Below are 115,343 nucleotides of genomic sequence, written 5' to 3' on the forward strand. Positions count from 1 at the left end.
TTATGTTGGACAGTTGTTTGTCCGACACATTTAATAGATGGTGAGGCGACAGAGATATATCGAACTGAAAAAGATATATTGCCAGAGGGTGGATCAAAAATTACAGTGGGTGATACAGCACACTTTGCATGGAATCTATGTAAGAAAAATATATATGAAAATAGTCGAGTAGGTATTGCATATTAAAAAACCATCCCGAAGTCGGGATGGTTAAAAGATGATATAACACAAGAAGATGATAATCATAATGATTTGGAGAATTGCTTTCGCTACTGTACTGCTTAAAAAACCAACTACAGTAGCGACTCCAACTAGAAAGGCATCTTTTGGCGCTTTTTTATGTACTAGTTCTGTTATAAATACTGATAAAAACGGTATGATAATAAGTCCGAATGGCGGGAAGAAGAACGAGCCGACAATGATAGAAATCATTCCGACACGTTCGCCCCATTTAGAACTACCGTATTTTTTTAAGAAATATCCATTTGCAATAAAATCAGCAACGAAAATGAAAAGAGTGAAAATGACTTGAATAATCCAAAAAGAAGTTGTTAATTCGCTTCCATTTATACCGAAATGGTAAATCAAATATCCAGCCCAGACAGCTAGTATGCCAGGGATAATTGGATAAATAAAGGCGAGAAATGAAACAACGAAACAGGCAATGATACAAATTGTTAATAAAACAGTCACTTTATAGCTCCTTTTTAATATCTAGTTTATGTACAGCAACTTTTTTGACTTGATGTCCATCAAGTTCTAATACTTTAAATTGAAAACCAGCATATTCAATGGAATAGCCAGCTTCAATATTTAAGTCAACTGCTTGAGAGAGAAGCCATCCTCCGATTGTATCTAAATCACTATCATCAATATGTAGGCCAAACATATCATTTACTTCAGAAATAAGCACTTTTCCATCTAAAACAGTAAGCTTAGGTGTACGCTTTTCAATCATAGGTGATTCATCAGCATCGAATTCATCTTGAATTTCTCCAATGATTTCTTCAAGAATATCTTCCATCGTTAAAAGTCCGGCAGTACCACCATATTCATCCATAACGATTGCCATCTGAACGCGATTTTTTTGAAGGTGGACTAACGTTTTACGAATTGGAACTGTTTCAAATACAGTTAGAACAGGATGTATATAAGATTCAAGTGGTTTATAAATACCTTTCGTTTGATCATGGAATACTTCTTTCGTATTGATCATCCCGATGATATCATCTTTATCTTTTTCAATGATTGGATAGCGTGTATATTTTTCAGTAGCGACGATATCCATATTTTCTTCTAACGTATTTTCAGTAGACAAGCAAATCATTTCGGTACGAGGAACCATAATTTCTTTCGCAACTCGATCATCAAATTCAAAAATGTTATTTACATATTTATATTCGGTTTGGTTTATTTCACCGCTTTTAAAACTTTCACCTAAAATGAGTCGCAATTCCTCTTCAGAATGAGCAAGTTCACTTTCCTTCGCAGGTTCTAATCCGAGTAGTTTTGTGAAAAATATAGCTGTACTATTGAGTAGCCAAATGAATGGATACATAATTTTATCAAATAAAATAAGCGGTCTTGCAAATTTGAGTGTGATTGCTTCTGCTTTTTGAATTGCGAAAGACTTTGGAACTAATTCACCTAATACAACGTGGAAAAATGTAATAACACTAAAAGCAATAACAAAAGATAAAGTGTTAGCCATTGTTCCAGTAATATTAATTTTTTCAAAGAGCGGTCGTAGTATATGTTCCACAGTCGGTTCACCAAGCCAACCAAGCCCTAAAGAAGTGATTGTAATTCCGAGCTGACAAGCTGATAAATAAACATCTAAATTAGATAGGACGCTTCTTGCAGCTAAAGCTTGTTTATTACCTTCATTTGCAAGTTGGTCAATTCGACTTTTTCGTACTTTTACAACAGCGAATTCTGATGCAACGAAAAAGCCAGAAATAAGAATAAGTACAAAGATGAGAAAAATATTTAATATGTCCAAGCGTGTTCTCCATTCCAAGGTCTGGAATAAAGATGTCACCTCCTGCAATTATGTTATACTTTTATAATAAATCCAAATGAAAAGAATAGTCAAAGGAAAAGGGTAAATATTGGTATGTTTCTGTAATAGTTTTTGAATTTGCTGTTATTTTGTCCGCTATACAAAAGGAATAACCCCCTACTTTTAGATTATAGAGGGTTATTTTAAATTAAGGTTTTGGAACACTTCTCGTTAAAGTGTATGACTGTTGCTTGGAGTAGTTTGTGGTCCATAGTGTTTGAAGGAAAGAAAGTATGCTATATGGGATATAGAGTAGTAATAAGCCGATTGTAACAATTATAGGTGAATTTCCGCCAAATTGAACGATAAATTGTAACAGTCCATTTGCATGAAAAACGCATTCCATAAAAACGAATGAAAGAATAATGGAACCTAAAATTGATTTATGATTTGAAGTAAGCGCTAAAAACAATGTGTCTACAAGAAAAGAATCATGTTTTATTTCATATTCATTTGTGTTTTTTAAGAAAGGAATCCATTTTTTTACTGCTTGCATAACGATAATCATGGAAGTACTACATACGATGATAAATGATGAGTAGTAAGGAAGGTTTATAAATTGTGCGATGTATAGAAGTAGTAATAAGACTGAACATTGTAATACTACAGTGCAAAAAGAGTAAGGTATCCATTTCAATACAGTAGTAAACTTTTTAAACGAGTTAGGTACTTTGAAAAATAAATGGCCGATACCCAAACTTATGAAAAATCCGATCGCAAGGGTAAAAGTAAAACGAACAATCGATATAAAATATATTTCCCATATGTAAGGGAATAATGGTGTTGAATGATTAGAAGTATGTATCATTTGGTTTGCTGAGAAAAAGATAGATTCATGCATCCAATCAACCTTTGGAATTGATATAGAAGAAAGCTGTGCGAAGTTTTGAAAAATGCTAATAAATCCATTTTGATAGGAGTAATTGTGTGTAATAAAAAGAGCTGGAATAGGACTTATGGCAAAAATAAAAATAACACCAATTATAAATTTACATATATGTGAGCGTAATAAGGACATATAACCACCTACTCTTAGAATATTCAGAAAATTCTTATTCTTATTTTAGCTTTTTTTGAAAGAAGTTACAATATATTTTTCATTTAGTAATTCAGAGAGAAGATTTGATAGCAAAAATATACAAGTGAAGGATTCATGAATAAATTATGACAAGAAAATGAATAATTTTCAGAAAAATAAAATAAATCATTTATTTTTTTCTGAAAATATAATATAGTTATGGCACAGAAAGTATTTTAACATAAGGAGGCTTTTTATGAGGATTAAAGGGAATTACGTGCCGAAAAGGGAAGTTTTACTGTGCTCAAGTTCGATTACGATTGGGGAAGCGTTAGAGCATTTAAATAAAACGGGGTATCGTTGTGTACCAGTTTTAGATGAAAAAAAAGAGAAATTTTTAGGGAATATATATAAAGTAGATATTTTAGAATATAAAGGATCACTTGATGAGAGTGTAATACAATTATTAAACGATAAAGAAGGATTTGTGAGAGAAGATTCATCTTTCTTTAAAGTATTTTTTACAATAAAAAAATTGCCTTATTTATCAGTAGTTGATGAAAAAGGGGTTTTCCTTGGAATTTTAACGCATAAAAAAGTTTTTGAGTTATTAGAGGATGCATGGGGCGTTCACTCTAGTAAATACTCTGTCATGATTGGAACGCAAGACTATAATGGAGCAATCCAAAAATTATCGACAGTTTTAAAGAAATACACTGGTATTCAAAGTTTGATGACTTTTGATAATGATGCCTTATTAGTTCGTAGAATTATGTTTACATTAGGAGAAGAGTTTAACGACGGTGAATTAGAGACATTATTGAAAGATTTAGAAGATCACGGATTTAGAGTTGTGTATGTGGAAGAGATGAAAAATCCACGTGAAGTTGAAACCATAGAGTAACATACAAAAGCCATCTAATTATATATTAGATGGCTTTTGTATGTTACGTGTATAAAGTTATTTGAAAATAACAATCGAATAATAGGTGAGATTGTAACAATATTTGTGTAAGAGAATAAAAAATGTAGATAATTTCGATTTTCAAAAAAATCAATTTGAAAATATGTTTTTATTTTGCAACTAAATATGTTACTATATGTGTGATAAAAACAAAGAGGTCTGACATCTACACTCCACGTAATAACACTCTAATGATTTGAAAATTCAAAAAAATCAAAATTAAAAATAATAATTGTATTAATGATTAGAGTAAAAATAAGGGGAATGGAGAAATTATGGAGAAAGACACTGCTTTGTAAGGGGCATATTTTATCATCTTGAGCAGAGAGGAGGATGCATAGCATATTGTAAAATATAGAGATAAACAGTGAAAAAGTGCTATGCAAATGAAGAGCATGAAGGGACGTTTAAGGCCAGGTGATACGGTAGCAATTGGTTTAATGCTATTTGCATTATTTTTAGGAGCAGGAAATTTAATTTTTCCGCCAGTTTTAGGTCAACAAGCAGGAGAGAATGTTTGGATTGCTACAATAGGATTCCTTGTAACGGGAGTCGGATTACCCCTACTAGCTGTAACAGCTGTCGCGTTTGTAGAGGGGGACTTGAAAGCGCTATCTTCTAGAGTTCACCCTATATTTGCGTTTATTTTCCCATTGATTAGTTATTTAGCAATTGGACCATTTTTCGCGATTCCTCGTACTGGAGCTGTTTCGTTTGAAATGGGTATGAAGCCGTTTTTATCAGAGGCAATGGTTTCAGAGTGGTACATGCTATTTCTTTTCACGATAGTTTTCTTCGGAATAACGTGGTATTTATCATTAAATCCATCTAAATTAGTGGATTGGTTCGGAAAGTTTCTTACACCATTATTAGTATTAATTGTCGCTGTTATTGTCGGAAAGGCAATTATTGATCCAATTGGAGAGCCAGCTGCGCCGTTAGCTGCTTACAAAGAAAATGCTTTCTTTGGTGGATTTATTCAAGGATATTTAACGATGGATGCAATTAGCGCGCTCGTATTCGGAATTGTCGTTGTACAAGTTATCCGCTCTAAAGGGATAAAAGAGAGTAGTCAAATTGCAAAAATAACAGTAGTATCAGGTATTATTGCTGTACTTGGTTTAACGTTAATTTATTTATCACTTGCTTATCTTGGTTCAACAAGTACATCACTTGGTATCTCAGAAAACGGTGGCCTTATTTTAACGAATGTTGTAAATGAGCTATATGGGACGAGTGGTAAAATTTTATTAGGGCTTGTTATTATACTCGCTTGTTTAACAACTTCTGTTGGGTTAACATCTGCGTGTGCAGGTTTCTTTACAAACTTATTCCCAAAACTTTCGCATAAAACGATTGTAACAATGGTATGTGTATTTAGTTTAATTGTATCTAACCTAGGTTTAACACAATTAATCGCAGTAACATTACCTGTGTTAATGATCATTTATCCAGTTGCAATTGTATTAATCGTACTTTCGTATTTCCATAAGTGGATTGGGAAGCGTAATACAATTTATATTGGAGCTATTTTAGGTGCATTGTTAATTAGTTTCTTTAACGGTTTAGAAAGTGCGAAAATTAAAATTGACGCGATTTCTAATGTACTACAAATGTTACCGTTATATAACGAAGGAATCGGATGGTTAATTCCATCATGTATTGGCGGGATTCTTGGTTTCTTCTTCTATAAATCAAATGAATCAAGTGAATTACAAAAGAAAGGTGCTTAGGCACCTTTCTTTTTTTGAAGGGGATTTTTGTATTTTGTCTAAGTAATAATTGGGGGGAATGATAAATGGCTAATTTTGAAGATTTTTTAAATTTGGATTTGAGAATTGGAACTGTAATACATGCAGAGGAATTTAAAGAAGCGAGAGTACCAGCGATTAAACTAGCAATAGATTTTGGAGAAATCGGGATAAAGCAGTCAAGTGCTCAAATTACGAAAAGGTATATTCCAGAAGATTTAATCGGTCAACAAATCGTTGCTGTTGTAAACTTTCCACCAAAGCGTGTAGCTGGATTCAAATCAGAAGTGCTTGTGCTTGGTGGTGTTCCTGAAGCTGATGATGTTGTGTTACTTCAGCCTAATATGGAATTGCCAAATGGAACAAAAATTAGTTAGGGTGAAGGTAGGGGCTAATATGGATATCGGACGAGAATATTTGCAATGTGCGATTTCGAACTTTAAAGCAACAAAGAAACAAGGGGAACGGGCACTTTCTCAATTATCATATGAACAAATACAATGGTCTTCTCATGAAGAAACAAATAGTATAGCGATTATTATTAAGCATCTGCACGGTAATATGCGTTCTAGATGGACGGATTTTTTAACGTCTGATGGTGAAAAAACAGATCGTAATCGAGATGGTGAATTTGAAGGATGCTATCATTCAAAAGAAGAAACCCTTATAGCTTGGCAAGAAGGATGGAAATATGTTTTTAATACGATGAATACTTTAACGCCGGAACACTTATTGAAGACGGTATACATTCGCGGTGAAGCACATACTGTCATGCAAGCAATTGAAAGGCAAATTTCTCATTATGCATTGCATATTGGTCAGATTATTTACATTGGGAAGATGTTAAAAGAAAATGAGTGGGAATGTTTAAGTATTCCGAGAGGTCAGTCTGCGCGTTATGTAGAGAAAAAACGTACAACATAATAATAAGAAAGAAACCGATAAAAAATAGGAAAAAAGAAAGTCAGCCAAATAATAGATGGTTCTGTAATCATAAGAATACTGCCAAAAATAAGTCCATATATAATAAGAAAGAAATTGAAAAGTGTATTCACAGGGAGAAATCGTGAGATAAACACTTGCTGTCGTTTAAAACAATCACTGTGAAATAAATAAAAGCGGAAGTACCATGTGGCTGTAATAAGGTCTTTCTTTCTCACAATTCTTTTTTTGCATGTATGACAGATAAATGGTGGTTGCATATCATTACGCTCCATTTTTTATTTTCATAATAATGTGAGACAAAAGTAGGTACAAAGTGTATGTTCCTATATACGCTCCTGCAATAAGGAAAAATGGATTCAGTAAAATTCCATGAATGCTCGTCATGAAAACTAAATCTTGTATTAAAACATCGTATATATTAATGGAAATAATTGTACCAAGTACATATAGTGCCAAGTACGCAGAAATATGTAGCACAATAGAGATTTTTGGTTGCTTAGCGGACAAATAAAAAATGAATGATAGAGCGATTGGTAATATTCCTATTAATAGCTTCAATTCATTTCACCTCATTAACAATATAGCCGAAATTTTAACGGTCTATTCTCTAGGGCTTGTACATAACTTGAAATAGAGAGGTGATAGTATGAATCGGGGCTTTTTTTTTATGAAGTTTACAAATATGCGTAAGTTAGTTTTATTTGTTATTACTACAGTGCTAGCGACTTTTTTTCTTATTAGTCTGATGGTAACCTCTATGAAAGAGACAAAGTCAACGTATTTATATAATTGGTTAAATGAGTTATCGATGAATGGTTACATGTATGTACTTGGAAAAGAGAATCATTATTTTACACAGGAGTACCGAAATTTGAATCAAGATTTTTCAATTTCTTCTTTTCTCTTTTCTATGGCTACAAATATTCGCTTTAATGATGTACGCAGTTTTGTCGGGAAAGAGCTCCCGGGATTTGGTAAGTACGATACAGAAATTGTTATTGCGGGTGAGGGTACAAATTATTCTAACTTACCGATAGAGTCGAGTGTTCCTCTTGAAGAAGTAGTGAAGGAACGGACTAGTGGAACTGGACAAGCACCTAAACAAGATACGAATAAAGAGAAAAAACAGCCGTCCCAAACGACTGGGAAGAGACAAGTTGCGTTTATTTATCATACACATAGCTGGGAATCTTATTTACCTTTACTTAACTTAACGAATGACCCGAATCCGAATAAAGCAACGAGTTCTGTGTCGAATATTTCTATATTAGGAGATCGTTTCCGTGAACAACTAGAAGGTGAAGGGATTGGGGCTACTAACGATAAGAGTGATGTTGGTCAAAAGTTAATAAGTAAAGGTTTAAACAGTAATAGTTCGTATAAAATGTCACGAGAAATTGTGCAGCAAGCTATGGCTGGAAATAAAGATCTTCAATACTTTTTTGATTTGCATCGTGATAGTGCCCGAAAGAATGTAACGACAAAAACAATTGGAGATAAATCATATGCAAAGCTTGCATTTGTAGTAGGGAAAGGAAATAAAAACTATGAAAAAAACTTACAATTAGCGACAGCTTTACATGAGGCGATTAATAAGAAATATCCAGGAGTGAGCCGTGGGGTCATTCAAAAAGGGTTCCAGACAGGAAATGGAATCTATAATCAAGACCTATCAGGACAAGCGATATTAATAGAAGTTGGTGGTGTAGATAATACAGAGGAAGAATTGAATCGATCAATTGATGCACTTGCTAAAGCATTTGGTGAATATTTTTGGCAGGCAGAAAAAGTGAATGGATAAAGTGAAACGTGAATTAGCCAGGACATCTATCGATAATTATTAGCTCACTTCAATCTTGGAAAAACGTAAGTGTAATGCTTGCGTTTTTTCTTTGTAATGGTGAGATGTCACAGAATAGACATAATTTGTCGTTGTTATAGTAATATCGAAATTTGTCAATTTATAGTAGGAGATTTACAAAGGGATTTTCGAGAAAGTAGAGAAAATCTTTTTATAAGGAAAACTTTTTATTATGAAACTGGTAGGGTGATTGAAGTGATTAGAGAGATCGAAATAGAAGATGCAGCATCATTTTTACAATTAAGTAAGCAATTAGATGAAGAAACGAAGTTTATGTTATATGAACCAGGAGAAAGAAAAACTACAGCTGAGCAACAAGAAAAAATAATCGATCGATTTATAGAAAATGAATATGCAACAATATTTGTAGCAGTTGAAGATGAGAGGATAGTAGGTTTTATATTAGTGAATGGAAATAACATTCAAAGAAAGAGACATGTGGCAACCATTGTAATTGGTATTTTGCAAGAGTATAACGGGCGAGGTATTGGGACGAGATTGTTTAAAGAGGTTGAGAAGTGGGCAAAATTACATGATGTATGGCGTTTAGAAATAACAGTAATGGCCCACAATACAAGAGCTCAGACACTATATAAAAAAGCTGGATTTGAGAAAGAAGGTGTCAAAAAAGCTGCTCTTATTATCGATGGAAAGTGCATCGATGAGTATGAAATGGCCAAATTATTAAAATAAGAGGTCGTTATATGAAAAAAAGATGGGCACTACTTGGTATTGTAGCTGCAATAATTATTGTTGGAGTAGCAGGAATCAATTATAAAATGTATAAGGATAAGCAGGCGCGGGAAGTAAGTGTAAATAGCATATTTCCGAAAGCGAAAGAAACGATTGCTAATATGGATGGGGATATTGCGGTAATTAATAATCCGAATTCAATGCTTGTACTTGTAAATAAAAGTAGGCGTTTACCAGATGGGTATAGACCGCCAGATTTAGTTATTCCGAAAGTGCGCTACTCTAGTGAAGGTGATCAAGAAAAGAAAAAGATGAGAAAAGAGGCAGCGAGGGCGCTTGAGGATATGTTTCAGCAGGCTGACAACGAGCGTATTTTTCTTTTTGCAGTTTCTGGATTTAGATCTTTTGATCGACAAAAAGCATTAAATACGATGTATAAAAAACAAGACGGGGAAGCAAAAACAGCAATGTCTAGCGCGGTTCCTGGCACAAGTGAGCATCAAACTGGACTAGCTATGGATATTACGTCTCAATCTGCTAAATTTCAGTTAGAGACAGTTTTTGGGGAAACGAAAGAAGGTCAGTGGCTTTCTGAAAATGCCCATAAATTTGGTTTTGTGGTTCGATACACAAAAGCGAAAGAAACGATTACGGGCTATCGGTATGAACCATGGCACGTAAGGTATGTGGGAAATCCACAAGCTACATATTTGTATGATAATCAACTGACACTTGAAGAAGTAACAGAGTGAACAATTGAGGGGAGAGACGTACAATGACGATGTTATATAAGAAAAAAGTACATGCATATATTACAAGAGAAAAAGAGGGGGTTATGCAATTACTTGTTTTTAAACATCGTGATATACATGAAGCTGGTATTCAAGTGCCAGGGGGAACGGTTGATGAAGGTGAAACGTTAGAAGCTGCTATATTGCGTGAAGTACAGGAAGAATCCGGATTGCGTCATTTATGCATAGAGCGGTTTTTAGCAGATTACATTATACATATGAAAGAAAAACAGGAGTATGAAAAACGCCACTTTTTCCATGTAACTTTACTAACAGATGTAAAGGATACTTGGGAACATATTGTAAGTGCTGGTGAGGAAGATAAAGGATTAGTATTTTGCTATGAATGGGTTGATATTGCAAAATGCCCTGAATTAGCTGGGAAACAAGGTGAGTTTTTACATTTATTAGATGAAGTATACGCACAGTAATGTAAGAGTCTGAAGCGAAGGTTAATCCGTTTCAGACTTTTTTTATTTTTCGGGAAATTAAAGGTGTTTAAATAAGAGTATTGAATTTCTTTAAAGGGATATTAATTTAGGATGTGTTGAGATGAAAAATTGAAAAAGTAAGGGGTATATGTTAAAAAAGTTCATATAAGGGAGAATATAAATGGAAATTCAGTTTAATTCAATCTTAAAAAAGGAATTAACAATTCAAGATATTCAAAATGAAATGGAATCTGGAAAGCTAACTTCAAAAGAGCTAGTGATGTATTATCTCTATAGAATTGCAAAGTATGATCAAGACGGGCCGAAAATCAATTCAATTTTAGAAATCAATCCAGATGCTATTTTTATTGCAGAAGCGTTAGATTATGAAAGAAAGACAAACGGCGTAAGGGGACCATTGCATGGAATACCTGTTTTGCTTAAGGATAATATTGAAACGAATGACTTCATGCATACAAGTGCAGGTACAATAGCTCTAGAACAAAATATAAGCAGTGAAGATGCATTTCTCGTTACTAAACTGCGAGAAGCAGGGGCAGTGATAATAGGAAAAACGAATATGACAGAATTAGCAAATGCAATGTCTTTTGAAATGTGGGCTGGATATAGTGCAAGAGGTGGTCAAACAATCAATCCATATGGAACGGGCAAGGATCATATGTTTGTTGGCGGATCTAGTACAGGATCTGCAATAGCAGTTGCTGCTAACTTTACAGTAGTATCTGTTGGGACAGAAACCGATGCTTCTATTTTGAGCCCCGCTGTTCAAAATTCTGTAGTAGGTATTAAACCGACTGTCGGTTTAATTAGTCGTAGAGGAATTATTCCATTTACTTATTCGCAAGATACAGCTGGACCATTTGCTAGAACGGTAACCGATGCTACTATTTTGCTAGGGAGTTTAACTGGAGTGGATGAGAAAGATGTAGTTACTCACAAAAGTGACGGTAGGGCATATCGGGATTATACATCTTACCTTGATGCAAATGGTTTAAATGGAGCGAAGATTGGTGTGTTTAACGATGCACCAAAAGATTATTACGAAAATGGTGAGTATGATGAAATCTTGTTTAAGGAAACGATCCAAGTATTACGTAATGAAGGAGCGACAGTAGTAGAAAATATTGATATTCCTTCTTTTCATAGAGAATGGAGCTGGGGAGTTCCGCTTTATGAGCTGAAGCATAGTTTAGATAACTATCTTACTAAATTACCTTCTACTATCCCGGTACATTCTATTTCGGAGTTAATGGAGTTTAATAAAAACATAGCAGAAAGAGCTTTAAAATATGGACAAACTAAGTTAGAGGGAAGAAAAGATTTTCCTAATACGTTACGAAATCCAGAATATTTAAATGCGAGATTAGAAGATATATATTTTTCTCAAGAACAAGGCATTGATTTTGCATTGGAAAAATATAATCTTGATGCGATACTGTTTCCTTCCTATATAGGTTCTACTATATGTGCGAAAGCGGGTTATCCGTCTATAGCAATACCAGCAGGGTATATGGAAAGCGGGAGGCCTTTTGGAATTACCATTGCAAGCACTGCCTTTAGTGAAGGGATATTAATTAAATTAGCTTATGCTTTTGAACAAGCGACAAAGCATAGAAAAATCCCCAACTTATCATGAATAGAATAAACAAAGAGGACAGGAATCCCTATCCTCTTTGTTTTAGTGATTAAATTGAAATATCGTTCTGCACTGTCTTATGATATTTTAATAAACTAAAAGATAAACAAGCGGAACATAAAATAAGAATAGAAGCGATGATATAAATTGTACGAACACCGAACATATCAGTAATAATGCCAATGCTAAGCATAGATAGTCCAGAGGCTGTTGAAAGAAGTGCGCCATGTGCTGTATACATTTTTGATAATAAAGAAGGGGCGACACTTGATTGTAAAACAGTCGTTTGGGAAATATCTCTAATTTGATAACATGGTCCCATTAGAACACATAGAAAAAGCGCAATAAATCCGCTGCTTGTCATACCATATAAAAATGTAAGAATGCTAAATATAAGAGAGCTAATCGACATAGATCGTATTAAATTGTTTTGAATATAGGAACTCATTTTCCATGCTAATAGACCACCGATTAACGTGCCAACATAATAACTTGTATTAATATATCCCCACCATTCTTCGCCCTTATGAAGGATAGTCGTAACGTATGCCATCGTAATAGCACCAATCCATATTGTCCCTGCGAAAGTTTCGATTAAGTCCATATATGTAACGGTACGGAGAGAAGGATTTTGAAATAGGAGTTTCCAACCTTCCAATAAAACAGTACTTTTGGAAGAGGGAGAATCTGCTATTCTTTCAGTATGTATGGAACGTAATGAAAAATGTAATGCAATGCATCCGAAAATCATTAAAATGTTATTAATCATGAGTGTAGAAGTAGCGCCAATGAGAAGAACGACAATACTCGTAAATGAATAAGCAACGGCTTGCACAATTTGTGTTGAAAAGGAAAAGATACTATTTACTTTTACTAATTTTTCTTTCGGTGTAAGGCGCGGAAGAATACCGTATAATAATGGAGCACTCCACCCGCTACATAATGAAATGACAAAAATAAAAGTTAATAGAGCTATAATGTTTGTGGATAAGACCGGGAACAAAATCATTAATAATAGTAAAAAGACTGTTTTCAACCATTGGAGCGTATATAACAGCGTATAAGATGGAAAACGATTTATCATAAGTGGTGCAGAGATGTTAGCAATTAGATTTGTGATAACTTGTAATAATGGAAAAAGAGCAGTAATAGTAGCTGATTTAGTTGCTATATAAATATGAGTTGTAATAATCATTACATATACGATGTCAGCGAGAGTAATGCATATTTTGGAACCTAAATAGTAGATTAGTGACAGGTTTCTCAATAAGAATATCACCTCTATAAAAAATAGTATTTAGTAATTGTAATTTAAAAATTAAAATTTTTAAAGAATTTAATTTTTTGTCACTTTTTGAAAGGGATTTTCATGTATAATGAAGAATATATTGATATAGTATTATATTAATGATCATTGTAACAGTGAATATGTACAATAGCTTGTAGCAAACGCCCAAGTGTAAGAAAGGGCGGATAAACCATTCTTTTCTTCATATACATATAGAAAATGAGAAAGAAAGTGAGGGTTGCATATGGCTGCTTGGGTAATTTGGTTTATAATAGCTGGTATTTTATTTATCGCGGAAATGTTGTCGATTACATTTTACATGCTTTGGCTTGGAATTGGAGCTGTTGTCGGAGGTCTTATTGCTTTGTTTGCTCCTGATGCACTACTGTTACAAGTTACTGTTGGTGCAATTGTAAGTTTAACTTTGACATTCTTTACGAAAAGAATTTCAAAAAACTTTCGAGAAGCAAAAGGTTTTACTGATACAGTAGATATGCTTGTTGGTAAAAGAGGGATTGTTATGCAAGCGATTACAAATGAAGCGAATGGTATTGTGAAGGTGGATGGAGATACTTGGACAGCTATTGCAGATTCTTCAATTGATGCTGGAGAAAAAGTCGTTGTTATAAAGAGGCATAGTACTATATTACAAGTGAAAAAGGAGAGTGAATAAATATGGTAGCATTAACGTTAACGATTATATTCGCACTAATTGTAGTTACATTTATCGCATTAACAATTAAAATTATTCCTCAGCAAAAAGTTGGGGTTGTTGAAAGATTTGGTAAGTTTCAACGTATAATGCACCCAGGGTTAAATATTTTAATACCAATTGTAGATCGTGTTCGTGTATATCATGACTTACGCATTCAACAAACGAATGTACCACCGCAAAAGGTAATTACGAAAGATAATGTTCAAGTAGAAATTGATACAATTATTTTCTATCAAATTGTTGAACCAGAACTTGCGACATATGGTATTTCAAACTATGAATATGGTGTTCGTAATATTACTTCAGCAACGATGCGTCAAATCATCGGTAAAATGGAACTGGATGAAACGTTATCTGGTCGTGAAAAAATTTCAACAGAAATCCGCTTAGCGCTTGATGAAGCAACAGAAAAATGGGGCGTACGTATTGAACGTGTCGAAGTTGTTGATATTAACCCGCCAAAAGATGTGCAAGCATCAATGGAAAAACAAATGAAGGCTGAGCGTAATAAACGTGCGATTATTTTAGAAGCTGAAGCAGCAAAACAAGATAAAGTCCTTCGCGCTGAAGGAGAAAAGCAAAGTAAAATCTTGATGGCTGAAGGGGATAAAGAAGCACGTATTCGCGAAGCTGAAGGTATAAAAGAAGCAAAAGAATTAGAAGCACAAGGGGAAGCACGAGCAATTGAAGAAATTGCAAAAGCAGAACAAAATCGTATTGAATTGCTTCGTGAAGCGAATTTGGATGAGCGTATACTTGCTTACAAATCATTTGAGTCATTAGCTGAAGTTGCAAAAGGACCAGCAAATAAAATCTTTATTCCGTCTAATGCAATTGAAACACTTGGTACTCTTGGGGCAATTGGAGAAATATTTAAAGAAAAACAAGCGAAGAAACTACTTTCAAATGATACAGGAAAAGAACAATAAAAGTGAGGAAGAGAAATGGTATACCATTTCTCTTTTTTTGTGCGTATATTCTGAAAAGCTTGTACATATCCATGTATAAAGAAGGTGATGCAGTGAAAAAGTATGCAACTCGAATACATAGGAAGAAGCTGATTTCGTTACTCCTTTTATATGCGCTAATAGTAATTATGATAGCGTCGATTTTGACGTCATTTTTACATACAATGAAATCGAATTATGCAAATCAATGGTTTGGAAAAGTATCGATGCAAGGTTTTGTTCAAATGATAGAAAGTGAGAATCGCTATTACGGATTTGATTATTTTAAGAAGAATAAAAGAGAGTCAGTTGGGAATTTAATGTTCTCTATCGCGACAGATTTGAAAATTAAAGATTTAAGAACATTCGTCGGTAAAGAAGTACCTGGTATGTCAAAGTATTATTCTAATATTATCGTAGCTGGGGAAGGGACAAACTTGACAAATATCCCAAATGAATCTAGTGTACCGATTGAAGAAGTAACGAAAGAACGGGAAATAGCAAAAGATAAAGTTACAGAAGCGGAAAAGAATAATCCGGTTCAGAAAAAGAACGGAGCGAAAAAAGGTGAAAGTGCAGTATATATTTATCATACACATAGCTGGGAATCCTTCTTTCCATTATTACCAGGGGCAACTGATCCATCTAGCCCAGATGTAAATGTGTCTTTACTAGGAAAACGTATGAAAGAGCAACTTGAAGGACAAGGAATTCCGGTAGTTCATGATAAAACGAATATGGGTGATTTATTAGCGAGTAAAAAGTGGGTATGGTATCAGTCATATAAAGCGTCTCATGAATATGTAAAAGAAGCATTAGCACAAAATAATAAAATTGCGTTTCCGATTGATATACACCGTGACGATCAGCGTAAGAAAGTAACAACAAAAGTAATTAACGGAAAATCGTATGCAAGATTATATTTTATAATTGGGATGGAAAATGAAGGCCGTGCTGAAAATGAAAAAATTGCAAGAGCGATCAATAGTTATTTAGATGAAAACTATTACGGATTAAGTAGAGGGATTTTTCCAAAGTATAAAAAAGATGGAAATGGCGTTTATAACCAAGATTTATCGAAAAATGCGATGTTAATTGAAGTTGGTGGTGTTGATAATACGTTAGATGAATTATATAACACAATTGATGTGTTAACAGAAGCGTTTAGTAAATATTATTGGAATGATGCGGAAAAAGTGAATGGATGAGGGACGGGAGACCGTTCCTTTTTTATTTTGGAATCTTAAAATGTGATATAATGGAATTTTATGAATGTTAAATAAAGGGAGAGAGAAACATGCAAATACTACTAATACGCCACGGAGAATCAGAAGCTGATATTTTACATGTGCATGAAGGTCGAGCTGATTTTGAGTTAACTGACAAAGGGAGACAACAAGTACAAAGACTTGTACAGAAAGTGAAAAAAGATTTTGCACCAGATTTCATTTGGGCAAGCACATTAAAACGCGCTCGTGAAACGGGTGAAACATTAGCAGAAGCAATTGGTTGTCCAATTCAATTAGAAGAGGAATTAATGGAGTTTAATAATGGAGTGCAAGCAGGCTTATCATTTGAAGAAGCAAAGAAATATCCAGAGCCAAAGTTTCTTCATGATCGTTTTGAAAACGGGGAATCGTTTATTGAGTTTCGAATGAGAATAGAAGGAATCTTTTCTAAAATCTTGACAGAGAATACATATGACCGAATTGCAATTGTTGCCCATGGGGGCGTAATTAATAGTCTATTACGTGCATTTTTCAAAATGCCAATTTCAATGGACTACTATTTCAAAATGGGAGATACGGGAATAAGTTTAATTGAAATTGAGGGTGAACAAAAAACGGTGCATTTCATTAATGATACGAATCATTTGGACGGGATGTAAAGACTTATGTACAAAGTTGTATTTTTCGATGTTGACGGTACGTTATTAAGTGAGATTGATAGAAGCATGCACGAAAGTACAAAAGAAGCGGTACAAAGATTAATAGATAAAGGAATTCACGTAGTTGTTACAACTGGAAGACCATATAGTTTATGCTCACAATTTAAGGAACTAGGTATAAATACGTTTATTTCAGCAAATGGTGCACATATAAAATGTGGGAAAGAAGTTATACATAAATCAGTACTTTCAAGCGAAATCGTTCATGATATTTCAAATTTTGCTGAATTACATGGTCACAGTGTTTCTTACTTTACAGAAGAATTTGCAATGAATAATATTGCTTCCAAAGATGAACGTGTCATGCGAGCGTTAAATGAAACCTTAAATTTAGAGCAGTATCCTGACAAAGTTAGAAACTTATCAGATGAGATGTATTGCATATGTCTGTATGCTGATGATACAGAAGCTCAAAAATTCATTGAAAGATATCCAGCACTTACGTTTGAGCGTTTTCATGGTTACGTTATAAATGTATTGGAAGATAGTAAAGTATCGAAGCTAACTGCAATTCAAAAAGTATTGGAACATTTAAACATTAGTAAATTAGAAGCCATTGCTTTTGGCGATGGTGGAAATGATATTGAGATGTTGCAGTATGTAGGATTAGGAGTTGCGATGGGAAATGGTGGAGAGGAGTTGAAGAGAAGGGCTGATTTCGTTACAACGAAGGCGAGTGAAGGCGGAATTTCTTATGCCTTAAAGAAGTTGCGCATTATTTAAAACTAATAGTTAGTCAGTGTGAAAAATCCTGTTTTATTAATGGCTTTTGTTAATATGTATACTGTTTTAGGGAATTATTTGAGCTCTCCTACTTACAATTTAACTGCAGAACAAATCCTTTATTTTCGCTTAGCAGGGCTGTTTGGTATGTTGCTCTCACCACTTGCAGGTCGTTTAACAAAGAGGTTTGAAGTAAGGAAAGTTCTTCAAGGAGGATTGTTGATTGCTATTTTTAGTCTAAGTTCAATAGGCTTTGTTTCGTATCTATCTCTACTTGTAATGATGAGTGTCTGTTTTGTAATAGGTATTGCTATATCCGTTCCGTCTTTAGTTTCTCTTGTAGGTCAATTAGGAGGGGAAATTAGGAATGATACTTTTTATTGGTTTTGTAGCTTCTCTATTTATAATTAATGAATGAGTGGAAAATCACTCAAATAAAGGAATGCGAGGATCGTTCATATGCTCGCATAATAAAATATGAATTTGTCCACGATGATGATAAAAGTGTGCAACGATTTCAAGTAACCATTCAAAGCGCGAATAAGAAATACCCCAATAGGCAGTCATAACTTCTGCTAATTCTATTTGGGAGTAGGAAAGAAATGTTTTAGAGAGAAGGTTGTAACCTTCAATCATCGTTTGTTGCATGTGAGCAACTGTTACGGGGGTACGTTCTATATAAAAGGTATGTAATTCTTTTTCTGGAATACCATTTAAAATGAGTAAATCAGCATGACAAATAAGAGAAAGATGTGCACACATTTCAAATAATGATCGTTTTGAGTGAATCGGTTGTATTTTTAAATCGTTTTCACTATATTGGTTAAGCATATCAATAGAAGTATCAATAGCAACTTTTAGTTGATGCAATGCAGATTGAACAAACATTGTAATTCTCCTCGTCTCCGTATATAATAGTTTCTTGAGGATATTATATCATACTCAAAATTCCGAAAATTCTAGTAGTTTGACTAGCATAATGAAAAGTATTATATTGTAAAAGGTCATATGAAACGTGAAATAGAATGGAATGCAATTATTGAGTTAGGAGTTAGACCAATGAGTTTGAAATATGGAAGAGATACAATTGTAGAAATTGACTTAAATGCTGTAAAACATAATGTAAAAGAATTTAAAAAACATGTAAATGATGAAGAAATTAAGATGATGGCTGCTGTAAAAGCGAATGGGTATGGCCATGGGGCAGTTGAAGTTGCCAAAGCTGCAATTGAAGCAGGAATACATCAACTTGCAGTTGCATTTGTAGATGAAGCAATAGAATTAAGAGAAGCAGGAATTACTGTGCCGATTTTAATTTTAGGATACACACCAGTAGCGGCTGTAGAAGATGTAATTCAATATGACGTTATGATGACTGTTTATAGAGTAGAAGATTTACATGGTATAAATGAAATTGCAAACCGTCTTCAAAAGAAAGTACAAATTCAAGTGAAAATTGATACAGGAATGAGTCGTATCGGTTTACAAGAAGAAGAAGTTAAACCATTTTTAGAAGAATTAAACCGTATGGAGTATGTAGAGGTAGTAGGGATATTTACGCATTACTCTACGGCAGATGAAATCGATAAATCATATACGAATATGCAAACAAGTTTATTTGAAAAAGCTGTTAATACAGCGAAAGAATTAGGAATTCAAATACCATATATTCATAGTTCAAATAGTGCGGGATCAATGGAATTAAGTAACACATTTCAAAATATGGTACGCGTTGGAATAGGAGTGTACGGTATGTATCCGTCAAAAGAAGTGGATCATTCAGTCGTTTCTTTACAGCCTGCGTTGTCGTTAAAATCAAAAGTAGCTCATATTAAACAAGCGAAGAAGAATCGTGGTGTAAGTTATGGGAATACGTATGTAACAACTGGTGAAGAATGGATTGCGACTGTACCAATTGGTTATGCTGATGGTTATAATCGTCAATTATCTAATAAAGGCTATGCGTTAATTAACGGGGTTCGAGTACCTGTTATTGGCCGTGTTTGTATGGACCAGTTAATGTTGGATGTTTCAAAAGCGATGCCAGTACAAGTAGGAGACGAAGTAGTATTCTACGGTAAACAAGGTGAAGAAAATATCGCAGTAGAAGAAATAGCGGATATGTTAGGTACAATAAACTATGAAGTTACATGTATGCTAGATAGAAGAATTCCGCGTGTCTATAAAGAAAATGACGAAACAACTGCAGTTGTAAATATATTAAGAAAAAACTGAATCATTTCGATTCAGTTTTTTTATTCATATCAAATGCGAATATACCCTCGTTATGTAATACGGAGTAAACTTTGTGAAACACACTTTTTAGTTCATCTAAATTAAACTATCACCGGCAGAGATGACCAGTCCCGCAACAAAGATCTAATATACGAGAGTAGGGAAGAGCATCTTGTAAAACGAGGCTGGGTAGGAGTATTAAACAAAATGTCTCCAATGTTTATTATAGATGTTTGCTAAAATATCATAATTAGAATAAATTGTTTTTTTAATATATATATTCACCTAAATATTCATTAAATTATAATAGTCATGCCTCGTTTTAATTTCAAAACCACATTGTGTATATAGTTTTAAAGCGTGGATATTTTTCGTTTCGACGTCTAATTCAATTGTTGAAACTCCTTCTGTAATAAGGGTATGTACTATATTACAAAGAATATCTTTTCCGTATCCTTTACCTTGATAAGAAGGATGAACGGCGAATCCTGATAGTGTAGTAGATTGCTCTTGTTTAGAAACTGTAATTGTTCCTATCACTTTTTCAGCAATAAGGGCACTGTAAACTTGATGGGAAGATGAATTCATCATTTTTTGTAACCATGCAGTCGTATTTTCTACTGAATCACCAAAGGCTTTACTAGAAATTTTAATAAGATCAAGAAGTGATTCTGAAGTTGCAAGAGTAAGCTGTATATTATTATCTGTTGTTTTTTGAATTTCGTTTGTTTTGCACTCCATACTATATTCACTATATAAATATGGTAACTTCATATGTTTTACAAATTCATTCCCAGAAATAGAATCCCCATTAATAATAAGAAGAGCTTCATCTGTCTCTCTATTTTGTATTTCTTTCATTGCAGTTTGTAAAAGGATAGTTCCGAAACGTTGTTTTCTAAAATGAGGATGTACAAAGCCTATTAGTTCAAGCTTTGTTGGTCTTTCGAAATCATACATATTTAAAGCGCCAATTAATTGAGTACCGTTATAAAGAAGAAAATCGTTTATATAATCTTCATTTCGATTTTTTAAAAAGTTGATATGTAAATCTGAAGAGTAATCAAGATTGTCTTGTTGCCCACAAATATAAGCCAAATCCTTCATTTGCTGTATTTCACTTTCTGTTACAGAACGCTTTTTCTGAATAGCCATTGTATACTCCCTCTCATTCGTATTTAAAAATAGGATGGGTGACTTAACCATTTTTTTAATTCCACATTACCTTGCACAGATAACAGTCGGTATAAATAACGATAAGGCTGTCTATATTCTTCTAAGTGAGGAATAGACATAATTGTTTCGTAACCACTTTTAAAGGCATGTGCTTCTTTTTCGGTAAGTACATATTCTAGTCCGATAAAATCAAGTTCTCGCGGAGCAACAGCGTAAGCTTCACTATCTACTAAACCCGTAATAGTTGTACCGTCAGATAAAAATTGAGTAGGATCCATATCAATTAAGACGAGTGTAGATTCCTTTGGTACGGACAGGGAAGAAAGTTGTGATTCAAAGGTAGGGAATGCATTTTTTATGCTTTCATCATCGGAATAAAACATATTCACAAGCTCTTTACTCACGTTTAAAATATGTGGTTGGAATTCATCTAGTGGAACTTGGAACGTGCCTGACGGATTTCCTATGAAATCGGCTTTAAATTTATGTATTTCTGCAAGTCCTTTTCCTAGGCTGAATAAAATAGAATCTGGTTGCTCGATAAAAGATTGAACTGTGTTACCTACTAACTTTTCGACCACCACAAATTCACGGCTATTTAAAACATGTTTTTCTAATATTGTTGGGATAGGAAGATTCGTATGTTCTTGCAGCAATGTATGTACAGTTTCTAAATGATGGACGTTCCTTGGATCAATTCCAAATAGATTTTTACATCCCCACCAAAAATCATTATTTGGTTCTTCATTCATTTTAGAAGCACGAACGATAACTTCTGTATCTTCTGTTTGAACGAGAAAAACATCACTTGCATGATCTTCATAACCTGGGTGCAAGGCTTGAACGGATAGAATAGGTGAATTGAATAGTTGTTGTAACATGAAAAAACTCCTTTTTCTGTAAATTCTATAAATTTATTATATAACAGATGATGTGTTATGAGGATAAAGATAAAAAGATTGAAAGCATACTTACATGTATAGTGAAAACTCATTAAAAATATTATATTTCTCTATTTTTGTATGAATTGTCTAAAAATAATGGTGGTAATACTTGAATGTAAGACTCGTATCTTTAAATCTATGAAGAGTAAAAGTAAAATTAAGCATTCATTTATAAGATTGTGAATCACAATAATGTAGACTATAGAAAATATTTCTCAATAATAAAATGAAGAGAAAAGCATGAAGAAGTAGAATGCATTCATTTATAATAGACTTAAATTAATTAATATAATTAATTGTTAATTTTATTATATTAATTGGATAGGAGAGAATGTTATGGCAAATGTACTCGTAATAAATTTTCCTGGGGAAGGTCATATTAATCCGACTTTAGCTGTTGTAAGTGAGTTAATTCAGCGAGGGGAAACAGTTGTTTCTTATTGTATTGAAGATTATAGAAAGAAGGTTGAAGCAACAGGTGCGGAATTCCGAGTGTTTGAGAATTTTCTCTCTCAAATTAATATTATGGAACGAGTAAATGAAGGTGGGAGCCCTTTGACGATGCTATCTCATATGATTGAAGCATCAGAGCGTATTGTTACTCAAATTGTAGAAGAAACAAAAGAGGAAAAATATGATTATTTAATATATGATAATCATTTTCCAGTAGGACGTATTATAGCGAATATTTTACAATTACCAAGCGTTTCATCCTGTACAACGTTTGCTGTTAATCAGTACATTAATTTTCATGATGAGCAAGAATCGAGACAAGTAGATGAAATGGATCCATTATATCAATCTTGTTTAGCGGGAATGGAAAGATGGAATAAGCAGTATGGAATGAAATGTAATAGTATGTATGATATTATGAACCATCCTGGTGATATTACGATTGTATATACTTCAAAAGAATATCAGCCACGTTCAGAGGTATTTGATGAATCGTATAAATTTGTAGGTCCATCAATTGCTACTCGAAAAGAAGTGGGGAGTTTTCCTACCGAAGATTTAAAAAATGAAAAAGTGATTTTCATTTCTATGGGAACAGTTTTTAATGAACAACCTGCTTTGTATGAAAAATGTTTTGAAGCGTTTAAAGATGTTGATGCGACAGTCGTATTAGTCGTTGGTAAGAAGATAAATATAAGTCAATTTGAAAATATCCCGAAAAACTTTAAGTTGTATAATTATGTCCCGCAATTAGAAGTTTTACAGCATGCTGATGTATTCGTGACACATGGTGGTATGAATAGTTCGAGTGAAGCGTTATATTACGGTGTTCCATTAGTTGTAATTCCGGTAACAGGAGATCAGCCATTCGTTGCAAAACGATTGACTGAAGTAGGGGCAGGCATAACACTTAATCGTAACGAGTTAACTTCTGAATTGTTACGTGAGACTGTAAAGAAAGTAATGGATGATGTGACGTTTAAGGAAAATAGTCTTAAAGTGGGAGAATCGCTTAGAAATGCTGGTGGATATCAAAGGGCAGTTGAGGAAATATTCAAATTAAAAATGAAGCCGTACGTAAAGATTAAATAGATGTTAAAAACACACTTACTTTTAATTTGTAAGTGTGTTTTTAGTATTACGCGTTACATGTATTACATAAAAATAGCGATAAAGGTGAAACTTTTCTGTATATAAATCGATACCTTTGAATTAGTAGTAAAATTACGTTAAAATAATACTAAGAAAATATATAAGTTTTGGGGGTAATGAATGAAGAAAGTATTTGAATACGTATTATTAACAATTGGCTCAATTATAGTAGCAGGTTCATTAGAGCTTATTTTAGCACCTAATGGATTAGTAGATGGCGGGGTAACGGCTATTGCTATTATGGCAAATAAAGTCGCAGGATTGCCGCTTTATGGTGTGTTCTTAGGAATTAATATCCCAATTTTATTATTTACTGCAAAAGTAATGGGAAAGAAGTTTTTTATCCGTACATCTTATGCGAATGTAGTTACAACACTCGGATTAATTTATTTAAAACCATTTCCAGCAATTACGACTTCTGAGTTATTAATTGTACTTTATGGTGGAGTACTGTTTGGAATTGGTGTTGGGATTGTTGTTAAAATGGGTGGAGCAATTGACGGTTCAGAAATGTTAGCAGTTTGGATGAATAAACACTTTAATGTACCGATTAGTACATTTTTACTTGCAGTAAATGCAGTTATTTTCATCTTTGTTGCTATTTTATTTTCAATCGAACAAGCGATGTTCTCGTTAGCAATTTTCTATATTGTTACGAAGATGATTGATTTTATACTAGATGGTATTAATCAAGGTAAGAGCGTTATGATTATTTCTAGTAAGAATAAAGAAATAGGCGATTTACTTATGAAAGAATTGCAACTATCTGTTACGTATCTACATGGAGAAGGTGGTTTTTTAGGGGAGCATAAGAGAATCATTTATTGCATTACAAACCGATTCATTTATCCGAAAATGAAAGATCTCGTTCTCTCTGTAGATCCAACCGCTATAATTGAAGCTTCCTATTCAACAGAAACGACTGGTGTGAAACGTCCGGGAAGGAAAGCTAGGTCAGGTGAATAACTAGAAGAAGGCTGTCCAAAAAGTTATTTTGGAACAGCCTTCTTTTTTATTTTGTTGAATTGTTAACATGTTACAAGTTAAATCTACTGTTAACAAGTTTCCTTGCAACTAGGAAACCAAGCGTCTTTCAATAATGTAGCCAACGTTTCAATTTTATTTTCCGGAATACTACCAAAGCCGAGTAATACGTATGATTCCTTACGTAAATCATTCACGAAATCATATGGAGAAAGTGGGTATAATTTAACGCTTTGTTTTTTAGCGGATTCAATCAGTTCATTTTCATTCATACTGTTATTTACACATAAAACAATATGAAGTCCGGACTGTTCGCCAAGAATTTGAACATTAGCCCCCATTTCTTTCGTAATGGATTTTACTAACGTATGATGTTTTCTTTTATATAGTGTACGACTCCGATTAAGGTGACGTTCCCAATTCCCGTTTTGTATAAAGTTAGCAAAAGCAAGTTGTTGTATTGTAGCGACTGTTTGTTTGAAAATTCCATGCAGTTCTTGATATGTTTTTAAAAGATGTGGTGGTAAAACAATATATCCCATTCGTAAAGAAGGTAAAAAAGATTTTGAGAAAGTTCCCATATAAATAACGCGTTCATTTGAATCAAGACTTTGTAAAGAAGGAATTGGCTTACCAGCGTAGCGAAACTCTCCGTCATAGTCATCTTCAATAATGTATCCATTGCAATCATTAGCCCACTTTAACAATTCTAATCTTCTAGATAAAGGCATAATAATCCCGAGTGGAAATTGGTGTGATGGTGTAACGTATGCGACATTGGAATTTGTATTGTATAAACTAGAAATATCAATCCCTTTTTCATCCAATGGTATGGGATGAATTTGTCTATCACAGCTTTTAATAATTGCGTGTATACGGTGAAATCCAGGGTTTTCAATGCCGTATTCTTTTGTAGGGCCAAGCAGTTGAAGTAGTAGCCAGAGAAGTGGCTGTGTTCCGGCGCCGATCACAATTTGATCAGGTGAAGAATGTACACCGCGAGAATGATATAAATATGTTGATATATGCTCTCGAAGAGCGAATTCACCTTGAGGATCTTCTTTAGCAAATAGTGCATTTTCGTATGTAAGTATGGATTCTTGTAATGCTCGTTTCCAATTTGTAATCGGAAATGCATTTTGATCAATAAGCCCTTGGCTACAATCATATTCAAATTTTTCTTCTATTAAATTGTTCGTCTTCTTTGCTGCATTTCGTTTTTTATTTGGGATAACGTCAATATCGAAATTTGCTACAAAAATACCACGTTTCGGTTTACTTTCTGCATAACCTTCAGCTAATAACTGTTGATAAGCTGATTCAACAGTAATGCGGCTAATATTAAGTTGTGATGCTAAATTTCTGTGTGAGGGTAGCCGTGTGCCAACAGAAATAGTCCCTTGTATAATTTCAGCTTTTATATATTCGTAAATTTGCAAGTAAATAGGTGTGTTACTTTGTAATTGCAATGGGATAGTAAAATCCATATAAAACTCTCCTTTAAAACTGGCCTTATAAAAAACACTTAAACTGCCACTTAAGTAAAGGGCAGTTGCTTTCTATAATAATGATATAACATTTAGAAAATTATTTAAATAGTTAAGGGAGAGTTAAAAATGAATGTTAAAGAAGTAGTAACAGAAGAGCAATTACATGAAGTATTACCTGTTTTACAGCAATTAAGAACGAAACTTTCAAAAGAGGAAACAAGCTCTTTATTTCGAAATATGAAAGAAGAAAATTATAAACTATTTTCGTTGCGTAATGAGGATGATGAAGTTGTTAGCCTTGCAGGTGTAGCAATTTGTACGAACTTTTATAATAAGAAACACGTTTTCGTATATGACCTTGTAACAGCAGAAGCACATCGTTCAAAAAGACATGGGAAAGTATTACTTTCGTATATAGAGAACTGGGGAAAGGAAAACGAATGTGAGTCTATCGTCCTCACGTCAGCATTTTCAAGAATTGATGCTCATCGTTTTTATGAAAGAGAAGGGTATGATAAGGTGAGTTATTCTTTTCATAAAGAATTATAAAAAATAAGAAGAAGTTGTCCCGCAAAAATTGGGAACAGCTTCTTCTTATTTTTTAAGTTATTATTAAACCGTAAATAGGTTGTAAGTTATGGTATATGTATTTGAAAAGGTTATATAGTGTATTTTGTCGAATTGTTTTAATTTAATAAAGAGAATGATTGGAGCGCTTATACTTGAAAAAAATAAAGAAACTATCAATCCCTAATGATGCTAGAGTTATCGTCATATCTGATATTCATGGAGAATTAAATCTTTTAAAAGAAGCACTACATAAAGTTAACTTTAAAGATGAAGATTATTTAATTATTAATGGAGATCTTTGCGAGAAAGGACGAGATAGCGTAGGCGTAGTAAACTACGTTATGAATCTTGTAAAGAACAATTCAAAGGTTCACGTTGTTGAAGGGAATTGTGAAGTTTTAGTTGATGCTCTTCTAAATGAAAATCCTGATCTTATTAATTATTTATGTATGAGAAAGCACTCGATTTTTAATGAATGGCTAGAGCGATTAGGTTTTTCAGTTCATGAGGGCACTTCAATTCGTGAAGTGAAAGAAGCATTGTTAAGTGAATTTTCACAAGAACTATATTGGCTAACAGAGTTGCCAACAGCGATTGAAACAGAAGATTATATTTTTGTGCATGCCGGTCTAGAAGATAGAGTAGATTGGAAAGAAACAGAGCGCAAAAATGCGATAGCAATGCCACAGTTTTTTAATAAATCACATAAAGCAAATAAGTATGTAATAGTTGGTCATTGGCCTGTCGTGAACTATTCTGAAGAAGCACCGTCTAACAATCCAGTTATTGATAAGGAGAAAAAAATTATTGCAATTGATGGAGGAAATGCAATTAAAGAAGCAGGGCAATTAAACGTATTTATTATTCAGAGGAAACAAACCGGCGATACGTTTTCTTATACATATGTAGACTATTTTCCAGAGTACGAAGTAATAGCGGATTTTAATGCGAATTCAGAAATGCAGGGCGGAGTGACATATCCGTATTATTACATAGAGCCTATCGAGAAGATGCAAGATTACACCGTATGTAAACAAAAGGAAACGAATAATTTACTCACTGTAAAAAATGAATATATGAAACAACTTGAGTCAGGTGAATATACAGTGAAAACCGATATTTCTTGTGCGCAAATAAGCGTTAGGAAGGGAGATATCGTTTCTCTCATTGATGATAGCTGTTCAGGATATGATTTAATTAAAAAAGATGGCGTAGAGGGTTGGATAGGGAAAGGGATTTTAGTTGAGATAGAAAAAGTGAAAAATAAAACATTAAGCTGAAATAGGAGGGGTATAACCTCCTATTTTTTTAAAGGAGTAGATTGCTTGCTGTCTTTAATAAGTAAATAAATCGTACTCGGCAGAATGATAAGCGTCATTCCTAAAAGAATTGCTAGTATAGCATAACCTCTATAGGGAGCAGAAACGATAAAAGGAAGTATCGCTAAAAAAATACCTGCTATCATCATTGAAATACTACTAATATTTGAAGCTCTTTTTTCAAGGTACTTATCATTCCATTCTAATGAAACGGTTGATTTAGTCGTATCAATTTTGGAACTGAAATAACCTATTAATATAAATAAAAGCCCTAATGCTAAAAATATGAAATGATCAAGAGGAAGTGAAAAGCCAAGAGCGATGAGGGAGATGACAATATCGACAAAAAATAAGAATAGTAACATTGTGTTGCCGATCCAATGGAGAAATTTCTGGTTACTCGCTGCTTTAGATAAAGCTAAAAATACAAAGAATAAGAAGGAACATATAATTATATTTACGATTACAAAAGTGCTTTTATCCATTGTTGATGTAGGCGTTCCATTAAAGTCCCATTTCGTAACAATATTTGATGGTAAGAAGAACTGTAGAATAATATTTGTCGTAACAATAGTGAGAAATAAAGCAATACTAAATCGATTCTTCACTGAATCACCAGCGTTCTAAATCAATAATTGGTATCTAATAACGAAATTATACAATATAATAAATGATATTAGTTTTGATTTTTCTGAAAAAACATTATAATTATATATGAAATAAAGAGGAATGCAGGAGGGAATTATGCAAAACGTTGTATTAAAGGGGAAGAAAGTTACAATTCGTACAATAGAAGAATCGGATATAAAAACATTATGGAATATCATATTTAAAGAAGAAAGCCCAGAATGGAAGAAATGGGATGCGCCATATTTCCCGTTCTCAATGCAAGAATACGCTTCCTATAAAGAGAAGATGCAAACTCGTTTGCAAGAAGAACCACTGTCAAATTTAATTATAGAAAATAACGGTCAAATTATAGGGACGGTCGGATTTTATTGGGAGCATAAACCGACGCGTTGGTTGGAGATGGGAATTGTTATTTATAATCCAACTTACTGGAATGGTGGCTACGGTACAGAAGCGTTAACGTTATATCGAGATTTATTATTTGAAAAGATGGAGATTGGTAGAGTAGGGCTCACGACTTGGTCTGGTAATGAACGAATGATGAAAGTAGCGGAGAAAATAGGAATGAGCTTAGAAGGTAGAATGCGAAAGTGTCGTTATTATAACGGAACATACTATGATTCTATTCGAATGGGCATGATTCGTGAAGAATGGGAAGCGCTATGTGTAACGAAGGGGTGAGAAAGATTGTACGCTATTATTGCTACATTTGATCGTGTGTTTACTCATAAAATTACAGAACTGCAAAATGAATTAACAAATGTAATTGGAACAAATCAACTAGCTGGAGTAGAACCTCATATTACGTTAGCTGATTATAATGAGTTAGATGTCCATTTGTATACGGAGAAACTAGGGGAGTTTGTAGCTATTCAAGAAAATATGGATGCAGTAACTTTTCCTTCTATTGGAATTTTTCCTACTAATGGAACGGTCTTTCTAGCGCCGACTGTTATCGATGAATTGTTAAAACTTCATCATTCTTATCATGATTATTTTAAAACTTTTCATGACAACCCAAATTCATATTACGTACCGGGAAAATGGGTTCCGCATTGTACAATTGCAAATAGATTACATACAAAGCAGTTTTTAAGTGTAATGGAATATATTTATGGGAAATTTGATTTTGCAACAGCTTCAATTGAGAAATTAAAATTAATTAAGGTGAATTATGAAAATGGTTCTGCCATTTCTTCTAGTATATTAGCAGAATATAATTTAAAGAGAATGGAGACATCGAGATGACATATATAATTAGAGAAATGAAGCAAGAAGACATTCATGCTGTACAATCAGTAGCAAAAATAGCTTGGCATGATACATACGAAGGCATTATTCCAAGAGAAATTCAAGATAGTTTTTTAGATGAGGCATACTCTGATGAAAAAATGAAATATCGTCTTAAAAATACACATTTATTCGTTGCGGAAGAAGAGGGTAAAGTAATAGGGTTTGCAAACTTTTCACCTGTTAGACTACAAAACGAAGCAGAATTAGGTGCGATTTATTTGTTACCAGATCAGCAAGGAAAAGGGATCGGAAGTGCTTTATTACAAAGAGGGATTAAAGCATTAAATGGGATACGGAAATTGTACATACATGTAGAAGCAGCAAATGAAAAAGGAAAACGCTTTTATGAAGCGAAAGGTTTTGCTGAATTAGAGCAATTTGAAGAAGACTTTGAAGGACATATGATGCAGACAGTAAGGATGGTTTTATACGTATAAGGAGGACTAGTAATGAAAATTTTTGATTTTAGTGAAAAAGTAGGAAAGCACCTATCAGTATTTCAATCTAATTTCATCATGTCAAAAATATTAAACCATCAAGGAAATATACATATCGGTGCTATGCATTTACACGAGAATGGAATCATCGGTAATCATGAAGCAGTTGTATCTCAACTGCTTCTTATTGTGGACGGGACAGGATATGTATGTGGAGTAAATAAAGAAAAGATAAAGATAGAGGCGGGACAAGCTGTGTTTTGGGAAAAGGGAGAGCTCCATGAAACAAGTACAGAACACGGATTAACGGCAATTGTTATGGAAGCGGAGAATCTTGAACAAGCGATAGTAATGCCTATTATTCAAGGGGAGTTGTGAAAAATGATAATTAAGGCGAATCAAGAAGATAGCAATGAAATATTAAAATATGCGGCTCAATCGCTTTTTGAAGGGACGAGAGGGAATTGTCAATTAAGTACCGAGAAAGCAATTGAGATTACAAAGCCGATTGTAGAAAAAGGAGCATACTATTTAATTATTAAAGAAGAAAATAAAGTAATGGGATGGATATTAATAGGGGAAAATACAGACTATTTTTCTCGTGAAAAACTTGGATTTATATATGAATTGTACGTTTTCCCAAAATATCGCGGGAGAGGATTATCGCGAGAACTGATGGAAGCTGGTATTAAGGAATTACAGGAGAAGTATTCAGAAATTCGGTTGAATGTATTTGCTGGGAATTTTGCAAAAGAGATGTACGAAGAGTTTGGGTTTGTTGAAAGGCAGGTAATTATGACTTTGAAGTGAGTATTATAGTCTGAATGGGAGAAAATAATGATTTAGTGGCTACTTTCTCGCTGGGATTTAAAGTGAATAAGTCCTTATAAATATATAAAATAGATGGTTTGCCTTTATTTTATAGTAGATTTATAGAGTGTGCTTAAAAAATAAATAAATTAGTATTATACAATATATCGTTATTATAGTAAAAGAGAAATTTTGGAAAAATATCATTTTTTTGTTTAGAAATTTTTAAATTATTGATATAATCAATTTGTAGAATTGATTATTGGTTAATTTTACTATTTTTTAATTTTAAGGGGGATTTAATAATGGCAGGACAAATTCGTATGTCACCAGAGGAGCTTAAATCGAAAGCGACTCGATATGGACAAGGTGCAAATCAAATTGAGGACATTTTACGTCAACTACAAAACTTACAAAATGAATTAAGAGGAGAATGGGAAGGTCGTGCTTTCGAAGGTTTTGACCAACAGTTCAATCAATTAAAGCCAAAAGTACAAAACTTCGCACAGCTATTACAAGAAATTAATATGCAGCTTAATAAAACTGCAGAAGCTGTTGCTAGACATGACGAAGATCTTTCTCGTAATTTCGGTCTACAATAAGACAGATAAAAAGAAATATATAATTTAGCCATGCAACCATACGTTGTATGGCTAAATTACTTTAAAACTAGAGTAAGATACGAAGTCTTTCATTAGATAGACTCGCAGTCGCAGGAGTGATAAGTAGTGAAAAAGTTCAAATGGAGCATCTTGTTGTTTATTATTTTAGCTCTTGTACTATCAACAGGGGTCTCCTATTTAGCATTAAATCAAAATGTTAAGAAAGCTAATGAGAATACTACACCAAAAATGACAGTTGCGTTGGTAAATGAAGATCAGGGCACTGTATTTGAGGGCAATAAAATAGCGTTTGGAGATCAATTTGTTAAAAATGTAAATAAAAATACGAAACAAGAATGGTACGTAGTTAGTCGCGGGGTAGCAGAAAATGGATTGAAAAATAATAATTACAATATGATGATTGTTATTCCAAATGATTTTTCTAGGAAAGCAGTTGCGATTGATTCAGAGATTCCGGAGAAATTAACGTTAAACTACAAAGTAAATGCAACTGGGAATAAGGATTTGAAAGCTGAGGCAGAAAATACAGCTTCTGTTATTTTAGAAGATTTCAATAAGCAAATAATCGACGTTTATTTTGCGAGTATTATCGGTAAGCTACAAGGTGCGCAAGATAATATAGGTAAAATAATTGAAAAAGGAAACGTTCAAACAACTATGTATAAAAAAGATATACATAGTCCGTTAGCGAATTACACAAATCAATTTAAAACAGTACAAGATTATACAGGTGTTTCTGTTAATAGTTTCAAAGGATTTCAGGATGTTTTAAAAGGTTTCGGTCAAGCGTTAGATGAAGGGAATAAATCAAACAGTACGTACTTAGATGGTTTTAATAACTTTCAAAAAATGCAAACTGATAACAATTTGTTAGCGAATAATTTCACAAATCAATTCAATCAATATATGAATGATATGAATACAGGCGATGCTTTAAAGCAATTAAGTGCATTGGAATCCGCTAATAAAATTATTTCAAATCAATTTACGTTTTCAGAGAAAGAACCGAATATTTTAACTGATGCTGCAGCGATTCAAAAATATTTAGCAGATGTAAAAAAACAAGTGTCTGAATATGATACAGAACTTGCAGGGAAGTTAGAAAGTGATATTCAAGAGACGGTAATTAAGAAGTTAAAGCAATCAATGTCGAATGATGGAAAGCAAGAAATCTTCATAAATACATTAATGAAACAACCAGATGCTCGAATAAAGAAACAAATCGAGAATTTAATTGCGAAATTACCTAGTTTAAACATGGAAGAAATCGGTCAAAGTGATTTACCAGATACAACGAAATTACAACTGCAAAATGTAATTCAATTTACACAAAAATATAATAAAGAAAATAATTTTTATTATGATCCTGTAAATAAAATATCTTTAGGAAACGCAATTAAAGAAGTAAAGGATAGACTTTATACAGAGGGAATTACATTTAGTGATACTGCAAAAGTAATTAAAATGGAATCTCCGCAAATTTTGAAGATAAAGATTCCAGAAGAATTTAAACTAGATGGAAGTACAGGATTCTTACATATTGATGATGTGGATCGTACAAGTGACTTTCTTCAAAGCGAAGCAGGAGAAATTACAATAGCTCCTCGTAATGAAGGGGATATAAAGATTAGCTTGGATGTGAAGTTAAAAGATCCAAACATCAATATAGATGTTTTCTCTCCTGTAACATGGCAGTGGGAATTGAGCGGGACTCATAAAAAAGAAACTAGTCCTGAAAAAGAAGAACCTAATAAAGAGGATAAAGGAACACAAACTGAAAATAGCAAGGTGGAAAATGTGGTTCATAAATCACAGTATGGCATAATGCCGTTGGTACACAGTGCTAAAAACCCTATTATTAAAAAAATGGAAAACACAACAGGGAAAGATAACGGAACCGGAGGAAACCCAGGAGGCGGAACGGGAACAGATAACGGAACTGGAGGAAACCCAGGAGGCGGAACGGGGAAAGATAACGGAACCGGAGGAAACTCAGGAGGCGGAACGGGAACAGACAACGGAACCGGAGGAAACCCAGGAGGCGGAACGGGAACAGACAACGGAACCGGAGGAAACCCAGGAGGCGGAACGGGAACAGACAACGGGACCGGAGGAAACCCAGGAGGCGGAACGGGAACAGACAACGGAACCGGAGGAAACCCAGGAGGCGGAACGGGAACAGACAACGGAACCGGAGGAAACCCAGGAGGCGGAACGGGAACAGACAACGGGACCGGAGGAAACCCAGGAGGCGGAACGGGAACAGACAACGGGACCGGAGGAAACCCAGGAGGCGGAACGGGAACAGACAACGGAACCGGAGGAAACCCAGGAGGCGGAACGGGAACAGACAACGGGACCGGAGGAAATCCAGGAGGCGAAACGGGAACAGATAACGGGACCGGAGGAAATCCAGGAGGTGAAACGGGAACAGATAACGGTAAAGTTACTGAAAGTACAACGAATCAAGTTGTACATCAAAAAGCAGAAGTATTAACAAAAAATATATCTAGTGTATTAATAAAAGAAGCAGTAGATACAGTCGAAAGTTATCAAGGTTTAATGAGCCTTTACGAAATGTATTATGGGATTGATTTAAGAACGAAAGATGTAGGTCCTAAGTTAGAAGAGGGAAGTTTAGATGCAATTGCGACGGACCAATCTTTGTACTACGTATTAAATAAACAAAGCTTAATTGATTTAATTTCAAATCTTGTTTCATCAAGTATTACTACAGAAATAAAGCAAGATATGTCAGGTTTAAAACAAAAAATAAACTCTTATCAACAATCTATTACTAGTGCGGATCAAAATTCTATGCTACTAGCGGAGAAATTAAATGGAACGACGCAACAAGCAACTAGTATGAATGAAAATTTAGGAGAGTATTTAAAAGGTTTAGCGAAATGGCGTGAGAATAGCTTAAAACTAGTTGAAGAGCAGCAAGTATTAACAGCAAATCATGCTGGTGAGCAAACAGCTGTTTTATCGTTAGATTCTGGTATTAAATCATTAATGATGCAAAGTCAGTCATTGGTCGAAAGTTCGAAACATAGTTTAGCAACTTCAGACGATGTATATAAAACATTTGATCAAATCAATGGACAAGCAAAAGAAATTCAAGACAGCGGAACGACAATTGTTTCAAAAGCTGATTTATTATTAAACGACTTTACGAAGAAAATGGAAGATGATAAATCATTCTCCAAAAACTTTACGAAAATTTTAGCGAATAGTCGTATTGGAGATCGTCAAAATGAAATGCTATATGACTTTTTAGCTAGTCCAGTTCAAAAGCAAAATGATGGAGTAATTGTAGCAGGTAATGCTTTTACACCGTACTTAATTGTATTAACTTGTTTCATTGTTGCATTATTTACAGCATACGCAATTGCGAATCAAGAAAAGAAACGAATGCAATCAGATCATTTTGAAGAGAAATTCTCATTAATTGATATGAATGTACCAACTACAGTAGTAGCTTTCGGTATATCAATTGTGGAAGGGATTAGTATAGGTATCATTTCTGGGCGTCTTTTAAAGTTCGGTCAGGATCAAAGTTTACTATGGATTGCGTTCATCACATTTATTATGATGGCGTTTGTATTGGTCTCAACCTACTTATTACGACAAATAAAAATGGTAGGTATGTTTATACTATTAGTATTTTTAAGCATGTACCTATTTTTAACTGAGGCAGTTGGAAGTAAAGTAGATCAAATGTCCTCTGTCGGAAAGATACGTCAATTCTCACCGCTTCAGTATATAGAAAGTTTTCTAAATGATTTTATTAGTGGTAAAGATACTGGGAAAGTTATTTTTGTCGTATTGTTTGTAATTGCCATTATTGGATTGGTTAGTAATCTATTTGTATGGCATAAGAAATGGGAGGAAAAAGAAGTAAATGATCAAACAATGGAGCATAGTGGCTAAGTTATCATTTCTCTCTATCCTTTTACTGTTTGTCGCGCTACCGATAAGGAGCGCGGCTGACAGTTATCTTGGTGATGATGGGAAGATTAAGTTTAAAGTGGATCGACTTGAAGAAAGCGACCAAGAAAAAAATAAAAAGGAACATAAGGAAACAGAATTAGATAAAGCATCGATTGAGTTATTTAACAAAGATATAGAAGAAGAAATTGAGAAAAAGAAAAAGAAAGAACAAAAAGATATGGAAGCTTTGCGAGATTCTCTTTTTACAAAACAAAAAGAGAATAATAGTGTTAAAGATACGAAAAATAGTTTGTTTAGCAGTGAATACATTGTCAGAAAAAGTGCAGATGAAGTAGCGAGTAATGAAACAATGAATGAAGAGCCAATTAGTATAACAATAATATTATTATTTGGCGGCGGCATTCTATTTATTTGCATCGGTATTTATACGGTTCTTCGTAAAAGTTGGAGGTAAAGTGATGGCAATACAAACACATATCAATGTGACAGTAGATTTTAGTAAATGGAATGGAAATACATATGATTTGCGTATTCCGAATCATCAATCTATTAAATATTTATTAAAAAACTTATTAGATACGCTAAAGATTGATAATCATGAAGGTTCACATTTTGTAATTAAAGTGAAAAATAAGTCAATTGTTTTAACAGATAATGATCGTTTAATTGATCACCAAATAACAGATGGAGATATTTTGCAAGTTTTATAAAGAATATTTTTTACTTTTAGTTATTTGAAAATAAGTTATTACGGGTTATAAAGAAAAGGAGAAGAGGATAAACATGACGGAAAAAATAATTCAAATTGATGCAATGAACTATCAATTTCAAATAGAAAAAGAAAATTGGAAATTGGAGATGACCAAATCTCAAACACGTATAAAAGACTTCCGTCAATTCGATATAATTACGGGCGAATCATCTGAATTTGTACCATTAACAATAGAAGAAACGGATGATATGTTTACGTTTCTATATCAAGTAGATAAAAAATTATATAAGTGGGACGATCTTAGCCGTTTTGGAAGAAATGAGAAATTAAGACTACTTCGGAATGTTGCGCAGTTTCGTAAATATTTAAATAAACGAATCACGTTCTTTTTACATCCAGACAATATAGTTTTTAATGCTAATTTAATACCAAGTATTATACATAGAGGAATTCGAGATATTGTTCCGCCAACCCCATTATTAGAAGAGCAATTTTTAACACAATATAAGTGTCTAATTATTGCTTTATTCTCCCAAAAACATAACTTTGATGATTTGTATGCTGGGTTACTAAAAGATGCAAAAGAAACAACATTTGAACAGACCGTTGCTCAAATGGAAAGCTTAGATGCATTACTGCAGTTTCTTGATGACAGCTTTGAGAAGGAACAAACAAAAACAGAAAAAAATATGCAGTTAGTACCTAAAAAAAGCTATAAATCATTTAAATACTTAGCTTTTTCCTTCATAGCGGCGACAGTTATTTTAGCTGCTCCTTTAATATATTTCACTTTTATAAAATTTCCTTATCAAAATAAATTGTTAGAAGCAAATGCAAGTTTCATAGCAACTGATTATGACAAAGTCATTACGCAATTGAATGAAGAGGAGTTTGAATCATTACCGATTGCATCTAAATATGAGTTAGCATTTGCATATATTACAGCTGAAAAACTAGGTGAAGCTCAAAAGAAATCGATTATGAAAAACATTAGTTTGAAAAGTGATGAAAAGTATTTGCTGTATTGGATGTATAACGGAAAAGGTAATTTTGATAAATCATTAGATTTAGCTAAGACACTTGATGATCCTCAGCTTATTATGTACGGCCTTGTTAAACAAATTGAATCACTGAAAAATAATCCAGATTTATCAGGGGAAGAACGTGATCAAAAGTTAAAAACATATGAGCAACAATTAGATGAATATAAAAAGAAATATGGCAATTCATCAAACGATAAAAATTTGTCGGACACAGAGAAAAAAGAGTAAGCACTTGATGAGACAGTTGAAAAGGAGCAGTGAACACGGATGGAGCAACTATTAGTATTGACTTATGGAGATAAAATATATAAGTGCACATTACATCCAAATGAGCAATCAATAGTGTCGATTGGAAAAGAGTGGACAAACGATATTACGAATCCAAGTTTAGAACAAGAAGTAGAGTTAAAGTGGAATAATGAAGTAAATGCTTGGATGGTACAGGATCAATTAATAGAATTCAATAAGGAAATTGAGATTGGGAAAACAAGAGATGTGAGCTTGAAAATCTTTATATCTATTGTTGGCACAACTAAAGTGTTTGATATCGGAACGAAACATTCTCTTACAGTGAGTCAAAACGATTACGATGATATTTCTATTACCGGGACTAGTGTAGATTTAATGCTATCTCGCGAAACGTTGTACGATTCTTTTAAAGTGAACGTGTATGGCGGGGATGTATTTCATAATTATACGAAGTTAAAAGATAGCGTTATGTTGGAATCAGGAGACGTATTATATTTTGATGGTATTTTATTGGAGATTGGTAGTGAAGACATTCAAGTACTTTCTTCAGAAGATAAAGTGAAATCTGAGTTACCTATTTTAGTAGAATCAGAAACGAATTATCAAAGTGGTTATCCAGACTATCATCGTTCACCACGTATTATTTACCGTGAACCAGAAGAGAAAATGACAATTGCAAAGCCTTCAAGTATGCCATCAAAACCAACGGAGCATTTAGCAAGAATCATTGCACCTTCACTTGTCATGATTGTCGTAACTGTATTACTTGCTATTTTCATGAAATATGGAATGTTTATTATCGCATCGATTGCGATGACATTAGTAACAATCATTGTTTCTGTCACATCGTATATAAAAAATTTAAAGCAATATAAAGTCGATATTGTTGAACGAGATAAAAGCTATAGAGAGTATATAAAACAAAAAACGAAAGATTTACATGCAGAAAGTGAAAAACAGCGTCACGCATTACATTATCACAATCCAAATGTAGAAGTAATACGTAATATGGCAGTTCAAGTAAATCCTCGAATTTATGAAAAAACAATGTTACATCATGATTTCTTAACATTTAGCGTTGGAACAGGACAAGCTAATACGAGTTTTGAAATTCAATTTAATGAAGAAGAATTTAGTCAAACGAAAGATGAATTAATTGATATAGCACGTGAACTAAGACAGCGTTATCTATCGTTGGAAGATGTACCAGTTGTAACAGATTTAATGAATGGACCAGTCGGTTATATTGGTCAACGCTCTTTAGTGTTAGAGCAATTACAATTATTAGTTGCACAAACGGCTTTATTCCATAGTTATTATGACTTGCAGTTTATTACTATTTTTCCGGAAGAAGAAAAAGAAAAATGGGATTGGATGCGCTGGTTACCTCATGGAAGTGTTCGCGATATAAATGTACGTGGATTTGTATACCATGATCGTAGCCGTGATCAAGTGTTAAATAGTTTGTATCAAATATTGAAAGAACGAAAATTAAAACTAGATGAAAAAAGTTCTACTAATGAAAAAATGTACTTTGCACCGCACTATGTCGTTCTCATTACAGATGAAAAACTAATATTAGACCATGTTGTTATGGAATTCTTTAATGATGATCCGAGTCAATTAGGTGTATCACTTGTATTTGTACAAGATGTTATGCAAAGTTTACCGGAGCATGTGAAAACGGTAATAGATATAAGAGATGCAAAACAAGGGAACATCATCTTAGAGCAAGGAGAACTTGTTAACCGTCAATTTAAACTAAATCATGTGCCAAAAGGATTCAATTTAGAAGATATTTCACGGGCATTAGCACCATTAAATCATTTGCAAAACTTAAAAAATAGTATTCCAGAAAGCGTAACATTTTTAGAAATGTACGGCGTTGAAAAAGTAAAAGAACTGAATATCACAAGTCGTTGGGAGAAAAATGCAGCGCATAAATCTTTAGCTGTACCACTTGGATTACGTGGGAAAGAAGATATCGTAAACTTAAACTTACACGAAAAAGCACACGGACCACACGGATTAATAGCAGGTACAACAGGTTCAGGTAAATCGGAAATTATACAATCGTATATTTTATCTCTAGCAGTCAATTTCCACCCGTACGAAGTAGCCTTTTTACTAATTGACTATAAAGGCGGCGGAATGGCGAATTTATTCAAAAACTTACCGCATTTATTAGGAACAATTACGAACTTAGATGGAGCACAAAGTATGAGAGCGCTCGCATCAATTAAAGCTGAATTGCAAAAAAGACAACGATTATTTGGTGAAAATGATGTAAACCATATTAATCAGTATCAAAAACTGTATAAAGAAGGCTTAGTAAGTGAGCCGATGCCGCATCTATTTTTAATTAGTGATGAATTCGCGGAACTGAAGTCAGAACAACCAGAATTTATGAAAGAGTTAGTTTCAACAGCGCGTATCGGTCGTTCGCTCGGAATCCATTTAATATTAGCTACGCAAAAACCGAGTGGTGTTGTAGATGATCAAATTTGGAGTAACTCGAAATTCAAATTAGCATTAAAAGTTCAAAATACGTCAGATAGTAATGAAATTTTAAAAACACCAGATGCTGCTGAAATTACATTACCAGGACGTGCTTACTTACAAGTTGGGAATAATGAAATTTATGAACTATTCCAATCAGCCTGGAGCGGAGCAGACTATGTAGAAAACAAAGAGGATAAAGAACATTTAGACGCAACAATCTATGCAATAAATGATCTAGGACAATATGAAATATTAAGTGAAGATTTAAGTGGCCTTGGTAGCAGTAAAGAAGTAATAAGCGTACCATCTGAACTGGATGCTGTTATTGACTACATTCACGATTACGCAGAAATAAATGAAATTGAAGCGTTAGCAAGACCGTGGTTACCACCACTTCCAGAAAGCGTATATTTACAAGACTTACATGCTATTCAGTTCAAAGAAGCATGGACGAAAGAAAAGAAACCATTACAAGCAACAGTTGGTCTACTAGATCAGCCAGAATTACAATCACAAACACCATTAACACTAGATATTAGTAAAGACGGACACGTAGCGGTCTTCTCAAGTCCAGGCTACGGAAAATCCACATTCTTACAATCAGTCATTATGGATGTAGCTCGTCAGCATAGTCCGGAGCATTTGCATGTGTATTTAGTGGACCTTGGAACAAATGGTCTTCTACCTTTGAAAGGATTACCTCATGTAGCGGATACGATTACGATTGATGAATCTGAAAAATGTTTAAAGTTTGTTGAAAGATTAACTCAAGAAATGAAAAATCGTAAACGATTATTAAGTGAATATGACGTTGCAAATATTGAAATGTATGAAAAGGCAAGCGGGAAAGAAATACCACATATTATTATTGCAATCGACAATTATGATGCAGTAAAAGAAGCGAAGTTCTATGAAAGCTTTGAAATGCTAATTATGCAAATTGTCCGAGATGGTGCAAGTTTAGGAATTCATACCTTAATTAGTGCAGGGCGACAAAATGCACTTAGAATTCAATTGTACAATAATATTAAAATCCAAACTTGCCTATATATGATTGATCAAAGTGAAGTAGCTAGTATTGTAGGGAGATCTGATATAAAAGTGGAAGAAACAGCAGGAAGAGCGTTAATAAAACTAGAATCTCCTACATTATTCCAGGTTGCACTACCTACGAAAGCAGAAGATGAATTACAGCAAATTCAATTATTACAACAAGAAGCAAATGATATGGATCGAGAATGGGATGGAGAACGTCCGAAGGCAATTCCAATGATGCCAGAAGTGATTGATATTGCTACTTATCGTAAAAATAAAGACGTTACAAAAGCTCTACAAGCAGCAAGAATTCCAATGGGGCTTGATTTTGCAAACGTAGAAGTTGTAGCTCATGATATTGCAGTGAATGATCATTTAATGATTTATAGTGTAGATGATAGTATGAGAAAACAAATTGTATCTAGCATCCTATCTCAATTGAATAAAGATTATTTTGAAAGTGTGACGTTGGTGGATACAGCAGAGTATAGTTTCGTTCAATATAAAGACGATGTGACGCACTACATTGTAGACGAAAATGAAATCAATATGCATGCGAAGTATTGGATGGAAGTAATTCGTGAACGAGCTCTTGAATTAGCACAAGCAAGACAAGAAGGTAGAGAAATTCCTGCATTCACAAAACAACTCATTATCATGACAAATGTTGAAGAGTTTAGTAAATTTGTTTATTTAGAAATGGAGGATGCAGCGACTTTAATTGATTTATCTCGTACAGTAGGTATTTACTTTGTATTAGCAGGTCACCACGACTACATGGACCGAAATCGTGAAGCTCTACCTATGAAAATGAGAAGTAAACTAACAGCAGCAATTATCGCAATGCCATTAAATGATCAAAGTATCTTCAACATAAAATATATAAGCAACGAAGCACCATTAGGTAAAGATGAAGTGTATTACTATCAAAAAGGGAACATAATGAAACTAAAAATGCCTAGAGTAACTAACGAGGTGACAGTATGAAATTAAAGAAGAAAGCTAAGGTGATGATAGTCGTGTCAATAGTGGCAAGTTTATTAAGTGGATGTGGTTTTGGAGAAAAGCAAATAGATTATAAGCCATTTGTCAAAGCTTTGGATGAAGGTGACATGAGAAAGGTTATGTCTGCGAGTGATGATGGGTATGCGTATGTGAAGGAACGGGTTATTGATTTTACGACAGAAAAAAATGGTGATGACAGAATTCATAATACACTATATCAAACTACTGAAGGTATATATAATTTGAAAGAAAAATTGTTATATGGAATAACGTCTCAAAAAATAACAAGTAAAACAAAAGATATAAAGGATAGGCATAAGGATATTAATTATAAAGAAGAAGAAAAATATAATACCAACTTTATGTATAAAAACGGAAAACTTCAAGGTTCGGATTCAAATTTAGATATTTCTCCTGTGAAATTGATATTTAATAGATTACAAGGTGTAGGGAATTTAAAACTGAAAGCAGATGGTAATAGAAAAAAATTTAATGAACCAAATTCAGTTGGATTTACTTTAACAGAAGCACAATTTCAAGAAATAATTAATGATAAATTAAAATTGCAATATAATAAATTTGAAAATGCATCAATTGTACTTAACTTTAACGATTCAATAGACAATGAAAAACACCCAATGCAAATAACAGAATTAACAATTTCAATTGACTATGAGAAGAAAAATGATGAAGGTAAAATGTTAACGCATAGTCAACAAATATATGTTTATTTTAGTAGTAAAAAAGATAACAATCAGGAAGCTAAGAAAGAGTTTGTAAATTATGAAAAACAATATAAAAATAAGTAATTAAATGGGAAGGTGAAGTGGTTTGACGAAAGGTGTGGAAAAGACAGAAAATTATAGATTGACTTCGGATTGGGGGAAATTGAAACTAGCAGGAGAAGATATATATAGTTTCAATAACAGCGAAGAGCCATATAATAAAACAGGAGAAAACGGCAGGGAATTAAACATAAATACTTTAGAAGAAAAATTTGGTGCAACACTTATAGAAGTTGAAGTGGATAAAGATACAGGATTTGCAGCTTATGCCTTTAAGGATAATAAAACAGGAGAAGTTGTTATTTCGTATGTTGGAACGGAAGCTGGAAAAGACAATAATAGTGATGTAGTAGTGGATGCGGAGATAGGTGGTCATAATTTAACCAATGCAAATAAATTAGTGTTTAATGATTGGGAACATGAGTTAGAAGTAAAACAATATGATCAAGGAGAGGCATTTTACGAAAAAGTGAAACAATATGCTGATGGTAAAACCATTAGTATAACAGGACATTCTTTGGGCGGAGGTATTGCAAATACAGTAGCATTAAGGCATCAAGAAGACGATATTGATGTTTTGGCGCTAAATCCAGCACCAGTTTTAAATCGAGATGTAGATAAGTTTGGTAATGGCTTTGATATGAAAAATGTTCGGAATATCATTAATCAGAATGATCCACTACATATTGGGATAAAGGCAGCAGACTTCACACTTCCGGGAAGAATGTATAAAATTCCGAATCAAGCTGGTCACTCATATGCTTTTACAGTGAAGGATTATGATGAGAATGGACATCTAATATGGATTGATAAACTAGCAAGTGATAATGATACAGGGTGGGATATTATTCCGGGGATTCTGGAGCTTTCCCAATCTACTGGTGCAATATATACAGGAACTATAAATGACGTATTTCATAGAAAAGTTTCTATCCAGGAAGAAAAAATAGCTGGAAATGCAATTAATTTGATACTAAGCGTAACGCCAATTTCTACTATTTTAGGTGGGATATTATGGTACTCGGACGTTATGCAAGGTAGCAAGGAGCTTGAAAAGCTAAAAGATATAGTTCAAGAAGGTTTTTCAAGATTAAATACAAAGTATGAAGGGCTAAAATCCCAAATTACAGCAGAAGCAATCCAATTTAGTATAATGGCTACAGTTGAAATAAAAGGAGCGGTAGATATCGCTGTAGAATGGATTGAAACAACTTTAGCGAAATGTAAGGAAAAAGTTTTAGAAGTATTAGAGTCTGTATTTAATACTGCTATAAATTTTTTAGCTGGAAGTGTTGTAGTATATTTAGCTACAAGTGAAATTTTAGATATTGCAAAAGAAGTTGCAGCTTCTTACGTGCAAGATTTACTAGATTTGTTTAAAGGAGATTTTGTAGTTGATACAAATGTAGCTGCAATTGTATCTGAACATATATTAAGTCATCGTCACTCATTGTTAAATCTCTTTATGAATGATAACAGTAGGGGGATAAACCGTTCTTTATTAGGTGAAATTGCTAAAGATGTGAAGGAGTTATCGAAAGATTTAAAACAATTAAACGACGATGTTTCAGAAGCGGTATTTTCTATGTTTGCAAAAGACGAAGAATTAGGAGCAGTTTCATATTATTAAAACTCCAAGTTTATAAATTTAAAAGAGAGGGGTATGAAGGTGGATTTACATACGATAATGTCAAGAGTTCATAGTACATTTCCAGCTAGTGGTGGACGAGAACAAATTATAAACGTTGTAGTGCAATTGGAAAAAGCAGCTGCATCTTTAACGGGAGATATTAGAAGGTTAGAGAGTAGTATTGATAGCACATTACAAGGAAAAACACGTGAGGCATTTATTGATCGTATCCGTCAATTAGAGAAAAAAAGACAAAAAATAGAAGAGAAAATTAGCGTACTAAAAGGGACAGTGAATTAATATGAAAGACTATATGGATAAAGTATTACCTTTAGGCAGTGTTGTAAGATTGGGTCTTAAAGAAGAGGAAGATGCGGAGTATGTAATTACTACGAGAGGTTTATTACTTGATGAAAACACATTCTATGATTATGGCGGAGTGTTGCATCCAGTGGGTTTAACCGAAGAGACGTATAAATTATTTAACCACACGGATATTGCAGAGGTTAAATTTGAAGGGTATCGAAATAAAATTGAAGGTCAATTCGCAGCTAAGTTTAAAATGTGGCGGAATGAGTTTGTTGAAAAAGTAATTGAAAAAAATAAAAAGCAACAACAAGCACAAGAGTTAGAAATAAAGGGAAAAAAATAAATTTAAAAGGAAATAAGCTTTCCTCTTCCAAAATGGAAAGAGGAAAGCTTATTTTGATTGAATAAGGGTGTCAGTATGAAGTTAAAGAAGAAAGCTAAGATGATGATAGTACTGTCAATAGTAGCAAGTTTATTAAGTGGATGTGGTTTTGGAGAGACAAAGATAGAGTATGAGAGATTAGTAGAGGCATTGGATGAAGGGGACATGAAGACAGTTATGTCTGCGAGTGATGATGGGTATGCGTATGTGAAAGAAGAGGTTAGGGATAGCACTTTTATTGAGGATAATAATAAGCAAATAGGAGTAGTTTATCAAACAACGCAAGGTATTTATAGTATTAAAGATAATATTCTTTTTGGTGAGGCACAAAAGAAAGTCAATACTCCAGTTGAGGATGAAAAACATAGTGACAACCCACAATATAAAGAAGAAGTTGTATTCAAGTCAGATATAAGATACGAAAATGGACAGCTAGAAGCTTCAAATCGAGGGGGAGATATGTCTAATATAAAATTAATGCTCAATAGAGTGCAAGGAATAAAAGAATTGAAACCAAATGTGAATAAAAAAAGCTTCAGCCAACCAGCTACGATAAGCTATAATTTATCAGAAACTCAATTTAAAGAGCTATTTAATGGGAATTTAGGATTAGAGTATGAGAAGTTTAGTTATGCAACACTACTAATTGAATTTAATTCTGCTAAGGATACAAAGGAAAATCCGATGGAAATAACAGAGATAACAATTTCGATAGGCTATAAACAAAGAAATGAAGAAAATAATATGATTAGGCATGATCAAGAAATAACAACATATTTACATAATAAAGAAGAAAATAATCGGAAATCAAAAAAAGATTACTTACAATATGAAAAGAAATTTAAAGAAAGCCATTAATATATAAGGGGGAGAATATGGTGAACGAGGAAGATTATAAATTAAGTAGTGATGTAGGAAAATTAAGATTATCGGCAAGAGATATTTATGATTATAATGGACAAGAAAAAAATATAATAATTCTGATCCAATAATAAATAAACAGAAGTTACAAGACAACTTTAATGCTAATCTTATAGTTTCTGATGATATTCATTCAGTGACTGGATTTGGGGCATATGCTTTAGAGGAAAGAAACACGCATGAAATTTTCATTGTATACGTTGGAAACCAACCGAGCCAAATAGGCTATTTAGCAACCGATGGAGCAATTTGGCTGCATAATTTAACTAATTCACCTATATTGGGATCATTAGCGGAATTTCAGTATAGTCAAGCAGAAAAATTTTATGAAAAAGTCAAGGCGAGTAATAAAGGAAAGAAGATAACTTTACTAGGGCACTCTTTAGGTGGCGGAGCAGCGAATACAGTTGCATTAAGACATCAAGAAGATAATATAAACGTATTAGCTTTAAATCCTGCGCCTGTTTTAAATAAGGATGTGGTTAAGTACGTATACGGGACCAATATGAAGAATTGCCGCAGTCTTATAAATGAATATGGTCCTTTGGATGGCGCCATTAAAGCCACAGATTTTGTAATATCTGGACAGGTTTATAAAATGGAAAATGGGGATATTTCGGTATTTTTATAGTTAGGAAAAAGTTATTCTAAAAGGAGTAAGTTGGGTGAATCATAGACGCAAGAAAAAGAAAGCGAAACAAATAAGAAAAGAAGCTGTTCAGATAAAACCGATAGTAGAAGAAAAACCACTAAAGAAGAGTAGCAAAAAGTTAGTTGATATTCTTCTAGGTATTCTTCTTTTCCCAATTTTTATATGGGCTGTCTTGGAAGGTTCTACAACACCAGTAAGCAAAGGGAAGACTTTCCTTATTATCGTTTTCTTTCTCTTAATTGCAATAGGGTTATCTATGATAGGAAACAAATAAGGGGGAGTGCAGATGTTTAAGAAGAAGGAGAAAAAAACATTTACGTTAGATTGGTAAACACACAAGGGGAAATCATTCGAGAGTTTAATTGTACAGAAAAAGACTTGCGAAAAGTAAAAGAAAATGGTACTGAAATTCGTTTGGTTGGAGATAACTCATATGAGATGGTAGCAACCGATGAACAACTAGAAAAACTAGCAAGAGCTGAAGCAGAAATCGAAGCGGAAATTAAGGCATGGGAAGATGCTTTAAATGAGAGTTTGGATGAACGGGAAGAAAGAGAAGCGAGACAGAAGGAATTGAAAGAAAAGAATAAATGGAGTACAAAGAAGAAAGTAATCGTATTTGGACTGATATTCTTTGTATTTATTGGATTACCTATTATCGAAGGGTATCAAAATAGTAAACTAGTTGAAGAAGGTACATCATTACATGCAGAAATTGTAGGTAGGCATGTAGAGAAGGAATTCATGTTTACACACCCCACACTAGTAGTTGAGGTAGATGGTAAAAAGCATAATGTATGGGTAAGTGAAGAGACATATAACGGAGCAGAGTGGTTAGGTAGACTAAAAATCATCAAAACAAAAGATGGTAAAGTTGAGAAAGACCCTAGATATGAGGGTGAAGACTTAATTACGAGTTATTAAGCAGTATGTTTTTAGTATTCGCTTCTCTCAAATTAAATAACATTATTATTTGCAAAAATCGAATCCATTAAAATAAAAAACAAATTTTAAATAACTGTAATAACCTCCTAGCATATTGTTGATGGGAGGTTATCACCTTTCTGAAGATAAAATTAAAGAGCTATATTATCTCGATACAATTGTGATGACAGTAATGTTTTTACTAAGTGAGTGCAGTTTCGGGGAAACAAAAATAGAGTATGAGGGATATGCTTAAGTGAAAGAGAGAAGAATATTTAGAGCTTTTGAGGAGAAAGAAGGCTATTTGAACTATCAAAAGCATTCTGATTATGTACGGTAATTATACATAAAAGATTATCTAAATTTAGTTACACAAAGATGAATGTACTTAAAAAGTTAGATTACATTAGTATATGTAGGTTTCTTATTTATAGGAGCAGTGATTGTTCATATTGTGACAACGATTGATACGTTTAATCAGGCAAGTGAAGGTGCATTTAGCATGAATGAAAGATCCGCTTCCTTTTTTAGTAAAACAAAAGAAACTATGATGAAAGGGGCTTTAATATACGCATTAATCCTACTTATTTTGATTTATTTTCATAATGATTATACGTTTGATACTTTTATTGGATATGTAATAGGTACTGTTTTACTATATACAGTAGCCGTTGGTGCAGCAGAATTCCAGCTATTGGTGTACTGTAGATTCAAATTTAAATCATTTAATATGACTTGGGAAGAAAATGAGAGAATGCGTGGGAGAACTCGAAAACAAAATAAAAAATTCAAAACGAAAAGTAAATAAGGGTGAAATAGAATTTAAGTGTATGAGAATTATTTAAACTATATAGAAGGTGAAAAAACTGAATGTGGAATATAAGAGAAGAAGATATGGGTCTTTTTAAAATTGAAAATAGAAATCGATTAAGTCCGGATTATATAAGAATCTTTTATGTAGGAGTTTTTGCATATACTTCTATACCCATGCTTATTATGTTTTTAATTTTTTTGCTGAATGGTGATAAGATTTCTTTAACTCCTTTTGAGAAGATGGTTGTACAAACTGAAGTGAAATTGTATATTTTGGAGTTCGTTTTTTTAATGTTATTCATGTCTAAAAAAATTGCTTTTAAATTACAGAAACTCCAAACCATTGTGACTGTATTTTATTCTTTTCAGTTAGCAACATTACCATTTATGGCTATGGTGGTGGAAGAAATCTTTGATTTTCCATGTGATAATAAAACACTGGTTTATGTTGGTTTAATACTATTAGGTGCAATCTGTATGCACATTGTGGCAACGATTGATGTTTTTAGAAAAGCAAAGCATGGGGGATATAAATTGGAAGGAAAGGCTGTCTCGTTTTTTACTAATACGAAATTATATTTATTGATTGGAATGACAATCATTGTAATAGTTCTACTTGTATTTATTTTTTTAAACCTTAATTATGCATTTGATGAAATGGCAATTTATGTGATACAAACAATAATATTATATACATTTGCTGTAGTATCAGCAGAATTCGTCCTGTTAGTGTATTGTCGCTTCAAATTCCCATCATTTAATATTACGTGGGAACAACATGAAAAGGAACGCCAAGAATTTATAGCAAATAGAAAAAGAATAAGAGAGAAAGAACAAAAGCGAAACAAAAACTGAAATGAAAGTTGTAAATGATACTTGTAAACTTATATTGAAGATAGAATGAATACATTATTCATAAATTAACTAGTAAAGGGAGGAATGTAATATCTTGAATAAAGATTCTAAAGCTGTAAAAAAAGAAAAAGGTTTATTTGAAAGTGTAATAGCACCTATTATTGTGGGGAGTATGTTTATCTTTTTAATTCTATATAAAATAGCAGAGTTTCTGGGGAAGTGGCTCATTATTTTGTCAATACCGAGCTATATTGTTACTATGTTTATTTTTTTATACCAGAAAGAATATGGAGGTGTATTGGTTTGTGGAATAGGCTTAATACTAATGCTATCGCTGTATTTTGTGTTTGTTAAAAAAAGTAAAAAAGGCTAGTTTAATATGAAATACCAAAAACACTTATTTACTCTTAGTTTGTCTACAAAAATAGAGTTATTACATGATTTTAGAAAAGATGGTGTAATTATATATGGAATATAAAAGAAGAAGATTTAAATGAATTTAAAAGTACTTGCAAGAATCGCTTAAGTCCCGATTGGGCGACAGGATTTATGTTTGGAACGATGTTTTTTATTTCTTTAATAATGTTTTTTCATATTGGAGGGTTAATAAGGTTTGGTTGGAGTTATTACCCGACTCTCTTTGATAAAATAATTGTTAGCCTTGAGTTAGTGCTTTATAGTCTTCAAGTAATTTTTTTTATTATTTATTTGTTTCCTAAGATGCCATTTAAATTTTAGAAACTACAAACACTCGTGGTACTATTATATGCGTTTCAGCTAGGCACTATAACATTTACAATGTTGATAATTCCAGGAGCGTCAAATTATTCAATTGATCAAGTTACATTAATGTATGTCGGGTTATTATTTTTAGGTGCAGTCATTTTACATATTTTAGCGACTATTGATACTTTTAGACAGGCAAGTAAAGGGGCATTTAATACGGGAGAAGAGTCCTCTTCATTTTTTAGTAAAACAAAGAGGACTGCAATTAAGTGTGCTCTAATTTATGTGTTAACTCTTCTCATTTTAATTTATGTGCATAATGATTATACACAAAATATTTTAGGATTGTATGCGGGAGGAACTCTAATCATGTACGCGGTAGCCATAGGTGCAGCAGAGTTCCAATTATTAGCCTATTGTAGATTTAAATTTCCATCATTTTATATTTCATGGGAGGAACACGAAAGGGAACGTCAGAAAAGACTAAAGCTTTATGAAGAGAAGGAAAAAAGAAAACTAAAGAAATAAAATAAGTTTTGGTTTCTGAAAATTCGAATAGAATATATAAGCAATTAAGGATTGTATATAAATCAATGCTATTAAAAATTAAAGTATCTTCAATATAATCTGTATGAGTTAATAAATACCGGTAAGTAAAGGTGAACTATATTACTATCAAAATGGGAATGTAATGAACCTAAAAATGCCTAGAGAAATCAGCGGGGTGTCAGTATGAAGTTAAAGAAGAAAGCTAGGATGATGATAGTTCTGTTAATAGTATCAAGTTTATTAAGTGGATGTGGTTTTGGGGAGACGAAGATAGAGTATGAGCCATTTGTCAAAGCTTTGGATGAAGGTGACATGAAAACGGTTATGTCTGCGAGTGATGATGGATATGCGTATGTGAAACAAAGAGGTATATATAGTACATATGAGCAAAAGGAAGATGGAGAGCACAGTAAAACAATCTATCAAACTTCGAAAGGCATATATAATACGAAAGATAAAAGTTTATATGGAAATACAACACAAGAAATTACCTCGGAAGTAGATAATAAAAATTATAAAGAAGAAGTTAATTATAGTACAAATATTATGTATAAAAATGAAAAGGTGCAAAGTCCGGATTCAAATCTAGATGTTTCATACGTGAACTTAATTGTAGATCGTTTAAAAGGAATAGGGAAACTAAAGATGAAGCCCAAAGGTGATATAAAAAAGTTTGATCAACCTAGTACTGTTGGATACAAATTAACTGAATCAGATTTTCAGAGCATTATTAATGATAACTTGAAAATACAATATGATGAATATGGTGGTGGATCAATCGCATTGCATATAGATTCTAAAAATGGCTTAGAGCAGATATTACAAGTAAGTATCGTAATGAATTATAAGAAGAGAAATGATGAAGGCAAGTTAGTAAAATATATATCACAGATACACACATATTTTGATAGTCAGCAAGGTAATAATCAGGATGCGAGACAGGAATATATTGATTTTAAAGTAAAGTATAATAAGAAGCAGTAATATTAAGAAGGGCATTTGCACGTAAAGATAATAGTGACATAAGTGAGATAAATCTTTCATAAATATTTCTATTTGTAGCGGAAAGAATTTGAGAATAAACAGGTAGCCTCAATTGCTGGAGTAGATGCAACAATTGGGGCGTTTATCTGTCTAAATTTAGTTTGAATGCATACCATTTTTTAGTTAGAGTCCTCGCTCCTCAAGTAGTTTCTTCATAACAACGGTGTGAAGTTTTTGTGTAATCGGCTTTTATTGCTAAGTTACAACTATTTCCTCTTATAGAGTACTTCTTATTATCGATACATCGTCCACATTCCAATGTCTTTAAATCCTAGTCGTTTATAAATTCGTCCAGCAGCTGGATTGTTATAAAATAAACAAAGTGTTCGGTCTTCTTTCATAAAGTCTTGGATCATTTTTTGTAATATGAGTGAAGCGTAACCATTTCCGCGATAATTCGGGTGTGTACATACACCAACTACCATAGCGGATAATGAATTTTCAGCGGAAGTAGAGGCGGATGCGATGATCACGCCATCTTTTTCAATATAGTATGTGCGTCCTGTATTTGTTTCGATAGCCTGCCTTAATATTTTCTCTGATTCATTGGTAGTCGGAAATTCAGCGATGTCACTTCGTAATTTCATAATTCGCTCTATATCATCTAGTGAGGCAAGTTTAATTGTTTCATGAATTGGTGTGCTAGGTAAGTTGTTGTCATTTAGACATTCGCAAAAATACATTTCATTTTTAGTACCTAGTTGTATATTTGAAGCAGTTTCAAATTGTTCTACGATAGTTGACTTACCAGAGAGTTTAAGTGGCTTATATGCGGAAAGAAGTGCCTCATAATCAGTGGTAATAAATTCTTCTTTACTATAGGGTATAAATGAATCGTGGAATCGGAGTAGAATTGATTTTAATGTTCCATTCTCTTTAAATACTCCCCATAATTCTTGAAAATCTGTGTCATAACCGAAAGCTTCAATATCTCCAATAATAAACAAGTTAAGGGCTGCTTCTTCTTTTAGATAAGCGAATACTTGTTCATGATCTTTCTTTGTTAATTTTCGCATCATAACGAATCGACCTCTTTTTTATTTTTCTAAATATTATAACTTAAGTTTTTTGAAATCAATATAAAATTTTATGTTTAGTTCACAAACTTTCGGAAAAACTAGGAAAGATATGACAAAGGAGGTTATGAACGGTGGATCATCCAATTCAAGGGTTAATGAAAGCAGCAATGGAAAATTTAAAAGAAATGGTTGATGTAAATACGATTGTTGGAGAGCCTGTTCAAACGGCTGACGGTGGTGTGGTGTTAACTGTTTCTAAAGTAGCGTTCGGTTTTGGAGCAGGAGGTTCTGATTTCCAAACGAATGATGGACAAAGAGCGAACGGTAACCCTGCATTTGGTGGCGGTAGCGCGGGTGGTGTTTCGATTACACCAGTAGCATTTCTTGTGGTGAATAAAGATGGAGTAAATATTCTGCATCTACAAAATGCGACACATTTAGCAGAAAAAATGATTGAATTAGCTCCACAAACAATTGATAAAATTCAATCGATGTTCCAAAAAGAAGAAAAGAAAGAGGGAAATCATCATCATCATCAAAACCCTGATGAAATCCTTTAAAAACGCCTGCTTATGAGCAGGCGTTTTTTCTTGTAATCACTATGTAATAAAACACATGAAATTGTAAATAGTTTTTGAAGTTTTTTCTATGTTTCTAAAATTTTTCATGTTAAAATATGCTATAGAATTGAAACATATAAAACGAAGGTGGCTAGGTGCTTTGTCTGGAGGATCTGACCAAGTAAAGAATATGATATATATTAATGGTAATCGTCGAGGTCATTGTTTTATTACATCAGGAATTACGTTTAAAGAGTTTGCGAGTAACATCCCTTCACCGCTTCATCAAGTGTTGCTTTTAAAGCACAACTTTGAATGGACGGATTTTCATTATCATACTTTATTTGAATATGTTGAGGAAGAAAATATACATAAGTTAATTCAAGCAGAGATTGATGAATTTGATGAATTTTGTTGGGTAGATTTTGATGATGCAAGCGATTTAGATGAATTAGAGCCGAAAGAAATTGCAGAATTATTATATTTGGCTCACAAAAAAGAACCACTTGCAAGAACATTCTTTCCGCTGTTGAAAAATAGATTTGTTTATTTTTCACATGATGACGGATGGTACAACAAAGTGTATTATCGTAGAATTGCTGATTTTGTAGGAATGTTAAGTAAAGTCATTCCGTATAAACTCGGTGCTTTCGGTAAGAAACGTTTTTCTTTCTTCCAAAAATCAAAAATTTTCCCAGCGATTTCAAAAGAATTGATTATGGGACTTATTCCACTAATGGAAGATGGTCTTTACATAGATCTAGCAGGGAAGATTGAGTCAAGAAGAGGTCTTGAAATTCCGGTATATGTAGTTGGTTCGTATGAAAGTACGGATGAGGTGTTAGATAATATCGATGAATTGAAAGAGGAAGCAACAGAAACAGGTTGGCTCATTTTTGATAAGAAAGAACAAGAGTGGCAATGGGTTGTTGACTAAGAAAACTTGGCGTATGAAGTCAAGTTTTCTTGTCATTTGAAAGGAGTACAAATGAAGAAATATTATACAATTGTGGGTATTATAAGTATTATTCTCGTGGCAATATTACTTATAACTTGTCCGAAAGAATCAGATTTTAAAGTGTATGTACAGGATAAGTATGCGTTGAATTGTAATGAGAGTAGTTTTGAATGCACGCAAAATGTAGATGGTAAAAAAGAAAAACTACAATTTGAAAGTACAGATGCACGAAATGGTGTATTCTTTATGACTGTAAAGCAAACATTTAAAACAGAAGCTGGTGTTTCAAAAGAATATAGCGGAGTAGGAATGTTTGGTACATTTCTTTTTGTTTCAGAGAAGACTTTCTAGTAATAGAAGGTCTTTTTTTTATGCTTATGTTCATATAGATGAAGTAAGACAAGCATAGGAGGGGTATTGATGAAGAACACATGTATTGTTTGTGGCGGTGAGGAGTTTTTTTCCTCAACGTTATATGCACGTACGAAACAAGATTGGGCATATGCACCAAACATGTATCGATTTGAAAAAGTATTTATTGAGCATCGAGATGAAGAAAATTATCCAGTGTTTCAAGAAATTACAGCGAAACATTGTTGTGGATGCGGCCATATTATGTTGTATCATGAATGAACACACCAAGCATGACTTGGTGTGTTTTTTTAAAACGCTGACAAAGCAAGCGGATAAAATAAAGTGAATAAAACAGAAAAACTACCAAAACCAATTGCTGTATATCCAAGTGTTCTTGCTCCGAAATTGACAGCTAATAGACCAACTAAAATTGCTAGGGAGCCGAGCGTAACTGGATAAAAAGCAATGGAGAATAACGAAAGAAATAAAGCGACATAGCCTACCATTGCACCGGTATTTGTACCTTCTATCTCATTTGCAATTTCTTTACGCTTATGTCTAATTGGAATGCCAGCTGGTGATATTTCAGCTGCATACTCTTCGTTTTTTTCACCACTTTTAAAATGATGATTTCTCTTTCTTCGCATGTACATCCCTCTCTTTCAATTGGGTGTACCTATAGTATCTTTCATAAAGAGAAGAACATGAGTATGAGTTAAACCCAAGTAAAGCAAAAATTGGAGAATAAAGATTCCTTCATTAGCATGTATATCTCCTTATGAAGATAAAACAGGAATTTTGGAAAATGATATAGAATGAAATGAGTGATAAAGCGTGAAGGTAGGGGAATGTATGACGAAATTTAATTGGCATGAATCAGCAGAAAAGAAATGGGATAGTAGCGCAGAGTTTTGGAATCAAAATAGTCAAGAGATGTGGGACAGTGGTAGCAGAAGTACAATTATTCCGTTTTTTGAACAATACGTGAAGAAAGAAGCACAAGTGCTCGATGTTGGTTGTGGTGATGGGTACGGTACATATAAATTAAGTAGCGCAGGCTATAAAGCAGTGGGAGTAGATTTATCGGAAGTGATGATTCAAAAAGGTAAGGAGCGCGGAGAAGGACCGAATTTATCTTTTATAAAAGGAGATCTTTCTGCATTACCATTTGAAAATGAGCAATTTGAATCAATTATGGCAATTAATTCTTTAGAATGGACGGAAGAGCCATTACGAGCGTTAAATGAAATAAAGCGTGTGTTAAAGAAAGATGGATATGCATGTATTGCAATTTTAGGGCCGACAGCAAAGCCACGAGAGAACAGTTATCCTCGCTTGTATGGAAAAGACGTTGTTTGTAATACGATGATGCCTTGGGAATTTGAACAGTTAGCGAAAGAACAAGGTTTTAAAGTTATAGATGGCATCGGCGTATATAAGCGCGGAGTAAATGAGAAGATGTTAGGTCAACTACCTACAGAGTTACAACAATCGTTAACATTCTTATGGGTATTTATGTTAAAAAACGTATAAAGAAATGAAAGAATTTTTAGGAGGTAAATAAGTGCAGAAAATACAAAAAACTGATACAATATCATCAGAACCAATTAAAGGGGGACTAGGGTATATGACAACTACTACAACAGTGAAATCCGATATTGAAATCGCACAAGAAGCGAGTATGAAGAAGATTCAAGAAATTGCAGCTGATTTAAATATTTTAGAAGATGAATTAGAGCCATACGGGCATTATAAAGGTAAGTTATCTCTTGATATTTTTAAGCGCTTACAAGATGAGAAAGACGGTAAAGTTGTTTTAGTAACAGCGATTAACCCAACTCCAGCTGGAGAAGGTAAATCAACAGTAACAGTTGGTTTAGGTCAAGCTTTTAACAAAATTGGTAAGAAAACAGTAATTGCACTTCGTGAACCATCTCTTGGACCGACGATGGGATTAAAAGGTGGAGCAGCAGGTGGCGGTTTTTCACAAGTCGTACCAATGGAAGACATTAACCTTCACTTTACTGGAGATATCCATGCGATCACAACTGCCAATAACGCATTAGCAGCGTTTATTGATAATCATATCCAACAAGGAAACACACTTGGAATTGATACGCGTAAAATTGTTTGGAAACGCTGTGTTGACTTAAATGATCGTGCCCTTCGTAACGTAGTAATTGGTCTGGGTGGACCTGTACAAGGTGTACCACGTGAAGACGGTTTTGACATTACAGTAGCATCTGAAATTATGGCCGTGTTCTGCCTTGCAACAGATATTCAAGACTTAAAAGCGCGTCTATCTCGCATCGTAGTTGCTTATAACTTTGCAAATCAACCTGTAACGGTTAAAGATTTAGGTGTAGAAGGTGCGTTAACACTATTATTAAAAGACGCATTAAAGCCGAACTTAGTACAAACGTTAGAAAATACACCAGCTATCATTCATGGCGGACCATTTGCGAATATCGCTCACGGTTGTAACAGTGTTATCGCTACAACAATGGCAGCAAAATTAGGTGATTATGTTATTACAGAGGCTGGATTCGGTGCTGATTTAGGTGCTGAGAAGTTTTTAGATATTAAAGCTCGTGCAGCTGGCATTAAACCAGAAGCAGTTGTTATTGTTGCGACGATTCGTGCGCTTAAAATGCATGGCGGCGTTGCAAAAGATCAATTAAAAGAAGAAAATGTAGATGCATTAGCAAAAGGTATGGAAAACTTACAGAAGCATGTTGAAACAATTCAAAGCTTCGGTGTGCCTTTCGTAATTGCAATTAATAAATTCATTACAGATACAGATGCAGAAGTTACATACTTACAAGAGTGGTGTAATGAGCGTGGCTATGCAGTATCCTTAACAGAAGTTTGGGAGAAAGGTGGCCAAGGCGGAGTTGACCTTGCTGAAAAAGTACTAAAAGAAATCGAAAAAGGTGAAAACAACTACGCACCACTTTATGAATTAGAATTACCATTAGAAGAAAAAATTCGTACAATTGCTCAAAAAGTATATGGCGCAAAAGATATTGAATTTGCTCCGAAAGCACGTAAGCAATTAGCTCAATATGAAGGAGAAGGTTGGAGTAATCTACCAGTTTGTATGGCGAAAACACAATACTCTCTTTCTGACGATGCAACAAAATTAGGTCGTCCATCTGACTTTATCGTTACAATTCGTGAGCTAAAACCATCGATCGGTGCAGGCTTTATCGTTGCGTTAACAGGTACAATGTTAACAATGCCAGGTCTTCCAAAACAGCCAGCAGCACTTCAAATGGATGTAAATGAAGATGGAAAAGCAGTAGGTTTATTCTAAAAGGTTGTAATTCATCTCGTTTATCTGTAAACTATATATACATCAAGTGGCGCCTTTCCATCGAAAGGCGCCTGTTTTTTGGAGGAAATTATGTTTGATCCAACTGCTTTTGACAATTTAAAAGTAATCGTAGAAGGTGCTGTGTATGATTTTGATCTACATGGAGATATTCTTGTAACAGATCGAAAAGATATGATGGATCTTGCTTCATTAAGTCGTATATATCATATCTCATTTCAATTAACAGAACCGTTTGAACCATTAGTAGAAGCAACATTTTCATTATCTGTGGATGCAAAGAACTTGTCTGGTGAAATACTAGAAGTGCCTCAGTTTACACCAGGTTGTGAGATGAAGCTAGCATTTTCATTCCCGTTAGAACAACCAGAAGTAAAATGTGAAGAAATTGAAACATTAATGCGTTCTATATGGGGAAAAGAAAGAATGATTATGCAGAAAGTTTCATACGAATATAATAAGCAAGCGATTTCATATCATAATAAGGTAGAGGTTCTATTTCAAAAAGCGATTACAGAAGACCATGTTGATGATTTAATAGCTGTTATTTCACACATGATAGAAACGGTGCGAACAATACAGCATTTTCTTCAAAAATAGAGATAAAGGAGAAAAACAAATGATAAAAGATATGCAACCATTTTTACAACAAGCTTGGGAGAAGGCTGGTTTTAAAGAGTTAACTGAAATTCAAAAACAAGCGATTCCAACTATTTTAGAAGGACAAGACGTTATAGCTGAATCTCCAACTGGAACAGGAAAAACATTAGCGTACTTATTACCCCTTTTACATAAAATTAATCCTGAAGTAAAACAGCCACAAGTTGTTGTTTTAGCGCCAACACGTGAACTTGTAATGCAAATTCATGAAGAGGTTCAAAAGTTTACAGCAGGAACTGAAATTTCAGGTGCATCTTTAATTGGTGGTGCAGATATTAAGCGCCAAGTTGAAAAATTAAAGAAACACCCAAGAGTAATTGTCGGTTCACCAGGCCGTATTTTAGAATTAATTCGTATGAAAAAGCTAAAAATGCATGAAGTAAAAACAATTGTATTTGATGAGTTTGATCAAATTGTAAAGCAAAAAATGATGGGCGCAGTGCAAGATGTAATTAAATCAACGATGCGCGATCGTCAATTAGTATTCTTCTCGGCGACAATGACAAAAGCGGCAGAAGATGCGGCACGTGATTTAGCAGTGGAACCACAATTAGTACGTGTAACACGTGCAGAATCAAAAAGCTTAGTTGAGCATACGTATATCATTTGTGAGCGACGCGAAAAAAATGATTACGTAAGAAGAATTATGCATATGGGCGATGTAAAAGCAGTTGCGTTCTTAAACGACCCATTCCGTTTAGATGAAATTACTGAGAAATTGAAATTCCGTAAAATGAAAGCAGCAGCTCTTCATGCAGAAGCAAGTAAACAAGAGCGTGAAGCGACAATGCGTGCTTTCCGCGGAGGGAAATTAGAAATTCTACTTGCTACTGATATTGCAGCACGCGGTATCGATATTGACGATTTAACACACGTAATTCATTTAGAGTTACCAGACACAGTAGACCAATATATTCACCGCTCAGGACGTACTGGACGTATGGGTAAAGAAGGAACTGTCGTGTCTCTTGTAACACCACAAGAAGAGCGTAAATTACTACAATTTGCGAAAAAACTAGGCATCGTATTTACGAAGCAAGAAATGTTCAAGGGATCATTTGTAGAAACGAAACCGAAAGCACCAAAGAAAAAGAAACCAGCATTTACTGGGAAGAAAAAGCCTAGATAAATGATAGGGAAGGCGTAACCATTTGTAGTTACGTCTTTTTTGTTTGTAAACAAGCGATAATGGGAATTGTATTAGTGTTTTTAATGTGCCTATCATATATATGCTTCTACTGGGAGTATCGAAAAAAGGGTAGTTTATTTATTTGGTTTATACGAGGAAATAATATAAAAAAAGTCGAATATTAAACTGACACGAAATAATAAAAAGAAGGTACACATATGGATAGGAAATTAGGAATGTTTTTAAATACGAAACATATTGAAGTAAACGAAGGAATACAAAAAGCAAGGGAATGGGATTTAGAATATATTCAATTATATGCTATGAATAAAAACTTTAACTTAGCTAATATCTCAATGGTAGAATGGAATGCTTTAAAGAAAAGCTTATCTTTTAATGGAATAAAGATTCCATCATTAGCAATTAGTTTTGGAGAAAATGGAATTATGGGAATAGAAGCTGAGAGTGCAATAGATCAGTTTAAATATATTACTGACAGAGGTTTGGGGCTTGGGGCAAAGATCATAACAGCTCATATTGGAAAAGTTCCAGATGATGAAAAAAGTGCCTACTATGATAAAATGCTACGTGTTTGTAATGAAATAGGGGACTTAGCGTTCAGATTTGGAGGATTCTTCGCCATTGAGACGGGATCTGAAAAAGCAATAGTATTAAAACGATTTTTAGAAACTGCAAACTCGAAAGGACTAGCTGTTAACTTTGACCCAGCAAATATAATAAGTGATGTAAATGAAAATCCGGGAGAAGGTTTATTACTATTAAAAGATTATATAGTACAAACTCATATTAAAGATTGTAAAGAAGTGAAAAATGATCGTTCAACTAAGTATATAGAAGTCGCAGCAGGGAATGGTGAAGTAGATTTCGATATATTCTTCAAAGTATTAGATAAAATTGGATTCGACGGATATAACATGATTGAAAGAAATGATTATTTTGATGAACTGGATGGGATGAGTCAGTCGATAAATTTTGCAAAGAAGTACATACCAACTCAAAAGGAATAACGATAGTATTTGTAGAAAGCTACATAGAATATAAAAACCATTAGGGGGAAATGTAATGATCCATAAAGTAGGACAAATTATGTTATATGTAAATAATCAAGATGAGGCAGTAAATTTTTGGACGGAAAAGGTAGGGTTTCATGTAGTAGCAGAGGAAGATAACAAGCAAGGAATGAGATGGATTGAAATTGCTCCGACTAACGGTGCAGAAACGAGCATTATATTACATAATAAAGAAGTTATTTCTAAAATGAGCCCAGAATTGAATCTTGGTACACCGTCCTTAATGTTCTTCTCAGAAAATCTTGATCAATTATATACAGATTTAACAAACAAAAATGTTACTGTTGGAGAAATGGTAACTATGCCTTCTGGTAAAGTGTTTAACTTTGCTGATAGCGAAGGGAATTATTTTGCGGTTATGGAGAAGAACCAATAATAATATTGCTATGTGAAAATCCCCCTCAAATATATTTGAGGGGGATTAAATTTTTGAAGTGGATTTTTCATTAGAGAGTTGTTTAATAAAAAATACTCCTTTTTCAATCGCTGTCTCAATATAGCCAACGATTTGGTCAAACGTAAATACTTGTAAGTCTTCATGCAAATATTGCTTTGGATACAACATATCTTCAAAAAGATACTTTCGAAAAGCTAAAACGTTTTCTTTAGAAACCTCTTCAATATCCACAATGTGAGCCTCTTGATTGAGAAGAGAGAAAAGCTGTTGTTCTTGATCGTAATGATGAAGCAACTTTGCATTTAACAATTTAAAATCGTTATAGTACAGGGGTGCGATAGTTTCGTCATTCTCTATTCTATTTTTTAGCCAAGGTAGAAAAAATCCACTTAGCCAATTATCATCGGCGATGAGATGGGTATAATAGCCTAAAATAAATGGGGAATTTATATGTGATTCATATTTATGAAAAAATGAATCATAATCTATTCTTCTCGTATAGTTCTTCGTTGTACCGGCATAAAAATGTGAGGTTCCTTTTTCTTTTTTTGAATGAACAGCATCAGGGGCTACAGCTCCAAGTAAGAAAGAAGTCTTATCGTGAATAGATAGTTTCTCAGCAATACCGTTAGCGATAATAACATGCATAATTCGTGATCCCATGAATGCCACCTCTGTTTCCAGTATTCATTTCAGGAAGAGGACTGAACAGTTAGTATTACTTTCCCTGTACTTTTTCTACTTTCGACCCATTCATGTGCTTTCCCTGCATCTTGAAGTGGAAAAGATTTCGTAGCCTTAATTTGTAAACGTCCGTCACGCAAATAACGGAAAACTTCATTTGCAGTTTCTTGGAGCAGTTCAGGACGCTTTTTTCGTGTGGTTCCAAAGCTAAAACCGAGTATAGAGCGGCAACTTGCATGTAAATCTTTCGTTTGAAAGTTACCAATTTCACCGCTAGCATTACCGAAATGAACGAGGCGACCGTAATAAGCAAGGCAGTTTAAACTTCTTTCAGAAACCGTTCCAGAAATAGAGTCTAAAATTACATCAACCCCTTCACCATTTGTCAGTTCATTGACTTTCTCTACAAAATCTTCATCTTGATGACAAATAACATAATCAGCTCCAGCATCTAAAGCAATTTCTTTTTTTGCTTCACTTCCGACAGTGCCTATAACTGTTCCAGCCTCTAATAGTTTAGCAAGTTGAATAGCAGTAGTGCCAATTCCGCCAGCAGCCGCATGAATGAGTACAGATTCACCTTGTTGAAGCCTTGCAACATTTGCGAGTAAATTATAGCTTGTAAAAGATACGATTGGACAAGCGGCTGCAGTTTGAAAGTCAACTTCATGGGGTAATACGAAAGTAAGATTTTCATTTGCAACAACGTATTCTGCGTAAGATCCATTTTGAGGAAAAGCAATGACACGTTGTCCAGGGTGAATATTTTTCACATGAGAACCGACACGTTCTACAATACCAGTGGCATCTATACCTAGAATAAAAGGTAGTGCTTTATTTCCTTTTTTACCATAACGTGATTTAATATCAGCGAAATTTACACTAGTAGCAACTACGCGAATTAAAACTTGATCTTCTGAAATAGCCGGTATATCAAAATCTGTATATTTCATCACTTCAGGACCACCGAACGACGTTACAACGATAGCTTTCATTATATGTCCTCCTAAATTTGACTATATAAATTATTTTAAATCTTTATCAGAAATTGGAAAATTATATAATAGTTATGTGTGGTTATAAGTGAAGCTTATGAACTCAGTGGATCATTATATTAATTTATATAAAAAACTTTTTCGGAAAAATCGAACGAAATATGAATTACCTGCCAATATATAGTGTAAGACAAAGGAGGGCTGGAATATGAAGGGTGAAATAGATTACGCACATTTAATTCAATTAACTTTATCAGGCAATAAAGAAGCGTATAGCGAATTGTATGATGTAACGATTCAAGAAGTATATAAAACAGCACATTTTTTAATTGAAGATAAAACGGATGTAGATGATGTCGTTCAAGAAGTATACATACAGCTATATGAATCGCTTCGTAAATATGATAGCGAGAAGCCATTTCGCCCTTGGCTAATTGGGCTTGCGATTAAACAAATTCATTCTTATAGAAGAAAGAGGTGGATGCGACTACGAATTATAAAAAAAGCAGAAGAGCAAAGAAAGCCAGTGCAAATTGATTTTTCTAACGATGTTGTAAGTAAAATATCAAACCAAAAACTAATCGAACTCATTCATAAATTACCGTATAAATTGAAACAAGTTATTATCTTAAGATACTTACACGATTATTCACAAGAAGAAGTAGCACAAATATTACATATTCCAATCGGTACAGTGAAATCTAGAATTCATGCGGCATTAAAGAAACTACGTCAAAAAGAGCAAGTAGAAGAAATTTTTTTAGGAGAGGTAGGGAATGTGAAATGAGTTTAGATTGTAGAGTTAGGGAATCTATACAAGAAGAAGCAAAGGGTATTGTTGCCCCGCCGGATTTAAAAGAAAAAGTAATCGTGCAAATAAAAATGAAGCACGGCGGGAGTAAGAGGAAGAAACGCCTTATCGCAGGAGTACTTGCAGCAGCTCTTTTAATCCCGACGACAGGTTTTGCGTACCAATCTATTATGGCGGATGGTATATATGGATCTTTTGAGAATTTAAAAAAACATGCCGGAGCAATGACATTAGAAACGTATATGCGTTTTAATGCAAAATTATCAGAAGCGAAAGATGAAATGGGTGCGAAGGAATATGAAGAGTTTACAAAAGAACTGAAAAAATTAACTAATGCAAAGCTTGCGTACGGAGATTCGAACGGTAATATAGATTATGATGGATTATCACCAGCAAAAAGAGAAGAAATGAAAAAGGTAAGTATGGGCCTTCAACCATACTTTGATAAATTAAATGGTCATAAATCTAGTAAAGAAGTATTAACGCAAGAAGAGTTTGATCGCTATATGGAAGCTTTAATGACACATGAAATAGTACGAGTGAAGACAAAATCAACTGGTGCAATAAAAATAGAAGAAGTACCTGAGGCGTACAAAGAAAGATTTATTAAAGCGGAGCAGTTTATGGAGTATGTAGATGAAAAGGTGCGATAAGTAGAAAAGCTCAAAGCTTTCTTTCGTTTAACTATTACATATTGATTATGTAAACAATAAAAAATGAGTATACAATCTACGTGATTGTATACTCATTTTATTATTACTTAAATTTTCTTACCGCATGAATAGCGACTCTTACAAGTAATATCGCACTTATAAATAAACCACCGTAACCAACGACACTTAAAAATTGATCATTTGGCTCTGTCGCACTGTTTGCTAAATGCAATACGCCTACCGAAATCCCACCAAATGCAGTTCCAATAAACGCAATGAGGAATTGTGAGATAAATGTAGTAATAAACGATGCATTTGTTTCGTCAGAGAAAAAGCCAACCTTAACGGATAGTTCTCCGTTTTCTAGTTTTGAACTTAAATCATCTAGTTTTCTAGGAATGCGTCGCATGGCAGGTAACATAGCGAGTAATTCGTTTGTTGCAGCTTCTTTTAAACTAGAATAATTGTTAACTGGCATGAAACTAGCTGCATGATCTTTCGCAAAGCGCTTCGCTTCGTCCATTAAATTGAATTCGGGATTTAGTTGCAGCATCGTTCCTTCTAGCGTAATTAGAGAGCGGAAAGCCCCTGCAACCATTGGATAAAACGCTAATTCAAACTCAGCGATTATTTGAAACAACCCTTGAATAAATTCTTCAGAACCGTTTGTAGAGCCGTACGTACTTTGGATTAATAATTGGCTGATAGATTGTTCTAATCCTTCTTTATCAACATTTGGTTTCTTTTCAACTAATTGAAGCAGTCCATCAAGCAAGACATATGAATTTTTGCGCTCAAAGCCAATAAGTAGCCGCTTGAATGCATCTTGTTGTAGGGTTCCTAATCTTCCGACAGAACCGAAATCAAGTAATGCAGGAGTGCCATCACGAAGAATATACACATTACCTGGATGAGGGTCTGCATGGAAAATACCTTTAAAGAAAATTTGCTCTAAAATACAATCAAAGAGTTGCCGTTGTACTTTTTTCGTATCAATTTGTAATTCATTTAATAATGCTGACCCACTTTTAACACTTACTCCATCTAAAAATTCAAGCACAAGTATTTTTGAATTACTGTATTTTTTATATACTTTCGGTATTTTTACTTTCGTTTCACTATTTTTTAGTGAATCAGACACTTGTTCGAAGTTACGAGCCTCAATTTTGAAATCAATTTCTTCTTTCATTGCGATAGAGAAGCCATGTGCTAAATCAAGAAAGCCGATATTTTTAGCCCAAGTTGATTTGTTGGAAATCCATAAAGAAAAGTGAATTAAAATATCTAAGTCACGTTTAATTGTCTCAGAAATATTAGGACGTAGTAGTTTAACGACGACATCCTGGTCGTTTTCTTTCAACTTTGCTTTATGTACTTGGCCAATAGAGGCGGCAGCTAACGGTTCCATTTCAAAGGAGCTGAAGATTTCATCTTTTGGTGTATGTAGTTCCTTTTTCAATATTTCTTCAACTTGTTTTTGTGATAAACGTGTTACATTTTCCTGAAGGTTTGATAACTCGTGAATAAAAACAGGTGGTAATAAATCAGAGCGAGTTGATAAAACTTGTCCGAATTTAATAAATACACCACCGCATTCTTCTAGTGTATTTCGAAGTGAAGTGGCGAGCTTACGATCTGCTTCTGGTGAGCGCTTTAAAGCTAAATATTTTCCCATTCCGTGTTTTATTGCAATAGAAGAGACGCGCATATATCTTTTTTGTCTACCAATCTTAGCGAAGAATTTTGAAATAGGATTTCGGCTTTCCGTTACTAAGTCATCCATTTCGCCACGCCTAATAGGATCAAATAATTCAAAAACTAGGTAACAAAGCATCGATACAATTAATGAGCTTCCTAGCCAAAAATATCTATCAACACCGACAACCGATTCATCTTGATAACGTAAATATAAAAACCAATACAGAGCAGACGTAAGTGAAACACCTACAGTGGCTGCACTTGCTTGTTTGAAAAGATTTAGTTTTGTACCAATGAGTCTACCACTAATAAAAGACATAATGACTGCTAGTAGAAAAAATTGAAAAAACATTGTATCATTCCTCCGAAATTTATTCGATAACTGTATTATACAGGAATATAAGTATTCTAAAAACAAGCCAAGGCAGTACAATCCTTGACTTGCACGATTAAATAAAGCATTCAATTATATTTTTTCATCGTTGCATTGTCCTTTTGTATAAAACAATCTAAAAGGGAATAACCAGCTATTAAACTAATAATCGTAACAAAAGTTGTATTTATTAGAATAATATTAACTAAATAAGGTAGGTATTCGGCAAGTGGTGAAAAGAGTAGTGCTGGGGAAAAGGAAATGAATAGTGTAGGCACTGTAATAGCAATAAATTTATCCGGTTGAAAGCTCCAGTTTTGTTTACTCGTTTCGCGATTAATAGATTGAAGGAATCGTAATAAAATGCCAACTATAAGAGGGAAGAGTGTAAAGTAGAATAATCTTGGATAAACGTTAAAGTTCACTTGTGCATCTGTATCTAAATAAAATTGAATTTTTACTCCTACAAATAATAATAAGACGATAAATAATGTGAAGCAGAGGTATAGCATCAATTTTTGCATTATATTCCACCATCCTTTACTCAAAATATATTCAAAAAAAGAAGAGATATACAATAACTACTGTTGTATATCTCTTCTTTTACTGTTAGTTAATAGTGGAGTTTGCTTTTTCTTGCTTCGTGAAATAATCAATAATGCCCATTGCGCTAATTTCTATATCTAAATGTAAAATATTATAAACGGAATGATCTGATGGAACGTTTAACTTTGTAAGATGAGAAGAGATTTTATCCATTAACAAAGTTTGTAAAGCTTTAGTCGCTTCATCGAAATCATTATACTTGTCAAAGACTTCCTTACCAGTCTGAACGAAAATAGGTAGCCAATGTTCCAATTGATTGTATACTTCTGTAACATGAGAGGATGCGCCGTAATGACCGAAATAAATAGTATCTACATTCATGCTTTGAATGTGATTTTTAGAAGCAATCATCGCATCTGGTTGGAATTGTGAAGGGGACGTTGATGGTAGATATAACTCTACATCAACGTCTGCGAGTTCTCTATAATAAATTCCAATTGTATCGCCAGTAAAAATCCCGTTTGTTAATGAATCGTGAATGCTAATATGGTGCTTCGCATGTCCTGGTGTATCATAAAATGTAAGGGTGCGGTCTTTTGCAATTTTTAACATATCACCATGTTGTACAATATGAACACGTTCTTCTTCAATTGGAAGAATTGGGTCAAAGAGTTTATCGAAATCTTCTTTGTAGACAGCTTTTGCACCTAAAATAAGTTTTGTTGGATCAATCATATGACGAGCACCACGAGAATGCACATATAACGTAGCATTTGGGCACTTTTCCATCATTAAACCAGCTGCGCCAGCGTGATCTAAATGCACATGTGTAACGATAATGTTTTTAACATCGTTTAAATCAATATGTAATTGTTGTAAGCCGTCTAAAATATACGGAAGAGAAGGGGCTGCACAAGTTTCAATTAAAGTAATATCGTCACCTAATAAAACGTACGTACCTGTTCGTTCATTATGCTGTAAATCGAAATCATCAATAAGATATAGGTGAGAAGATAATTGCTCTACTTTTTTCATAGTTACCACTCCTTATATACTGCATGTTTTTATTATACGCTAAAATAGAAAAAAGGCAGAAAACGAAGCTCGTCTTCTGCCTTTTTGTAATATTATTATTTCGTTTGTTGTTTATTAACAGACATAATGAACAGTCCAACAATCCCGCCTACTAATGGAAGCATAATCTCTCCTGCTAAATTAAAGTAGGAGCTTAAGAATAAACCATTTACATCGATTACCCAGCCAGTAACATACAATAACATCATATATAGTACGAAATAAAACTCGCGATTTGAAATCGTTTCATGTTGTGCAGTTTTCATAATGAACACCATCCTTTTCTTTTATAATGGAATATAAACTGTCACATTTTGTTCACAATTCAATTGTAAAACTTTCCATCATAAAAGTCTAGTAGTTTGTGTCGAATTTTCGAACAGAAATAAAGCGCTATCATTACAACTTATAAGTACGTAATAAGAGCTGTATATTCACGAATGTAGTATAGTATAAACATAGAATGATAGTGAAGAGAGGGGCAAAGACAATGACAGTTTATGATTTTTCAGCTAAAACAATTACAGGTGAAGAAAAATCGTTAAAAGATTACAAAGGAAAAGCACTTCTTATTGTCAATGTAGCTAGCAAATGTGGTTTCACACCACAATATAAAGGATTACAAGAGGTATATGATAAATATAAAGACCAAGGACTCGAAATACTCGGATTTCCTTGTAACCAATTCGGGGGACAAGAACCAGGTACAGAAGCGGACATTACTAGTTTTTGTGAATTAAACTACGGTGTAAACTTCCCGATGTTTGCAAAGGTTGATGTGAAAGGTGATAAGGCTCACCCTCTATATACATACATGACAGAACAAGCACCAGGTTTACTTGGTATGAAAGCAGTGAAATGGAATTTTACGAAGTTTTTAATCGGAAAAGACGGGAAAGTAGTAGGGCGTTTTGCTCCGCAGACGAAGCCGGTAGATTTAGAGGTTGAGATTGAGAAGGTGCTTGGAGAATAATTAGGAGTTTCACTTTATTAAAAAACGTCTCAAAGAACAATGTAGTTCTTTGAGACGTTTTCTTTAAACTCACATTTTCAAGATTAAATAACTGTATCAAAGCCATCTGATTTAGGTAGAGAAGCTGCTTTTTTCATAAGCACTTCCCATAAGTGTACAGATTTCTTCCATTCTTCTGCAGCCTGCTCCTGTTTATACATAGCGTTCTCATAACTGGCAGTAAGTTGTTGCATATCGGCCGAGTTGTAAAGTGTATCGATATGGAGAGCGTATTCTCGGAATGTTTGACTTTCACTCCGTGGTATGCCAATTCTCGCAAATTGTTTTAAAAGTGCACCGTAAGCTTTTTGATAAACAGCATCATTTTTTCGGTATTTATAGAAATGAATAATAAGAAATGTCATCCAGTTCATTCTAGTGGTGAAGAGAATGTATCCTATAATACTAATTAGTATCGTAGAGAGGAATACGTACCACCAAGAAAAACTAGTTTTAGAATTTGTGACCTTTTTAGTAGAAGCTTCTTCTGTATTTTCTATTAAACTTTTAAGTTTTGCTTCATTATTTCGTTGTTGTATTTGCTCGTTATTAGAATTATTTGCTTCGCTATTTTGTGAAATAGGAGCAGGCGTATTATTTATAAAATTATAGGGATTGGTAAATCCTTTTGTTGGTTCGAATGGAATCCATCCGTATCCTGGGAAATATACTTCGACCCAAGAGTGTGCGTTATCGTTCGTGATTGTATAAACATCCGCACCTTCTGCAGAGGCAAGTGTATTGTCAAGAGTTCCTTCTGTATAGCCTTTTACCCAGCGAGCAGGAATCCCTGCAGAACGAAGTAGTACAATCATAGACGTCGAAAAATTATTACAGTAGCCGCTTTTTGTATCGAAAAGGAATTGATCTACATAATCTTGGCTTTTGGCAGGGAATAAGACATTCGTTGATTCGTATGTAAAAGAGTTGTCTGTGAAGTAATTTTCAATAGCTAATACTTTATCATATCGGTTGTCTTTATCATTTGTAAGATTGACAGCCAAGTCTTTTACGCGCTGTGGTAATGACTCGGGAAGTTGTGTGTACTTTGTCATAAAATAAGGGTTTGTTTCTTGACCTTCATTTGTTTTTACAGCTTTCAAGTTTTCTATGGAAAACTCAGGGATCTCATATGTTACTTTATACGAATGTAAAGTAGTAGAAGAGTCTTCATTCATTGTATAAATTTTTTCTGAAAACGGGTCAACACTGTATGATACATCAGAAGAAGCCTCAACTGATACTAATCCTGCTGGATAGGTAAGGTGAGGGTAACTTTTTTGCATGGTAATTGTTGCCTCAGTCGTTTCCGTTTTTGTATTTTGTTCGTACCAGCTTACGACGTCGTTTTTATTTTTAAAAGAAATCTTTTTCGGATTTTCAGAAATTTCCCAGCCTTTTCCTGTATAGAAATCTTTTGTTTCTACTCTCCAATAGTGTTTGTTTTGCGTTCGTGCTGTGAAAACAATTGTAGGATCCGCCTTAAAAGGACCACCTAATCGCGAGTCATCTAAACCATACCGAATTGTAGAAACTTTTTGTTCTTTACTTGCTTCAGATGTGTTGAATTTTAAAAAATCCATTGGGTTTGGCCATTGAGGGCCAAATTTTGGAGCAAAGTATGCGATGGTTGCTAATAATACAATAAATATTGTAAGTGGTCTAAGTAATTTTGAGATTTCCCTAGCATAATTTTGTAAGTGTTCACGCTCTTTTATTCGTTCTACTTGAAGAAGACTAAGCATAAAAAATCCGATGACAACAGTTCGAATAATAGCGTAGTTTGCATTGTATAAATGTAAGTTATGAAAAGTTGCGATATAAATAATAGTCAATACAAGAAATAGAAACCCACGTTTTTTATGAATAATCCAAAATGAAGTGAAAGAACTCAAAAACCAAAATGAGAGAAAAAATAAAACGGTCGGAAAAACTGGAGAAATATCTAGTAAATTCCCTTGGAAAAATAGGGAGGAATTTCGAGACATATCAGAAAAGAATGTTGTTAGCCAAGATAGATTTATAAAAGCATTTTTATAATATAGGGAATGAATGATAAATAGGACTGTGATAATTTTTATTGGAATCTGCCACCTCGTCTGAAAAAAAGAGAGAGCGAAGCAAATTCCTATAAATGTTACGAAAATATCTAATCTACCTACATTTGTAATGCCTATAAGAGGTCTTAGCCATTCTAGTAAAAGAAGAAATACACATGCATGCATAAAGAATCTGTTCGTATCCCACTTGTATTTTGTTTGTAATGTTATCATTTGCTCACCTCAAAAAACACGTTTGTATACCGGTTTTCATAAACCGTGTTTACAAATATTTGTCGTTTTTTTAGAGTTTCTATTATACTGATTTCTCGGTGTGAAAGTTGATTCGCTTTTTCTTTCACGACAAAAACCATACATTTTCTATTTTTTATAGCAGCACAATCAGCCGCCTTTTGAATATCGGGAGAAAGATTACTGGTCACGAGTATAACCGTGACGGGCTCATAAATTTTTTTTAGTTCCATGTCTACACTCTGGGAGAGCGGGAATACACTGTCTGCTTGCACTTTTGCTAAATGACAAAGGATTTGTTGTAACTGCGTATCTCCATTGTCTAAAGGGAAGATAGTTTGTTCTTTTCCGATAGACACGAATGATGCTGGTGAATTTTGTTTCAAGACAGCCCTTACGATAGAGGCAGTAAATGTGACGACTGATTCGAATAGAGGAGACTCGGTTCTGTCTATGAATATCATGACATTATGGCTGCGCTGCTGTTCAAACTCTTTTGTCATAATATTGTTTGTTCGTGCAGTTGCTTTCCAATCAATCCATGAAAAGCGATCACCAGGTTTATAGTCTCTGACACCGACAGAGATTGTAGAGTCTTTTGCTGAATTTATATTTGCTGAAAGCGCTCCTTGTTCGAAATGATTTTCCAATTGTCGATATGCTATATCTACATACTGGGGATAGACTAAAAATGTATCTGGAACTGAAAAAGTTACTTCTTTCTCTATCATGCCGAATAAATCGCCGGTTTTGACACGAACGCTTGAAAAAGTGTGCTCGCCTCTAGGGATTGTGTCAATAACATATTGAAACGAAATATTTCGTTTCAATCCTGGGAAGAGTACTACCTTATTCATCTTTGTTTGTTTACAACTTATAAATTGTGGTGGCAGTTCATCTTCTATAACTAAATAAAGTAAGGGAAAAGGAAATTTTCTTTTTATTGTAATCGTGCTTACAAATTGTTCTCCTACTACATATCCATTTTGGTTTGTTATTCGCTTTACTTCAGCGTCCCGTAAAGCGTAGAAGGGGAGTAGTAGCGAATAAAGAGCAATGGGAATTATGCTGTAAAACAAAAACCAACTGACAAACCCGCCTTGAAACATAGCGTACATAAATGTTAAGACTAGGCATAAAGGGAGTAGCAATAACTTTATAACGTGATATAGCGCTCGCAGCATTCGTTTCATCAAGGGTTCATCGTCCTTTGAGTAGGCACGGTAGTTCGTGCAACGATTTTTGCGATAACTTGTTCGCCAGTTATTCCTTCAAATTTTGCTTCCATTTTTAGAATGAGTCTATGTGCTAAAACGTAAGGAGCTAAAAATTTAACATCGTCTGGAATAACATAATTCCTGCCATGGATAAATGCATAAGCTTGTGAAGCTTTCATTAAAGCAATCGAGCCACGTGGACTTGCACCTAACTGTATAGAACTGTACGTACGAGTCTGATTAACAAGCTTTACAATGTAATGCTTAATTGCTTTGTCCATACTTACTACCCGTACGCTTTGTTGTAAATAAAGTAATTCTTGTATTGTAGTAATGGTTTGTAATTGAGAGAGTGGATTTGTTTTTTCCATCCGGTTTAAAATTTCAAATTCTTCCTCTGGTGTAGGATATCCCATTTTTAGTTTCAATAAGAAACGATCGAGCTGAGCTTCTGGTAGAGAATATGTTCCTTCATATTCGACCGGATTTTGTGTAGCCATGACAAAGAACGGTTTTGGTAAAGGTCTTGTAATGCCATCTATTGTAATATTGCCTTCTTCCATACATTCAAGTAAAGCAGATTGTGTCTTTGGAGATGTACGATTAATTTCATCAGCAAGTACAAAATTCCCCATAATTGGTCCAGGCTTGAACTCAAATTGGAGCTCTTTCGGATTATAAATAGAAACTCCTGTTACATCTGACGGCAATAAATCAGGTGTAAATTGAATTCGCTTATAATCAGCATCAATGGATTTAGAAAGAGCACGTACTAGCATTGTTTTCCCGACACCAGGAACATCTTCTAATAGCACATGACCTTCAGCTAAGAGAGCTGTCAAAGCTAAGATTGTTTCTTTTCGTTTTCCGACCATTATTTTTTCAATATTATTGATTATTTTTTCTACAGTGGGATGTAATGAATCAAGCTGGGGCATCGTAATCCTCCTAATGTTATTATCGTTTTCTAATCAATTTAGTGGACATATTTCTAATTCTATATGTAGATAGTAAAGGTCTAACTTAAATTCTGAGAATATTCAGATTATTTATTTCAATTACATCTAGTATAATTGTTTCCGTAACTAAGGGCAATACAGTAAATAATGATTTGTAGTTTTATGTAAAATAAGACTCGATATAAAATAATAACATTGGGAAAAATATTTTTACATACAATTTATACTCTTTTCCTTATGGCAGTTTTGAAATAATATCAAAACTCTTTTTCTTTTGCAAAATAGTCGATACCTCAAAATACCATTCTCCTAATAATTAAGATTAACCATAATCTTCACAACGGAACACAAGATTTTCTCACAAACTTATTTTCTACTGAATTTTTGACAATCTCTTGAACTGTGCGAAATGTCACATCTGTATTTTACAACCTCTCTTATAGTAAGGGTATGTAAGAGAGACGTATTAAAGGAGTGAACAGTATGAAGAAAAAACCTTCAGCACTAATGAGACGTTTAAAATATTTTTCACCAATAGATCGTTATAACGATAATCATACACAAGAAACATATGAAGATCGCGAATGGGAAAATGTGTACAGAAAGCGTTGGCAGCATGATAAAGTAATTCGTTCTACACATGGCGTAAACTGTACTGGCTCATGTAGTTGGAATATATATGTGAAAGATGGAATTGTGACTTGGGAAGGACAGGAGCTTAACTATCCAACGACAGGTCCTGACATGCCTGATTTTGAACCACGAGGATGTCCACGTGGAGCGAGTTTTTCTTGGTACATTTATAGTCCGCTTCGTGTGAAATATCCGTATGTACGTGGTGTTCTTTGGAATATGTGGCAAGAAGAATTACAAAATAACGAGTCCCCATTAGGCGCTTGGAAAAGCATTGTGGAAAACCCTGAAAAAGCACGTACGTATAAGCAGGCGCGTGGTAAAGGGGGATTCATTCGTGCGAATTGGGATGAAGTGTTACAACTTGTTTCTGCTTCATTACTATACACAGTATTGAAATACGGTCCAGACCGAAATGTTGGTTTCTCGCCAATTCCAGCTATGTCGATGTTAAGTCATGCAGCTGGTAGTCGCTTTATGCAACTTATGGGTGGACCAATGCTTAGTTTCTATGATTGGTACGCAGATTTACCACCAGCTTCTCCGCAAATTTGGGGTGATCAAACAGATGTACCAGAAAGTAGTGACTGGTATAACTCTGGTTACATTATGACATGGGGTTCAAATGTACCGATGACGAGAACACCAGATGCTCACTTTTTAGCAGAGGTTCGATATAAAGGAACGAAAGTCGTTTCTGTCAGTCCTGACTTCGCTGAATCTACAAAGTTTGCGGATGATTGGATTAGTGTGAAACAAGGTACAGATGGTGCACTTGCGATGGCAATGGGGCATGTGATCTTACAAGAATTTTACGTAGATAATCAAGTGGAATATTTCACAAAGTATGCGAAGCAATATACTGATTTTCCTTTCTTTGTCACATTGAAACAAAAAGGAGATCAATTCGTTGCTGATCGTTTCTTAAACGCTGCTGATATTGGACGCGAAACGAAGTTAGGAGAATGGAAACCTGTTCTTTGGAACGAGAACACGAATGATTTTGCAACACCTCATGGCACAATGGGCTCACGTTGGGATAACGAAAAGAAATGGAACTTGCGTTTAGAAGATGAAGAAACAGGTGAAAAGATTGATCCACGTCTTTCTTTACTTGGAATGGAAGAATCGATTGGAACTGTACAAATTCCGTACTTCTCTGATGATGGAAACAAAGTATTAGAACGTACAATTCCAGTGAAAAAGGTTATGACAGAAGAAGGCGAAGTGTTCGTTACAACTGTATACGACTTAACGTTAGCAAATTACGGTGTGAACCGAGGTCTCGGCGGACAAGAACAGAAAGACTTCAATGATGATGTACCATTTACACCTGCATGGCAAGAGAAAATAACAGGAGTGAAACGAGAGCTAATCATTCAAATCGCTCGTGAGTTCGCACAAAATGCTGTTGATACGAACGGTCGCTCAATGATTATTGTCGGAGCTGGTATTAACCATTGGTTTAACTCAGATACGATTTATCGCGCAGTTTTAAATCTTGTACTTCTCGTCGGGGCACAAGGTGTAAACGGCGGTGGCTGGGCGCATTACGTTGGGCAAGAAAAATTACGACCAGCAGAAGGATGGCAAACAATCGCGATGGCAAAAGATTGGCAAGGGCCACCAAAATTACAAAATGGTACATCTTTCTTCTATTTCGTAACAGATCAATGGCGCTATGAAGATACACCAGTTGGACATTTAGCATCACCAGTGGAAGGAAACTCTCGTTATCAACATCACGGTGATTACAATGTATTAGCAGCACGACTCGGCTGGTTACCTTCTTATCCTACATTTGAGAAAAATGGAATTGAACTATATAAAGAAGCTGTTGCTGCTGGTGCAACAACACAAGAAGAAATCGGAAAATATGTTGCACAAAAACTAAAAGAAAAAGAACTGAAATTTGCAATTGAAGATCCAGATAACAAAAATAACTTCCCGCGCACCTTATTCGTATGGCGTGCGAACTTAATTTCAAGTTCCGGTAAAGGGCACGAATATTTCTTAAAACATTTACTAGGTACAACAAACGGATTAATGAATGACGATAGTGATTCATTACGACCAGAAGAAATTAAGTGGCATGAAGAAGCGCCAGAAGGGAAGCTTGATTTACTCATTAATTTAGATTTCCGTATGGCTGGAACAGCACTGTATTCTGATATTGTATTACCAGCTTCAACTTGGTACGAAAAACATGATTTAAGTAGTACAGATATGCATCCATTTGTGCATCCTTTTAATCCAGCAATCGGTTCACCGTGGGAAGCACGCTCTGACTGGGATATTTTCACTTCACTTTCTAAAGCTGTGTCAGATTTAGCGAAGAAAATTGATCTTGAACCAATGAAAGAAGTTGTTGCAACACCACTTCTTCATGATACACCGCAAGAATTAGCGCAACCACTTGGCAAGATTAAAGATTGGAGTAAAGGTGAATGTGAACCAATCCCGGGTAAAACGATGCCACAAATTCATGTTGTCGAAAGAGATTATAAAACGATTTATGACAAAATGACTGCGCTTGGACCGAATGTCGGAAAACAACCGATTGGTACGAAAGGGATCTCTTGGTCTGCGGAAAAAGAATATGAGCAATTAAAGAGCAAATTAGGAGTTGTTCGAACGGATTCTATCGCGAAAGATTGCCCAGACATAAAAGAAGCAATCAATGCTGCTGAAGCGGTATTAACACTATCTTCTACAACAAACGGTCATATGGCAGTAAAAGCATGGGAAGCACTTGAAAAACAAACAGATCTAAAATTACGTGATTTAGCAGAAGAACGTGAAGAGGAATGCTTCACATTCGAACAAATTACAGCACAGCCGAAAACAGTAATTACTTCTCCAGCATTTACAGGTTCAGAAAAAGGTGGACGCCGTTACTCACCGTTTACAACAAATGTGGAACGTCTTATCCCTTGGAGAACGATAACTGGTCGACAATCTTTCTACTTAGACCATGACATGATGAAAGAATTTGGTGAAACGATGGCAACATTTAAACCAATTCTGCAACATAAACCGTTCCGTAAATCACGGCCCGAAGTAGAAGGGAAAGAGATTACACTAAACTATTTAACACCGCATAATAAGTGGTCGATTCATAGTATGTACTTCGATTCATTACCGATGTTAACGCTATTTAGAGGTGGTCCAACTGTTTGGATGAATAAAGAGGACGCTGCTGAAGCGGGTGTTGCAGATAATGATTGGATTGAGTGCTTTAATCGTAACGGTGTTGTTGTAGCGCGTGCTGTTGTAACGCATCGTATACCGAGAGGAATGGCATTTATGCACCATGCGCAAGATCGTCACATTAACGTACCTGGTACGAAATTAACAAGTAACCGCGGGGGAACGCATAATAGTCCAACTCGAATTCACGTAAAACCGACACATATGATTGGTGGATACGGTCAATTAAGTTATGGATTTAACTATTATGGTCCGACTGGGAACCAGCGCGATTTAAACGTTGTAATTCGCAAACTGAAGGAGGTAGATTGGCTTGAAGATTAAAGCACAAGTCGGAATGGTAATGAACCTAGATAAATGCATCGGCTGCCATACTTGTAGCGTAACGTGCAAAAACACCTGGACAAATCGTCCAGGTGCTGAATATATGTATTTCAATAACGTAGAAACAAAACCTGGAATTGGTTATCCGAAACAATGGGAAGATCAGGATAAATATAAAGGCGGCTGGGAATTGAAAAATGGTGAAATTCAGCTGAAATCTGGTTCGAAAATGAAGCGTCTTATGAACATTTTCCACAATCCAGATCAACCAACAATTGATGATTACTTTGAACCTTGGAATTATGATTATGAAACATTAACAAATAGCCCACAGCGTAAGCATCAACCAGTTGCTCGTCCGAAATCAGCAATTACAGGCGAATTTATCGACAAAATTGAATGGGGTCCAAACTGGGAGGACGATTTAGCAGGCGGACATATAACAGGGTTACAAGATCCGAACGTAAAGAAAATGGAAGAAGAAATTAAAACAGATTTTGAAAACGTCTTTATGATGTATTTACCACGCATATGCGAACATTGTATGAATCCATCGTGCGTATCATCTTGTCCATCTGGTGCAATGTATAAACGTGAAGAAGACGGGATTGTACTTGTGGATCAAAATGCATGTCGTGCTTGGAGATTCTGCGTATCATCTTGTCCATATAAAAAAGTGTATTTTAACTGGCAAACGAATAAAGCTGAAAAATGTACAATGTGTTTCCCACGTATTGAGGCTGGTATGCCAACAATTTGTTCAGAAACATGTGTAGGACGTATCAGATATATTGGGGTAATGCTATATGACGCTGATAAAGTAAAAGAAGCAGCGTCTGTTGAAGACGAAAAAGATTTATATGAATCTCAGCTTACTGTTTTCCTAGATCCAAATGATCCAGAAGTGGCAGCTGAAGCGAAAAAACAAGGCATTCCTGAAGAATGGATTAAAGCGGCACAACAGTCACCAATCTATAAAATGATTATCGATTGGAAAATTGCTCTACCTCTTCACCCAGAGTATCGTACAATGCCAATGGTTTGGTATATCCCGCCGCTTAGCCCAATTATGAATATGGTGGAGGGAAAAGGTAGTAACTGGCAAGCAGAAGAGATTTTCCCTGCTATTGATAATATGCGTATTCCAATTCAATATTTAGCGAATTTACTCACTGCAGGAGATGAATCACATATTCGTCTTACATTGAAAAAAATGGCTGTTATGCGAACGCATATGAGAGCAATGCAAATTAATAAAGAACCAAATGAAGCTGTATTAAAAGAACTTGGCTTAACGAAACAGGATGTAGAAGATATGTATCGTCTTCTTGCTATCGCAAAATATAAAGATCGTTTTGTTATCCCGACATCTCACAGAGAACAAGTTGCAGATTTATATAGTGAACAAGGAAGCTGTGGTTTATCATTCGCAGGTGGTCCAGGCTCTTGTATGACAATTTCTTAAATAATGGGGGCGGAAAAATATGAAACAAAGTTTACAAACTGCTTTTTCATGTTCTTCATTTCTTCTCTCCTACCCAGAAATCGGGTGGAGAGAAACTTTAACTGAATTACAAGAAGAGATGGAAGCGATTGAACAGGACGATGTTAAAGCTTCACTTACAGCATTTATAAAACAAGCGCTAAATAAAACGAACGATCAACTCATTGATGGTTACGTATATACATTTGATTTTGGTAAAAAGACGAATATGTATTTAACGTATATGAACACTGGTGAACAAAGAGAAAGAGGGATTGAATTACTAGAGTTAAAGCAGCATTATAAAAAATCAGGTTTTGAAGTAACAGATAAAGAGTTACCTGATTATTTACCGCTATTGCTTGAGTTTTTTGCAAATGCAAATGAGCAAGACAGTGAACCAATTATGAGTAAATACAAGGAGAACATACAAGCATTACACGTTCAGTTAAAAGAAGCAGGTAGTATGTATGAACCAATTCTTGCGGCTGTTCTACTCGCTATCGATACATGGGGTGTACAGACAAATTAGAAAGGAGAGTTGTTAAAATGATGGATCAATTTCTATGGGTATTGTTTCCCTATATCATTTTTGCAATCTTTATCGGTGGACATATTTTTAGATACAACTATGATCAATTTGGATGGACATCAAAATCTAGTGAACTATTAGAAAAGAAAATGCTCCGAATCGGAAGTCTATTATTCCACTTTGGGATTATGTTCGTAATTGGCGGTCATGTTATGGGGATATTAATTCCAGAAGCTGTATACCGTTCAATAGGTATTTCTGAGCATATGTATCATGTAGTAGCAATTAGTTTTGGGCTTCCGGCAGGTGTTGCTTCTATCATCGGTTTAATTATATTAACGTACCGCCGCGTAACTGTAAAACGTATCATTGCAACGAGTACAAAGGGAGATTATATTGCGCTTATTTTATTACTTATCGTAATGCTAGCAGGACTTTCTTCAACATTTTTAAATATCGATTCAAAAGGATTTGATTATCGTACAACAATTGGCCCTTGGTTCCGAAGCCTCTTTATTTTCCAACCGAAAGTTGAATATATGATGGAAGTACCAGTATGGTTTAAAATTCATATTCTTGCAGGGATGGGTTTATTCGCAGTATGGCCATTTACAAGACTAGTACATGTATTTAGTGCCCCAATTAAATATATAAGCCGTAGCTATGTAATTTACAGAAGACGTATTCCTAATGAATTGAAAAAATAATACTGCTGTAAACGGATAGGAGCTAATGGTTAAAACGAAACGAGGTCTAATATGGAAGGCCTCGTTTTTGTTTACAGAGGGAATAACCGTTAATAAATGGCTTAAATTGAAAAAAGATTAGCATCTAAATAAGATGCTAATCAATGCTACAAACAGAAGCAGAGCAATCTTCACAAGCAATTTCACATTTTAAAAATTGTAAATCGTGGATTGTAATCTTTCCTTTATGAATTGAAATTGTACCTTGCTTTTTTAATTCATTTAACATTCGATTTACACTTTCACGTGAAGTTGCACAGAAATTAGCAAGTTCTTGATTTGTTAATGGTAAATCGATGAGAATCCCATTTTCTTTTAATATACCGTAACTATTTGTCATTCGTATAAGGGTAGAATACAGGGCACCTTTTTTGCCGTGTAATACTAAATCTCGGAACTTCGTTTGCATTCTTCTTAAATGTTCACTAATCCATTTCATAAATTCAAATACGAGTGCAGGTTTTTGGAGTAATGCTTTTTCTAATGCTTCACGCTTTATAACGCCTACTTCCACATCCTCAAGACATTTTGAATTTAATAAGTATGTCGCATTGTCCGTGAACAATGTTAATTCTCCAATAATGTCATATTCTGAACAAATTCGAAGTGTTAATTCTTGTCCGTCAGCACTTAGTTTACTAATTTGTACTTTTCCTGAGTGGATGATATAGAGCTCTGTTGCCTCCATACCTTCTTGAAAAATAAAACTACCTTTTTTAATTTGCATTTTATATTCAACAGATGCAAGTAATTCTTTTAAATCTTGAGATAATGTCATACTGTTTGCCACAGTGATCACCTTTCTTCTTATAAGCAATACATTTCCTATTTTGAGTGTAAATATGATGAAAATGCAAGAGCTATTTTAAAAATAAATTGAAATTTCAATGACCGTAAGCGGAAGAGATTTTCAGTTTTTAGTTTGAAAAATTCAATAGACAAAGTAGATGAGATTAAAGATGTGAACAAAATTCGAACGGATTTGTGAAAAATTTTTGAATGGGGAAAGTAATGTGAGAAAAGTCACATTGAATATGTAGCTTCTTTTTTATAATGAAGGCAAATAAAAAAATGAAAGCTTACTAAGGATTGTAGCAGAAAAGAAGGGATAGAGATGCACGAGAACATAAAAGATTCTTTAAAGCGGCCACTTCAAGATTTACGTATTTCAGTTATTGATCGTTGTAATTTTAGGTGTACATACTGTATGCCTGCTGAAGTGTTCGGACCTGATTACGCTTTTTTAAAGGAAGAGCTTTTATTAACGTTCGATGAAATAGAAAGGTTAGCGAGATTATTTATAAGTATGGGAGTTAATAAAATTAGGCTTACTGGCGGTGAACCTTTATTGCGTAAAGACTTATCGACGTTAATTGCAAGACTTACAAATCTAGAAGGCTTACAAGATATTGGACTCACAACAAACGGAATTCATTTAGCAAAACAAGCTAAGGCGCTAAAAGAAGCAGGATTAAAGCGTGTGAATATTAGTTTAGATGCAATAGAGGATCATGTCTTCCAAAAAATTAATGGAAGAAATGTAAGTACGAAACCTGTACTGAAAGGAATTGAAGCAGCGAAGGAAGCTGGATTAGAAGTAAAGGTAAATATGGTCGTAAAAAAAGGGATGAATGATAGTCAAATTCTTCCTATGGTTCGTTATTTTAAAGAACAAGAAATACAGTTACGTTTCATTGAGTTTATGGATGTAGGCAGTACGAACGGATGGAACTTTGAGCAAGTCGTTACGAAGGAACAATTAATAGAGAAAATTAATCGTGTATATCCAATTGAGCCCGCTCAGCCTCGTTACTTTGGAGAGGTTGCGAAATTGTATCGATATGTAGGGAGTAATGCAGAAGTGGGATTTATTACTTCTGTTTCTGAGTCATTTTGTTCTTCTTGTACGAGAGCACGTATTTCGGCAGATGGTAAGTTTTTTACGTGCCTATTTGGAGAAAAAGGAACGGATTTGCGAACGCTTCTTCGAGAAAATATTTCTGATGCCTCACTATTAAAAATTTTACAACATACATGGCGATATAGAACAGATCGATATTCAGATGAAAGAACGGTTGAGAGTGCAAGTAAACGTCCAAAAGTTGAAATGTCTTACATTGGTGGATAGTGAAAGGAGGATTTCTTATGCAAGAGCGTTATTCAAGACAAGTGTTGTTTTCTGGAATTGGTGAAATGGGACAAAGAAAAATAAGAGAAAAGCATGTGCTCCTAATCGGTGCGGGTGCACTAGGGGCTGCGAATGCAGAAGCACTCGCTAGGATGGGAATTGGGAAATTGACAATTGCCGATCGTGACTATGTCGAATGGAGTAATTTACAACGGCAACAGTTATATACAGAAGAAGATGCAAAACAATGCAAACCAAAAGCAATTGCAGCGGCAGAACATGTAAGAAAGATTAATTCTGAAGTGGAAATTGTATCAGTTGTAATGGATGTCACAATGCAAGAAATAGAAGAGTTAACAAAAGAAGTGGATCTCATTATAGATGCCACTGACAACTTCGATACGCGCCTACTTATAAATGATATTTCACAAAAAGAAAATATACCTTGGATATACGGTGGATGCGTTGGAAGTTACGGTGTAACGTATACAAGTCTTCCAGGAAAAACACCATGTTTTCGCTGCTTAATGGATCATCCGATGGGCGGTGCAACATGTGATACAGCGGGAATTATTCAGCCAGCTGTACAGATGGTTGTTGCTCACCAAGTGACAGAAGCAATGAAAATATTGGTGGATGATTTCGAGACGCTACGAGGAACAATGTTATCATTTGATATTTGGAACAATCAATTTCTCTCATTAAAAGTAAATAAACAGAAAAAAAGTACATGTCCATCTTGCGGAAATACACGTACGTATCCAAGTTTAACATTTGAAGCGCAGATGAAAACGGAAGTATTATGCGGACGGAATACAGTCCAAATCCGTCCAGGAATAAAGAGAGTTCTAAATTTAAACGAAATCAAAAAAAGATTACAAAAAATTGTACATGTCCAAAAAACGCCGTACTTACTAGCATTTCTAATTGATGAATATCGTTTCGTTTTATTTACAGACGGTAGGGCATTTATTCATGGGACAAGTGATGTGAAAATAGCAAAACGATTGTACGCAAAATATATAGGATGAACAGAGAGAGTTTCCCCCTTATTAAAACGAGGTGAAAAAGAATGTTAGCAAAACGTATACCGATTCCAGTGGCAGAAGCAGTTGCACGAGTAATGAAATATGCTCATCAAGGTGAAACAGAAGAGGTTTCTCTTATAGAAAGTTACGGAAGAACGCTTGGAGAAGATGTTATTGCAGATCATGATGTCCCGCATTTTGATCGCTCTCCGTACGACGGGTTTGCGATTCGATCAGAAGATACGAAAGAAGCAAGTAGTAGTAACCCTATTCAGTTTGAAGTAATTGGTGAAATTGGAGCAGGGGTTGTTTTTACAGAAGAAGTGAAAGCATTTCAAGCTGTCCGTATTATGACAGGAGCCGCAATTCCGAGAGGGTGTAATGCGGTTGTTATGTTAGAACTAACGGAAGGATTTGAAAAAAACGAAAAGACTTATATGACATTAAAACGCTGTTTCACAGCCGGTGATAACATTTCTTTTAAAGGTGAAGATGTAAAACAAAATACTATCCTTGTGAAAGAAGGGACTGTTATTAATCCTGGAGTAGCAGCACTTCTTGCTACGTTTGGTTATAGTACGGTATATGTTATAAAACAACCAGTGATTGGAATTGTAACGACGGGTAGCGAACTGCTTGAAGTACATGAAAAATTAAAGCCAGGGAAGATTCGAAATAGTAACTCCTATATGATAGCTGCTCAAATTGAACGAGCAGGGGGGATTGTACAGTATTATGGGCAATTCGCTGACGATTTCGAGACGTGTTATAACACTGTAAAAAAGGCGATAAAAGAAGTTGATATATTAATTACAACTGGTGGTGTTTCAGTAGGAGACTATGACTATTTACCTGCCATCTATGAGAGATTACGAGCTAATGTACTTTTTGACAAAATAGCGATGCGACCAGGAAGTGTGACAACTGTAGCTGAGGTAGAAGGAAAATTACTATTTGGTCTATCTGGTAATCCTTCTGCTTGTTATGTCGGTTGTGAATTATATGTTAGACCAGTGATTGGAAAATACTTGCATAGGGAAGATTCGCACATATATCGTGCAGAGGCAATTTTACAAAAAGACTTTCCGAAAGCAAACCCATTTACTCGTTTTGTAAGAGGGAGAGTGGAAATTGTAGATGGGCAATTACAAGTTACACCAGTTGGTTTAGATAAATCTAGCGCAATTTCTTCACTTGCAGAAGCGAATGCATTTATCGTTTTGCCAGGGGGAACGAGAGGATTTAAAGCTGGAATTACTGTTTCGGTACTGTTATTAGAATCAAACAACGGAAGTGAGTGGCCGTGGGAAGAGCCGCTTCGATCATACAAGTAATAGAAAAATAGGTTGCTAACTTATATAAAGATAAGAGGTGCAAAATGACACATACGTATTATGAAGTAATTGATACACCTATTTCAATTGAAGAAGTTACAAACAAAGTAATTCGTCGTGAGTGTGGTGCGGTTACTACTTTTATTGGTACTGTTAGAGAATTTACGAAAGGTCGACGTACACTTTGTTTAGAGTATGTAGCTTATAAGACAATGGCGGAGAAACAGCTTGAGAGAATTGGCACTGAAGTAGGAGAGAATTGGCCGGGGATATATGTCGCTATTACACATCGCATTGGTACATTACAAATTTCTGATCTTGCTGTTGTCGTTGCTGTTTCTACACCACACCGGAAAGCTGCCTATGAGGCGAACGAATATATTATGGAGCGTATTAAACAAATTGTTCCAATTTGGAAGAAAGAGTTTTGGGAAGATGGTGAGTCATGGATAGGTGATCAGTTAGAGAGGGTAACATATGCAAATGGTGAGCCTAGAAAGGAGATGAGAATATGATTGAAGTGCTATTATTTGCACATTTACAGGAAGAAGTAAGTAAGTCGTCATTGCACATAGATTGTGAAAATATTACAGTTGCGAAGCTGAAGGAAGTACTCATTAAGAAATACAACATAGCAATTTCAAACGAGATTATGGTCGCGATAAATGAAGAGTATGCAAATGAGAATGACATCATTCAAACTGGCGATATCGTAGCAATGATTCCGCCAGTAAGTGGTGGTTGATTCTTTTCAGCCTAATCATGTTAGGACGTGATTAGGCTGGAGAGAATGAATATAACTATGCATACATAGGAGGGAACAGAATGAAAAGTCCTAATTTTCAATTAAGTTTACAAACTTCTAATCTAATTATCGGTTTTATGGTATGGGTCATTTTATCATCATTAATGCCTTATATTAAAGCGGATATTCCATTAACTGCGGGACAAATTTCTATGGTCACAGCAGTACCTGTTATTTTAGGCTCTATTCTTCGTATTCCAATTGGTTATTGGACGAATCGTTTCGGAGCAAGAAAATTATTCTTTATTAGTTTTATTCTATTATTATTTCCTGTTTTTTATATTAGTGTTGCCAATTCTATGATGGATTTAATTATTGGTGGATTATTTGTAGGAATCGGTGGTGCTGTATTCTCTGTAGGAGTAACTTCTTTACCAAAATACTTTCCGAAAGAGAGTCACGGTTTTGTAAATGGTATTTACGGTGTCGGTAACGCCGGAACAGCAATTACTTCGTTTTTAGCACCTGTCATTGCAACTTCAGTTGGCTGGAGAACGACAGTACAATGTTATTTAGTTTTACTTGCAGCGTTTGCACTTATGAACTTTTTATTAGGTGATCGTAAGGAGAAAAAAGTGAATACACCACTAATGGAACAAATAAAAGGTGTATATAAAAATGAGAAACTTTGGTTTTTATGTATCTTTTACTTTTTAACATTCGGATCATTTGTCGCATTTACAGTATACTTACCAAACTTTCTAGTATCTCACTTCGGATTAGAGAAAGTAGATGCAGGTATGCGGACAGCCGGATTCATCGTACTCGCAACAATTATGCGCCCGATTGGTGGTTGGTTCGGTGATAAGTTTAATCCATTTAAAATATTAATCTTCGTATTTATCGGTTTAACACTTTCAGGTATTATTTTATCGTTTATGCCAAGTATGAACGTGTATACATTTGGTTGCTTACTAGTAGCATTTTGTGCAGGGATTGGTAATGGTACAATCTTCAAACTCGTTCCAATGTATTTCTCAGAACAAGCTGGTATTGTAAATGGTCTCGTATCAGCTTTAGGTGGACTAGGAGGATTCTTCCCACCGCTAATTTTAACATTACTATTCCAATTAACAGGTCATTATGCAATTGGATTTATGGCGCTATCAGAAGTCGCACTTGCTTGTTTAATCATTACAGTATGGATGTATAGCCAAGAGAAATTGTTAGTGATGTTAAAGAATCATTAATAAGGAAAAAGAACCATCCCAAAGTATATTGGGATGGTTCTTTTAGTAATAGGCTTCAACATGTTTTTATTGATATCTCAATAAACGCTTGTTTTCTATAAGAATGTGTTTTTAAAATGAAAAACAGAAGGCTTATGGAATTTTATTTTAAAATATAGAAGTCAAAAGTTATTCATTTAAAGGGTAGATTAGTGAAGGAAATCTTAAATCTATTCTAAAGATCGAACTCATTTTTAGAATGCAAATATTTAATTGAATCGGGATGTTTAGATGAAAAAAATATAAGTCCACTCAAGATAAACAAGTATCAGGTGTGTTAGGTGGTTTAAGCGACAAGTATGGGATTGATGTAAGTATTCTTCGCATAGTAACTGCAGTATCAGATTTTTTTAGGGCCAAATTTTTTGGTAAGGCTAACGGATATTGTGAAAAAAGTACTACACTAAAGAATACAGTTTAGTTCAATAAGATAAAATTATGAATTTGTATAAATAATCCATAATTTTCTTTATGAGTTATATTTGATATGTTAAAGAAAAGAGAGGGGAGGGAAATGAAATAAGAATTTTTGATGAGCATTTTCATATTATCGATTTCAGTTTTCTGATTATTGAGAACTAAGGGTGTTTTCCGATGAATGAAATGTGTCCACATTTAGTAAAGCGTTTAATCCAACTAAAATATATTTAGAATGAGGTTTTAAATGTTTGTATTTATTATATTAGACGTAATATTACCGATATTAATATTGATGCTAATTGGTGCAATCTTACAAAGAAAGTTCCAATTTAACTTAAAGCAGCTATCTACACTTATTACTTATTGCTTAATGCCAGCGGCTGTATTTGTGAATATATATGATATTCGTATAGAAACAGGTTTGTTGCTCCAGATAATATACTATTTAATGCTTTATAGTCTGAGTCTGATTATAGTAAGTCATTTCATTTCAAAAATATTAAAGTTAGAAAAAGGAGAAAGTGCAGCTCTAAAAAATAGCATTTCGTTAATGAATTCCGGTAATTATGGGTTACCAGTAAGTCAATTGATTTTCAGTCACAATCCAGTGGGGGTTTCCATTCAAATTTTTATTGTTATTTTCCAGAATCTTTTAACTTATTCATATGGGATATATAACTTACTATCAGCAACAAAAACAATCGGAGGTATTATTCAATCATTTCTAAGACTGCCTGTATTTCATGCACTCGTATTAGGGGTTTTCTTTCAATCTTTTACAATTCAAATACCTAATTCTATCTTTATTCCTCTTAATCAGCTTGCGAATGGTTTTGTTGCAATAGCACTCATATTGCTAGGGGCACAATTATCCAACATTAAGCTTAATTTTTTCCATCGAGTCATAACATGGGCTTTAATTGGAAGGTTACTGATGGGACCATTATTAGCACTTGCCGTAATATACATACTAAACATCGATGGTATTGTTGCACAATCATTATTTATTGCAAGTTCTTTTCCTACTTCAAGAAATACATCAACCATTGCTATGGAATATCAAATAGAGCCTGAATTACATGCACAAATCGTTTTATTTTCAACACTTTTCAGCATTATTACAGTAACTGTCGTTATTTATTTGTCATATATTTTGTTTTGAATATACGTGTTAAAACGAATAGATTTGAGGCGGTAAATGATGGCGGAAATCCCATAGATATGAGAAGAAAACAGTCTATGATATATTGGGTATCGTTTACAATTGTACCATGTCTGATAATCAAGTAGCTTAGACACAATTTCGCTTATAATTGACGTTACATGAGCTTAGTTTGATAGCGGTGGGGTGGGAGTGTCAAGTAAGAAATTTTTCTTTATTGATTTTATGCGGTTTTTCCGCAAAATTGTAACTAAGGGGGATTCCAAGTTGAGTAAACAGAATATCAGCACAACAGTTTCAGGAGATATAATTGTTACCCATCTAGTTGGCAATATAAAAACAGATGATGTGTATGAATGGTTTAATGGTTTTGAGCAGGTTTGTCAGCAATTCATTTCTGAAGGGCGGAAATACAAATTGTTGGTGGATAGAAAAGGATACACGCCAAATCATTTTTCTGTTCAAAAAGTATGGAAAGAGAAGTTCTTCAATGAAATCATTTTGAATAACAGTAAGGCAATTGCATTTCTCCTTGAAGAGGGGGAGATAATGGATTATTTACAACAATCTAATACGAAAGAATCTGTGAGATTTTTTGATGATTATGAACAAGCGCTAATTTGGTTGAATGAATATCCAATATAAAACCTGTATTGAAGCAGTTGCTCTCAAGCAACTGCTTTTTTGTCCGTAATTGTTGCCGTTATTTTTCTTCACAGATTCTTGTCCAATTGTTTGTCTGATCCTAAAAAACGAAACTAAAGCAAAAAGAACAAACGCCTCTAAAAAACGTTTGTTCACAGTTAATTCCTATTTTAGCTAAGTGATAGATTACATTTTATGAGTACGAGAAAGTCTTTTTATAAGTTTAGGAAGGACAGAAGTTAATTCCTGTTTCATACGCTTCGTAAACGATGGGTCCTTACCTGAAGTCGAAATAGTGACAACATATTCATCATTTCGTATAACGCCAGGTGTGTGAAACGATGATGCTGTACCATCACTTACAACGTTAACCCACTGGAAATCATGAGCGGCCTGTTTGACCATCATATTTACAGCATGTTGATTTGTAGCTGCATAAATTAGATGAGCATCTTTAATATCATCATTACTAAAAGTTTTTTGCTTCCAAGTAATATAAGGAAGTTCTTTCATTTCCTCGCAAATCTCGGGGCTAATAACGGTGACGAAAGCGCCTGTATCTTTTAATCCAGACGCTTTTCGATATGCAATTTTACCTCCACCAATGATAACGACCACTTTATTTTGCAGATTAAACATAAGGGGGTACATGTTATACATATATGCATTCCTCCATTCGTTCTAACAATGTTAATTTCATATATGTATCAAACTGTAGGCAATTACAAGTCGTCACGTGATCGTATTTTTTTGTATACAACTTAATTTTTTGAAGCAATAATCCGGTAAAGAGAAGGTAGGGCATGACATATACATGGGATGCAGTTGATGTTATAGTCTTTAGCTCAGCAGTAAAAGAGGGCGTTCCTTTCGTTAAAAAGGAGCATGATACTGGTAGACTGAGTTTTTGTTCGACAGCTGCTCCGATTTGTTGTAACTCATGTATCGGCTGAAAATCACTACTACCTCTCCCTACGAGTAAAACACTACTACCTTGCATTGGCATAGTTTCACGTATTCTTTTCACTACAAGTTCAACCATATGCGGATGCGTACTAAAAGGTTGTACAACTGAAAATGAGATATGTGGATATTGATTTTTCATTTTCGCTATCTCCAAAGGAATATCACGTTTATAGTGAGCTGCTGCAAATAATAAAACAGGTACAATCATTATTTCAGTTACTCCCTCTATTATCGTTTCTGTAACTGCATCCGAAATAGTAGGTGTCGTTAGTTCTAGAAAAGCTATTTTTTGAATTCTTTCGTTTCGCTCTTTCATAACAGATTGAATAAATTGAATGAATTGTTCATTACCTTCTTGTAGCCGGCTTCCATGTCCAACATATACAATTCCTTTCATTGTCTCACCATGTCTTTCTTCATAAGAGTTTCTTGTAATTGATGATCTACGTTATGAAACCCAACTTTATTTGCATAGTGTAAAGTTGGAACGTCGGTATACGAGAATGGGAGAGTAAGAATATTGATAAAGCCAAGGCGTTTTATTTCTGCTAGAAACGTATCAATAGAAGCACGACCTTCAAATACAATGCTATCCCATGAGAATTCAGAAAGAATACGTGAATGAATTTCATCGAAGCGATGATCAATTGTGTACTCATGAGTCATCATATAGGAACCAGCACCAATTTTTTCTTGAATAACAGCAATTCGGTTAATGTTTCGTCCTAAATAAATCGTTGAATTCGAAGAAAATTGCGCAGGTTTACTGAACAATCCATATTGCATGAGCTTTTCTTGAATAGAAAGGTTCATATACTGAAGTTCTGCCTGTAAGGAACGAATATCTTTATGATATTTACTGCATGATTGCATTAAGATGTCTACACTGTCAGCGGAACAAAATACAAGACGATCAACGTTAAAAATCTTATTGATTTGTTCAGAGGTTACTGTGTATTCTTTCTTTTTGAAAGTTGGAATTTGATATGTTTCTGCACCGGACTCTTGTAACTTTTGCTTTATTGCGCTTTTTTTATTTGTTGCAGCTGCAAATAAAACTTTCTTGCCGTGCAATGGTTTACGTTCTTTCCAAGAGATTTGATTCCGCAAAGTAACAACATCACCAACAATTGTCATAGAAGGATTAGAAATATTTTCGTTTTTGACAATAGAAACAATGGTAGACAGTGTCCCTGTGACAACGCGCTGTTTACCAGTTGTACCCCATTCAATGACTGCTACTGGCGTATCTTCTTTTTTTCCTGCTTGTAGTAAGTTTTCACAAATTGTAGGTAAGTTTTTTATACCCATGTAGTAGGCAATCGTGTCGCTATTGTGAGATGAATTATATTTTCCATGATCGGTTAAGGGACCTTTTGCATGTCCGGTTAATAAAGTGACACTATTACTGTAGTCACGGTGGGTGAGGGGAATACCTGCATAGCTACTAGCGGCGATGCTAGATGTAATGCCTGGTACAATTTCATATGGAATATTTGCTGCTGCTAAAGTTTCTGCTTCTTCACCAACACGGCCAAAAATAGATGGATCTCCGCCTTTTAATCGGACAACAATTTTGCCCTCTTTCGCAAATTGAAGAAGGTGTGCGTTAATTATTTCTTGCCGCATAATATGATTCTTTGGCATTTTTCCGCAATACATAAGTTCACATGTTTGTTTTGTATAGCTAAGAAAGAAAGGGTTTAGTAAACGGTCATATAAAACAATATCTGCACGTTTTAAACACTCTATCGCTTTTTTTGTAATAAGCCCTTCATCACCTGGTCCTGCACCAACTAAATATACATATCCGTTCATAATTGCACCTCATCAATTTTTATTTAAAAGGAAGCCAGAGGAGGCTTCCTTTCGAAAATTACATGTATAAATAAATGTCACCGTCAATAACTTCTACTTCGTATGTTTGAATACAGCCGTCATCAGGTTTTTGAACTTCACCTGTTAGTAGTGAGATTTTCCAATCATGCAGTGGACAAAAGACGAATTCTCCAGACACAATCCCTTCTGCTAACGGTCCGTTTTTATGAGGACAACGATTTTCTACAGCTCGAATATCGCCATTTGAAAGGCGGAATAGGGCGATAGACATACCTTTCATTTGCACTTCTTTACCGATTTGAATAGCAAGATCTTCCGCACGCATAACTTTTATTTTTTCTTTCGTGTGTATCATTTAGATCACAGCTCCTTATTTCACAGTTTCTACTTCATACATCGCTTTTAATGATTTCGTTTCTAGTGCTTGTCCCCATGCTTCCGTATATGTTCTACGAGCTGTTTGGAAACGTTCATTTAACGTAGTAACCATACTTGCATCTTGTAGTATTTCTTTTATGTGATCGAAGCCTAAACGTTCTGTCCAGTAGGCGGTACGCTCTCCGTAAATACCAGTTTCACGATAATATTGCATGTAAGCTGCAGCGATGCGAAGGACATCATCTTCAGTAGGGACAATCATTACAAAATCAGCTTCACGTACTTCTGTACCACCATTTCCGCCAATATAAAGTTGGTATCCATTTTCGACACAAACAACGCCAAAATCTTTCGTCAGTACTTCCGCACAGTTACGCGGACAGCCCGTTACACCCATCTTCATTTTATGAGGTGTATCTACCATTTCTAATGATTGTTCAAGGAGCATACCAAGTCCTAATGAATCTTTCGTACCGAAACGGCAGAAGCGAGAACCAACACATGATTTTACATTACGAAGCGATTTTGAATATGCATACCCCGAAGTCATATGTAAGTCAGCCCATACGTTAGGTAAATCTTGTTTCTTGACACCGTATAAGCCAATTCGGCTTGCACCGGTAATTTTCACAAGTGGAACATCATACTTCTTCGCAACTTCAGCAATTTTCATTAAATCATCAGCTGTTGTAACGCCTCCGTACATACGTGGAATAACAGAGAATGTACCATCGTGCTGGATGTTACCATTCATTCTTTCATTAACGAAACGGGACGATTTATCATCTTCATATTCTTCTGGAATCGCCATACGTAAATAGTAGTTTAAAGCAGGGCGGCATTTCGAACAGCCGTCTTCATGTGCAAAACCAAGAACATTTCGTACTTCTTTTGGAGATTTTAAGCCTTTCTCGTGAATGGCTGCTACGACTTCATCACGGGATAAAGGTGTACATCCACACATACCGGCAGATTGCGCTGAGGCATCAAAAGCATCTCCAAGTGTATGAGATAAAACTTGTTCCACAAGTGGACGACATTTACCACAAGAACCTGCGGCTTTCGTACAGCCTTTAACTTCTTCAAAAGTCGTTAACTCTTGTTCTAAAATGGCGTGAACGATTGAACCTTTCGTAACACCATTACATCCACAAATCGTGTCATCCGCACTCATTGTAGCAACGTCAAATTCACTTTCTTCACCAGCTTTGTGAAGAAGGGAAGCTGGTGTATATTCTTGTATATCTTCTTCCTTCTTTAACATGCTAAAGAGACGTGTACCGTCAGCTGTGTCACCATATAAAACGATACCGACGACTTTATTATCACGAATTAATACTTTTTTATAGGAACGTTTACATTCATCAAAGATTGATATTGCTTTCGTTTGATCATCTTCATAAATTTGACCAGCAGAGAATAAATCACAACCTGCAACTTTTAATTGCGTACCGACGATACTGCCCGAATATCCATCAGTTTGTAAATTTGTTATATGTTTTGCTAGTATCGCACCTTGTTCATAAAGAGGAGCAACAAGTCCATATGCGATACCGTCATGCTCTGCACATTCTCCAACTGCATAAATGGACTCATCATTTGTTAGCATATAGTCATTGACTACAATACCGCGATTTACAATTAAACCGGCATCTTTTGCTATTTGCGTATTTGGGCGTATTCCGACAGCCATTACGATTAAATCACAATCTACAACTTCACCATCTTCAAATTGAATGCCCTCAACATGGTCTGTACCAAGAATTTTTACAGTTTTCTTTTCCATTAGAAATTTCATGCCTTGCGCTTCTAAATCTTCGCGCAGAAGAGAAGCTGCTTTCGTATCTAGTTGTTGCTCCATTAAGTTTGGCATTAAATGAACAACATGTACGTCCATCCCTAAGTCAATAAGACCTCTTGCGGCTTCTAAACCAAGTAACCCACCACCAATGACAACAGCCTTTTTCTTTTCATTAGCGGTATCAATCATAAATTGTGTATCTTCAATTGTTCGAAATCCTGTTACACCAGGGAGAGTGGAACCTTCTACAGGCAAAATAAAAGCACTAGAACCTGTTGCGATAATGAGTTTGTCATATGTAAGAGTACGATTCTTTTCTGTAATAATAATTTTTTCTTCTCGGTTAATACTTTGAACTTTTTCATTTGTATACAAAGTTATTTCGTTTTCTTCATACCAACTGTATTCATTCATAATGATATCTTGCATATTTGTTTTGCCTTGTAAAACATGAGAGAGCATAATACGGTTGTAGTTTGGATGAGGTTCATCTCCAAAAATAGTAATCTCATATGAATCACTATCATGTTTTAATATTTCTTCCATACAGCGTATGCCAGCCATACCATTTCCGATCATAACTAAACGTTTTTTCATTTTCGTTTCCCCTTTTTCTGTGAAATGTTGAACAAAGGATTATGTTTTTATTATAGAAAATCAAAAAAGGAAGAGATGTGATGTTTATCACATTTTTATAATGATTCACAAATTGTTAAAATTCGGATTTATTCGAGAGGGATGTGTATAGTCTTTACCAAATGAAAGAGCAGGACATAAGTATGTATACTCATGTCCTGCTCTTTATTTATGCTCTCGTAATGGCACGTGGAAATAAAATATTATTTTCTAAATGAATGTGCTCAAATAAATCAGACTCTAGCGCTTCAAGACGTTGGTAAACAAGTCGATAAGTACCGCAAGCTCCTTCTGGAGGAGTAAAGTCATTTGTAACTTTACGAAGTTCTTTAATAATGTTGCCTGCGTGGTTATGTTCATTTTCCAACTCATCTACTATTTTACGTAATTTCACATAGTTTTCGTCAATTGGATTTTGTTCAAATTCTAAAATTAATGGGAAATCTTCTGTTTCTTCTTTAATTAAATGCTGTTCTAATTCCATCTTTAATTCGTGAAATAGCTTATGAATTTGAGCTAAGTGAGGCTGACTTGCTCCGTGGACGCGTAATACTTTCGTCACATACGGACTTAACTGTGGTAATTCTTCATTTAAATAGCGATGATGCTTATTTATAACATAATCAATCAATTCACGATAAGAAGCATTTTTCCAATCAATTTCAGATTCATTTAATCGTTTCGTATTATGATAAAGCGTATTTAATTCTGTAAGTACTTCTGTTGCTGATAAATTTCTTTCATGAATTGCATCAATAAGTGGTTTATTACCACCACAACAAAAGTCTATTCTATATGATTTAAAAAGATTACTAGCTTTTGGAAATTGTGTAACAATCTCACCGACAATAGAAGTTTCAGTAAATGTATGTTCCATATGAATGCCTCCATAAAGTTTGAATGTAATATCTAAATTAAGAATAGCAATAAATGAAAAACAATGTGGTGATTGAAATCACTTATAATGTGTCAATTTTAAGGATAATCAAATGAGTTTTATAAAAGGAAGAGGGAGAGGGAATTCGTCATAATAGTTTCTGATAATAAAAAAGAAGCTTACTAGAAGCTTCTTTTTTACTACTATTTTTCACATGCAACTCCATCGCCATCACGATCAAGATGTGAGTCATAACCTGGTTGTCCTTTATATAGAGGAGCTTTCCCGGCAGCTCTAACTGCGGCACAATTTTTGTAATATGCACTACTAGTATTTCCTGAAGCAGGTTGTGTTTGAGCTTGCTGTGCTTTTTGCTCTTCTTGTTGCTTACGAGCTTGTTCATCAGCCTGACGTTTTTGCTCTTCTTGTTGCTTACGAGCTTGCTCATCAGCTAGGCGTTTTTGCTCTTCTTGTTGCTTACGAGCTTGCTCATCAGCTAGGCGTTTTTGCTCTTCTTGTTGTTTACGAGCTTGTTCATCGGCTAGACGTTTTTGCTCTTCTTGTTGTTTACGGGCTTGTTCATCAGCCTGACGTTTTTCATCCTCTTGCTTACGAGCTTGTTCATCGGCTAGACGCTTCTCATCTTCTTGCTTTTGAGTTTTTTCGTCCGCCTCTTTTTTCTTTTCGCTATCTTTCTGTTCTTCATTGTTAGAAGCAACTTTTGTACTAGTTGCTGTCGTTTTTTCAGAAGAAGGATCTGAAATACCTGATAGCGCAACAAAAATGACAAATAATACGGCTGTAATAATAAATTGTTTTTTCGCTACACCTGTTTTCTTAATAACAGATAAGATTGCTAGAACAAGGAAGAATATAAATAGAATGAAACTTAAAGTAGAAAAAAACTCGACGACGGGGTGTTCCGATTTTGTTGTACCGGCCGTTATTAATATAATAGAAATCATAAAAAGAATAACGGTAGGACGTCCATATTGTTTTGCTTTTCCATTTTTCTTAAAGAATGAAATAATACATAAGATTAAAAGAATAAAAGCAATAAAAAATAAAGCTGCACCAATATTACTTAAAATCGTCATTTTCATACCTCCATTTGTAAGATTCTTCTTATTGATTATATAGGAACTTATTGGATATTACACGTTTTATATAAATTTAGAAAGTTAATATTTTTACTAGACTTATAAACATTTATTTTATATATAGGGAAAAATAGATATATATCCTATTACGTTTTGAAAGAGATTTCATAAATTATAGTATATCGATTGAAAGGAGGAGATTTGAATGGAATTTCAATTGTTGGTAACTTGTATATTACAAGAAGGTAATGCTTACTTTTTAGTAACGAAGGTAGACGATGTTATTACGTTAAAAGTACCGATTACTGCGGGAGTAGCAGGTTTATTTTTAGCTTTAGGTGTACCAAGATGTTCTTAATTTAAATCTCTATAGTAGAAGGGGAAGGGACATGCCTTCCTTTTCTACTATTACATAATATAATTATGTAAACTTAAATATCATATTTGTGATAGCACGTTTGAAATGGACATGCATATACTATAATGTTTCATTGGATGTTAGCGGTGAAAGGTAGTTTTAATAAGTACATCCAGTGATGTTTTTAAGTTATGAAAATAAAAGAGGTGCTATTATATATGAAAAGAAAAACATTTGATATTCCAGTTACATTGCGAAGAGAGTGGTTTTTACTAGAGTTAGCTTATTTAACGAAAAAATATGGAATTGAAATTGCAACTAGCAAAATGGATGCTGCACCGTTTTTAAGAGATCAAGTTACAGAATCAAAGATAGGGAAAGGGTTACAATACGATAAATATGATGATGAATATATAATTGAAAATTAAAGGGTAACAACAAAATTAAATTAATTTATAACAAAATATAAAATAAAGCAGATTCTAAATATAGGATCTGCTTTATTATGAAGTACTTGTAGTCAACTAACCTCTTTCTAGTGTTTTTCCTACATATTTCTCTTGCGTTATTCCAAAAGATTCAAGAAGAATGCGAGCATAATCTTTAGATTCTATTGGTCGTTTATTTTTAGTGCCTTTAAAGGTTTCTGTATAATTTTTATTTGTTAATGATATGTGACCATAAGTAGTTAATTTACAAGTGATAGCCCCTTTATTAAAAGGAGATTCTTTATGCTCTACAATCACTTTTTGAATGTTATTCACTTTTTTCTCATCTATTGGATCTACAGTGAAAGCATAGCCTATTTTCCATTCATTTGAAGGTTCAGATTGTAAGAAACTTGTAGATTCTCCGTTAGCTCCTTTTCTCATTTCTAAAATATGAGTACCTTTTCGAGTATTTCGCTTACGAATTCGATATTCTCCTGTTTGAGAGGAGATGACTTCTCCGTTAAAAGGGACTGGATGTAAAGGGAGATGAGATGCAAAACCTGCATCCACAACATAATCTTTACCCTCATGACTTAATATGATAATGACATGACCATCATCGGGTTTCCATTTATTATCGTACAGATCATAAACAGTACCGGCTACTTTGTATACTTGAAACCCACAATCAATTAAAAAATAATACAATAAGGAGTTTAATTCATAACAAAGTCCACCTCGTTTTTGAATAAGTAACTTTTCTATTAAGTTATCTTTTGAGATATTTTTAATAGTACCAGCCATAATATCAAGATTTTCATAGGGGAGAATCATTCCCATTTTTAAGAGAATTTCATCTAAATCATCAAATGTTATTTCTTTTGCAGGAATTTTTAAGCGTTTAAAAAACTCCTTTTGTAAATTGGTCATCATAAAGTATTCTCCTTTCTTTTTACAGAATTTTCTTCTGCTCACCGATAGGTTAGTACTTCTAAAAAGTTAATTCAAGTGCGCGGAAATTATCATAATATATGTTTCTGGAAATGTGATTGTTTTTTCTGAAATTTCAGTTTAATTTTTAATCGTAGGAAAGTCTTATAATATAAGCTCCTTTAAAATTAGTTTGTATTTAATGAAAAGAAAGTACAGATCTTTATTATATTTTTAAATAACTAACTAGTAATAAAATGTTTTTTTACTAAAATTTTTTCAAGATTTGTATGCTTTATATAAACAATATTGATTTAAAAAATATCTGGATGTAGCTAAGTTAACAATTATTGAGAAACTTTTTTGTCGTATTCTATCAAAAGGAAGAGGTAGAAACAAAGAGAATAACGAGAGTTAAGAAAGAGGGTATACAACTAGTAACCTTCTAAAAATAGGGCTAACATCTTTTTAAAATAAAAGATTAGCTATTATTAAGGAAGGGAAAATATAAAATATTATAAAGAACACCTTCTTTCAAAAAAATAGGGGGAGTAATATGCGACTGATGAGAAGATGTGTGGCCTTACTAATTGTATTTTTTATCATGGCTCCAACGATTAGCACAAATGTACAGGCAGAAGTTGTAAAAGAGCTTGGAAAGGGGTTTCCTGATACAGAAGTATTCACACCTGGAGAATGGTTTTTAGGCCAAAAACCTGCTAATTATGATGAGAATAAACCGCCAATTCTCTTTGTACAAGGAAGAAATGGTAATGCTGATAGTTGGTATGGAAAGACAGTATATCATGATATAAATGATATGTATGATTATGCTTTAAAAGCAGGCTATCAAACAGTGTTTATACAATTGTATGATGCTGCGGGGAAAGGTTCGGCTAGTCAGTGGGATAACGGAAAATTGTTAGCACAAAAACTGGAAGAAATATATAATCATTTCGGTAAAAAAGTTAATATTGTAGCGCATAGTAAAGGTGGTATTGATACACAAGCCGCATTAGTTGAATATGGTGCGAATCGATTTGTTGGAAATGTTATTACACTTGCTACACCGCATCACGGCTCAAATTTAGCAGATTTGTCATATAGTTGGTGGGCAGGGTGGCTTGCTTCTATATTAGGTCAAAAAGATGATGGTACGTACTCGTTACAAATAGGTGAAATGGCAAAGTTTCGTTCAATAATAGATAACAACCCAGCAGCTAAATTAAACCGTTACTATACGGCTACTGGAACTAGCTGGGGGCCAACATTTTCTGCATTATCTATGGGTGGGTTATATTTATCATCGTACGGTTCAAATGATGGACTAGTAAATGAATGGAGTGCCAAGCTATCGTACGGTACACATTTATTTACAGATTCCAGATTTGATCATGACAATATAAGAAAAGGATCAGCTGTTTTTGCACGAATTGAACCATATTTACGTACGACAAATGTGGGATTACCAGCTTTAGTAGCATCTAGCACTAGTTCAAATGAAAATCTAGAACAATTAAATACAACTTCAAATCAAAATATTTTAGGAGGCGAATTACCACAAAATCAGTGGATAGAGCAAAGTATTTCTGTTGATAAAAAGGCTGAAGGAATAGTTTCTGTACTAACTGCTTCTTCTGATGTTGAAGTACAAATGGTATCTCCAAAAGGAAAAATCTATGCAAATAAAGATAGCGCTATAACTACTAGTGAAGGCGAATCTTTTTTTAATGGGGCGACAATTAGAACATTTAAGTTTGATAAATTGGAAGTAGGCGAATGGAAAATCAAAATGATGGCGAAGCAGTCGAAAGATGCATATTTAGTTGTAAGCGATTACAAGGATGGCGCGCCATTTGTTCTTCAAATGCCTACAAAAGTTAAAGTAAATAAACCTGAGTATAAACTGAAAAAATCACCTGTAGCACCTGAAATGAAAGGGGATCTTTCCATAACAGTAAGAGTCGTTAATAAAGAAGGTAAGTTAGTCTCTGAATTTAATGAATTACAAAATGTTAATACGAATACATTTACAGGTGCTTTGAAAGATATAAAACAACCGGGAGTATATAACGTTACGATGGATATAAAAGGGATGAATAAAGAAGGAAAATCATATAATCGTACGATTGTTAAGTCGGTTTATGTAGAGAAATAAGGAAGAATAAATAAGTATAATAAAAAAGTGCAGAAATCTTGTGTTAGAAAGAATTCTGCACTTTTTTTGCGTGATGAAAGATAATAAAAGTCGAAGAAAACTGTTATTCAATAAAAAAAGATGCTGAAATAGCATCTGAATGTAAAGAAATAATATTAACTTAGTTTTGTAACTGTTAATTCAACTGAATTTATACCATTGTCACAAGTTACAATACTTTGACGATTAAAACCACTATTATTTCTAAGTTGAAGAGTTGAATTAGCAGGCACTGTAACAATCGTTTCGCCAACGAGTTGAAGACATTCGTTATTTGATGAAGTATTCATTTGAATAGCGAAGTCACCTTGACTATTAGCAAGTGGATTGTTATTTAAAAATATAGTTATGACTGGGATATGTGGAAATACAGGATTTAAAGTAGTATTAATACTGGAAATGAACGAAACTCTATAATCACCAAATTGTCTAAAGTGTATAGTAGTAGGATTTAGTAAGGAAACGCCTCCTGCTAAAGGTCCAACGTGATTAAATGGAAAAGGATCGCCAAAAGGAACAGTTATAAATTCAGTTTGCCAAAAAGTTCCGTATGCAGGACAGCTGCGTTTATGTGAATGGTCACATGAACATTTTTTATACGAGTTTGAAGAATGATAGTATGAACCCAATATATTACCTCCTATTCTTAATAAATTTAAACCACATAGTAGTTTATGAAGGTGAATCACAATTGGCGTGTATGCTTGTACTATAAAAGGAGATAGATGTGGAATATAAAGTGGTCAAATGATGAAATGTAGTATTTGGGTATTACCTGTAACACCTTTTGAAGATGATAAGGTTCATAATTTGATAGAAAAATAAATGGAATTTCTAAATAGATTGAAGTAACGAGGAAACGTTTATCCCGCTATTTTCCGAGCAGTAAGACTCCCATCTCAAAATTCAGCGAAAGCAAAGAAGTTAGGTGGGGATGAACAAAACCCCCACTCATTAAAGTTTCACTTTACTATATTAATTTCGTCTGACAAACAGCAATATTATCTTTCGCTGTATGGATGTTATCATTTGGTGAAGTTATGGCATTTAACTGTATGTATATTAGGTTATTCAGTTTATTTTTTTATTTGCGTAGCTGAGCAGGAAGAAGTCAGAAAATATAGAATAATGTACATATGAAGCATCGTTTGTTTTTGGTGTGAATAGTAATTAAAGATACGCTAAAATATTTAAAATTGTAACGAAAGAGAGATTAAATAATAGAGGGAGCAACTTACATGGAAAATATATTAAAGGTATCTTCAAAATCAAGCCCAAATTCAGTCGCGGGTGCAATAGCGGGTGTACTAAGAACAAGTGGTAATGTGGAAATTCAAGCGATTGGGGCTGGAGCTATAAATCAAGCGATTAAAGCAATTGCGATTGCAAGAGGGTTCGTCGCTCCAAGTGGTATTGACTTAGCCTTCGTACCAGCATTTCAAGAGATTTCTATCAATAATGAAGATAGAACAGCGATTAAATTAATTGTAGGTCCTAGAAAGAAAAGGTCTTAGTAGAAGAGAGTGTTACTATAAGGGGAAAAGACCAATAGACTTCCCATGTTAGATACGTTATTTTATGTAACCGATCCTTGGGTGTGGACATGGCATTATGCCGGACGCATGTCTGTTAAGTTTTCCTTAAACTTAGCGAGTGTTCTAGATACTTAAAAATGCCAAATCCTTTGTGACATAAGGGATTTGGCATTTTTGATGTTTTTAAAAATAAACAACCCTAAAACTGCTCATTTAGAAGATTTAGTTTTAGTAGCGGCCATTGAACGTTTTTATGATAGTTTACCTGATAAATAGAAGAGTTTACCAATGAAAAGTAACTGGGGGATTCAAAAAATGAATCAAACTATTTTAGAGAAAGTCCTAAAATTTCGGGATGATAGGAACTGGAAGCAGTCCCACAATCCTAAAGATTTAGCTATTTCTCTTTCTTTAGAGGCGAGTGAGTTGTTGAAGAATTTTCAGTGGAAAAGCAGTGAGGAAGCTGTAGAAACAAAAAAAGAAGACATGAAAGATGAGTTGGCAGATCAATTGGATATTGACTTAGAAGAGATTATTATAAACAAAATAGAAAAAATAATAAAAAATATCCAGTAGAGAAATCTCGAGACTCTAAAAAGAAATATAATGAAATTTAAAAAAGGTGGAATTAAATATGTTATATCTTTTTACTGCAAGTAATGATAGTGCTATAAAAAATTTGGAAGCTACTATTGAAAAAATATATCCTATTTCTACATGTTTAGCAGATTTAGATGCCGATACAGTAACTAAACTTAAAGATAATGAATTACATGAGAATGTATGTATGTGGGGAGCAACTCCTGGTTCTTCAAATGTTGATAGATGGGAAAAGTTAAAAGAGGGTGACGGGATTTTAGCATATTCTAAAGGGGAATTTAAGTTTTTCGGGACAATTTTTGCTAAGACTCATAACCCAGATGTGGCTAGAAAAATTTAGAAAACAAACGATAAGGATGAAACTTGGGAATACATCTATTTTATTAAGGACCTAAAACCTGTAAACATTAAAGCAATCGAATTCGCAGCTTTCTTTGGCTACAAATTGAACCATACACCACAAGGATTTACTAATATTGATTCGGATTTTAGTAAAGTAAAGATTGCAGAAGAAGAGAAATCGGAAAATCGAAAAAAAACTAAAATGGAATCTGGTAGGGAAGTATGGCCTCGTGATCCGAAAAAAGCTAAACAAGCTATTAAACAGGCAGAATTTAAATGTGAAATAGATGACACACATGAAACATTTGTATCGGAAGCCAGCGAAAAAATTATATGGAGGCCCATCATCTAATACCGTTAAGAATGCAACATGATTTTGAAAATAGTTTAGATGTTGTTGGAAATATAGTTAGTATATGTCCGAACTGTCATAGGTTGATTCATTATGGAAGAGACAAAGATAAGAAAAAAGTTTTAGAACTTCTCTTTGAATAAAGAAAAGATTCTTTGAAGAAGTTCGGTATTGAGGTATTTCTCAAAGAGCTATTTGGATACTATGGAATTCTAAAATAAGAATATTCATAGCTATAGGGAAGGTAGAATGTTTCATACTTAAACATAGGTATTATTGTGATGGAAATTTAAATTTCGTCTTTTGAAAGTATCAATAATTTGTATTATTTTTATAGGGTTATATATTTTTCTTTTGCTCTGCTGTATAGCAGAGCTCTTTTTTTGTCGTACAAAAGCCACCTATATATGTGAAGTGCACCCCAATTGTTAGGTTGTGTCTAACAATTGGGGTGCACTTCAGTCCTGTCGGGCGGCTTCTTTTAATTTATATTCACCAATTCATCAAACTTAAACTTAGTATTCAAACCAAAAGCATCTGTACAATATATAGTTTTCGTCATCGGTTCAATATGTAATACATTTATGTACATGTCTTGCACCATTCCATCACGATAGTATGAGATATGTATTTCTTCTTCCTCGTGAAAAGATTGCATTAACGCTCTTTCTATTCGTTCCATAGTATCTTGTGTTAAAAAAGGTTTAGGTACTTTATATTGTTCCTCAAACATTCTATGTATTTCCTCGTATTGCTCCGGTATTGAAGCAAACGGATTCCATTTCACCATACATCTTCCACGTACTACAGGAAAGCCGTTATATTCCATGATGTAATACCTCACTTTTGTTTTTTTTACTCCACTACAAACAAACGTGTGTTCTTTTTTGGGGTTTGAAAAGGGACCATTTTGTTAACATGAATATTCAAAAATAATTTTTTCAAGTTAGAATATTCAAAAACTTATTTATGCAAACAAGCATGTCATGATAACATTTAACAAAAGGGGGTAGAAGTAGATGAGTGTTGACATTATTTCTAAAGAAGAAATCACAAAATTATTAAACGACTGGTATCAAGCTATGATTTCACAACGTGTATTACAGTCTCAGAAAATAAAAGAAGATATTGCAAATAAAATCAATAATATTAAGGAAGACCAAACAATATTAGTCTACTACGCTTTATTGAATGCACGGTATAAACTGCTAATTCGGGATATGGATAGTACAAAAGATATTCTGGACAAAATCGAGCCTTTACCAGAGTCTACAGAAACATTTTTAGAGTACTATCATCATTTATTTAAAGCAATTTACGCTATTAATAAAGCAAACCATAGTGAAGCAAGAATGCAATTTGAAAAAGCTGAAACGTTTTTAGAGTACATGCATGATGAAATTGAAAAAGCTGAATTTAATTATTGGCTTGCAGTCCATTACTATCACGTATTAAAACCGATCCTAGCAGTTCAATTTGCTACAAAGGCGAATGAAGTATTTTCAATTAGTCCAGGGTATGAATTAAAAACTGCAGCATGCTTAAATACTTTAGGAATGGCACACATTCGACTAAATGAATTCGAAAGTGCAGAGGAATATTTACTTTCAGCACTAGGTACCTTCCAAAAATCTAATGATGAACTTCTTATTAAACGAGTTAAGCATAATTTAGGACTTTTATACGCAAGTCAAAACATGCCAGAGTTAGCAATTAAACACTTAGAGGATTCATTAGAAAATAACGCTAAAACTATGTTTCTTTTAGCAAGAGAACATTTTAAGTTAGGTTATAGTCATATCGCTAATGAATATATTGAGAATGGCTATAAGATTAGCGACTTATGTTATCGTCATCATTTCCGAATTTTAAAAGCAGTACATAACTATGTACCGCAAGAAGAATTAGAAAATGTGGTTATAGAAGGTATTTCGTATTTTGAAAAAGAAGAATTATATGATTGGGTAAAAGAATATGCTTCTCTTTTAGGTGAAATATTCTATGGTTCAGAAAATCACAGAAAAGCAAGCAAGTATTTGCACATCGCTTTAGATGCAGACAAAAAGAGCATAGAAAGAAGGGCGCTAAAATGAAAAAAGCAATCTTATTAATGATGATGTTATCCGCTGTTTTTACTTTTGGTCTTACTAATGCAAAAGACATACCACAAAACGAAGCAATTGAAGTGTTTATGGATCATGGAGAACATATTTAAAACCTAAGGAAGAGGGCGCTTATAGTGTCCTCTTTTTAATATCTATTATTTATATGATGAGGTTGCAGGTACGTCTTTTGGTTATTGTTTGATAAACGTAAGATGTTTCTAAAAATGTGTATACAAAGGTTTATTTTTGTACTGTATATGTTCACGTACTATATAAAAAAGTATGAAAATCTATAAAAATAATTATTTCAATAAAATTTGTTTTAGATATTAAAAAGTGCCGAAACCCTTGTGGTATAAGGGGTTTGGCACTTTTGTGTTTTTTATATTTTATCAAATAAACAACCCTAAAACTGCTCATTCTTCTCCCAAGATTCAACGATATAGTATGAAAAACCTTATTATATCAAGGTTTATAAGTGTTGGTTTCCCTTGATGCTCACATTTTGCTCACATTAAATCTTTTCATTTTTTATCAGGTGTTTTCATTAGATTTTATTATGCTCTCGAAGTTTTCAGCTGCTTGTTGCTGCATGTTCTGTGTGATATGACTATATTTGTCTAAAGTCATTTGAATAGATGAGTGTCCTAAGCGATCTTGTACGATTTTAGGGTGTTCTCCAGCCTGAAGCATGAGTGTAGCGTGAGTATGTCGTAAGTCATGTATACGAATTCGGGGAACACCAGCTTTTTTATAGTGATCATTCAAAAAGCGATGGGGAGCATCTATATGTAAGGGCGAATGTATCGTATTGCCGGTGAAAATAAACGCCTCTTCATTTAAGTGTATACCCCAACGGAAAAATTCTTTCTTTTTATAGGAGTAGTAGGATTGTAACTTTCCTATAACAAAAGAAGAGATACTAATACTTCTATTTGAGGACTTAGTTTTTGTAGCAGCTTTAAATAGTCCTTTTTCTGTTTTTACAAGTGATTTATTAACCAGGATACGTTTATTATCAAAGTCAATATCTTTCCATGTTAGTGCAAGTAATTCTCCGCGTCTCATACCTGTATAGATTGCGAGTAAGAAGAACATATGGTACTTGGTATTTTTTTCTTTTAAATAATGGAGGAATCGATTACATTCTTCGCTAGACCATGTTTTCATCTCACCTTGCTCTTCACGTGGTTTTTTTACTTTATTCATTATATTATCATGTACGATCTCCCATTCTACTGCATGTTTGAATATGCATCTGAAGCAGCGATGGATATTGCTGATTGTACCATTTGACAGGCCTTTTTCTTTAAGTTCAGCATAGTAGCTTTGAAGCATTACAGGTTTAATACTTTTAATTTTTTTATAACCAAAAGGGGGAAGGATATAGAGTCTAATTAAGCTCATGTCTTTTTCATAAGATGTAATTTTTAATTCAGCTTTTCTAAGAGGTTTTAGTTTTTCCCATACATCTAAAACAGTTAATTGTTTGTCATCAAAATATATGCCTTTCTCTATCTCCGTAATCATAGTTGCAGCGGCATGTTGAGCTTCTTTTTTAGTTCTAAATCCACTTTTACTTTTTTGTTTTCTTTTTCCTGTCATTGGATCAATACCAATGTCAATTGTAAATGACCATTTTTCTCCACGTTTGTGAAAGTACCCTTTCATAAATAAAATCCTCCATATAGTTACTGAATTATTGTGGCATGTTGAGAGATTGTGTGATGGAGTTTACTAGCAAGTAATTGGTTTTCATAGTGCAGAAGCCTTCTTTTAGCGAACTCAAGTGTGACATTAAACGTTTCGGCAATAAATAAGGTTTCTAAATGGGCAACAGGGAATCTCCTTAGCATAAAAGTAGGAATACAAAACTGTAGTGCAAAATTGTTTGCTTTAGCTTCTTGATAGTTTATAAACATTTTAGGCATAGATAGTTGGTTGCCAGAGTGTAAAAGTATATGGCAAAGTTCATGAGAGAAATCTTCCCAATGCTCGCGTTCTGTTTTTCGGCTATCAATTACTAAGCTAGCAACTCCATTTCTTTCAATGGCATGACTTCCAAATGGAGCAAAATAAATCCAAATATTTAATTTTTTCGCAATCTCAATCATATCAATCTGTTCAGGAACAAAAATAGATAAGGATTGGTACAAGTGCTGGATATAGTCTTCGATTTGTGTAGTGTAATAGGGCTGCGTTTGAAACATGATTTTCACTCCGTTTAAATTATAAAATAAGAACATTTGTTCTTATTTTATAATAAAAGAGGGGAAAATTAAAGTTTTATTTTTATATATGGATCTACGTATGTTAAGTTGTATAAGATTGCTAATTTATATCTTGCCAGGAATTAAATGTTAAGATACGGTAATAAATGAAAGGAATTTACGGCAAAGAGGGTTGAGAGTAGTTGGAAATGAAAACAACAGTAACACAAAAAAAAATTTTAGAACATTTCAATTTATCTAGAGATACTTTGATTGCTATGGAAAAAGAAGGATTACCTTTTTATAAAATTAGCGCTCGTGATAAAGAGTATGAGATAGAGAAAGTAGCAGAGTGGTTAAAAATTATTAGAAAAGACATTGATTCAATGGTAATAGGTAAAATATACGATAATAGTGAAATCGCTAAACGATTTAAATGTGGAAACATGGGTGGAATGAGACGATCAAATAAGACAAATACATTAGTGTTATTTTCTGATCATACAAAGGGTATTTATGATGATCGTTGGGATAAAGATATATTATTTTACACTGGAATGGGGCAAGAAGGGCACCAAACACTAGATGGAAACCAAAACAAAACATTGTACGAATCCAATGAAAATGGTGTAGATGTATACTTGTTTGAGGCATTTCAGCCTGGTGAACATATATTTATGGGGCAAGTTAGACTTGTAGATGAACCTTTTCAAGAGATACAAGAAGATAAGAAAGGCCAAGATAGAAGAGTATGGATTTTTCCAATTTGTTTAATAAGAGATGGTGTAATACTTCCCCAAAATATAGTTCTAAGTAAACAGGTGAAAGAAAGTAAGGAAGCGAGAAAATTAGATTATAGGAAATTGAAGGAGAGAGCTAAGAAAGCTACACCTAGTAGTAATAAACGATATACAAAAACTGAAACTTATCAGCGAAATGAATTTGTAGCGGAATTTTCCAAAAGGCGTGCAAATGGTATATGTGAGTTATGTGAGCAACAAGCACCATTTGAGGATAAGAAAGGGAACCCTTATCTTGAATCTCATCACGTAGATTGGTTGTCTGAAGGAGGAGAGGACACAATATATAATACTGTAGGAGTATGTGCAAACTGTCATCGACGTTTACATGTTTTAAATGATAAAGATGATGTTTCAAAATTAAAATATAAGTTGAAACAATATAAGTTGGAAGAAGAGAAAATAAATAAAAATGAGACAAAATAAGGAAGCGATTAACTGTGAAGAAAAAAGTATCTGTTGTTGCTGCTGTTATTATGAATGAAAAAACTGAAGTATTGTGTGCATTACGATCCGCTACAATGTCTTTACCAAATTTTTGGGAGTTTCCAGGTGGAAAGATAAATGAAGGCGAAGCCCCTAAAGAGGCATTAATACGTGAGATTAAAGAAGAGTTGGATTGCACCATCACAGTAGGGCAGAAAATAGAAGAACTTGAACATGAGTATGAGAATATTATTGTACATTTAACTACATATAAGACTAAGATAGAGTTAGGTACGCCTAAGGCTTTGGAACATGCAAAACTAAGATGGATTAGCGTTGACAAACTATTAGATCTTGAGTGGGCGCCAGCTGATGTATCAACTGTAGATAAGGTAGTGAAAATATTTTGCTTTCCCAAATGATTACTTACAGTAAAGGAACAAAAGTTAATAGTGTAACTCCTTGTAGTGTTTGCTACCAATTGTGTAGAAAGATTTAAGGAATTTTAAATTGCATCTGATGCTTTTAATATTAAAATAGAATGAAAAGTAAAAAAGCTAGCATTGCTAGCTTTTTTTATAATTTATTTTTTTATTATTAGAGAGCTCATTATTTACAATATCCCTAGTTAATTTGGCTAATATAATATTGTTCAGCTGATCTTCTCTAGGTATGAGAATTTGTCGTAAATCATCATCATTTTGAAATAACTTACCATAAGAACTTTTGACTTGATTAGTATATATATCGCTATAAACTCTAGACTTAGTAATAAGCTCTTTAATGTAATTTTTATGAAATGCATAAATTTCTTCGATATGAAATAATTTAGCTTGATTTTTATATTGTTCTACTAACTGTTTTGGAAGTGCTGTGAAATCTAGTTTGATTTTAAAATCATCAGATCCACCAGTAATAGCACTAAAATAATCATTTGTCTCTTTTTTAGTTTTTTTCTTTATAATAACTTCACGTTTAAATGAAACTTTTCCTTCAAACTCATCTATATAAGGATTTATATAATTATTCAAGTCAACTTTAGTTGAGCCTTTAAAGTCTGAATTACAAACTTTACAACAAGGGATTAAGTTATAAATTGATATTGCTAAGAAAGGGTATTCGGATTTACAAAAAAAATGATCCAATACAGGTCTTGTTCTGCCAGTATCGTTTAAATATGTAAAAATAAATTGGCTATTACAGTATGGACAAACTGATATGTTTATGTTTTGAACAAAAGTATATGCCCACCACAAAGATGAATCTTTAACATTTCTATCTGTAAAACGATCATATTCTTTAACAAAAATTCCCTCTAATGTTTTATGAATTGCCTTTTTTCTTTTTGCTTGTAATTTTGGTTGCTCTTCTTTAAGAATAGTAGAGGTTATTTTAGTAGTAACTTTCTCCCTAAGTTTGTCTAGCTGAAGTGGATCACCAACTACAAGTGTATCGAAATTTTTTAAAAGAAATGCCAGGATTTCTTTTAAATCTGCATCATTACAATGCTCAATTGATCTAACTAGTATTGAATACAATGGAATTCTATTTTTACTTGCTGCAGATTCCGTTCCTTTACAATATGCTAAATGTTTTTGAAGAATAGAATCATTTAATTCAATTTTTATCATCTTTTAACATCCTTAATTCATCAATTTGTTGTTGTAATCTTTCTATTTTTTCATTAATACTTAAAACGTCTAACTTTATTTTATCTTCAAAAAGTTCTATAAGTTTTCTTTTTACAATAGGTTCGCCAATTATATCAATTTGTTTTCTAATACGAGAACTGTTTTTTCTTACTTTTTCAGGAGAAGAATCTATTATTTCATCTACTAGATTGTTAATTTTATTCTGAGCGAATTTACCAACTAATCCATCATGTATAAAGAAAGAATTAGTTAATAAATCGTGAATATTAGCAGCAAAAGTTAATTGATTACCCTCTAAGTTTTTTACAGTACATATATTATTACCAGTATCTTTTTTTAAGAAAATAACATTGTTACTAGGCAAATCAGATAAGATAAAGGGGGAATGCGTTGTTAATATTATTTGAATACTTTTATCTTTATACATATAAGAAATAATATCCATAAAAGTATAAAGCCAATCTTTTTGCCATTGAGGGTGAAAGTATAAATCTCCCTCATCAATAAGAATTAAAGAATTATTTTTTAATTGCTCTTCTATAGAGTTGAATCTACTAAATAAGCTTAAAAATGCATATTCACCACTACTCAGTTGAGACCAATGCATCTCTATTTTAGGAAGGGGATTGTTACAATTCTCATATAAATTGAGTAGTTGAGGGATATTAGGATCGTTTGATTTTACATAAAATTCATTTTTATTACGCGTGATTATTTTCCAGGAGGACAAGATAGTTATAAATTCCTTAATTTCCCCATGATAACTATCTAATTCCTTAAGGAAATTATGAATAGTTGAATAATCTAGTTTATTCTTCTTTTTATTTTTTAAAGTATTCTGTATAGATTTTCGAAATGAGAGATAGGAACTTTTGAAAATATCAGCTTTGGAATCTAAAGTTTTTAGTCCGGTTATTATATCCGGTTTAATTTCCTGAATTACCTTCTTTTGCAAATTATAAGGGGATTTTTCAAGTCGGCTTAATATATTTGCATAGAAAGAAGTATAGGTATTTGCATATAAAATAGACAAAAAATCAAGACGATTATTATAAAAATTTGTTTCATCACTAACGTTTAAAAGGGTATCAGAAAGAATAGGTCTCGTAGGAAAATAAAAGCGGTTCATTTTAATTTGTATTTCTTTAGGTATATTTATTTTTTCGTTCATTTTTAAATCATGTTCAAATTTCTTAGTAAACATAATTTGATTATAAATTTCTGTTTTTAAATAGGACCTATTCTGAGCTAATTTATTTGTCGATATATCAAAAGTACGTATTGTTTTTTTATTATTATTTAAATCAGCCTTCATATCGTATACATTTGAGAAAAAAATAGCTTGAAATGGAGATTCTGTAATATTGAGATAGTTAAAACAAGCATCTTTAAACAGAATAGTTGATTGTTTATTTATAGCATTTTTTTCGTATATTAGTTCATCTTGTATATGAAAATCAAAATAATAATTATCTTGATTTTTATATGTGATAAAAAAATCAAAATCGATAGTATGTCTTTCTTCAATTAAGTTCATGATTGATTCTAATATTGTTGATTTACCTGTCCCATTTTCCCCAACAATGCCAGTTACAGAATTTATTTTACAGTTTGTATTTAAAAAATTTTTGGTATAAAAAAAATCTTTGATAAAGGCAGGATTTCTTTCTAATGTTAAATTTTCATCCTTTATGTCAAATGAAAATTCTCCTCCAAAATTTAAGGAGATGTTCTCTAAATATTTTTTTTGGTTAATCCATAAGTATAGTATTTGCATAGTAATCTCCATTTCTCTCGTATTTTAATAAGGCCATTATAGATTAGTTTTTTAAACTTCCTTGTTGGTAACTGGTTAGTTGTGAGGTTAAAAATGTATTAATAAAGATTTATATATTGATAAAATAAGCGAATGATAAAACAAATACACGCATATAAGCGTGTTATTGTCAAAAAATATTAATTTTTTTTATGTTTCTCATTCTGCATTATGAATGTCCAAAAACGTTTTAATTCTTCACGTTTTTCAGGAGAAGCATCTTTAATGTCTTTAAACCATAGATTTAGCTCAGGATCTTCAAATGTAAATTCTTCTGTGCGTACTTCATGGTTATTTTTTCTTCCAAGGAGGAAATCAGTTGTTACTTCAAAATAGCTAGCGATATTGTTAAGAGTATCATAATCTGGTTGGCGTTCATTTCTTTCGTACATGCCAATAGTACTCTCACTAAGTTTTAATGTTAGAGCTAATTCTTTTTGGGTTATTTTTTTTTCTTTTCTTAGATCACGAAGTATATTACCAAATGTTTTCATATTATCACCTGCCCATATAATAACACATTGTGTGTTATCTAATTAAGTTTTCATATATAAACAACACAAAAAGTGTTGACAACACGTTTTGTGTTGTTTATATTAAAGATAAATCGCACGAATTGTGTTTTTTTGAAGGAGGACAAATATGGAAAGGAAAATAGCGGCAGAAAATCTTCTTAATTTACGAAATGGAAAAACTAGAGAAGAAGTTGCAGAGGAAATAGGGATTAGTGTAAGTACCTTACAGATGTATGAAAATGCAAAAAGAATTCCAAGAGATAGTATTAAAGTAAAATTGGCTAATTTTTATGGTGTTACAGTTCAATCTATTTTTTTTGATTATCAACAACACGAAGTGTGTTGTTCTGCGAGATGTAATAAGGAGGTAAATTATGATTAATTTCGATATTGACTCATTTCGTCAAATAATCCGAGAAGAAGTACAAAAAGCAACAGAACATCTGCAGCCAATGAAAGAGTTACCACCATTTTTAACTATTTCGGAATTAATGGAACTGTTACATATTAAACGCACTAAAGCATCTGAGTTATTAAACCGTTCTGATTTTCCAGTATGTCGCGAAGCAGGAGTTCTTATTCCTACACATCTTCTTTTTAAGTGGATGGAAAACCACACTGAATGGGTAGAAAACAATACAGAGTATTACAATCCATTTAAAGAATCCGTCTAATAATAAATTACCATAGTAAGTTGTCACAAATAAATATTGCTTTAGGTACGAATGGGGGAAGTAAACGATGTCCATAGGAAAAGAAGTTGCTATGGCACGCAAACGAAAGGGAATCACCCAAGAGCAACTCTCCTTAGAAATCCCCGTGAGTCGTGAGTCACTAGCAAAATATGAAACTGAACAACGACGGTTACCAGAAGATTTACGAAAATGTATTACTGAAGGAATTGATGATCCGCAGTTGTTTTTTAAAATGTGGAGTGAAGCAGCAGGATATGTAAGTATCCCGTTCTTTAATGGAGAGCAAATAGATCTTCATCCTACAAGTATGAGATATATGGTTTATCAAGAGACAAATGAAGCTTTGGGACAACTCGATACGGTATGTTGGTTTAAACCTTCACAAACTTGGTCCGAAAGTGAGAAAGAGGATTTGAAAAAGGTAATGCATGAAATCTTGGATGCTACAGGTTCAATGATGAGCCTTGTAGCGGTCCTCTGTGATCAATATGGTATTTCAATGAAAGAAGTCTTTAAGTACTGGAAAGTATCATTACGAGCTAGGAAGTATATAAAAGCTTAATTTAATTATTTTATTGGGGAGGTTTAAGTTATGACAATTGATTATGCAAGTCCAACTTTAAATCAATATAAAACGCTAATTCGTAAGGAAGCAAATTTATATGGTGATATTAGAATTGCAGCAGTTTGTGGAGACTATATGAAAGCTAGGGGCCTAAAACAAGAGAAGAAATTAATGGAGATAAGAATTCGAATTATAGAAGCAGCATTTGTTTTGAAAAACAAAAAGAAAAAAGGAAAGGCCACCGCGTAGCCTGCGATAGCCAATCATGACAATAGATAAATTATAGCATATAACAATTTAGTGCGACAAGCTGTTGTGCTTGTCGTTATGACCAGAAAGATTTGTTAACTCTAACCGCTTAATATACATTACATTCTGGTCATAACGATGCGTACAGTATCAAATTATTAAAAATGGGGAGCAAATTATGAAAGTAGAATGTAATCGTCTGTTCGACTTAGTTCTACCAGGTGATTTTGCTTTTGCAAATGAATTACATAACTGCATGGTGACATGTATTCATAACATGTTCAATGCTGGTTCATTAGATGAAGCAAATCATTGGGAGAGGGAATTAAATAGATGCGCAAAAGAATTCAAGAGCCTTCGTAATGAAAAAGAGGATCACGATGTATTAAAGAGTTATCGTGTAGTTGTTAAAAACCTTCAAGGGCAGGGAATCAATGCATCAGTAGTTAGTCGAAGAAAATAAAAAATCTATCA

120 protein-coding genes and 7 pseudogenes (1 of these 127 running past the window's edge) are annotated in these 115,343 nt (G+C 33.9%); 88 read left to right on the top strand and 39 right to left on the bottom strand.

Going from position 1 to position 115,343, the window contains the following annotated elements; all coding sequences use genetic code 11:
- A protein-coding gene (locus M1D73_RS09835) for an NAD(P)-dependent oxidoreductase (protein ID WP_079004310.1) crosses the window boundary here: on the top strand, positions 1-186 show its end. 438 nt of this gene lie to the left of the window's left edge; the window shows 186 of its 624 coding nt (coding positions 439-624); the start codon falls outside the window, past its left edge; it ends in the stop codon at positions 184-186.
- A 24-nt stretch (positions 187-210) separates the two neighbouring features.
- Here M1D73_RS09835 and M1D73_RS09840 read toward each other — a convergent pair whose 3' ends face one another.
- The 3 genes from M1D73_RS09840 to M1D73_RS09850 all read right to left on the bottom strand — a co-directional run bounded on the left by M1D73_RS09840 (position 211) and on the right by M1D73_RS09850 (position 3,080).
- Positions 211-693: a DUF456 domain-containing protein gene (locus M1D73_RS09840; protein ID WP_061457091.1), complete on the bottom strand. Its 483-nt coding sequence runs from the start codon at positions 691-693 to the stop codon at positions 211-213.
- A gap of 1 nt (position 694) precedes the next feature.
- Positions 695-2,002 (bottom strand): hemolysin family protein, encoded by a 1,308-nt coding sequence (locus tag M1D73_RS09845; protein ID WP_000353738.1) that lies wholly within the window; start codon positions 2,000-2,002, stop codon positions 695-697.
- 208 nt (positions 2,003-2,210) lie between these two features.
- Positions 2,211-3,080 (bottom strand): hypothetical protein, encoded by an 870-nt coding sequence (locus M1D73_RS09850; RefSeq protein WP_000055265.1) that lies wholly within the window; start codon positions 3,078-3,080, stop codon positions 2,211-2,213.
- Between the two features lie 256 nt (positions 3,081-3,336).
- Between M1D73_RS09850 and cbpA the strand changes: the two genes are divergently transcribed.
- The 4 genes from cbpA to M1D73_RS09870 all read left to right on the top strand — a co-directional run bounded on the left by cbpA (position 3,337) and on the right by M1D73_RS09870 (position 6,719).
- On the top strand, positions 3,337-3,984 hold the full coding sequence (gene cbpA / locus M1D73_RS09855; RefSeq protein ID WP_001220526.1) for a cyclic di-AMP binding protein CbpA: 648 nt from the start codon (positions 3,337-3,339) through the stop codon (positions 3,982-3,984).
- Positions 3,985-4,439: 455 nt separating this feature from the next.
- Positions 4,440-5,777, top strand: a complete 1,338-nt coding sequence (brnQ4, locus tag M1D73_RS09860; protein ID WP_011110049.1) for a branched-chain amino acid transport system II carrier protein BrnQ4 — start codon at positions 4,440-4,442, stop codon at positions 5,775-5,777.
- Positions 5,778-5,842: 65 nt separating this feature from the next.
- Positions 5,843-6,172, top strand: coding sequence for a chaperone CsaA (gene csaA / locus M1D73_RS09865; protein WP_001263013.1), 330 nt, complete (start codon positions 5,843-5,845; stop codon positions 6,170-6,172).
- Positions 6,153-6,719 (top strand): DUF1572 domain-containing protein, encoded by a 567-nt coding sequence (locus tag M1D73_RS09870; protein ID WP_481158015.1) that lies wholly within the window; start codon positions 6,153-6,155, stop codon positions 6,717-6,719. The genes csaA and M1D73_RS09870 overlap by 20 nt, the downstream gene beginning before the upstream one ends.
- On the opposite strand, the gene M1D73_RS09875 is transcribed toward M1D73_RS09870, so the two are convergent.
- Together M1D73_RS09875 and M1D73_RS09880 are read right to left on the bottom strand one after the other, a co-directional pair.
- On the bottom strand, positions 6,692-6,997 hold the full coding sequence (locus tag M1D73_RS09875) for a permease (protein WP_481158016.1): 306 nt from the start codon (positions 6,995-6,997) through the stop codon (positions 6,692-6,694). The genes M1D73_RS09870 and M1D73_RS09875 overlap by 28 nt on opposite strands.
- Before the next feature lie 4 nt (positions 6,998-7,001).
- Positions 7,002-7,298 (bottom strand): hypothetical protein, encoded by a 297-nt coding sequence (locus M1D73_RS09880; protein ID WP_000770738.1) that lies wholly within the window; start codon positions 7,296-7,298, stop codon positions 7,002-7,004.
- Between the two features lie 88 nt (positions 7,299-7,386).
- Between M1D73_RS09880 and spoIIP (M1D73_RS09885) the strand changes: the two genes are divergently transcribed.
- The 5 genes from spoIIP (M1D73_RS09885) (at position 7,387) to M1D73_RS09905 (ending at position 12,173) form a co-directional block, all read left to right on the top strand.
- A complete protein-coding gene (spoIIP, locus tag M1D73_RS09885) occupies positions 7,387-8,541 on the top strand; it encodes a stage II sporulation protein P (protein WP_001079278.1) in 1,155 nt (384 codons plus the stop codon).
- 255 nt (positions 8,542-8,796) lie between these two features.
- Positions 8,797-9,294 carry an N-acetyltransferase family protein gene (locus M1D73_RS09890; RefSeq protein ID WP_481158017.1) on the top strand — a complete coding sequence of 166 codons (498 nt, stop codon included), beginning with the start codon at positions 8,797-8,799 and terminating at the stop codon, positions 9,292-9,294.
- 11 nt (positions 9,295-9,305) lie between these two features.
- Positions 9,306-10,046 carry a M15 family metallopeptidase gene (locus M1D73_RS09895; protein WP_000747649.1) on the top strand — a complete coding sequence of 247 codons (741 nt, stop codon included), beginning with the start codon at positions 9,306-9,308 and terminating at the stop codon, positions 10,044-10,046.
- 23 nt (positions 10,047-10,069) lie between these two features.
- Positions 10,070-10,516: an NUDIX hydrolase gene (locus M1D73_RS09900; protein WP_000178285.1), complete on the top strand. Its 447-nt coding sequence runs from the start codon at positions 10,070-10,072 to the stop codon at positions 10,514-10,516.
- Between the two features lie 181 nt (positions 10,517-10,697).
- Positions 10,698-12,173, top strand: coding sequence for an amidase family protein (locus M1D73_RS09905; protein ID WP_000405419.1), 1,476 nt, complete (start codon positions 10,698-10,700; stop codon positions 12,171-12,173).
- A gap of 49 nt (positions 12,174-12,222) precedes the next feature.
- Here M1D73_RS09905 and M1D73_RS09910 read toward each other — a convergent pair whose 3' ends face one another.
- Positions 12,223-13,440, bottom strand: coding sequence for an MFS transporter (locus M1D73_RS09910; RefSeq protein ID WP_121868366.1), 1,218 nt, complete (start codon positions 13,438-13,440; stop codon positions 12,223-12,225).
- 265 nt (positions 13,441-13,705) lie between these two features.
- On the opposite strand from M1D73_RS09910, the gene M1D73_RS09915 reads away from it, so the two are divergent.
- The 6 genes from M1D73_RS09915 to M1D73_RS09940 all read left to right on the top strand — a co-directional run bounded on the left by M1D73_RS09915 (position 13,706) and on the right by M1D73_RS09940 (position 18,205).
- On the top strand, positions 13,706-14,134 hold the full coding sequence (locus M1D73_RS09915) for an NfeD family protein (RefSeq protein ID WP_000741976.1): 429 nt from the start codon (positions 13,706-13,708) through the stop codon (positions 14,132-14,134).
- A gap of 2 nt (positions 14,135-14,136) precedes the next feature.
- A complete protein-coding gene (locus tag M1D73_RS09920) occupies positions 14,137-15,105 on the top strand; it encodes an SPFH domain-containing protein (RefSeq protein WP_121868365.1) in 969 nt (322 codons plus the stop codon).
- Positions 15,106-15,125: 20 nt separating this feature from the next.
- Positions 15,126-16,331, top strand: coding sequence for a stage II sporulation protein P (gene spoIIP, locus M1D73_RS09925; protein ID WP_308128312.1), 1,206 nt, complete (start codon positions 15,126-15,128; stop codon positions 16,329-16,331).
- A gap of 89 nt (positions 16,332-16,420) precedes the next feature.
- Complete coding sequence (locus tag M1D73_RS09930) at positions 16,421-17,011, top strand: histidine phosphatase family protein (protein ID WP_001166435.1); 591 nt, start codon at positions 16,421-16,423, stop codon at positions 17,009-17,011.
- Positions 17,012-17,017: 6 nt separating this feature from the next.
- Positions 17,018-17,794 (top strand): Cof-type HAD-IIB family hydrolase, encoded by a 777-nt coding sequence (locus tag M1D73_RS09935; RefSeq protein ID WP_000278973.1) that lies wholly within the window; start codon positions 17,018-17,020, stop codon positions 17,792-17,794.
- Between the two features lie 39 nt (positions 17,795-17,833).
- On the top strand, positions 17,834-18,205 hold the full coding sequence (locus tag M1D73_RS09940) for an MFS transporter (protein WP_011110050.1): 372 nt from the start codon (positions 17,834-17,836) through the stop codon (positions 18,203-18,205).
- A gap of 15 nt (positions 18,206-18,220) precedes the next feature.
- On the opposite strand, the gene M1D73_RS09945 is transcribed toward M1D73_RS09940, so the two are convergent.
- The gene (locus tag M1D73_RS09945) at positions 18,221-18,682 is read right to left on the bottom strand and encodes a DinB family protein (RefSeq protein WP_000497991.1); all 462 of its coding nucleotides are present in this window, start codon (positions 18,680-18,682) and stop codon (positions 18,221-18,223) included.
- A gap of 171 nt (positions 18,683-18,853) precedes the next feature.
- Between M1D73_RS09945 and alr the strand changes: the two genes are divergently transcribed.
- Complete coding sequence (gene alr / locus M1D73_RS09950; RefSeq protein ID WP_002204801.1) at positions 18,854-20,029, top strand: alanine racemase; 1,176 nt, start codon at positions 18,854-18,856, stop codon at positions 20,027-20,029.
- Positions 20,030-20,051: 22 nt separating this feature from the next.
- On the opposite strand, the pseudogene M1D73_RS09955 reads toward alr, so the two are convergent.
- From M1D73_RS09955 to M1D73_RS09965, 3 genes and pseudogenes are all read right to left on the bottom strand, one after another.
- Positions 20,052-20,302: pseudogene (locus M1D73_RS09955) on the bottom strand (class I SAM-dependent methyltransferase); the annotation flags it as partial.
- A gap of 12 nt (positions 20,303-20,314) precedes the next feature.
- Complete coding sequence (locus M1D73_RS09960) at positions 20,315-21,184, bottom strand: GNAT family N-acetyltransferase (protein WP_001007480.1); 870 nt, start codon at positions 21,182-21,184, stop codon at positions 20,315-20,317.
- 23 nt (positions 21,185-21,207) lie between these two features.
- Complete coding sequence (locus tag M1D73_RS09965; protein ID WP_000941371.1) at positions 21,208-22,086, bottom strand: hypothetical protein; 879 nt, start codon at positions 22,084-22,086, stop codon at positions 21,208-21,210.
- Positions 22,087-22,485: 399 nt separating this feature from the next.
- Between M1D73_RS09965 and M1D73_RS09970 the strand changes: the two genes are divergently transcribed.
- Together M1D73_RS09970 and M1D73_RS09975 are read left to right on the top strand one after the other, a co-directional pair.
- Positions 22,486-23,694, top strand: coding sequence for a macrolide family glycosyltransferase (locus M1D73_RS09970; RefSeq protein ID WP_000024493.1), 1,209 nt, complete (start codon positions 22,486-22,488; stop codon positions 23,692-23,694).
- 180 nt (positions 23,695-23,874) lie between these two features.
- Positions 23,875-24,720, top strand: coding sequence for a YitT family protein (locus M1D73_RS09975; protein ID WP_000755128.1), 846 nt, complete (start codon positions 23,875-23,877; stop codon positions 24,718-24,720).
- Positions 24,721-24,809: 89 nt separating this feature from the next.
- Here M1D73_RS09975 and pdxR read toward each other — a convergent pair whose 3' ends face one another.
- Positions 24,810-26,225, bottom strand: coding sequence for a MocR-like pyridoxine biosynthesis transcription factor PdxR (gene pdxR, locus M1D73_RS09980; protein ID WP_088322220.1), 1,416 nt, complete (start codon positions 26,223-26,225; stop codon positions 24,810-24,812).
- A gap of 129 nt (positions 26,226-26,354) precedes the next feature.
- On the opposite strand from pdxR, the gene M1D73_RS09985 reads away from it, so the two are divergent.
- Together M1D73_RS09985 and M1D73_RS09990 are read left to right on the top strand one after the other, a co-directional pair.
- A complete protein-coding gene (locus tag M1D73_RS09985; protein ID WP_001101116.1) occupies positions 26,355-26,777 on the top strand; it encodes a GNAT family N-acetyltransferase in 423 nt (140 codons plus the stop codon).
- 173 nt (positions 26,778-26,950) lie between these two features.
- Positions 26,951-28,078, top strand: coding sequence for a metallophosphoesterase (locus tag M1D73_RS09990; RefSeq protein WP_000721379.1), 1,128 nt, complete (start codon positions 26,951-26,953; stop codon positions 28,076-28,078).
- A gap of 20 nt (positions 28,079-28,098) precedes the next feature.
- Here the strand turns inward: M1D73_RS09990 and M1D73_RS09995 are convergent, their stop codons facing one another.
- Positions 28,099-28,725: a DUF1648 domain-containing protein gene (locus tag M1D73_RS09995; protein WP_000797169.1), complete on the bottom strand. Its 627-nt coding sequence runs from the start codon at positions 28,723-28,725 to the stop codon at positions 28,099-28,101.
- A 136-nt stretch (positions 28,726-28,861) separates the two neighbouring features.
- Here M1D73_RS09995 and M1D73_RS10000 point away from each other — a divergent pair, with 136 nt between their 5' ends.
- The 25 genes and pseudogenes from M1D73_RS10000 (at position 28,862) to M1D73_RS10120 (ending at position 51,940) form a co-directional block, all read left to right on the top strand.
- Positions 28,862-29,428 carry a GNAT family N-acetyltransferase gene (locus M1D73_RS10000; protein WP_001181850.1) on the top strand — a complete coding sequence of 189 codons (567 nt, stop codon included), beginning with the start codon at positions 28,862-28,864 and terminating at the stop codon, positions 29,426-29,428.
- A 6-nt stretch (positions 29,429-29,434) separates the two neighbouring features.
- Positions 29,435-29,995 (top strand): 2'-5' RNA ligase family protein, encoded by a 561-nt coding sequence (locus M1D73_RS10005; protein WP_000270862.1) that lies wholly within the window; start codon positions 29,435-29,437, stop codon positions 29,993-29,995.
- Positions 29,992-30,477, top strand: a complete 486-nt coding sequence (locus tag M1D73_RS10010; protein WP_000221052.1) for a GNAT family N-acetyltransferase — start codon at positions 29,992-29,994, stop codon at positions 30,475-30,477. Before M1D73_RS10005 ends, M1D73_RS10010 begins: the two co-directional genes overlap by 4 nt.
- Positions 30,478-30,489: 12 nt before the next feature.
- Positions 30,490-30,855: a cupin domain-containing protein gene (locus tag M1D73_RS10015; RefSeq protein WP_000688072.1), complete on the top strand. Its 366-nt coding sequence runs from the start codon at positions 30,490-30,492 to the stop codon at positions 30,853-30,855.
- A gap of 3 nt (positions 30,856-30,858) precedes the next feature.
- A complete protein-coding gene (locus M1D73_RS10020) occupies positions 30,859-31,287 on the top strand; it encodes a GNAT family N-acetyltransferase (protein WP_000584231.1) in 429 nt (142 codons plus the stop codon).
- Between the two features lie 305 nt (positions 31,288-31,592).
- Positions 31,593-31,889 carry a WXG100 family type VII secretion target gene (locus M1D73_RS10025; protein WP_000918601.1) on the top strand — a complete coding sequence of 99 codons (297 nt, stop codon included), beginning with the start codon at positions 31,593-31,595 and terminating at the stop codon, positions 31,887-31,889.
- Between the two features lie 126 nt (positions 31,890-32,015).
- Positions 32,016-35,843 (top strand): type VII secretion protein EsaA, encoded by a 3,828-nt coding sequence (esaA, locus tag M1D73_RS10030; protein WP_089030268.1) that lies wholly within the window; start codon positions 32,016-32,018, stop codon positions 35,841-35,843.
- Complete coding sequence (gene essA / locus M1D73_RS10035) at positions 35,815-36,318, top strand: type VII secretion protein EssA (RefSeq protein WP_000595656.1); 504 nt, start codon at positions 35,815-35,817, stop codon at positions 36,316-36,318. Before esaA ends, essA begins: the two co-directional genes overlap by 29 nt.
- A gap of 4 nt (positions 36,319-36,322) precedes the next feature.
- On the top strand, positions 36,323-36,574 hold the full coding sequence (locus tag M1D73_RS10040; RefSeq protein WP_001007571.1) for an EsaB/YukD family protein: 252 nt from the start codon (positions 36,323-36,325) through the stop codon (positions 36,572-36,574).
- Between the two features lie 73 nt (positions 36,575-36,647).
- Entirely contained in the window at positions 36,648-37,847 is a 1,200-nt protein-coding gene (gene essB, locus M1D73_RS10045; protein WP_000136611.1) for a type VII secretion protein EssB, read from the top strand.
- Between the two features lie 39 nt (positions 37,848-37,886).
- Positions 37,887-38,168, top strand: a pseudogene (locus M1D73_RS10050) (FtsK/SpoIIIE N-terminal domain-containing protein); the annotation flags it as partial.
- Positions 38,163-42,392: pseudogene (gene essC, locus M1D73_RS10055) on the top strand (type VII secretion protein EssC); the annotation flags it as partial. The pseudogenes M1D73_RS10050 and essC, both read left to right, overlap by 6 nt.
- Complete coding sequence (locus M1D73_RS10060; protein ID WP_000768472.1) at positions 42,389-43,219, top strand: DUF3952 domain-containing protein; 831 nt, start codon at positions 42,389-42,391, stop codon at positions 43,217-43,219. The pseudogene essC and the gene M1D73_RS10060, both read left to right, overlap by 4 nt.
- 22 nt (positions 43,220-43,241) lie before the next feature.
- The gene (locus M1D73_RS10065) at positions 43,242-44,825 is read left to right on the top strand and encodes a lipase family protein (protein WP_000160313.1); all 1,584 of its coding nucleotides are present in this window, start codon (positions 43,242-43,244) and stop codon (positions 44,823-44,825) included.
- A gap of 39 nt (positions 44,826-44,864) precedes the next feature.
- Positions 44,865-45,125, top strand: a complete 261-nt coding sequence (locus M1D73_RS10070) for a hypothetical protein (RefSeq protein ID WP_000363098.1) — start codon at positions 44,865-44,867, stop codon at positions 45,123-45,125.
- A gap of 1 nt (position 45,126) precedes the next feature.
- Positions 45,127-45,477 (top strand): DUF4176 domain-containing protein, encoded by a 351-nt coding sequence (locus M1D73_RS10075; protein WP_000656382.1) that lies wholly within the window; start codon positions 45,127-45,129, stop codon positions 45,475-45,477.
- Between the two features lie 75 nt (positions 45,478-45,552).
- Positions 45,553-46,374: a DUF3952 domain-containing protein gene (locus tag M1D73_RS10080; RefSeq protein WP_000768463.1), complete on the top strand. Its 822-nt coding sequence runs from the start codon at positions 45,553-45,555 to the stop codon at positions 46,372-46,374.
- A 17-nt stretch (positions 46,375-46,391) separates the two neighbouring features.
- A pseudogene (locus M1D73_RS10085) lies at positions 46,392-47,065 on the top strand (lipase family protein); the annotation flags it as partial.
- Between the two features lie 37 nt (positions 47,066-47,102).
- On the top strand, positions 47,103-47,363 hold the full coding sequence (locus M1D73_RS10090) for a hypothetical protein (RefSeq protein WP_121868340.1): 261 nt from the start codon (positions 47,103-47,105) through the stop codon (positions 47,361-47,363).
- 104 nt (positions 47,364-47,467) lie between these two features.
- Complete coding sequence (locus M1D73_RS10095; RefSeq protein WP_050418706.1) at positions 47,468-48,013, top strand: hypothetical protein; 546 nt, start codon at positions 47,468-47,470, stop codon at positions 48,011-48,013.
- A 400-nt stretch (positions 48,014-48,413) separates the two neighbouring features.
- A pseudogene (locus M1D73_RS10100) lies at positions 48,414-48,821 on the top strand (hypothetical protein); the annotation flags it as partial.
- Between the two features lie 62 nt (positions 48,822-48,883).
- Positions 48,884-49,681, top strand: coding sequence for a hypothetical protein (locus tag M1D73_RS10105; RefSeq protein WP_121868339.1), 798 nt, complete (start codon positions 48,884-48,886; stop codon positions 49,679-49,681).
- Positions 49,682-49,775: 94 nt separating this feature from the next.
- Positions 49,776-50,054 (top strand): hypothetical protein, encoded by a 279-nt coding sequence (locus tag M1D73_RS10110; protein WP_001030798.1) that lies wholly within the window; start codon positions 49,776-49,778, stop codon positions 50,052-50,054.
- Positions 50,055-50,146: 92 nt separating this feature from the next.
- Positions 50,147-50,935: pseudogene (locus tag M1D73_RS10115) on the top strand (hypothetical protein).
- 204 nt (positions 50,936-51,139) lie between these two features.
- On the top strand, positions 51,140-51,940 hold the full coding sequence (locus M1D73_RS10120) for a DUF3952 domain-containing protein (RefSeq protein ID WP_000768483.1): 801 nt from the start codon (positions 51,140-51,142) through the stop codon (positions 51,938-51,940).
- Between the two features lie 293 nt (positions 51,941-52,233).
- Here M1D73_RS10120 and M1D73_RS10125 read toward each other — a convergent pair whose 3' ends face one another.
- Positions 52,234-53,019, bottom strand: a complete 786-nt coding sequence (locus tag M1D73_RS10125) for a GNAT family N-acetyltransferase (RefSeq protein WP_000984753.1) — start codon at positions 53,017-53,019, stop codon at positions 52,234-52,236.
- Positions 53,020-53,150: 131 nt separating this feature from the next.
- Between M1D73_RS10125 and ytfJ the strand changes: the two genes are divergently transcribed.
- The 4 genes from ytfJ to M1D73_RS10145 all read left to right on the top strand — a co-directional run bounded on the left by ytfJ (position 53,151) and on the right by M1D73_RS10145 (position 55,170).
- A complete protein-coding gene (gene ytfJ / locus M1D73_RS10130) occupies positions 53,151-53,579 on the top strand; it encodes a GerW family sporulation protein (protein WP_000349990.1) in 429 nt (142 codons plus the stop codon).
- Positions 53,580-53,739: 160 nt separating this feature from the next.
- A complete protein-coding gene (locus tag M1D73_RS10135) occupies positions 53,740-54,516 on the top strand; it encodes an oxalate:formate antiporter (protein ID WP_000014087.1) in 777 nt (258 codons plus the stop codon).
- Positions 54,517-54,567: 51 nt separating this feature from the next.
- A complete protein-coding gene (locus M1D73_RS10140; RefSeq protein ID WP_000761174.1) occupies positions 54,568-54,888 on the top strand; it encodes a hypothetical protein in 321 nt (106 codons plus the stop codon).
- A 69-nt stretch (positions 54,889-54,957) separates the two neighbouring features.
- Positions 54,958-55,170 (top strand): hypothetical protein, encoded by a 213-nt coding sequence (locus M1D73_RS10145; RefSeq protein ID WP_000798747.1) that lies wholly within the window; start codon positions 54,958-54,960, stop codon positions 55,168-55,170.
- 29 nt (positions 55,171-55,199) lie between these two features.
- Here the strand turns inward: M1D73_RS10145 and M1D73_RS10150 are convergent, their stop codons facing one another.
- Positions 55,200-55,538, bottom strand: coding sequence for a hypothetical protein (locus M1D73_RS10150; protein WP_001253200.1), 339 nt, complete (start codon positions 55,536-55,538; stop codon positions 55,200-55,202).
- 205 nt (positions 55,539-55,743) lie between these two features.
- On the opposite strand from M1D73_RS10150, the gene M1D73_RS10155 reads away from it, so the two are divergent.
- From M1D73_RS10155 to M1D73_RS10180, 6 genes are all read left to right on the top strand, one after another.
- Positions 55,744-56,424: a class I SAM-dependent methyltransferase gene (locus M1D73_RS10155; RefSeq protein ID WP_000160049.1), complete on the top strand. Its 681-nt coding sequence runs from the start codon at positions 55,744-55,746 to the stop codon at positions 56,422-56,424.
- 94 nt (positions 56,425-56,518) lie between these two features.
- Positions 56,519-58,207, top strand: coding sequence for a formate--tetrahydrofolate ligase (locus M1D73_RS10160; protein WP_014482011.1), 1,689 nt, complete (start codon positions 56,519-56,521; stop codon positions 58,205-58,207).
- A 90-nt stretch (positions 58,208-58,297) separates the two neighbouring features.
- The gene (locus M1D73_RS10165) at positions 58,298-58,825 is read left to right on the top strand and encodes a hypothetical protein (RefSeq protein WP_000460219.1); all 528 of its coding nucleotides are present in this window, start codon (positions 58,298-58,300) and stop codon (positions 58,823-58,825) included.
- Between the two features lie 19 nt (positions 58,826-58,844).
- Positions 58,845-60,014 carry a DEAD/DEAH box helicase gene (locus tag M1D73_RS10170; RefSeq protein ID WP_000588613.1) on the top strand — a complete coding sequence of 390 codons (1,170 nt, stop codon included), beginning with the start codon at positions 58,845-58,847 and terminating at the stop codon, positions 60,012-60,014.
- Between the two features lie 218 nt (positions 60,015-60,232).
- Positions 60,233-61,042 carry a sugar phosphate isomerase/epimerase family protein gene (locus M1D73_RS10175; protein WP_000375203.1) on the top strand — a complete coding sequence of 270 codons (810 nt, stop codon included), beginning with the start codon at positions 60,233-60,235 and terminating at the stop codon, positions 61,040-61,042.
- Between the two features lie 55 nt (positions 61,043-61,097).
- Positions 61,098-61,481 carry a VOC family protein gene (locus tag M1D73_RS10180; protein WP_000581478.1) on the top strand — a complete coding sequence of 128 codons (384 nt, stop codon included), beginning with the start codon at positions 61,098-61,100 and terminating at the stop codon, positions 61,479-61,481.
- Between the two features lie 45 nt (positions 61,482-61,526).
- Here the strand turns inward: M1D73_RS10180 and M1D73_RS10185 are convergent, their stop codons facing one another.
- Positions 61,527-62,165 (bottom strand): zinc dependent phospholipase C family protein, encoded by a 639-nt coding sequence (locus M1D73_RS10185; RefSeq protein WP_000535623.1) that lies wholly within the window; start codon positions 62,163-62,165, stop codon positions 61,527-61,529.
- Between the two features lie 29 nt (positions 62,166-62,194).
- Positions 62,195-63,181, bottom strand: coding sequence for a quinone oxidoreductase family protein (locus M1D73_RS10190; protein WP_000644620.1), 987 nt, complete (start codon positions 63,179-63,181; stop codon positions 62,195-62,197).
- A 208-nt stretch (positions 63,182-63,389) separates the two neighbouring features.
- Between M1D73_RS10190 and M1D73_RS10195 the strand changes: the two genes are divergently transcribed.
- Both M1D73_RS10195 and M1D73_RS10200 read left to right on the top strand, forming a co-directional pair.
- On the top strand, positions 63,390-63,968 hold the full coding sequence (locus M1D73_RS10195) for a sigma-70 family RNA polymerase sigma factor (protein ID WP_000675556.1): 579 nt from the start codon (positions 63,390-63,392) through the stop codon (positions 63,966-63,968).
- Entirely contained in the window at positions 63,965-64,645 is a 681-nt protein-coding gene (locus M1D73_RS10200; protein WP_000050673.1) for a DUF3600 domain-containing protein, read from the top strand. Before M1D73_RS10195 ends, M1D73_RS10200 begins: the two co-directional genes overlap by 4 nt.
- A gap of 103 nt (positions 64,646-64,748) precedes the next feature.
- On the opposite strand, the gene M1D73_RS10205 is transcribed toward M1D73_RS10200, so the two are convergent.
- The 4 genes from M1D73_RS10205 to M1D73_RS10220 form a co-directional block, all read right to left on the bottom strand.
- The gene (locus M1D73_RS10205) at positions 64,749-66,695 is read right to left on the bottom strand and encodes an ABC1 kinase family protein (protein ID WP_121868338.1); all 1,947 of its coding nucleotides are present in this window, start codon (positions 66,693-66,695) and stop codon (positions 64,749-64,751) included.
- A 110-nt stretch (positions 66,696-66,805) separates the two neighbouring features.
- Positions 66,806-67,240, bottom strand: coding sequence for a hypothetical protein (locus tag M1D73_RS10210; protein ID WP_001170914.1), 435 nt, complete (start codon positions 67,238-67,240; stop codon positions 66,806-66,808).
- 85 nt (positions 67,241-67,325) lie between these two features.
- Positions 67,326-68,297, bottom strand: coding sequence for an MBL fold metallo-hydrolase (locus tag M1D73_RS10215; RefSeq protein WP_000754964.1), 972 nt, complete (start codon positions 68,295-68,297; stop codon positions 67,326-67,328).
- Between the two features lie 95 nt (positions 68,298-68,392).
- Entirely contained in the window at positions 68,393-68,602 is a 210-nt protein-coding gene (locus M1D73_RS10220) for a DUF3925 domain-containing protein (protein WP_000844985.1), read from the bottom strand.
- A 224-nt stretch (positions 68,603-68,826) separates the two neighbouring features.
- Between M1D73_RS10220 and bsaA the strand changes: the two genes are divergently transcribed.
- Positions 68,827-69,309 carry a glutathione peroxidase gene (gene bsaA / locus M1D73_RS10225; protein ID WP_000219440.1) on the top strand — a complete coding sequence of 161 codons (483 nt, stop codon included), beginning with the start codon at positions 68,827-68,829 and terminating at the stop codon, positions 69,307-69,309.
- Positions 69,310-69,392: 83 nt separating this feature from the next.
- On the opposite strand, the gene M1D73_RS10230 is transcribed toward bsaA, so the two are convergent.
- Genes M1D73_RS10230 through M1D73_RS10240 form a run of 3 tightly spaced genes read right to left on the bottom strand, consistent with a single transcriptional unit; the run spans position 69,393 to position 73,794 of the window.
- Positions 69,393-71,621, bottom strand: coding sequence for a transglutaminase TgpA family protein (locus M1D73_RS10230; RefSeq protein ID WP_121868337.1), 2,229 nt, complete (start codon positions 71,619-71,621; stop codon positions 69,393-69,395).
- Positions 71,618-72,832 (bottom strand): DUF58 domain-containing protein, encoded by a 1,215-nt coding sequence (locus tag M1D73_RS10235; RefSeq protein ID WP_000827532.1) that lies wholly within the window; start codon positions 72,830-72,832, stop codon positions 71,618-71,620. The genes M1D73_RS10230 and M1D73_RS10235 overlap by 4 nt, the downstream gene beginning before the upstream one ends.
- Positions 72,832-73,794 carry an AAA family ATPase gene (locus M1D73_RS10240; RefSeq protein WP_001135810.1) on the bottom strand — a complete coding sequence of 321 codons (963 nt, stop codon included), beginning with the start codon at positions 73,792-73,794 and terminating at the stop codon, positions 72,832-72,834. The genes M1D73_RS10235 and M1D73_RS10240 overlap by 1 nt, the downstream gene beginning before the upstream one ends.
- A 504-nt stretch (positions 73,795-74,298) precedes the next feature.
- On the opposite strand from M1D73_RS10240, the gene M1D73_RS10245 reads away from it, so the two are divergent.
- From M1D73_RS10245 to narI, 4 genes are read left to right on the top strand one after another with little or no spacing between them, the layout of a single operon-like run.
- Positions 74,299-77,982 (top strand): nitrate reductase subunit alpha, encoded by a 3,684-nt coding sequence (locus M1D73_RS10245; protein WP_098212423.1) that lies wholly within the window; start codon positions 74,299-74,301, stop codon positions 77,980-77,982.
- Complete coding sequence (narH, locus tag M1D73_RS10250) at positions 77,972-79,447, top strand: nitrate reductase subunit beta (protein ID WP_025688298.1); 1,476 nt, start codon at positions 77,972-77,974, stop codon at positions 79,445-79,447. Before M1D73_RS10245 ends, narH begins: the two co-directional genes overlap by 11 nt.
- A gap of 19 nt (positions 79,448-79,466) precedes the next feature.
- Complete coding sequence (gene narJ, locus M1D73_RS10255; protein WP_025688299.1) at positions 79,467-79,997, top strand: nitrate reductase molybdenum cofactor assembly chaperone; 531 nt, start codon at positions 79,467-79,469, stop codon at positions 79,995-79,997.
- A 17-nt stretch (positions 79,998-80,014) separates the two neighbouring features.
- Entirely contained in the window at positions 80,015-80,704 is a 690-nt protein-coding gene (narI, locus tag M1D73_RS10260) for a respiratory nitrate reductase subunit gamma (RefSeq protein WP_000969212.1), read from the top strand.
- A gap of 136 nt (positions 80,705-80,840) precedes the next feature.
- Here narI and M1D73_RS10265 read toward each other — a convergent pair whose 3' ends face one another.
- Complete coding sequence (locus tag M1D73_RS10265; RefSeq protein ID WP_121868336.1) at positions 80,841-81,533, bottom strand: Crp/Fnr family transcriptional regulator; 693 nt, start codon at positions 81,531-81,533, stop codon at positions 80,841-80,843.
- A gap of 324 nt (positions 81,534-81,857) precedes the next feature.
- Between M1D73_RS10265 and moaA the strand changes: the two genes are divergently transcribed.
- The 9 genes and pseudogenes from moaA (at position 81,858) to M1D73_RS10310 (ending at position 89,494) form a co-directional block, all read left to right on the top strand.
- The gene (gene moaA, locus M1D73_RS10270; RefSeq protein ID WP_000545004.1) at positions 81,858-82,871 is read left to right on the top strand and encodes a GTP 3',8-cyclase MoaA; all 1,014 of its coding nucleotides are present in this window, start codon (positions 81,858-81,860) and stop codon (positions 82,869-82,871) included.
- Positions 82,872-82,888: 17 nt separating this feature from the next.
- Positions 82,889-83,902 (top strand): molybdopterin-synthase adenylyltransferase MoeB, encoded by a 1,014-nt coding sequence (locus M1D73_RS10275; RefSeq protein ID WP_098212424.1) that lies wholly within the window; start codon positions 82,889-82,891, stop codon positions 83,900-83,902.
- A gap of 41 nt (positions 83,903-83,943) precedes the next feature.
- Positions 83,944-85,233 carry a molybdopterin molybdotransferase MoeA gene (locus M1D73_RS10280; protein ID WP_000880215.1) on the top strand — a complete coding sequence of 430 codons (1,290 nt, stop codon included), beginning with the start codon at positions 83,944-83,946 and terminating at the stop codon, positions 85,231-85,233.
- 44 nt (positions 85,234-85,277) lie between these two features.
- Positions 85,278-85,748, top strand: a complete 471-nt coding sequence (moaE, locus tag M1D73_RS10285; RefSeq protein WP_000149962.1) for a molybdopterin synthase catalytic subunit MoaE — start codon at positions 85,278-85,280, stop codon at positions 85,746-85,748.
- On the top strand, positions 85,745-85,978 hold the full coding sequence (moaD, locus tag M1D73_RS10290) for a molybdopterin converting factor subunit 1 (protein ID WP_000573688.1): 234 nt from the start codon (positions 85,745-85,747) through the stop codon (positions 85,976-85,978). Before moaE ends, moaD begins: the two co-directional genes overlap by 4 nt.
- An 80-nt stretch (positions 85,979-86,058) precedes the next feature.
- A complete protein-coding gene (narK, locus tag M1D73_RS10295) occupies positions 86,059-87,228 on the top strand; it encodes a nitrate transporter NarK (protein WP_098212425.1) in 1,170 nt (389 codons plus the stop codon).
- 313 nt (positions 87,229-87,541) lie between these two features.
- Positions 87,542-87,631: pseudogene (locus tag M1D73_RS10300) on the top strand (hypothetical protein); the annotation flags it as partial.
- 300 nt (positions 87,632-87,931) lie between these two features.
- Positions 87,932-88,849, top strand: coding sequence for an AEC family transporter (locus M1D73_RS10305; protein ID WP_000497498.1), 918 nt, complete (start codon positions 87,932-87,934; stop codon positions 88,847-88,849).
- A gap of 225 nt (positions 88,850-89,074) precedes the next feature.
- Complete coding sequence (locus tag M1D73_RS10310) at positions 89,075-89,494, top strand: STAS/SEC14 domain-containing protein (protein WP_073339619.1); 420 nt, start codon at positions 89,075-89,077, stop codon at positions 89,492-89,494.
- A 186-nt stretch (positions 89,495-89,680) separates the two neighbouring features.
- Here the strand turns inward: M1D73_RS10310 and M1D73_RS10315 are convergent, their stop codons facing one another.
- From M1D73_RS10315 to M1D73_RS10345, 7 genes are all read right to left on the bottom strand, one after another.
- Positions 89,681-90,154 carry a precorrin-2 dehydrogenase gene (locus M1D73_RS10315; RefSeq protein WP_000282590.1) on the bottom strand — a complete coding sequence of 158 codons (474 nt, stop codon included), beginning with the start codon at positions 90,152-90,154 and terminating at the stop codon, positions 89,681-89,683.
- Positions 90,147-90,857, bottom strand: coding sequence for a sirohydrochlorin chelatase (locus M1D73_RS10320; RefSeq protein WP_000676478.1), 711 nt, complete (start codon positions 90,855-90,857; stop codon positions 90,147-90,149). The genes M1D73_RS10315 and M1D73_RS10320 overlap by 8 nt, the downstream gene beginning before the upstream one ends.
- Positions 90,854-92,278 (bottom strand): uroporphyrin-III C-methyltransferase, encoded by a 1,425-nt coding sequence (locus M1D73_RS10325; RefSeq protein ID WP_121868335.1) that lies wholly within the window; start codon positions 92,276-92,278, stop codon positions 90,854-90,856. Before M1D73_RS10325 ends, M1D73_RS10320 begins: the two co-directional genes overlap by 4 nt.
- 58 nt (positions 92,279-92,336) lie before the next feature.
- Positions 92,337-92,654: a nitrite reductase small subunit NirD gene (nirD, locus tag M1D73_RS10330; RefSeq protein ID WP_000581982.1), complete on the bottom strand. Its 318-nt coding sequence runs from the start codon at positions 92,652-92,654 to the stop codon at positions 92,337-92,339.
- A 15-nt stretch (positions 92,655-92,669) separates the two neighbouring features.
- Positions 92,670-95,075 (bottom strand): NADPH-nitrite reductase large subunit, encoded by a 2,406-nt coding sequence (gene nirB, locus M1D73_RS10335; RefSeq protein WP_000746941.1) that lies wholly within the window; start codon positions 95,073-95,075, stop codon positions 92,670-92,672.
- A 208-nt stretch (positions 95,076-95,283) separates the two neighbouring features.
- Positions 95,284-95,991: an iron-sulfur cluster repair di-iron protein gene (gene ric, locus M1D73_RS10340; protein ID WP_000401371.1), complete on the bottom strand. Its 708-nt coding sequence runs from the start codon at positions 95,989-95,991 to the stop codon at positions 95,284-95,286.
- Positions 95,992-96,194: 203 nt separating this feature from the next.
- On the bottom strand, positions 96,195-97,088 hold the full coding sequence (locus M1D73_RS10345; protein ID WP_000154137.1) for an excalibur calcium-binding domain-containing protein: 894 nt from the start codon (positions 97,086-97,088) through the stop codon (positions 96,195-96,197).
- A gap of 208 nt (positions 97,089-97,296) precedes the next feature.
- On the opposite strand from M1D73_RS10345, the gene exsG reads away from it, so the two are divergent.
- Positions 97,297-97,449, top strand: a complete 153-nt coding sequence (gene exsG, locus M1D73_RS10350; protein WP_000395679.1) for an exosporium protein ExsG — start codon at positions 97,297-97,299, stop codon at positions 97,447-97,449.
- Positions 97,450-97,667: 218 nt separating this feature from the next.
- A complete protein-coding gene (locus M1D73_RS10355; protein WP_000824197.1) occupies positions 97,668-97,877 on the top strand; it encodes a hypothetical protein in 210 nt (69 codons plus the stop codon).
- A gap of 96 nt (positions 97,878-97,973) precedes the next feature.
- Here M1D73_RS10355 and M1D73_RS10360 read toward each other — a convergent pair whose 3' ends face one another.
- Positions 97,974-98,813 (bottom strand): arylamine N-acetyltransferase family protein, encoded by an 840-nt coding sequence (locus tag M1D73_RS10360; RefSeq protein ID WP_033695466.1) that lies wholly within the window; start codon positions 98,811-98,813, stop codon positions 97,974-97,976.
- Between the two features lie 553 nt (positions 98,814-99,366).
- Here M1D73_RS10360 and M1D73_RS10365 point away from each other — a divergent pair.
- Complete coding sequence (locus tag M1D73_RS10365; RefSeq protein WP_001238704.1) at positions 99,367-100,968, top strand: esterase/lipase family protein; 1,602 nt, start codon at positions 99,367-99,369, stop codon at positions 100,966-100,968.
- A gap of 155 nt (positions 100,969-101,123) precedes the next feature.
- On the opposite strand, the gene M1D73_RS10370 is transcribed toward M1D73_RS10365, so the two are convergent.
- Entirely contained in the window at positions 101,124-101,636 is a 513-nt protein-coding gene (locus tag M1D73_RS10370) for a hypothetical protein (RefSeq protein ID WP_000536148.1), read from the bottom strand.
- Between the two features lie 609 nt (positions 101,637-102,245).
- Between M1D73_RS10370 and M1D73_RS10375 the strand changes: the two genes are divergently transcribed.
- From M1D73_RS10375 to M1D73_RS10390, 4 genes are all read left to right on the top strand, one after another.
- Positions 102,246-102,521 carry a stage V sporulation protein S gene (locus M1D73_RS10375; protein ID WP_000427799.1) on the top strand — a complete coding sequence of 92 codons (276 nt, stop codon included), beginning with the start codon at positions 102,246-102,248 and terminating at the stop codon, positions 102,519-102,521.
- A 309-nt stretch (positions 102,522-102,830) separates the two neighbouring features.
- Positions 102,831-103,118 (top strand): nucleoside triphosphate pyrophosphohydrolase family protein, encoded by a 288-nt coding sequence (locus M1D73_RS10380; RefSeq protein WP_002197703.1) that lies wholly within the window; start codon positions 102,831-102,833, stop codon positions 103,116-103,118.
- A 58-nt stretch (positions 103,119-103,176) separates the two neighbouring features.
- The gene (locus M1D73_RS10385; RefSeq protein ID WP_000966110.1) at positions 103,177-103,482 is read left to right on the top strand and encodes a hypothetical protein; all 306 of its coding nucleotides are present in this window, start codon (positions 103,177-103,179) and stop codon (positions 103,480-103,482) included.
- 365 nt (positions 103,483-103,847) lie between these two features.
- Positions 103,848-103,979, top strand: a complete 132-nt coding sequence (locus tag M1D73_RS10390; protein WP_002197704.1) for a hypothetical protein — start codon at positions 103,848-103,850, stop codon at positions 103,977-103,979.
- Positions 103,980-104,317: 338 nt separating this feature from the next.
- Here the strand turns inward: M1D73_RS10390 and M1D73_RS10395 are convergent, their stop codons facing one another.
- Positions 104,318-104,665: a YolD-like family protein gene (locus M1D73_RS10395; RefSeq protein WP_000456179.1), complete on the bottom strand. Its 348-nt coding sequence runs from the start codon at positions 104,663-104,665 to the stop codon at positions 104,318-104,320.
- A gap of 190 nt (positions 104,666-104,855) precedes the next feature.
- Here M1D73_RS10395 and M1D73_RS10400 point away from each other — a divergent pair, with 190 nt between their 5' ends.
- Together M1D73_RS10400 and M1D73_RS10405 are read left to right on the top strand one after the other, a co-directional pair.
- Positions 104,856-105,929 (top strand): response regulator aspartate phosphatase, encoded by a 1,074-nt coding sequence (locus tag M1D73_RS10400; RefSeq protein WP_000109855.1) that lies wholly within the window; start codon positions 104,856-104,858, stop codon positions 105,927-105,929.
- Entirely contained in the window at positions 105,926-106,051 is a 126-nt protein-coding gene (locus M1D73_RS10405) for an aspartate phosphatase (protein WP_000709201.1), read from the top strand. The genes M1D73_RS10400 and M1D73_RS10405 overlap by 4 nt, the downstream gene beginning before the upstream one ends.
- Before the next feature lie 424 nt (positions 106,052-106,475).
- On the opposite strand, the gene M1D73_RS10410 is transcribed toward M1D73_RS10405, so the two are convergent.
- Together M1D73_RS10410 and M1D73_RS10415 are read right to left on the bottom strand one after the other, a co-directional pair.
- Complete coding sequence (locus M1D73_RS10410) at positions 106,476-107,612, bottom strand: site-specific integrase (protein WP_243340833.1); 1,137 nt, start codon at positions 107,610-107,612, stop codon at positions 106,476-106,478.
- Between the two features lie 20 nt (positions 107,613-107,632).
- Complete coding sequence (locus tag M1D73_RS10415; protein ID WP_098877957.1) at positions 107,633-108,151, bottom strand: ImmA/IrrE family metallo-endopeptidase; 519 nt, start codon at positions 108,149-108,151, stop codon at positions 107,633-107,635.
- Positions 108,152-108,360: 209 nt separating this feature from the next.
- Between M1D73_RS10415 and M1D73_RS10420 the strand changes: the two genes are divergently transcribed.
- A complete protein-coding gene (locus M1D73_RS10420) occupies positions 108,361-109,377 on the top strand; it encodes an HNH endonuclease (RefSeq protein WP_098877967.1) in 1,017 nt (338 codons plus the stop codon).
- Positions 109,378-109,391: 14 nt separating this feature from the next.
- Positions 109,392-109,799, top strand: a complete 408-nt coding sequence (locus M1D73_RS10425; protein WP_098877956.1) for a (deoxy)nucleoside triphosphate pyrophosphohydrolase — start codon at positions 109,392-109,394, stop codon at positions 109,797-109,799.
- Positions 109,800-109,943: 144 nt separating this feature from the next.
- On the opposite strand, the gene M1D73_RS10430 is transcribed toward M1D73_RS10425, so the two are convergent.
- The 3 genes from M1D73_RS10430 to M1D73_RS10440 form a co-directional block, all read right to left on the bottom strand.
- Positions 109,944-111,008, bottom strand: coding sequence for a hypothetical protein (locus tag M1D73_RS10430; protein ID WP_098877955.1), 1,065 nt, complete (start codon positions 111,006-111,008; stop codon positions 109,944-109,946).
- Positions 110,995-112,806, bottom strand: coding sequence for an AAA family ATPase (locus M1D73_RS10435; RefSeq protein WP_243340831.1), 1,812 nt, complete (start codon positions 112,804-112,806; stop codon positions 110,995-110,997). The genes M1D73_RS10430 and M1D73_RS10435 overlap by 14 nt, the downstream gene beginning before the upstream one ends.
- Before the next feature lie 179 nt (positions 112,807-112,985).
- Positions 112,986-113,339, bottom strand: a complete 354-nt coding sequence (locus M1D73_RS10440) for a helix-turn-helix domain-containing protein (protein WP_098877953.1) — start codon at positions 113,337-113,339, stop codon at positions 112,986-112,988.
- Positions 113,340-113,487: 148 nt separating this feature from the next.
- Here M1D73_RS10440 and M1D73_RS10445 point away from each other — a divergent pair, with 148 nt between their 5' ends.
- The 5 genes from M1D73_RS10445 (at position 113,488) to M1D73_RS10465 (ending at position 115,332) form a co-directional block, all read left to right on the top strand.
- The gene (locus tag M1D73_RS10445; protein ID WP_098877952.1) at positions 113,488-113,742 is read left to right on the top strand and encodes a helix-turn-helix transcriptional regulator; all 255 of its coding nucleotides are present in this window, start codon (positions 113,488-113,490) and stop codon (positions 113,740-113,742) included.
- Positions 113,735-114,034 (top strand): helix-turn-helix domain-containing protein, encoded by a 300-nt coding sequence (locus M1D73_RS10450; RefSeq protein ID WP_243340829.1) that lies wholly within the window; start codon positions 113,735-113,737, stop codon positions 114,032-114,034. The genes M1D73_RS10445 and M1D73_RS10450 overlap by 8 nt, the downstream gene beginning before the upstream one ends.
- 67 nt (positions 114,035-114,101) lie before the next feature.
- Complete coding sequence (locus M1D73_RS10455; RefSeq protein WP_243340828.1) at positions 114,102-114,617, top strand: helix-turn-helix domain-containing protein; 516 nt, start codon at positions 114,102-114,104, stop codon at positions 114,615-114,617.
- A gap of 30 nt (positions 114,618-114,647) precedes the next feature.
- Positions 114,648-114,869, top strand: a complete 222-nt coding sequence (locus M1D73_RS10460; protein ID WP_481158018.1) for an RNA polymerase subunit sigma — start codon at positions 114,648-114,650, stop codon at positions 114,867-114,869.
- A 178-nt stretch (positions 114,870-115,047) separates the two neighbouring features.
- Complete coding sequence (locus tag M1D73_RS10465) at positions 115,048-115,332, top strand: hypothetical protein (protein ID WP_243340826.1); 285 nt, start codon at positions 115,048-115,050, stop codon at positions 115,330-115,332.
- Positions 115,333-115,343 lie beyond the last annotated feature (11 nt).

It is taken from the genome of Bacillus sp. PK3-067, assembly GCF_056738645.1.

Coding starts and splice junctions, on each gene's coding strand:
- M1D73_RS09850 (WP_000055265.1), bottom strand. CDS start 3,080: ATGTCCTTATTACGCTCACATATATGTAAATTTATAATTGGTGTTATT.
- cbpA (WP_001220526.1), top strand. CDS start 3,337: ATGAGGATTAAAGGGAATTACGTGCCGAAAAGGGAAGTTTTACTGTGC.
- brnQ4 (WP_011110049.1), top strand. CDS start 4,440: ATGAAGGGACGTTTAAGGCCAGGTGATACGGTAGCAATTGGTTTAATG.
- csaA (WP_001263013.1), top strand. CDS start 5,843: ATGGCTAATTTTGAAGATTTTTTAAATTTGGATTTGAGAATTGGAACT.
- M1D73_RS09870 (WP_481158015.1), top strand. CDS start 6,153: ATGGAACAAAAATTAGTTAGGGTGAAGGTAGGGGCTAATATGGATATC.
- M1D73_RS09875 (WP_481158016.1), bottom strand. CDS start 6,997: ATGCAACCACCATTTATCTGTCATACATGCAAAAAAAGAATTGTGAGA.
- spoIIP (WP_001079278.1), top strand. CDS start 7,387: ATGAATCGGGGCTTTTTTTTTATGAAGTTTACAAATATGCGTAAGTTA.
- M1D73_RS09895 (WP_000747649.1), top strand. CDS start 9,306: ATGAAAAAAAGATGGGCACTACTTGGTATTGTAGCTGCAATAATTATT.
- M1D73_RS09900 (WP_000178285.1), top strand. CDS start 10,070: ATGACGATGTTATATAAGAAAAAAGTACATGCATATATTACAAGAGAA.
- M1D73_RS09905 (WP_000405419.1), top strand. CDS start 10,698: ATGGAAATTCAGTTTAATTCAATCTTAAAAAAGGAATTAACAATTCAA.
- M1D73_RS09915 (WP_000741976.1), top strand. CDS start 13,706: ATGGCTGCTTGGGTAATTTGGTTTATAATAGCTGGTATTTTATTTATC.
- M1D73_RS09920 (WP_121868365.1), top strand. CDS start 14,137: ATGGTAGCATTAACGTTAACGATTATATTCGCACTAATTGTAGTTACA.
- M1D73_RS09930 (WP_001166435.1), top strand. CDS start 16,421: ATGCAAATACTACTAATACGCCACGGAGAATCAGAAGCTGATATTTTA.
- M1D73_RS09935 (WP_000278973.1), top strand. CDS start 17,018: ATGTACAAAGTTGTATTTTTCGATGTTGACGGTACGTTATTAAGTGAG.
- M1D73_RS09940 (WP_011110050.1), top strand. CDS start 17,834: ATGGCTTTTGTTAATATGTATACTGTTTTAGGGAATTATTTGAGCTCT.
- M1D73_RS09945 (WP_000497991.1), bottom strand. CDS start 18,682: ATGTTTGTTCAATCTGCATTGCATCAACTAAAAGTTGCTATTGATACT.
- alr (WP_002204801.1), top strand. CDS start 18,854: ATGAGTTTGAAATATGGAAGAGATACAATTGTAGAAATTGACTTAAAT.
- M1D73_RS09960 (WP_001007480.1), bottom strand. CDS start 21,184: ATGGCTATTCAGAAAAAGCGTTCTGTAACAGAAAGTGAAATACAGCAA.
- M1D73_RS09965 (WP_000941371.1), bottom strand. CDS start 22,086: ATGTTACAACAACTATTCAATTCACCTATTCTATCCGTTCAAGCCTTG.
- M1D73_RS09970 (WP_000024493.1), top strand. CDS start 22,486: ATGGCAAATGTACTCGTAATAAATTTTCCTGGGGAAGGTCATATTAAT.
- M1D73_RS09975 (WP_000755128.1), top strand. CDS start 23,875: ATGAAGAAAGTATTTGAATACGTATTATTAACAATTGGCTCAATTATA.
- pdxR (WP_088322220.1), bottom strand. CDS start 26,225: ATGGATTTTACTATCCCATTGCAATTACAAAGTAACACACCTATTTAC.
- M1D73_RS09985 (WP_001101116.1), top strand. CDS start 26,355: ATGAATGTTAAAGAAGTAGTAACAGAAGAGCAATTACATGAAGTATTA.
- M1D73_RS10000 (WP_001181850.1), top strand. CDS start 28,862: ATGCAAAACGTTGTATTAAAGGGGAAGAAAGTTACAATTCGTACAATA.
- M1D73_RS10010 (WP_000221052.1), top strand. CDS start 29,992: ATGACATATATAATTAGAGAAATGAAGCAAGAAGACATTCATGCTGTA.
- M1D73_RS10015 (WP_000688072.1), top strand. CDS start 30,490: ATGAAAATTTTTGATTTTAGTGAAAAAGTAGGAAAGCACCTATCAGTA.
- M1D73_RS10020 (WP_000584231.1), top strand. CDS start 30,859: ATGATAATTAAGGCGAATCAAGAAGATAGCAATGAAATATTAAAATAT.
- M1D73_RS10025 (WP_000918601.1), top strand. CDS start 31,593: ATGGCAGGACAAATTCGTATGTCACCAGAGGAGCTTAAATCGAAAGCG.
- essA (WP_000595656.1), top strand. CDS start 35,815: ATGATCAAACAATGGAGCATAGTGGCTAAGTTATCATTTCTCTCTATC.
- M1D73_RS10040 (WP_001007571.1), top strand. CDS start 36,323: ATGGCAATACAAACACATATCAATGTGACAGTAGATTTTAGTAAATGG.
- essB (WP_000136611.1), top strand. CDS start 36,648: ATGACGGAAAAAATAATTCAAATTGATGCAATGAACTATCAATTTCAA.
- M1D73_RS10060 (WP_000768472.1), top strand. CDS start 42,389: ATGAAATTAAAGAAGAAAGCTAAGGTGATGATAGTCGTGTCAATAGTG.
- M1D73_RS10075 (WP_000656382.1), top strand. CDS start 45,127: ATGAAAGACTATATGGATAAAGTATTACCTTTAGGCAGTGTTGTAAGA.
- M1D73_RS10080 (WP_000768463.1), top strand. CDS start 45,553: ATGAAGTTAAAGAAGAAAGCTAAGATGATGATAGTACTGTCAATAGTA.
- M1D73_RS10105 (WP_121868339.1), top strand. CDS start 48,884: ATGTGGAATATAAGAGAAGAAGATATGGGTCTTTTTAAAATTGAAAAT.
- M1D73_RS10120 (WP_000768483.1), top strand. CDS start 51,140: ATGAAGTTAAAGAAGAAAGCTAGGATGATGATAGTTCTGTTAATAGTA.
- M1D73_RS10125 (WP_000984753.1), bottom strand. CDS start 53,019: ATGATGCGAAAATTAACAAAGAAAGATCATGAACAAGTATTCGCTTAT.
- M1D73_RS10140 (WP_000761174.1), top strand. CDS start 54,568: ATGAAGAAATATTATACAATTGTGGGTATTATAAGTATTATTCTCGTG.
- M1D73_RS10145 (WP_000798747.1), top strand. CDS start 54,958: ATGAAGAACACATGTATTGTTTGTGGCGGTGAGGAGTTTTTTTCCTCA.
- M1D73_RS10150 (WP_001253200.1), bottom strand. CDS start 55,538: ATGCGAAGAAAGAGAAATCATCATTTTAAAAGTGGTGAAAAAAACGAA.
- M1D73_RS10155 (WP_000160049.1), top strand. CDS start 55,744: ATGACGAAATTTAATTGGCATGAATCAGCAGAAAAGAAATGGGATAGT.
- M1D73_RS10160 (WP_014482011.1), top strand. CDS start 56,519: ATGACAACTACTACAACAGTGAAATCCGATATTGAAATCGCACAAGAA.
- M1D73_RS10165 (WP_000460219.1), top strand. CDS start 58,298: ATGTTTGATCCAACTGCTTTTGACAATTTAAAAGTAATCGTAGAAGGT.
- M1D73_RS10170 (WP_000588613.1), top strand. CDS start 58,845: ATGATAAAAGATATGCAACCATTTTTACAACAAGCTTGGGAGAAGGCT.
- M1D73_RS10175 (WP_000375203.1), top strand. CDS start 60,233: ATGGATAGGAAATTAGGAATGTTTTTAAATACGAAACATATTGAAGTA.
- M1D73_RS10180 (WP_000581478.1), top strand. CDS start 61,098: ATGATCCATAAAGTAGGACAAATTATGTTATATGTAAATAATCAAGAT.
- M1D73_RS10185 (WP_000535623.1), bottom strand. CDS start 62,165: ATGGGATCACGAATTATGCATGTTATTATCGCTAACGGTATTGCTGAG.
- M1D73_RS10190 (WP_000644620.1), bottom strand. CDS start 63,181: ATGAAAGCTATCGTTGTAACGTCGTTCGGTGGTCCTGAAGTGATGAAA.
- M1D73_RS10195 (WP_000675556.1), top strand. CDS start 63,390: ATGAAGGGTGAAATAGATTACGCACATTTAATTCAATTAACTTTATCA.
- M1D73_RS10200 (WP_000050673.1), top strand. CDS start 63,965: ATGAGTTTAGATTGTAGAGTTAGGGAATCTATACAAGAAGAAGCAAAG.
- M1D73_RS10205 (WP_121868338.1), bottom strand. CDS start 66,695: ATGTTTTTTCAATTTTTTCTACTAGCAGTCATTATGTCTTTTATTAGT.
- M1D73_RS10210 (WP_001170914.1), bottom strand. CDS start 67,240: ATGCAAAAATTGATGCTATACCTCTGCTTCACATTATTTATCGTCTTA.
- M1D73_RS10215 (WP_000754964.1), bottom strand. CDS start 68,297: ATGAAAAAAGTAGAGCAATTATCTTCTCACCTATATCTTATTGATGAT.
- M1D73_RS10220 (WP_000844985.1), bottom strand. CDS start 68,602: ATGAAAACTGCACAACATGAAACGATTTCAAATCGCGAGTTTTATTTC.
- bsaA (WP_000219440.1), top strand. CDS start 68,827: ATGACAGTTTATGATTTTTCAGCTAAAACAATTACAGGTGAAGAAAAA.
- M1D73_RS10230 (WP_121868337.1), bottom strand. CDS start 71,621: ATGATAACATTACAAACAAAATACAAGTGGGATACGAACAGATTCTTT.
- M1D73_RS10235 (WP_000827532.1), bottom strand. CDS start 72,832: ATGAAACGAATGCTGCGAGCGCTATATCACGTTATAAAGTTATTGCTA.
- M1D73_RS10240 (WP_001135810.1), bottom strand. CDS start 73,794: ATGCCCCAGCTTGATTCATTACATCCCACTGTAGAAAAAATAATCAAT.
- M1D73_RS10245 (WP_098212423.1), top strand. CDS start 74,299: ATGAAGAAAAAACCTTCAGCACTAATGAGACGTTTAAAATATTTTTCA.
- narJ (WP_025688299.1), top strand. CDS start 79,467: ATGAAACAAAGTTTACAAACTGCTTTTTCATGTTCTTCATTTCTTCTC.
- narI (WP_000969212.1), top strand. CDS start 80,015: ATGATGGATCAATTTCTATGGGTATTGTTTCCCTATATCATTTTTGCA.
- moaA (WP_000545004.1), top strand. CDS start 81,858: ATGCACGAGAACATAAAAGATTCTTTAAAGCGGCCACTTCAAGATTTA.
- M1D73_RS10275 (WP_098212424.1), top strand. CDS start 82,889: ATGCAAGAGCGTTATTCAAGACAAGTGTTGTTTTCTGGAATTGGTGAA.
- M1D73_RS10280 (WP_000880215.1), top strand. CDS start 83,944: ATGTTAGCAAAACGTATACCGATTCCAGTGGCAGAAGCAGTTGCACGA.
- moaE (WP_000149962.1), top strand. CDS start 85,278: ATGACACATACGTATTATGAAGTAATTGATACACCTATTTCAATTGAA.
- moaD (WP_000573688.1), top strand. CDS start 85,745: ATGATTGAAGTGCTATTATTTGCACATTTACAGGAAGAAGTAAGTAAG.
- narK (WP_098212425.1), top strand. CDS start 86,059: ATGAAAAGTCCTAATTTTCAATTAAGTTTACAAACTTCTAATCTAATT.
- M1D73_RS10305 (WP_000497498.1), top strand. CDS start 87,932: ATGTTTGTATTTATTATATTAGACGTAATATTACCGATATTAATATTG.
- M1D73_RS10310 (WP_073339619.1), top strand. CDS start 89,075: ATGCGGTTTTTCCGCAAAATTGTAACTAAGGGGGATTCCAAGTTGAGT.
- M1D73_RS10315 (WP_000282590.1), bottom strand. CDS start 90,154: ATGTATAACATGTACCCCCTTATGTTTAATCTGCAAAATAAAGTGGTC.
- M1D73_RS10320 (WP_000676478.1), bottom strand. CDS start 90,857: ATGAAAGGAATTGTATATGTTGGACATGGAAGCCGGCTACAAGAAGGT.
- M1D73_RS10325 (WP_121868335.1), bottom strand. CDS start 92,278: ATGAACGGATATGTATATTTAGTTGGTGCAGGACCAGGTGATGAAGGG.
- nirD (WP_000581982.1), bottom strand. CDS start 92,654: ATGATACACACGAAAGAAAAAATAAAAGTTATGCGTGCGGAAGATCTT.
- nirB (WP_000746941.1), bottom strand. CDS start 95,075: ATGAAAAAACGTTTAGTTATGATCGGAAATGGTATGGCTGGCATACGC.
- ric (WP_000401371.1), bottom strand. CDS start 95,991: ATGGAACATACATTTACTGAAACTTCTATTGTCGGTGAGATTGTTACA.
- M1D73_RS10345 (WP_000154137.1), bottom strand. CDS start 97,088: ATGACGATTTTAAGTAATATTGGTGCAGCTTTATTTTTTATTGCTTTT.
- exsG (WP_000395679.1), top strand. CDS start 97,297: ATGGAATTTCAATTGTTGGTAACTTGTATATTACAAGAAGGTAATGCT.
- M1D73_RS10355 (WP_000824197.1), top strand. CDS start 97,668: ATGAAAAGAAAAACATTTGATATTCCAGTTACATTGCGAAGAGAGTGG.
- M1D73_RS10360 (WP_033695466.1), bottom strand. CDS start 98,813: ATGATGACCAATTTACAAAAGGAGTTTTTTAAACGCTTAAAAATTCCT.
- M1D73_RS10365 (WP_001238704.1), top strand. CDS start 99,367: ATGCGACTGATGAGAAGATGTGTGGCCTTACTAATTGTATTTTTTATC.
- M1D73_RS10375 (WP_000427799.1), top strand. CDS start 102,246: ATGGAAAATATATTAAAGGTATCTTCAAAATCAAGCCCAAATTCAGTC.
- M1D73_RS10380 (WP_002197703.1), top strand. CDS start 102,831: ATGAAAAGTAACTGGGGGATTCAAAAAATGAATCAAACTATTTTAGAG.
- M1D73_RS10385 (WP_000966110.1), top strand. CDS start 103,177: ATGTTATATCTTTTTACTGCAAGTAATGATAGTGCTATAAAAAATTTG.
- M1D73_RS10390 (WP_002197704.1), top strand. CDS start 103,848: ATGCAACATGATTTTGAAAATAGTTTAGATGTTGTTGGAAATATAGTT.
- M1D73_RS10395 (WP_000456179.1), bottom strand. CDS start 104,665: ATGGAATATAACGGCTTTCCTGTAGTACGTGGAAGATGTATGGTGAAA.
- M1D73_RS10400 (WP_000109855.1), top strand. CDS start 104,856: ATGAGTGTTGACATTATTTCTAAAGAAGAAATCACAAAATTATTAAAC.
- M1D73_RS10405 (WP_000709201.1), top strand. CDS start 105,926: ATGAAAAAAGCAATCTTATTAATGATGATGTTATCCGCTGTTTTTACT.
- M1D73_RS10410 (WP_243340833.1), bottom strand. CDS start 107,612: ATGAAAGGGTACTTTCACAAACGTGGAGAAAAATGGTCATTTACAATT.
- M1D73_RS10415 (WP_098877957.1), bottom strand. CDS start 108,151: ATGTTTCAAACGCAGCCCTATTACACTACACAAATCGAAGACTATATC.
- M1D73_RS10420 (WP_098877967.1), top strand. CDS start 108,361: ATGAAAACAACAGTAACACAAAAAAAAATTTTAGAACATTTCAATTTA.
- M1D73_RS10430 (WP_098877955.1), bottom strand. CDS start 111,008: ATGATAAAAATTGAATTAAATGATTCTATTCTTCAAAAACATTTAGCA.
- M1D73_RS10435 (WP_243340831.1), bottom strand. CDS start 112,806: ATGCAAATACTATACTTATGGATTAACCAAAAAAAATATTTAGAGAAC.
- M1D73_RS10440 (WP_098877953.1), bottom strand. CDS start 113,339: ATGAAAACATTTGGTAATATACTTCGTGATCTAAGAAAAGAAAAAAAA.
- M1D73_RS10445 (WP_098877952.1), top strand. CDS start 113,488: ATGGAAAGGAAAATAGCGGCAGAAAATCTTCTTAATTTACGAAATGGA.
- M1D73_RS10450 (WP_243340829.1), top strand. CDS start 113,735: ATGATTAATTTCGATATTGACTCATTTCGTCAAATAATCCGAGAAGAA.
- M1D73_RS10455 (WP_243340828.1), top strand. CDS start 114,102: ATGTCCATAGGAAAAGAAGTTGCTATGGCACGCAAACGAAAGGGAATC.
- M1D73_RS10460 (WP_481158018.1), top strand. CDS start 114,648: ATGACAATTGATTATGCAAGTCCAACTTTAAATCAATATAAAACGCTA.
- M1D73_RS10465 (WP_243340826.1), top strand. CDS start 115,048: ATGAAAGTAGAATGTAATCGTCTGTTCGACTTAGTTCTACCAGGTGAT.